99 protein-coding genes, 4 tRNA genes and 1 pseudogene (2 of these 104 only partly in view) are annotated in these 114617 nt (G+C 59.2%); 47 read left to right on the top strand and 57 right to left on the bottom strand.

All coding sequences use genetic code 11. From position 1 onward, the window contains the following. From ACYZT7_RS23820 to ACYZT7_RS23800, 5 genes are all read left to right on the top strand, one after another. Positions 1–288, top strand: partial view of a DUF2059 domain-containing protein gene (locus ACYZT7_RS23820; RefSeq protein ID WP_109633752.1) — the 3' portion only. The gene continues 237 nt to the left of window position 1, outside the view; only the last 288 of its 525 coding nucleotides appear in the window; its start codon lies off the left edge, out of view; its stop codon occupies positions 286–288. Between the two features lie 12 nt (positions 289–300). After that, positions 301–594: a BolA family protein gene (locus ACYZT7_RS23815; RefSeq protein ID WP_462038460.1), complete on the top strand. Its 294-nt coding sequence runs from the start codon at positions 301–303 to the stop codon at positions 592–594. 169 nt (positions 595–763) lie between these two features. After that, a complete protein-coding gene (gene trhO, locus ACYZT7_RS23810; protein ID WP_462038459.1) occupies positions 764–1705 on the top strand; it encodes an oxygen-dependent tRNA uridine(34) hydroxylase TrhO in 942 nt (313 codons plus the stop codon). Positions 1706–1744: 39 nt separating this feature from the next. Beyond that, positions 1745–2347 (top strand): DsbA family protein, encoded by a 603-nt coding sequence (locus ACYZT7_RS23805; protein WP_177338865.1) that lies wholly within the window; start codon positions 1745–1747, stop codon positions 2345–2347. After that, positions 2340–4178 (top strand): ABC transporter ATP-binding protein, encoded by a 1839-nt coding sequence (locus ACYZT7_RS23800; RefSeq protein ID WP_462038458.1) that lies wholly within the window; start codon positions 2340–2342, stop codon positions 4176–4178. The genes ACYZT7_RS23805 and ACYZT7_RS23800 overlap by 8 nt, the downstream gene beginning before the upstream one ends. Here the strand turns inward: ACYZT7_RS23800 and ACYZT7_RS23795 are convergent. From ACYZT7_RS23795 to ACYZT7_RS23785, 3 genes are all read right to left on the bottom strand, one after another. Beyond that, positions 4159–5019, bottom strand: a complete 861-nt coding sequence (locus ACYZT7_RS23795; protein ID WP_462038457.1) for a hypothetical protein — start codon at positions 5017–5019, stop codon at positions 4159–4161. The genes ACYZT7_RS23800 and ACYZT7_RS23795 overlap by 20 nt on opposite strands. A 63-nt stretch (positions 5020–5082) precedes the next feature. Continuing rightward, positions 5083–6372, bottom strand: a complete 1290-nt coding sequence (locus tag ACYZT7_RS23790) for a hypothetical protein (protein WP_462038456.1) — start codon at positions 6370–6372, stop codon at positions 5083–5085. Continuing rightward, positions 6336–8108, bottom strand: coding sequence for a hypothetical protein (locus ACYZT7_RS23785; RefSeq protein WP_462038455.1), 1773 nt, complete (start codon positions 8106–8108; stop codon positions 6336–6338). The genes ACYZT7_RS23790 and ACYZT7_RS23785 overlap by 37 nt, the downstream gene beginning before the upstream one ends. Before the next feature lie 112 nt (positions 8109–8220). On the opposite strand from ACYZT7_RS23785, the gene ACYZT7_RS23780 reads away from it, so the two are divergent. Together ACYZT7_RS23780 and ACYZT7_RS23775 are read left to right on the top strand one after the other, a co-directional pair. Beyond that, positions 8221–10680, top strand: coding sequence for an EAL domain-containing protein (locus ACYZT7_RS23780; RefSeq protein ID WP_462038454.1), 2460 nt, complete (start codon positions 8221–8223; stop codon positions 10678–10680). A gap of 78 nt (positions 10681–10758) precedes the next feature. Beyond that, the gene (locus tag ACYZT7_RS23775; RefSeq protein ID WP_462038453.1) at positions 10759–11520 is read left to right on the top strand and encodes a TenA family transcriptional regulator; all 762 of its coding nucleotides are present in this window, start codon (positions 10759–10761) and stop codon (positions 11518–11520) included. An 80-nt stretch (positions 11521–11600) separates the two neighbouring features. Here the strand turns inward: ACYZT7_RS23775 and sugE are convergent, their stop codons facing one another. After that, positions 11601–11915: a quaternary ammonium compound efflux SMR transporter SugE gene (gene sugE, locus ACYZT7_RS23770; protein WP_027922462.1), complete on the bottom strand. Its 315-nt coding sequence runs from the start codon at positions 11913–11915 to the stop codon at positions 11601–11603. Between the two features lie 229 nt (positions 11916–12144). After that, positions 12145–13065, bottom strand: a complete 921-nt coding sequence (gene rdgC, locus ACYZT7_RS23765) for a recombination-associated protein RdgC (RefSeq protein ID WP_282380997.1) — start codon at positions 13063–13065, stop codon at positions 12145–12147. 159 nt (positions 13066–13224) lie between these two features. Between rdgC and ACYZT7_RS23760 the strand changes: the two genes are divergently transcribed. From ACYZT7_RS23760 to ACYZT7_RS23745, 4 genes are all read left to right on the top strand, one after another. Then, positions 13225–13300, top strand: a tRNA-Val gene (locus ACYZT7_RS23760). A 19-nt stretch (positions 13301–13319) separates the two neighbouring features. Continuing rightward, positions 13320–13396, top strand: a tRNA-Asp gene (locus tag ACYZT7_RS23755). Positions 13397–13583: 187 nt separating this feature from the next. Then, a tRNA-Val gene (locus tag ACYZT7_RS23750) sits at positions 13584–13659 on the top strand. Between the two features lie 18 nt (positions 13660–13677). Continuing rightward, positions 13678–13754: transfer RNA gene (locus ACYZT7_RS23745), tRNA-Asp, on the top strand. Between the two features lie 140 nt (positions 13755–13894). Here ACYZT7_RS23745 and ACYZT7_RS23740 read toward each other — a convergent pair. Continuing rightward, positions 13895–15028 (bottom strand): catalase family protein, encoded by a 1134-nt coding sequence (locus ACYZT7_RS23740; RefSeq protein ID WP_462038452.1) that lies wholly within the window; start codon positions 15026–15028, stop codon positions 13895–13897. Next, on the bottom strand, positions 15025–16827 hold the full coding sequence (locus ACYZT7_RS23735) for a di-heme-cytochrome C peroxidase (RefSeq protein WP_462038451.1): 1803 nt from the start codon (positions 16825–16827) through the stop codon (positions 15025–15027). Before ACYZT7_RS23735 ends, ACYZT7_RS23740 begins: the two co-directional genes overlap by 4 nt. Positions 16828–17096: 269 nt before the next feature. Between ACYZT7_RS23735 and ACYZT7_RS23730 the strand changes: the two genes are divergently transcribed. The 9 genes from ACYZT7_RS23730 (at position 17097) to ACYZT7_RS23690 (ending at position 25577) form a co-directional block, all read left to right on the top strand. Further along, the gene (locus ACYZT7_RS23730; RefSeq protein WP_449644112.1) at positions 17097–17813 is read left to right on the top strand and encodes an FKBP-type peptidyl-prolyl cis-trans isomerase; all 717 of its coding nucleotides are present in this window, start codon (positions 17097–17099) and stop codon (positions 17811–17813) included. A 293-nt stretch (positions 17814–18106) separates the two neighbouring features. After that, complete coding sequence (locus ACYZT7_RS23725) at positions 18107–18562, top strand: YkvA family protein (protein WP_449644113.1); 456 nt, start codon at positions 18107–18109, stop codon at positions 18560–18562. Positions 18563–18676: 114 nt separating this feature from the next. Then, complete coding sequence (locus ACYZT7_RS23720; RefSeq protein WP_282381005.1) at positions 18677–19018, top strand: helix-turn-helix domain-containing protein; 342 nt, start codon at positions 18677–18679, stop codon at positions 19016–19018. Continuing rightward, positions 19015–19386 carry a hypothetical protein gene (locus tag ACYZT7_RS23715; protein WP_003223109.1) on the top strand — a complete coding sequence of 124 codons (372 nt, stop codon included), beginning with the start codon at positions 19015–19017 and terminating at the stop codon, positions 19384–19386. Before ACYZT7_RS23720 ends, ACYZT7_RS23715 begins: the two co-directional genes overlap by 4 nt. Continuing rightward, on the top strand, positions 19387–19794 hold the full coding sequence (locus tag ACYZT7_RS23710) for an SEL1-like repeat protein (RefSeq protein WP_462038450.1): 408 nt from the start codon (positions 19387–19389) through the stop codon (positions 19792–19794). It begins immediately after the preceding gene. A 240-nt stretch (positions 19795–20034) separates the two neighbouring features. After that, a complete protein-coding gene (locus ACYZT7_RS23705) occupies positions 20035–20763 on the top strand; it encodes a hypothetical protein (RefSeq protein ID WP_462038449.1) in 729 nt (242 codons plus the stop codon). Positions 20764–20782: 19 nt separating this feature from the next. Next, the gene (locus ACYZT7_RS23700) at positions 20783–24697 is read left to right on the top strand and encodes an RHS repeat-associated core domain-containing protein (protein WP_462038448.1); all 3915 of its coding nucleotides are present in this window, start codon (positions 20783–20785) and stop codon (positions 24695–24697) included. Then, the gene (locus tag ACYZT7_RS23695; protein ID WP_462038447.1) at positions 24690–25067 is read left to right on the top strand and encodes a hypothetical protein; all 378 of its coding nucleotides are present in this window, start codon (positions 24690–24692) and stop codon (positions 25065–25067) included. The genes ACYZT7_RS23700 and ACYZT7_RS23695 overlap by 8 nt, the downstream gene beginning before the upstream one ends. Before the next feature lie 342 nt (positions 25068–25409). Then, positions 25410–25577, top strand: coding sequence for a hypothetical protein (locus ACYZT7_RS23690; protein WP_462041896.1), 168 nt, complete (start codon positions 25410–25412; stop codon positions 25575–25577). Positions 25578–25712: 135 nt separating this feature from the next. On the opposite strand, the gene ACYZT7_RS23685 is transcribed toward ACYZT7_RS23690, so the two are convergent. Continuing rightward, on the bottom strand, positions 25713–27503 hold the full coding sequence (locus ACYZT7_RS23685) for a bifunctional diguanylate cyclase/phosphodiesterase (RefSeq protein WP_462038446.1): 1791 nt from the start codon (positions 27501–27503) through the stop codon (positions 25713–25715). 148 nt (positions 27504–27651) lie between these two features. Further along, a complete protein-coding gene (locus ACYZT7_RS23680) occupies positions 27652–29733 on the bottom strand; it encodes a carboxy terminal-processing peptidase (RefSeq protein WP_462038445.1) in 2082 nt (693 codons plus the stop codon). Between the two features lie 140 nt (positions 29734–29873). On the opposite strand from ACYZT7_RS23680, the gene ACYZT7_RS23675 reads away from it, so the two are divergent. Further along, positions 29874–30836, top strand: a complete 963-nt coding sequence (locus ACYZT7_RS23675; RefSeq protein ID WP_462038444.1) for a zinc-binding dehydrogenase — start codon at positions 29874–29876, stop codon at positions 30834–30836. A 58-nt stretch (positions 30837–30894) separates the two neighbouring features. On the opposite strand, the gene ACYZT7_RS23670 is transcribed toward ACYZT7_RS23675, so the two are convergent. The 6 genes from ACYZT7_RS23670 to ACYZT7_RS23645 all read right to left on the bottom strand — a co-directional run bounded on the left by ACYZT7_RS23670 (position 30895) and on the right by ACYZT7_RS23645 (position 36251). Further along, positions 30895–31548: an HAD family hydrolase gene (locus tag ACYZT7_RS23670; protein ID WP_462038443.1), complete on the bottom strand. Its 654-nt coding sequence runs from the start codon at positions 31546–31548 to the stop codon at positions 30895–30897. 34 nt (positions 31549–31582) lie between these two features. Continuing rightward, positions 31583–32572 carry an ABC transporter ATP-binding protein gene (locus ACYZT7_RS23665; protein ID WP_462038442.1) on the bottom strand — a complete coding sequence of 330 codons (990 nt, stop codon included), beginning with the start codon at positions 32570–32572 and terminating at the stop codon, positions 31583–31585. After that, positions 32569–33369 carry an ABC transporter permease gene (locus ACYZT7_RS23660; RefSeq protein WP_462038441.1) on the bottom strand — a complete coding sequence of 267 codons (801 nt, stop codon included), beginning with the start codon at positions 33367–33369 and terminating at the stop codon, positions 32569–32571. The genes ACYZT7_RS23665 and ACYZT7_RS23660 overlap by 4 nt, the downstream gene beginning before the upstream one ends. Continuing rightward, positions 33356–34192 carry an ABC transporter permease gene (locus ACYZT7_RS23655; protein ID WP_462038440.1) on the bottom strand — a complete coding sequence of 279 codons (837 nt, stop codon included), beginning with the start codon at positions 34190–34192 and terminating at the stop codon, positions 33356–33358. The genes ACYZT7_RS23660 and ACYZT7_RS23655 overlap by 14 nt, the downstream gene beginning before the upstream one ends. A 5-nt stretch (positions 34193–34197) precedes the next feature. Beyond that, positions 34198–35004 (bottom strand): alkaline phosphatase family protein, encoded by an 807-nt coding sequence (locus tag ACYZT7_RS23650; RefSeq protein WP_462038439.1) that lies wholly within the window; start codon positions 35002–35004, stop codon positions 34198–34200. Positions 35005–35183: 179 nt separating this feature from the next. Then, entirely contained in the window at positions 35184–36251 is a 1068-nt protein-coding gene (locus ACYZT7_RS23645; protein WP_462038438.1) for an ABC transporter substrate-binding protein, read from the bottom strand. Between the two features lie 348 nt (positions 36252–36599). On the opposite strand from ACYZT7_RS23645, the gene ACYZT7_RS23640 reads away from it, so the two are divergent. After that, positions 36600–37313, top strand: a complete 714-nt coding sequence (locus ACYZT7_RS23640; RefSeq protein WP_008145862.1) for a UTRA domain-containing protein — start codon at positions 36600–36602, stop codon at positions 37311–37313. Positions 37314–37343: 30 nt separating this feature from the next. Here the strand turns inward: ACYZT7_RS23640 and ACYZT7_RS23635 are convergent, their stop codons facing one another. After that, positions 37344–38111 carry a DODA-type extradiol aromatic ring-opening family dioxygenase gene (locus tag ACYZT7_RS23635; RefSeq protein ID WP_462038437.1) on the bottom strand — a complete coding sequence of 256 codons (768 nt, stop codon included), beginning with the start codon at positions 38109–38111 and terminating at the stop codon, positions 37344–37346. A gap of 103 nt (positions 38112–38214) precedes the next feature. Between ACYZT7_RS23635 and ACYZT7_RS23630 the strand changes: the two genes are divergently transcribed. Continuing rightward, a complete protein-coding gene (locus ACYZT7_RS23630) occupies positions 38215–38868 on the top strand; it encodes a thiopurine S-methyltransferase (protein ID WP_462038436.1) in 654 nt (217 codons plus the stop codon). Between the two features lie 65 nt (positions 38869–38933). Here the strand turns inward: ACYZT7_RS23630 and htpX are convergent, their stop codons facing one another. Both htpX and ACYZT7_RS23620 read right to left on the bottom strand, forming a co-directional pair. Then, complete coding sequence (gene htpX, locus ACYZT7_RS23625; RefSeq protein ID WP_282380135.1) at positions 38934–39821, bottom strand: protease HtpX; 888 nt, start codon at positions 39819–39821, stop codon at positions 38934–38936. A gap of 316 nt (positions 39822–40137) precedes the next feature. Beyond that, a complete protein-coding gene (locus ACYZT7_RS23620; protein WP_008030363.1) occupies positions 40138–41349 on the bottom strand; it encodes a pyridoxal phosphate-dependent aminotransferase in 1212 nt (403 codons plus the stop codon). Positions 41350–41575: 226 nt separating this feature from the next. On the opposite strand from ACYZT7_RS23620, the gene msrB reads away from it, so the two are divergent. From msrB to ACYZT7_RS23605, 3 genes are all read left to right on the top strand, one after another. Next, complete coding sequence (msrB, locus tag ACYZT7_RS23615; RefSeq protein WP_462038435.1) at positions 41576–41971, top strand: peptide-methionine (R)-S-oxide reductase MsrB; 396 nt, start codon at positions 41576–41578, stop codon at positions 41969–41971. A 103-nt stretch (positions 41972–42074) separates the two neighbouring features. Then, a complete protein-coding gene (locus tag ACYZT7_RS23610; protein ID WP_462035883.1) occupies positions 42075–42560 on the top strand; it encodes a glutathione peroxidase in 486 nt (161 codons plus the stop codon). Then, a complete protein-coding gene (locus ACYZT7_RS23605; RefSeq protein ID WP_461969660.1) occupies positions 42557–43021 on the top strand; it encodes a MarR family winged helix-turn-helix transcriptional regulator in 465 nt (154 codons plus the stop codon). The genes ACYZT7_RS23610 and ACYZT7_RS23605 overlap by 4 nt, the downstream gene beginning before the upstream one ends. Here the strand turns inward: ACYZT7_RS23605 and ACYZT7_RS23600 are convergent. Beyond that, positions 43002–45323 carry a hybrid sensor histidine kinase/response regulator gene (locus tag ACYZT7_RS23600; protein WP_462038434.1) on the bottom strand — a complete coding sequence of 774 codons (2322 nt, stop codon included), beginning with the start codon at positions 45321–45323 and terminating at the stop codon, positions 43002–43004. The genes ACYZT7_RS23605 and ACYZT7_RS23600 overlap by 20 nt on opposite strands. Before the next feature lie 166 nt (positions 45324–45489). Here ACYZT7_RS23600 and ACYZT7_RS23595 point away from each other — a divergent pair, with 166 nt between their 5' ends. Continuing rightward, positions 45490–46380: an ATP-binding protein gene (locus tag ACYZT7_RS23595; RefSeq protein ID WP_462038433.1), complete on the top strand. Its 891-nt coding sequence runs from the start codon at positions 45490–45492 to the stop codon at positions 46378–46380. Then, positions 46377–46859: a GAF domain-containing protein gene (locus ACYZT7_RS23590; RefSeq protein WP_462038432.1), complete on the top strand. Its 483-nt coding sequence runs from the start codon at positions 46377–46379 to the stop codon at positions 46857–46859. The genes ACYZT7_RS23595 and ACYZT7_RS23590 overlap by 4 nt, the downstream gene beginning before the upstream one ends. Here the strand turns inward: ACYZT7_RS23590 and ACYZT7_RS23585 are convergent, their stop codons facing one another. The 9 genes and pseudogenes from ACYZT7_RS23585 to ACYZT7_RS23545 all read right to left on the bottom strand — a co-directional run bounded on the left by ACYZT7_RS23585 (position 46860) and on the right by ACYZT7_RS23545 (position 57657). Continuing rightward, positions 46860–49808, bottom strand: coding sequence for an HD domain-containing phosphohydrolase (locus ACYZT7_RS23585; protein ID WP_462038431.1), 2949 nt, complete (start codon positions 49806–49808; stop codon positions 46860–46862). A 49-nt stretch (positions 49809–49857) separates the two neighbouring features. Beyond that, a complete protein-coding gene (locus ACYZT7_RS23580; RefSeq protein ID WP_462038430.1) occupies positions 49858–53502 on the bottom strand; it encodes a transporter substrate-binding domain-containing protein in 3645 nt (1214 codons plus the stop codon). Between the two features lie 8 nt (positions 53503–53510). Continuing rightward, positions 53511–54137 carry a response regulator gene (locus ACYZT7_RS23575; protein ID WP_449644135.1) on the bottom strand — a complete coding sequence of 209 codons (627 nt, stop codon included), beginning with the start codon at positions 54135–54137 and terminating at the stop codon, positions 53511–53513. Positions 54138–54389: 252 nt separating this feature from the next. Then, positions 54390–54782 (bottom strand): response regulator, encoded by a 393-nt coding sequence (locus ACYZT7_RS23570; protein ID WP_462038429.1) that lies wholly within the window; start codon positions 54780–54782, stop codon positions 54390–54392. 183 nt (positions 54783–54965) lie between these two features. Then, complete coding sequence (locus tag ACYZT7_RS23565) at positions 54966–56294, bottom strand: deoxyguanosinetriphosphate triphosphohydrolase (protein ID WP_462031935.1); 1329 nt, start codon at positions 56292–56294, stop codon at positions 54966–54968. A 69-nt stretch (positions 56295–56363) separates the two neighbouring features. Continuing rightward, a pseudogene (locus ACYZT7_RS23560) lies at positions 56364–56528 on the bottom strand (EAL domain-containing protein); the annotation flags it as partial. A gap of 85 nt (positions 56529–56613) precedes the next feature. Beyond that, positions 56614–56955 carry a hypothetical protein gene (locus ACYZT7_RS23555; RefSeq protein ID WP_462038428.1) on the bottom strand — a complete coding sequence of 114 codons (342 nt, stop codon included), beginning with the start codon at positions 56953–56955 and terminating at the stop codon, positions 56614–56616. Continuing rightward, a complete protein-coding gene (locus tag ACYZT7_RS23550) occupies positions 56952–57341 on the bottom strand; it encodes a phage holin family protein (protein ID WP_449644140.1) in 390 nt (129 codons plus the stop codon). Before ACYZT7_RS23550 ends, ACYZT7_RS23555 begins: the two co-directional genes overlap by 4 nt. Before the next feature lies 1 nt (position 57342). Beyond that, a complete protein-coding gene (locus ACYZT7_RS23545; RefSeq protein WP_282380109.1) occupies positions 57343–57657 on the bottom strand; it encodes an ElaB/YgaM/YqjD family protein in 315 nt (104 codons plus the stop codon). A gap of 306 nt (positions 57658–57963) precedes the next feature. Here ACYZT7_RS23545 and ACYZT7_RS23540 point away from each other — a divergent pair, with 306 nt between their 5' ends. Next, positions 57964–59172, top strand: a complete 1209-nt coding sequence (locus ACYZT7_RS23540; protein ID WP_462038427.1) for an ammonium transporter — start codon at positions 57964–57966, stop codon at positions 59170–59172. On the opposite strand, the gene ACYZT7_RS23535 is transcribed toward ACYZT7_RS23540, so the two are convergent. Continuing rightward, positions 59169–60881 (bottom strand): cation:proton antiporter, encoded by a 1713-nt coding sequence (locus ACYZT7_RS23535; RefSeq protein WP_462041853.1) that lies wholly within the window; start codon positions 60879–60881, stop codon positions 59169–59171. The genes ACYZT7_RS23540 and ACYZT7_RS23535 overlap by 4 nt on opposite strands. A gap of 207 nt (positions 60882–61088) precedes the next feature. On the opposite strand from ACYZT7_RS23535, the gene ACYZT7_RS23530 reads away from it, so the two are divergent. The 3 genes from ACYZT7_RS23530 to ACYZT7_RS23520 all read left to right on the top strand — a co-directional run bounded on the left by ACYZT7_RS23530 (position 61089) and on the right by ACYZT7_RS23520 (position 62753). Beyond that, a complete protein-coding gene (locus tag ACYZT7_RS23530; RefSeq protein WP_462038426.1) occupies positions 61089–61325 on the top strand; it encodes a glutaredoxin family protein in 237 nt (78 codons plus the stop codon). A gap of 148 nt (positions 61326–61473) precedes the next feature. Continuing rightward, entirely contained in the window at positions 61474–61791 is a 318-nt protein-coding gene (locus ACYZT7_RS23525; protein WP_282380104.1) for a transcriptional regulator, read from the top strand. 71 nt (positions 61792–61862) lie between these two features. After that, a complete protein-coding gene (locus ACYZT7_RS23520) occupies positions 61863–62753 on the top strand; it encodes a pseudouridine synthase (protein ID WP_462038425.1) in 891 nt (296 codons plus the stop codon). An 88-nt stretch (positions 62754–62841) separates the two neighbouring features. On the opposite strand, the gene ACYZT7_RS23515 is transcribed toward ACYZT7_RS23520, so the two are convergent. Together ACYZT7_RS23515 and mobA are read right to left on the bottom strand one after the other, a co-directional pair. After that, a complete protein-coding gene (locus tag ACYZT7_RS23515; RefSeq protein ID WP_282380102.1) occupies positions 62842–63063 on the bottom strand; it encodes a YgdI/YgdR family lipoprotein in 222 nt (73 codons plus the stop codon). 76 nt (positions 63064–63139) lie between these two features. Continuing rightward, positions 63140–63742 (bottom strand): molybdenum cofactor guanylyltransferase MobA, encoded by a 603-nt coding sequence (gene mobA / locus ACYZT7_RS23510; protein WP_462038424.1) that lies wholly within the window; start codon positions 63740–63742, stop codon positions 63140–63142. An 81-nt stretch (positions 63743–63823) separates the two neighbouring features. Between mobA and moaB the strand changes: the two genes are divergently transcribed. Together moaB and ACYZT7_RS23500 are read left to right on the top strand one after the other, a co-directional pair. Beyond that, the gene (gene moaB, locus ACYZT7_RS23505; RefSeq protein ID WP_462038423.1) at positions 63824–64363 is read left to right on the top strand and encodes a molybdenum cofactor biosynthesis protein B; all 540 of its coding nucleotides are present in this window, start codon (positions 63824–63826) and stop codon (positions 64361–64363) included. Further along, positions 64347–65573 carry a molybdopterin molybdotransferase MoeA gene (locus ACYZT7_RS23500; protein WP_462038422.1) on the top strand — a complete coding sequence of 409 codons (1227 nt, stop codon included), beginning with the start codon at positions 64347–64349 and terminating at the stop codon, positions 65571–65573. Before moaB ends, ACYZT7_RS23500 begins: the two co-directional genes overlap by 17 nt. 64 nt (positions 65574–65637) lie before the next feature. Here the strand turns inward: ACYZT7_RS23500 and ACYZT7_RS23495 are convergent, their stop codons facing one another. Next, positions 65638–65946 (bottom strand): hypothetical protein, encoded by a 309-nt coding sequence (locus tag ACYZT7_RS23495; RefSeq protein WP_462038421.1) that lies wholly within the window; start codon positions 65944–65946, stop codon positions 65638–65640. A 228-nt stretch (positions 65947–66174) separates the two neighbouring features. Between ACYZT7_RS23495 and yegS the strand changes: the two genes are divergently transcribed. Continuing rightward, positions 66175–67092 (top strand): lipid kinase YegS, encoded by a 918-nt coding sequence (gene yegS, locus ACYZT7_RS23490; RefSeq protein WP_462038420.1) that lies wholly within the window; start codon positions 66175–66177, stop codon positions 67090–67092. Here the strand turns inward: yegS and ACYZT7_RS23485 are convergent. The 3 genes from ACYZT7_RS23485 to ACYZT7_RS23475 all read right to left on the bottom strand — a co-directional run bounded on the left by ACYZT7_RS23485 (position 67076) and on the right by ACYZT7_RS23475 (position 69438). Beyond that, a complete protein-coding gene (locus tag ACYZT7_RS23485) occupies positions 67076–67735 on the bottom strand; it encodes a response regulator (protein ID WP_449644150.1) in 660 nt (219 codons plus the stop codon). The two genes, yegS and ACYZT7_RS23485, sit on opposite strands and share 17 nt — an antisense overlap. Next, complete coding sequence (locus ACYZT7_RS23480; protein ID WP_462041852.1) at positions 67732–68625, bottom strand: sensor histidine kinase; 894 nt, start codon at positions 68623–68625, stop codon at positions 67732–67734. The genes ACYZT7_RS23485 and ACYZT7_RS23480 overlap by 4 nt, the downstream gene beginning before the upstream one ends. Positions 68626–68967: 342 nt before the next feature. Next, the gene (locus tag ACYZT7_RS23475) at positions 68968–69438 is read right to left on the bottom strand and encodes a hypothetical protein (protein WP_449644151.1); all 471 of its coding nucleotides are present in this window, start codon (positions 69436–69438) and stop codon (positions 68968–68970) included. A 462-nt stretch (positions 69439–69900) separates the two neighbouring features. Between ACYZT7_RS23475 and ACYZT7_RS23470 the strand changes: the two genes are divergently transcribed. After that, on the top strand, positions 69901–70836 hold the full coding sequence (locus ACYZT7_RS23470; protein ID WP_462035859.1) for a chemotaxis protein CheV: 936 nt from the start codon (positions 69901–69903) through the stop codon (positions 70834–70836). Positions 70837–70927: 91 nt separating this feature from the next. Then, entirely contained in the window at positions 70928–71734 is an 807-nt protein-coding gene (locus ACYZT7_RS23465; RefSeq protein ID WP_462038419.1) for an MOSC domain-containing protein, read from the top strand. An 85-nt stretch (positions 71735–71819) separates the two neighbouring features. Here ACYZT7_RS23465 and ppnP read toward each other — a convergent pair whose 3' ends face one another. The 8 genes from ppnP to ACYZT7_RS23425 form a co-directional block, all read right to left on the bottom strand. Continuing rightward, positions 71820–72104, bottom strand: a complete 285-nt coding sequence (gene ppnP, locus ACYZT7_RS23460) for a pyrimidine/purine nucleoside phosphorylase (RefSeq protein ID WP_054614024.1) — start codon at positions 72102–72104, stop codon at positions 71820–71822. A 69-nt stretch (positions 72105–72173) separates the two neighbouring features. Next, positions 72174–72716 carry a 3'-5' exonuclease gene (locus ACYZT7_RS23455; RefSeq protein ID WP_462038418.1) on the bottom strand — a complete coding sequence of 181 codons (543 nt, stop codon included), beginning with the start codon at positions 72714–72716 and terminating at the stop codon, positions 72174–72176. Positions 72717–72787: 71 nt separating this feature from the next. Then, positions 72788–74749, bottom strand: a complete 1962-nt coding sequence (locus ACYZT7_RS23450; RefSeq protein WP_462038417.1) for an acetyl/propionyl/methylcrotonyl-CoA carboxylase subunit alpha — start codon at positions 74747–74749, stop codon at positions 72788–72790. Between the two features lie 123 nt (positions 74750–74872). Then, complete coding sequence (locus ACYZT7_RS23445; RefSeq protein ID WP_462038416.1) at positions 74873–75670, bottom strand: enoyl-CoA hydratase/isomerase family protein; 798 nt, start codon at positions 75668–75670, stop codon at positions 74873–74875. Beyond that, positions 75667–76824 (bottom strand): citronellyl-CoA dehydrogenase, encoded by a 1158-nt coding sequence (gene atuD, locus ACYZT7_RS23440; RefSeq protein ID WP_462038415.1) that lies wholly within the window; start codon positions 76822–76824, stop codon positions 75667–75669. The genes ACYZT7_RS23445 and atuD overlap by 4 nt, the downstream gene beginning before the upstream one ends. 23 nt (positions 76825–76847) lie before the next feature. After that, a complete protein-coding gene (gene atuC, locus ACYZT7_RS23435; protein ID WP_462038414.1) occupies positions 76848–78464 on the bottom strand; it encodes a geranyl-CoA carboxylase subunit beta in 1617 nt (538 codons plus the stop codon). A 3-nt stretch (positions 78465–78467) separates the two neighbouring features. Further along, on the bottom strand, positions 78468–79337 hold the full coding sequence (locus ACYZT7_RS23430) for an SDR family oxidoreductase (protein WP_462038413.1): 870 nt from the start codon (positions 79335–79337) through the stop codon (positions 78468–78470). 12 nt (positions 79338–79349) lie between these two features. Further along, positions 79350–81152 (bottom strand): acyclic terpene utilization AtuA family protein, encoded by a 1803-nt coding sequence (locus tag ACYZT7_RS23425; protein ID WP_462038412.1) that lies wholly within the window; start codon positions 81150–81152, stop codon positions 79350–79352. A 178-nt stretch (positions 81153–81330) separates the two neighbouring features. Between ACYZT7_RS23425 and ACYZT7_RS23420 the strand changes: the two genes are divergently transcribed. The 3 genes from ACYZT7_RS23420 (at position 81331) to ACYZT7_RS23410 (ending at position 83957) form a co-directional block, all read left to right on the top strand. After that, positions 81331–81957: a TetR/AcrR family transcriptional regulator gene (locus ACYZT7_RS23420; RefSeq protein ID WP_449644160.1), complete on the top strand. Its 627-nt coding sequence runs from the start codon at positions 81331–81333 to the stop codon at positions 81955–81957. A gap of 91 nt (positions 81958–82048) precedes the next feature. Continuing rightward, positions 82049–82843, top strand: coding sequence for a substrate-binding periplasmic protein (locus ACYZT7_RS23415; RefSeq protein WP_462038411.1), 795 nt, complete (start codon positions 82049–82051; stop codon positions 82841–82843). 100 nt (positions 82844–82943) lie between these two features. Next, positions 82944–83957, top strand: coding sequence for a GNAT family N-acetyltransferase (locus ACYZT7_RS23410; protein ID WP_462038410.1), 1014 nt, complete (start codon positions 82944–82946; stop codon positions 83955–83957). 135 nt (positions 83958–84092) lie between these two features. Here ACYZT7_RS23410 and ACYZT7_RS23405 read toward each other — a convergent pair whose 3' ends face one another. Continuing rightward, positions 84093–84641, bottom strand: coding sequence for an RNA polymerase factor sigma-70 (locus tag ACYZT7_RS23405; RefSeq protein ID WP_462038409.1), 549 nt, complete (start codon positions 84639–84641; stop codon positions 84093–84095). Positions 84642–85038: 397 nt separating this feature from the next. Here ACYZT7_RS23405 and ACYZT7_RS23400 point away from each other — a divergent pair, with 397 nt between their 5' ends. Together ACYZT7_RS23400 and ACYZT7_RS23395 are read left to right on the top strand one after the other, a co-directional pair. After that, positions 85039–98022 (top strand): non-ribosomal peptide synthetase, encoded by a 12984-nt coding sequence (locus ACYZT7_RS23400; RefSeq protein WP_462038408.1) that lies wholly within the window; start codon positions 85039–85041, stop codon positions 98020–98022. Between the two features lie 183 nt (positions 98023–98205). Further along, positions 98206–99018: an alpha/beta fold hydrolase gene (locus ACYZT7_RS23395; protein WP_462038407.1), complete on the top strand. Its 813-nt coding sequence runs from the start codon at positions 98206–98208 to the stop codon at positions 99016–99018. Positions 99019–99136: 118 nt separating this feature from the next. Here ACYZT7_RS23395 and dsbG read toward each other — a convergent pair whose 3' ends face one another. Genes dsbG through dsbD form a run of 3 tightly spaced genes read right to left on the bottom strand, consistent with a single transcriptional unit; the run spans position 99137 to position 102485 of the window. Beyond that, on the bottom strand, positions 99137–99907 hold the full coding sequence (gene dsbG / locus ACYZT7_RS23390; RefSeq protein WP_462038406.1) for a thiol:disulfide interchange protein DsbG: 771 nt from the start codon (positions 99905–99907) through the stop codon (positions 99137–99139). Further along, positions 99883–100749 carry a TlpA family protein disulfide reductase gene (locus ACYZT7_RS23385; protein ID WP_462038405.1) on the bottom strand — a complete coding sequence of 289 codons (867 nt, stop codon included), beginning with the start codon at positions 100747–100749 and terminating at the stop codon, positions 99883–99885. The genes dsbG and ACYZT7_RS23385 overlap by 25 nt, the downstream gene beginning before the upstream one ends. After that, positions 100749–102485 (bottom strand): protein-disulfide reductase DsbD, encoded by a 1737-nt coding sequence (gene dsbD / locus ACYZT7_RS23380; protein ID WP_462038404.1) that lies wholly within the window; start codon positions 102483–102485, stop codon positions 100749–100751. The genes ACYZT7_RS23385 and dsbD overlap by 1 nt, the downstream gene beginning before the upstream one ends. A gap of 153 nt (positions 102486–102638) precedes the next feature. Here dsbD and ACYZT7_RS23375 point away from each other — a divergent pair, with 153 nt between their 5' ends. The 5 genes from ACYZT7_RS23375 (at position 102639) to ACYZT7_RS23355 (ending at position 107144) form a co-directional block, all read left to right on the top strand. Beyond that, entirely contained in the window at positions 102639–103322 is a 684-nt protein-coding gene (locus tag ACYZT7_RS23375) for a response regulator (protein WP_449644167.1), read from the top strand. Then, complete coding sequence (locus tag ACYZT7_RS23370) at positions 103319–104644, top strand: ATP-binding protein (RefSeq protein WP_461978225.1); 1326 nt, start codon at positions 103319–103321, stop codon at positions 104642–104644. The genes ACYZT7_RS23375 and ACYZT7_RS23370 overlap by 4 nt, the downstream gene beginning before the upstream one ends. A 215-nt stretch (positions 104645–104859) precedes the next feature. Then, entirely contained in the window at positions 104860–105345 is a 486-nt protein-coding gene (locus ACYZT7_RS23365; protein WP_462038403.1) for a GNAT family N-acetyltransferase, read from the top strand. Positions 105346–105422: 77 nt separating this feature from the next. Next, positions 105423–106835 carry a diaminobutyrate--2-oxoglutarate transaminase gene (locus ACYZT7_RS23360; RefSeq protein WP_462038402.1) on the top strand — a complete coding sequence of 471 codons (1413 nt, stop codon included), beginning with the start codon at positions 105423–105425 and terminating at the stop codon, positions 106833–106835. A gap of 81 nt (positions 106836–106916) precedes the next feature. Continuing rightward, positions 106917–107144 carry an MbtH family protein gene (locus tag ACYZT7_RS23355; protein ID WP_461969733.1) on the top strand — a complete coding sequence of 76 codons (228 nt, stop codon included), beginning with the start codon at positions 106917–106919 and terminating at the stop codon, positions 107142–107144. 191 nt (positions 107145–107335) lie between these two features. Here the strand turns inward: ACYZT7_RS23355 and ACYZT7_RS23350 are convergent, their stop codons facing one another. The 10 genes from ACYZT7_RS23350 to soxR all read right to left on the bottom strand — a co-directional run. Next, complete coding sequence (locus tag ACYZT7_RS23350) at positions 107336–108241, bottom strand: metal ABC transporter substrate-binding protein (protein WP_462038401.1); 906 nt, start codon at positions 108239–108241, stop codon at positions 107336–107338. Beyond that, the gene (locus ACYZT7_RS23345; RefSeq protein ID WP_003226663.1) at positions 108242–109141 is read right to left on the bottom strand and encodes a metal ABC transporter permease; all 900 of its coding nucleotides are present in this window, start codon (positions 109139–109141) and stop codon (positions 108242–108244) included. Further along, a complete protein-coding gene (locus ACYZT7_RS23340; RefSeq protein WP_462038400.1) occupies positions 109141–109989 on the bottom strand; it encodes a metal ABC transporter ATP-binding protein in 849 nt (282 codons plus the stop codon). Before ACYZT7_RS23340 ends, ACYZT7_RS23345 begins: the two co-directional genes overlap by 1 nt. Further along, entirely contained in the window at positions 109986–110915 is a 930-nt protein-coding gene (locus tag ACYZT7_RS23335; RefSeq protein ID WP_462038399.1) for a metal ABC transporter substrate-binding protein, read from the bottom strand. The genes ACYZT7_RS23340 and ACYZT7_RS23335 overlap by 4 nt, the downstream gene beginning before the upstream one ends. A 35-nt stretch (positions 110916–110950) precedes the next feature. Further along, complete coding sequence (locus tag ACYZT7_RS23330; RefSeq protein WP_462038398.1) at positions 110951–111523, bottom strand: DUF6162 family protein; 573 nt, start codon at positions 111521–111523, stop codon at positions 110951–110953. Next, positions 111520–111849 carry a hypothetical protein gene (locus ACYZT7_RS23325; protein ID WP_462038397.1) on the bottom strand — a complete coding sequence of 110 codons (330 nt, stop codon included), beginning with the start codon at positions 111847–111849 and terminating at the stop codon, positions 111520–111522. The genes ACYZT7_RS23330 and ACYZT7_RS23325 overlap by 4 nt, the downstream gene beginning before the upstream one ends. Further along, positions 111846–112388 (bottom strand): thiamine pyrophosphate-binding protein, encoded by a 543-nt coding sequence (locus ACYZT7_RS23320; RefSeq protein WP_462038396.1) that lies wholly within the window; start codon positions 112386–112388, stop codon positions 111846–111848. The genes ACYZT7_RS23325 and ACYZT7_RS23320 overlap by 4 nt, the downstream gene beginning before the upstream one ends. Then, positions 112385–113584: a PepSY-associated TM helix domain-containing protein gene (locus tag ACYZT7_RS23315; RefSeq protein WP_462038395.1), complete on the bottom strand. Its 1200-nt coding sequence runs from the start codon at positions 113582–113584 to the stop codon at positions 112385–112387. The genes ACYZT7_RS23320 and ACYZT7_RS23315 overlap by 4 nt, the downstream gene beginning before the upstream one ends. 336 nt (positions 113585–113920) lie before the next feature. After that, on the bottom strand, positions 113921–114379 hold the full coding sequence (locus ACYZT7_RS23310) for a VOC family protein (protein ID WP_449644178.1): 459 nt from the start codon (positions 114377–114379) through the stop codon (positions 113921–113923). 129 nt (positions 114380–114508) lie between these two features. Next, positions 114509–114617: the 3' portion of a redox-sensitive transcriptional activator SoxR gene (soxR, locus tag ACYZT7_RS23305; protein ID WP_462038394.1), read on the bottom strand. The gene runs 338 nt beyond the window's last position; only the last 109 of its 447 coding nucleotides appear in the window; its start codon lies off the right edge, out of view — the gene reads right to left on this strand; it ends in the stop codon at positions 114509–114511.

The raw sequence follows: 114617 nt of genomic DNA, 5'->3' as shown, positions 1-114617 counted from the left end.
AACGCCGCGCTGGACCAAGCCATTGGCTGGAACAAGCTGAAGCCGGACATGGTCAAGCTCTACACCACCAACTTCAGCGAATCCGAGCTGAAAGACCTGGTCGCGTTCTACAAATCGCCACTGGGCAAGAAAGTCCTGGAAAAAATGCCGCAGCTGACTCAGCAATCGGCCCAGATGACTCAAGCCAAGCTGGAAAGCGCAGTGCCTGTAGTCAACAAACTGCTGGCTGACATGACGGCCGAGCTGGAGCCTAAAGGCGCCGCCGCTCCAGCCAAGAAAAAGCCTTAAGCGGAGTTCGGTATGACCATGCAACAACGCATCGAATCGACGCTGGGCCTGTTGCAGCCGCAGCATCTGCAAGTGCTGGATGAAAGCCACCTGCACAGCCGTGGGTTGCAGACCCACTTCAAGGCCGTGGTGGTCAGCCAGCAGTTCGAAGGGCTCAACCGGGTCAAGCGTCACCAAAAAGTCTACGGCACGCTCGGCGAGCTGATGGGCGAATTCCATGCGTTGGCGCTGCATACCTACACACCAGAGGAATGGGCACAGATCGACGCGGCTCCGGCCTCGCCGACCTGTGCTGGCGGCAGGTAGGAGCGAGGCTTGCCCGCGAAGGCGTATTCAAGATCGCCTTCGCCGGCAAGCCGTGCTCCTACAGAGAAACATTTATTTTTGCTAGAATCCGCAACGCGCCGCTCACCCGGCGCGTTTTTTTTCGCATCCGGTTCACCCCTTACGAGGGTAGCCACCTGGAGAATCACCCATGACACAACAGATTGTCGTGGCGGCACTGTATAAGTTCGTCACTCTGGAAGATTACGTCGCCCTGCGCGAGCCGCTGCTGCAAGCAATGGTCGACAACGGCATCAAAGGCACGCTGCTGATCGCCGAAGAAGGCATCAACGGCACCGTGTCCGGCAGCCGCGAAGGCATCGACGGGCTGATGGCCTGGCTCAAGAACGACCCACGCATGGACGACATCGACCACAAAGAGTCGTACTGCGACGACCAGCCGTTCTATCGCACCAAAGTCAAACTCAAGAAAGAAATCGTCACCCTCGGCGTTGAAGGCGTGGACCCGAACAAAAAGGTCGGCACCTACGTCGATCCAGAGAACTGGAACGCCCTGATCAGCGATCCTGAAGTGCTGTTGATCGACACCCGCAACGACTACGAAGTCTCGATCGGCACCTTTGAAGGTGCCATCGACCCGAAGACCACCAGCTTTCGCGAGTTCCCCGACTACATCAAAGCCCACTTCGACCCGGCCGTGCACAAGAAAGTCGCGATGTTCTGCACCGGCGGCATTCGTTGTGAAAAGGCCTCGAGCTACATGCTCAGCCAGGGCTTCGACGAGGTTTATCACCTCAAGGGCGGCATTCTGAAGTACCTCGAAGAGGTGCCGCAGGAAGAAACCAAATGGCAGGGCGACTGCTTCGTGTTCGATAACCGCGTGACCGTTCGCCACGACCTCAGCGAAGGCGACTACGATCAATGTCATGCCTGTCGTACACCGATCAGCGTCGAAGACCGCGCGTCCGAGCACTATGTGGCCGGCATCAGTTGCCCGCATTGCTGGGATACGCTGAGCGAGAAAACCCGTCGCAGTGCCACTGATCGGCAAAAGCAGATTGAACTGGCCAAGGCTCGCAACCTGCCTCATCCGATCGGCTACAACTACAAGCAAACCCCTTCCGAGGCTTGAATCATGTCTGCACAACGCCTGCTCTATGTGATGGACCCGATGTGTTCCTGGTGCTGGGGCTTTGCACCGGTGGCCAACGCGCTGGTCGAGCAGGCGCAGGCGGCGGGTGTGGACGTGCACTTGGTGGTGGGTGGTTTGCGCACCGGCAGTGGTTCGGCGCTGGAGCCGACCACCCGACGCTATATCCTTGAGCATTGGCAGGCGGTCACTGAGGCTACGGGCCAACCATTCAAGCTGGAAGGCGCATTGCCCGACGGGTTTGTCTACGACACCGAACCTGCCTGTCGGGCACTGGTGACTGCGCGCAGCCTGGCGCCGGATTGCGCGTGGAAACTGCTTGGGCTGATCCAGCACGCGTTTTACGCCGAAGGTCGCGATGTCACCCACGCCAGTGTTCTGGTGGAGCTGGCGGAGCAGGCCGGTCTACCGCGCATCGAGTTCGCCGCTGCGTTCGACCGTGCCGATCAGCACGCCGCGACGGCTGCCGATTTCACCTGGGTCCAGGACCTGGGCATTGCCGGTTTCCCTACATTGCTGGCTGAGCGTGATGGTCAATTGGCACTGTTGACCAATGGCTATCAGCCGCTCAGCGTATTGTCTCCGTTGCTCGGCCGCTGGCTGGAGCGCGCCGCCTGTGCATGATCTGCCCGACGACGCCCCAACCGCTACACGTGTCGACCGTCTGAGCTGGGTGGAAATCCGCCGCCTGGCGCTGCATCACAAGAAATCCCTGTGGATTGCCAACGGCGTGGCGGTGCTGGCAACCCTGTGCAGCGTGCCGATCCCCTTGCTCTTGCCGTTGCTGGTCGACGAAGTGCTGCTGGGCCACGGCGACACCGCGCTGAAGATCATGAACCACACGTTGCCCGAAAACTGGCAGAAAGCCGCGGGTTACATCGGCCTTATGTTGCTGGTGACGCTGGGTCTGCGTTGCGCCGCTTTGCTGTTCAACGTCGTACAGGCGCGGTTGTTCGCGGCGCTGGCCAAGGACATCGTGTACCGCATTCGCCTGCGGCTGATCGACCGGCTCAAGCGTATTTCGCTGAGTGAATATGAAAGCCTGGGCAGCGGCACGGTCACTACCCACCTAGTGACCGACCTGGACACACTGGACAAATTCGTTGGCGAAACCCTCAGTCGTTTCCTCGTGGCCATGCTGACCCTGGTCGGCACCGCCTCCATCCTGATGTGGATGCACTGGAAGCTGGCGTTGCTGATTCTGTTGTTCAACCCGTTGGTGATCTACGCCACGGTGCAGTTGGGCAAGCGGGTCAAACACCTGAAGAAACTCGAGAACGACAGCACCTCGCGCTTCACCCAGGCACTCACCGAAACCCTCGATTCCATTCAGGAAGTGCGCGCCGGAAACCGTCAGGGCTTTTTCCTCGGGCGCCTGGGTCAGCGCGCCCGCGAAGTACGCGATTACGCGGTGATCTCGCAGTGGAAAACCGATGCCTCGAACCGTGCCAGCGGCTTGCTGTTCCAGTTCGGTATCGACATTTTTCGTGCGGTGGCGATGCTCACGGTATTGTTTTCCGACCTGTCCATCGGCCAGATGCTCGCGGTGTTCAGCTACCTGTGGTTCATGATCGGACCGGTGGAACAACTGCTGAATCTGCAATACGCCTACTACGCCGCTGGCGGTGCGCTGTCGCGGATCAACGAGTTACTGGCCCGGGCCGATGAGCCTGAGTATCCGGGCGGAGTGGACCCGTTCAACGGTCGCAAAACCGTTGGCATCGAAGTCCAGGGATTGAGTTTCGGCTACGGCGACGAACTGGTGTTGAATCAGATGGACCTGTCGATCGCCCCCGGTGAAAAAGTCGCGATCGTCGGTGCCAGCGGCGGTGGCAAAAGTACCCTGGTGCAGTTGCTGCTGGGCTTGTACACGCCGCTCGCCGGGACGATCCGTTTCGGCGGCTCGACCCAGCAGGAAATCGGTCTGGAAACCGTTCGGGAAAATGTCGCCGTGGTCCTGCAACACCCGGCACTGTTCAACGATACCGTCCGCGCCAACCTGACCATGGGGCGTGAGCGCAGCGACGAGGCCTGCTGGCAAGCGCTGGAAATCGCGCAACTGCACCAGACTGTTCGAGAGCTGCCCAACGGCCTGGACAGTATCGTCGGCCGTTCCGGTGTGCGCTTGTCCGGCGGCCAGCGTCAACGCCTGGCGATTGCGCGGATGGTGCTGGCCGACCCTAAAGTGGTGATCCTCGACGAGGCCACCTCAGCGCTGGATGCCGCCACCGAATACAACCTGCACCAGGCGCTGGCGCGGTTCTTGAGCAACCGCACCACATTGATCATTGCGCACCGATTGTCAGCCGTGAAGCAGGCCGACCGGGTGCTGGTGTTCGATGGAGGGCAGATCGCCGAGGATGGCGACCATCAGCAACTGATTGCCGATGGTGGGTTGTACGCCAAGCTTTATGGGCATTTGCAACAATTGCAGGTCAACCCCAAAGCACCTTGAGTGCGTTGGCTGCTCCATCGTGACCGAACTCTTTCAGCACCACTGAACACGACTCACAAGGGCGCATCGTCGTCGCTACGTCGACGGGGCGGATCTGCGACAAGTCGGGATATTTCTTACGAATCGCAGCGATCAGCTTGCTTTCGCTGTCCAGCGAAGTCGGTCTGATCGTCTGTGCCGGTTTATAGGTGTTGATGTCCTTGATCGTCAGGGGACCGGCCACTATCTTGCCCTCGGAAGTGACCTCAAGGGACGTTCTGGGGTAAGCCTGATCAAAATCAATGTTGAAGTACGTCGTATCACCCATACGGACCTGATTGCCGCCCAGATGCTGGAACAACGGCAAACGGGTGGTGGTGCGCTGGGCTCCGGAAACACTGACGTAGACCTCCCGACTCCCCGAAACGGTCGTCACGTCGGCGAAGGCGATGTTTCTGGCATTGAGCGCACGTTCGCGCAGGGGCAACAGCCGTTGCAGTTTCTGCATCGCTCTGTCGATCCGCAACGCGGCGGCATTGGCGGGATTGCTGGTCGGCGACTGGAACAGCGTATCGAAGACAGTGGCTGTTCTTTCCCGGAAGGCTTGCGGCGCTCCGGTGCTGCGTGTCCAGGAACTCGCTCCTTCCGGTAATCGGGTGACGATCATTCGTGTCGAGTTGTCGAACATCAACGCCTCACCCGGGCTGGTGTCCACTCTCAGCCAGTTCATGTTGTCGGGCGGCGTCGTCGTGACGCCGAGGGGGATGGCGATGTCATCCATGGTTTTCATGGCGCGTTCAACGGCCTCGACCCCGTGAATGCGCGCGACGTTGTTGGCATTCAGCGAGCCGGTGTACACCACTATCAGTTCGTTTTTCAGTTCGTCGGCAAGGGTATCTGCTTTCTTGAGGGACAGCAGGCCGTCTTACAGACTCTGGCCCGCGCCGCGTTCGGCCACGTAAAAGTCTCCCGCGTTGAGGCGTGTAAACACATAGTGTTTCGAGCCGTCCCTGGACGGGCAGATAATCGCGCCCACCTGAAAAGTATCGTCAAGACCCTGCTCCGGCACGTTGACTTTGACGCGTGCATAAATGCCCTTGCGAAATTCGATGGTCGAGGTGAGGTGATCGCGTTTGGCAAAGGAGGCCGCTTTCATCGGGGCGCGGCCGCCGGCCGGGGTGTAAATCGTGTCACCGAACCAGAGCGCCCAGCCTTTGGTGTCGTCGAATCGCTCGGCGGGAAGCGGAGGGGCCGCCGGCGGCCTCGTGACGAAACTCGTGGTGCATACCGCTCCAGGGGCGCGACGCACTCGGCATGGCAGCGCCGTGTATCCGACCTCCACAAGGTCAGCGCGGCGTAACGTGTTTTCGTGCAGTCTATAGGGCACGTCATCAAGCAGCAGCGTTGTCCTGCCATCAACTTCGAGCAGTTCTCGCGCCCGGACGTTTTCCGGCAGTTCGACGAGCACGTGATCGCCGCTGGTTTCCAGGCTCCGGTAATGAGATCGACCTCGTATCAGTTCATCGTTTTTCAATGCCGGCCCGTAAGGTCTGGACGTCTTCGGGTCCAGCAGACGGTAGTGGGGTTCAGCACCCGTGCGAATCTGACGCACGGGCACATCATCGACCCCTTTGAACGTGACCAACTCATCCGTGGCTGCCAGCGGCCTCCATCGTCCAGCGTCCTGGGTATCCGGCAGGCTGCGCAGCACGTCATACCGGGCGGCTTTGCCGATCAGCATCTTGGACCTGAAGATGCCGGACCTGCCTAATTTGACGATGGCTTTACCCAGTGGATGCAACAGTTGCGGAAGCCCATCAAGGGGCAAAAGTGCTCGTAGGCTGGATGTCAGCAAACGCTTTGTCAGCGTTCCAAACGTGTTCAGACGAGCGAAAACCGTAAACTGGCCTCCCGCTCTCAGTAACGCCACGGAGCCGGAAGCAAACTTGCCGAGGGGCAGCAAGAACGCGACCAGGTCAGCAAACACGCCGAACACACCGTTGATGACTCGGCGGCGATCCCCGGAGGCCAGGTCTTCGATGCTGTTCCAGAACGGAACGAAAATTTTCACAAGGTCGAGGATTTTTTTATCTTGCGCTTCTTTGCGTTCGAATACGGTTTGCCCGTTAGCGGCCTTTCTCAGCGCCTTGGGGTCGACATATAGAAGCTCAGTCGCGATCAGGTGGCTGATGGCTTTCGTTCGCTCCGACGACAATGTAGTGGGAGCGTTCTGTGCGCTTGAAGACCCGGAGGCTGTGGCCGGTAGCGTGTCCCCCAGCTTTTCGATGATGGCCTGGCAAGACGCATTGCTCTTCGGGACGGTCCCCGATGAGTGAGCGTCCCAGTCGAATGGCAGGTCTTTATGGCGAAGTGGGGAGACAGGAATAAAATGGAATTGGGCAATTTCCAGGGGGGCGAGACTCTTATTTTTCTGTCCTCCAGCAGCATTTTCTGGGGAGTAACGGTGCGGCCGTCATTCTCGGTAATGGTCCAGGTTTTCTTATTGTCGAATTGGCCCGAGGCGTAAATATCAACGAAGCTGTAATAGTCGTACTCTTTGCCTCTGAGCACGGGAGTGTCGCGAAAACCATTCGGGTCGAGAAAGATTTTCCAGGCAAGTTTTTTCCCGTCGGAACTGAAGCTGCCTTTGCCAAAGATGCGTTCCACCTGCGCTTTCGCCATATCGAGCCGGCTTGGGGGGTGCTGATCAAGTTGCAGGACGGCTTTCGTCAGTTCGTCCGTGTGCCGGTCGAGGCAGCACAGCGCGTGTTCAATCTCATCATCCGAATAATTCCCATCGTCGCGATGAGCTACTTCACCCTGGGTTATCGCCCAGGCAAGGGCCGGATCAATCCTTGTCAGGGTAAGGAGTTCCAGTTGTTCGGGCGACGCCTCCCTCGAGGTCTCGATCGGCAGATTGACCAACTGCTGGAATGTCATCTGGTCCAACGCTTGCGCATCTGTCGCCTGAATAAGGTTCACGCCGTTGACAAAATTCACCCAAACGACAGAACCGCAGTATCGAAGCGTGGGCGGAATGTCTCTGACGCGAAATTCGCTCGGAAATCGGGGCAGAAACAACCGCGAAATGATGACGGCTTCTTTTTCCGAGGCTGCCCGTCCGGACTTGATCAGATGGACTACAAATTCGGACTCGATGGTCTGATAGCTTTTTCCCTGGATCGAGGCGGTCCGCAAGTCGTAACCGGCTACGCAGACGGGGGATTCACTGTCGGGCCGGTTCAGCCAAAGCTGTAAGGCCCGGGCGGTCAATTGGGTGCGGATGGTGGGTGATGTTTCCTCACCCTGATTGCCTCCGTACCAATCAATGGCCTTTAAAAGTGAACGGCCCAGCGTTTCGGCTTCGGCGGTTTGTAGAATCCTCTGTAAAAAAACAGTGGGTGTTGCCTTGATCTGCTCGATAGTCCGCGACGAAAGAACATGTCCGGCGAGATAACTAAAGGGTGAGGAGGTTTTTTCCGGTAAAAAATCCTGAACGGCAAGGATCACTTCTTCCCGGATGATCCGGTCGTGCAGTGCATGCACATCCACGCGGTCGGGATTGGCGGACACTCGTTTGACACTTTCGAACAGCGCCAGGTCTTGTGGGGGCGGGCCTCGCCTCAACTGTAAAAGGTCATTGCCACTCTCGAGCTTTAAAGCGGCCGCCGCCCGCCATTCTTCCAGCTCGTTTACCGATAAACCCAAAGGGTTGCTATGTCGACGTTCGGCCGGCAAGGCGTCGTGTTGCGCCATTTGACCTTGAGGTTGTTGTGATGCGGTTACTTCAGGGGGAATGGAAGTCATATCAATTGGCATCTTCAGGTAGGAAAGGCGCCAGTCTTGAGCACCTGAAGCTGCTTGTGGCGGTACATAGTTATTACGGGTCGCGGTTTTTGCACTCCAAGCGTCGAGCTGTCCCCCAGTGCGCGTTGTCTGCGCCGCTGCCAATTGAAATTGCCGGACGCGATCTGTCCGCTTGCCGGGAGCGAAAACGCCCCCTAGTCTAGCTATAGCGATTTCGTCCGGAAGACGATCTAGCAGTGCTAATGCAAGGGACCTCATGAATCAAACGCGGACTCTCGGAACGCCACGGTTGTTGGGCATCGTCTGGCCATTCATCGCCGTCGTGCTGTTTCAGGCCCTGCTGGGCGGTGTCAGCCTGTACGTTCTGTCGGCGGTGCGCGGCTACGTGGCGGGTGAAAGCCTGTGGTCCAAGGGCCAGAAAGATGCCATCTATTACCTCAATCTCTACGCCGACAGTCGCGACGAGAGCATTTTTCTTAAATACCAGAACGCCATTGCCGTGCCCCAAGGGGGTCACGAGTTGCGCGTGGCGCTGGACCATCAGCCGCCGAATATCGAGGCGGCACGAAGGGCGATCCTCAAGGGTGGCAATCACCCGGACGACGTCTCCAGCGTGATCTGGCTGTACCTCAATTTCCGGCACTTCACTTACCTCGAGAAAGCCATCGACCTCTGGACAGTGGGCGACGCGTACCTGGTGCGTCTTGATGATGTTGCACGGGAAATGCACCAGCTCATCACTGTCAGTCAGGCCTCCGAGAGCGATATCAAGCGCTGGAAGGATCAGATTTTCGCCATCAACGATGAAGTGACGCCGGCGGCGAAGGCCTTCAGCGATGCCTTGGGCGAAGGCTCGCGGGTGATTTTGCGTTTGCTGCTGGTGACGAACCTCGCCACCGCCCTGGGCTTGATTGTCCTGGCCCTGATGCGCACGCACAAACTGCTCAAGCAGCGCCATGCCTTCGCCGACGCGCTGCAGTTGGAGAAAGACCGGGCGCAAATCACCCTGCAATCGATTGGCGATGGCGTGATCACCACGGATGTCGAAGGCGCAATTTCCTACATGAACCCGGCCGCCGAGGCGTTGACGCACTGGAAGGCGGAACAGGCGACGGGGTTGCCGCTGGCGGCACTGTTCAATTTGCTGGACGAGAGCGCTCAGGCCGATGGCTTTACGCTGATCGAGCACATTTTGAGCGGACAGCTCAGCGGTGGCAGCGAACACTCCAAATTGATCCAGCGTCTGGATGGCAGCACGGTATCGGTTACCCTGGTCGGTGCGCCGATCCGCAACGCTGGCAAGGTCAGCGGCACAGTGCTGGTAATGCACGACATGACCCAGGAGCGGCAGTACATTGCGAATTTGTCCTGGCAGGCGACCCATGACGCCTTGACCGGGCTCGCCAATCGCCGCGAATTCGAATATCGCCTGGAACAGGCGCTGCACAACCTGGCGCGGCAGTCGGGGCGCCATGCGCTGATGTTCCTCGATCTGGATCAGTTCAAACTGGTTAACGATACCTGCGGCCATGCCGCGGGTGACGAGTTACTGCGCCATATCTGCGCCCTGTTGCAATCCGGTTTGCGCGAAGGCGATACCCTGGCTCGGCTGGGTGGCGACGAGTTTGGCATCCTGCTGCAGAACTGCGCCCCGGAAGCCGCTGAGAAAATCGCCGAGGGCTTGCGTCAGACCGTGCAAAACCTGCACTTCGTCTGGAAAGGCCGACCGTTCGTGACCACGGTGAGCATCGGGTTGGTTCACGTCGCTCAGAACCCGACCACCCTTGAAGTCTCGCTGCGCGCTGCCGACATGGCCTGCTACATGGCCAAGGAAAAGGGTCGCAATCGGGTTCAGGTCTATCACGCTGACGATTCGGAACTGTCCCTGCGCTTCGGCGAGATGGCTTGGGTGCAGCGCTTGCACATGGCGCTGGAAGACAACCGCTTCTGTCTGTACGCCCAGGAAATTGCACCGCTGGGCCATATCGAAAAGGGCGGCGGACATATCGAAATTCTGTTGCGCCTGCATGACGAAGCCGGGCGCATGATTCTGCCCGATAGTTTTATTCCGGCTGCCGAACGTTATGGACTGATGACGTCCCTTGACCGCTGGGTTGTGCAGAACGTATTCAAGATCATTGCCCAATGCATTGCCGAAAAGCACAAAGGGCCGTTAGCCATGTGTGCGATTAATCTGTCAGGCACAACTATCGGAGATGACGCATTTCTGGACTTCCTGCGTGAACAGTTTGTTACTTACTCCATACCGCCTGAAATGATTTGTTTTGAAATCACTGAAACCAGTGCAATTTCCAATCTTGGAAGTGCAGTTAGATTTATTAATGAACTCAAAGGTTTAGGTTGTCACTTCTCGTTGGATGACTTCTGCGCCGGAATGTCCTCATTCGCCTACTTGAAACATTTACCTGTAGACTTCCTGAAGATCGACGGGAGTTTCGTAAAGGATATGCTGGACGACCCGATTAACCGCGCCATGGTCGAAGTGATCAATCACATCGGTCATGTTATGGGTAAACGTACAATTGCCGAGTTTGTTGAAACACCCCAGATCGAGCAGGCATTGCTGGAGATCGGGGTGGATTACGCTCAAGGGTATGTTATTGAACGCCCGCATCCGTTTACCTGCGACAGTTTACAAAGTCGTCCTGCCAGGCCTCAGCCTTTGTTATTCAAGACGCCTGGCACGTTCCGTTGAAATCTCTTGGTGATCCTTATAATCACAATCAAAAGGAGCTCGACAGTGATCGACACATTCAACCGAACCGGACCCCTCATGGAAGCCGCAAGTTACCCCGCCTGGGCTCAGCGCCTGATCCAGGATTGCAGCGAGAGCAAACGCCGGGTTGTCGAACACGAACTGTATCAGCGTCTGCGTGACAACAAACTCAGCGCAAAGACCATGCGCCAGTACCTGATTGGTGGCTGGCCGGTAGTCGAACAGTTCGCGTTATATATGGCACAGAACCTGACCAAGACCCGCTTTGCCCGCCACCCGGGCGAAGACATGGCGCGTCGCTGGCTGATGCGCAACATTCGCGTCGAATTGAACCATGCCGATTACTGGGTGCACTGGAGCCGTGCTCACGGTGTCAGCCTGGAAGATCTGCAAGCGCAACAGGTTGCCCCTGAACTTCATGCTTTGAGCCATTGGTGTTGGCACACCAGTTCTTCGGATTCGCTGATCGTTGCCATTGCCGCCACCAACTACGCCATTGAAGGTGCGACCGGGGAGTGGTCGGCGCTGGTCTGTTCCAATGGCGTCTACGCGGCATCGTTCCCGGAGGAAGATCGCAAGCGGGCCATGAAGTGGTTGAAGATGCATGCCCAGTACGACGATGCCCATCCGTGGGAAGCACTGGAAATCATCTGCACGCTGGCGGGCATGAACCCAAGCAAATCCCTGCAAGTGGAATTGCGTCAGGCAGTTTGCAAAAGCTACGACTACATGTTCCTGTTCCTGGAGCGTTGCATGCAGCTTGAGCATGCGCAAAAGGTCCCGGTCGCGCGTGAGCGTAGGGCGCTGGCCGAAAGCTGATCCGTTATCACTGTATTGAAAAAGCCGCGCCCCCTGTCCGTATCGACAGGGGGGGGCTTTTTAGTGGCACCTGCAAATGACTAGGCGCTGACCTTCAGGCCAACCAGCCCGGCTATTATCAGCGCCACACTGGCCAGCCGGAACAGCGCCATGGATTCGCCAAACAGAATGATTCCGGCGATCACTGTCCCGACTGCACCCACACCCGTCCAGATCGCATAGGCCGTGCCCAGCGGCAATTCCTTCATGGCAAGACCCAGCAAGCCAAGGCTGATGGCCATGGCGGCCACGGTCAATGCGGTGGGGAGAGGGCGGCTGAAGCCATCGGTGTATTTCAGGCCGACGGCCCAGCCAACTTCGAACAGGCCGGCGAAAAAAAGAATGATCCAGGACATGAGAGACCTCCATCGATTGACGGGGTCGTCCCCAGATTAATGACTCGATCGAGCCGCGAGGTCGTCCTCGCGTTGCGCAATAGAGTGCCCATCATTAACCCAGGGATCAAGTTTTCGGATCAGTCGACAGCCTGCTGGGCATGTTTCCCGATCCACGACGGCGAAAATCAGTACCCAGTAAGTCCGCTATCGCGAGCAAGCTCTCTCCCACCGTAGAGATCACAAGGCTTTAGATCCCTTGCGGAGTCTCTTCGCCGCCCAGCGCTTCAACCAGCGCCGGCAGATAGTCGCCGAAGGTCAGCATCATCAGGGTGAAGCTGGCGTCCAGTTGGCCGAGGGCTTCTTCGCCACCGTCCTGTTCCGCCTGGTCTTGCAGCAGGTCTTCAAACTTCAGGCGCTTGACCACCATCTTGTCGTCAAGAACGAAAGACAGCTTGTCTTGCCAGGCCAGCGACAGCTGAGTGACGACTTTGCCGGTGCTCAGGTGCAACTGGATTTCTTCGCTGGTCAGGTCCTGACGCTTGCAACGCACGATGCCGCCGTCTTCGTGGGTATCACGCAGCTCGCACTCGTCCAGCACGAAGAAATCGTCCGCGGCTTTCTGGGTGGTGACCCATTCAGTCATGGTCGCGGTAGGGGACATCTTCACGGTTAGCGGACGTACCGGCAGCGAGCCGATCACTTCACGCAGGGTGGACAGCAGGTCTTCGGCACGTTTCGGGCTGGCCGAGTTGACCAGGATCAGGCCCTGTTTCGGCGCGATGGCAGCGAAAGTTGACGAACGACGAATAAAGGCGCGCGGCAGGAAGGCCTGGATGATTTCATCCTTGATCTGATCGCGTTCCTTTTTGTAGACCTTGCGCATTTGTTCGGCTTCGATCTCTTCGACCTTTTCCTTCACCGCGTCACGCACGACGCTGCCCGGCAGAATGCGCTCTTCTTTACGCGCGGCGATCAGCAGGAAGTCGCCGCTGATGTGCACCAGCGGAGCATCTTCGCCCTTGCCAAATGGCGCGACGAAACCGTAGGTGGTCAACTCCTGGCTTGCACAGGGACGCGCCAGTTTGGTGGCCAGTGCAGTTTCCAACGCCTCGGCATCAAAAGGCAGATCTTGGGTCAGGCGATAGATAAGCAGGTTTTTGAACCACATGGGGCGAGTCTCTCCTTTATACAAAGGGGGGCATTATTCTCTTCGCGGCGCCATAGGCCAACCCTTCTCTAAGCCTTTGGAAGGCCTGAAAAATTATTTTAAAAAGTGCTTGCCAGAGGTGAAGTCGCTCCGTAGAATGCGCGCCACACCGAAAGTGAAGGGTGATTAGCTCAGCTGGGAGAGCGTCTGCCTTACAAGCAGAATGTCGGCGGTTCGATCCCGTCATCACCCACCATTCGCTTTTAGTGTTACGCGCAGCGGTAGTTCAGTCGGTTAGAATACCGGCCTGTCACGCCGGGGGTCGCGGGTTCGAGTCCCGTCCGCTGCGCCATATTCGGTAACCTGGAACGCTGAACGCCAGGTCACCACGGAAAAGCCCGCTAACGCGGGTTTTTTTCTGTCCGTAGTTCCTGCAGGGTGCATCGTTTACGGGTTTTCAGAATTTTTTGATAAATTTATCAATTAAATCAACATGTTATGAAAAACTGTGACACAATGCGCCTCGCAACGAAGGTAAAGGGTGATTAGCTCAGCTGGGAGAGCGTCTGCCTTACAAGCAGAATGTCGGCGGTTCGATCCCGTCATCACCCACCACTACTTTCAATGTTACGCGCAGCGGTAGTTCAGTCGGTTAGAATACCGGCCTGTCACGCCGGGGGTCGCGGGTTCGAGTCCCGTCCGCTGCGCCATATTCGGTAACCTGGAACGCTGAACGCCAGGTCACTACAAAAAGCCCGCTTAATGCGGGCTTTTTGCTGTCTGGGGTTTGGCTTCTTCCGGGGCTCCACTGAGAAAGCGACCTTCGGGTCGCTTTTCTCGTTCTGCCTTCTTATTGTTCGGCGTTGCGACTGTGGCGGTAATCGCTAACGGCTTCATACACGGCTTTGCGCAATCGGTTGATGCCGCCAATGGGGCGATGAGCCTCAAGGCTAAACCAAGGGTTGAACGACTGGTTGTCGCATTGCACGTTCAGCGCAGGTGTATCGAAGTCCTGGGCGGGTACTTTGATCCGCGCCACGGTCTCGAACAGAGCATCACTTTCTTGCCACTCTATGCTCGTGTCTTCGATCGGCATGTACTTGGCCGGGTCCTGGCGTTGTATCTGCAGGACGAAACAGGCCGGCATCCGGTCGGCCGACAGTTGCTGGTTCAGCGCATTGCGCAGGAAGTTCGGTAACTTCTGGTTTTGCGCGGGTAGGGTGTAGGTCGGGCAGCTTGCCGGATCGGGCATGACGCGGAACTTGGCATTGGATTCGCCGAATTTGTAGGGCGAAACTGAAAAGTAAGTCGTCTGGGTCGGACTTTCCGGGGCGGGTGACAGTGTCGCCAGCGCGATAAACAGGTGGCGAACCTGCCAGGTCCGCGGGTCCCAACCCGGGAAGAACGCCATCAGCTTCTTGCCGTCAGCCTGTGCGGCTACATTCTGACGGTACTCGGCGACATCGCTGACGAAGAAGTTCGGATGACTGAACATCACAAAGTCCTGTTCACCGCGACGCTGTTGGTCGTCCAGCAGTTGCTTGCCCGGCACATCGAGCAACTTGATCGCCATGCCCCGAGCATCGCGGATGCTGTCGAACTGCGGGTAAGCATTACCGTTGGATAAGCGCATCGTCGCCTGCCAGGTTTTGCCGGGTTCGCTGAACACACCCTGACGCAAGTCACCCGCCAACTCCGGCAGCACCTGAACCTCGGCCTTCACGCAGCCATGAGCCTTGGCATGAGCATCGCGCAGGTAGCGAGTGCTTTCACGGTGCTGGTCGACGATGCGCACGGCCGTCTGGATGATGTCCTGGGTCATTGCCGCTTCGCCGGCCGGGATCAGCTCTTCAGCCGACACCGGGCCGCTGTGCTGCCAGGCGAACCACGCCGTGGACAGCGCCCAGCCAAACAATCCAAGACCCAGCAACCAAAGCAGGGTCTTGCCGAGAAAGGCGCCAAGGCGCAACCAGAGAATGCTCATGGCAATTGTGACTCCAATGGTCCGCCCAACACTTTCAGATATTCCAGCAACGCCCAGCGCTCCTGGGGTTGCAGCAAGCGGCCGATAACGCCGTTGCCCCGCTTGCCTGCGCGGAACTCGTGACCGCTGTTGTGATTGCCGGTGATGCGGGTGTCGAACACGAAGCCGTTGGTAAAGGCTTCGGTGCGATAACCCAAATGCCTCGGGTCGTACTCGAAAGTGCCTTTGTAGAAGGTGGTTGCGCGTTCATCCTGGGGCGAGAGCAGTTGATAGATGCTTGGCACCGAACCGTTGTGCAGAAACGGCGGGGTCGCCCACACACCCGCCAGCGGCCGGGCCTTGTAGGCACGTAACTCGCGCACGCCAATCGGCAGGCCGAAGCCATCCATCTCCGGTCGCTCGGCTGGGGTAATGTTGGCCTCGCGATACGCGCGATTTTCGACAAATGCGGTGACGTAGGCCAGACCTTTGGCCACTGAAAGCTTGCTCAGGTCCAGTGGTTCGGTGGGCTTTGGTTGGACGTCCAGTTGCGCCAGCTCTGCCGGGTCCCACTGCAAGGCGGTCAGATCGAAACGGTGGTCGGCAATATTGTTGGCGGCCCCCGGGTCTGTGCCAATGACCTCGACCGGGAGCATTTTCAGGTGCTGCACGGATCGCCCGTCGCTTTGCGTCACGCGCGGTACATGGCAGCCTGCGCAGTTTTCTGTAAACAACGCGCGCCCTTTGGCGGCCAAGGGTTTGTCGACCGCGCCCAGCAATTCTTCCGGCCAGGCTGGCGGCTTGAGTCGCTGCAGGGTTTCTTCGATCAGGTGTAAATCGCGCACCCGGACGCTGGATGGATAACGGTTGTCGCCCTTGAGTGGCTGCCCATTGCTGTCGAAGAAGTTCAGCGTGGCGCCAACGCCCAACGCCTCGCCGATGTTGCGGGCCATCGGCTGCTGCGCCGAACCGTTCCACTGCACCCAGTCGAAGGTCCACATGTCCCATAACTGCGGATAGTCGACCGGAGCGTTGGCCACCCGATAGTTGGCGGGGGAGATTGCATCGCCGAAACTGGCGTTGGCAATGCGCCCGAAAGCGTCGGTGCGGCCGGGGCCTTCTGCGGTCGGGTAGAGCCCGCGATGGGTGTCGTTCCAGGCCACCTTCAAGAAGGTGTCGAGAGATATTTTGAAGTCTTTGCGCAGCTGTTGATGCTGGGCATCGTAGTCCTGGTCCAGCACGTTGCGTGCGAAACGTTCGAATTTCCACGGGTTGTAGTAAGTCGACGTCAGGCTGGCCACCAGCGCTTGCCCGAAACTGCCGCCGCGCAACGTAGGAACGCTGGATGGCAGAACGTGCTGCGCCGAACCGCCATCGATACGCACGGCCTGGTCGTTAAAACGCAGTTCGCCGGTGTGGCAGGCAGCGCAGGTGATGTCCAGAAACTCGTCCTGGCTTCCAGGGTTCTGATGACGGGCAAAACCCACGGGCAGATTGCCGGGGTTGTTCGGCGTGGGCTTCTGGCCGGGATCGATCAGGAAACCGAAGCGGGCGAGGTATTCGGGAGCGGCGAATCTCTGTTGTGAAAACGGCAGTTCGAGCGCTTTGAACCAGTCATAGCGCAAGCCTTTGACCTGGGTGCCCTGCGGAGTGAAATAGTAGGTCTGGCGGTCCGCGGCGCTCCATTGCTCCAGGTAATGCAGTTGTTGCGCGGGTGACCAGGTCGGCAGTTTCGGGTTGGCAACGTAGTACAGCACCACGGCGAGGCCCAGCCCGAGCAGCACTGCGAGCACAACCAGCAAACGGAAGAAGAGGCGCAAGTTAAACATCCTTGTCGGTTTATAACTCCCTTATGCCTCAACACCAGAGGTGCGGCAAGTGGCCATTACGCCAGATGCTGTGGTATCCGATTCCTGTTTCTATGAGCGCAAGATGACAGAGGCTTCATCATCCCATTCCCGAAATGCGTTAATACACCTGAACTTATCAGAAGTATCCTGCTCTCATGCCGGTAGCCATTGGTCGTGGCCGCCTGATAAGCTCGCGGCTTTATTCGATTGCCCTTTAGGCGCATGAACAAGGAAATAGCATGAAACAGCATCGGTTGGCGGCGGCGGTGGCCCTGGTTAGCCTGGTACTTGCGGGTTGTGATTCGCAGACCAGCGTAGAGCTGAAAACCCCGGCGCAAAAAGCTTCCTACGGGATTGGCCTGAACATGGGCAAGAGCCTGGCTCAGGAAGGCATGGATGACCTGGACTCCAAGGCCGTAGCACAAGGCATCGAAGATGCCGTCGGCAAGAAAGAACAGAAGCTGAAGGATGACGAACTGGTCGAAGCCTTCGCAGCACTGCAAAAGCGTGCTGAAGAGCGTATGGCCAAAATGAGCGAAGAGTCGGCAGCCGCCGGCAAGAAATTCCTCGAAGACAACGCCAAGAAAGCCGGTGTAACCACCACCGCTTCGGGCTTGCAGTATGAAGTGGTGAAGAAAGCTGAGGGCGCACAGCCTAAGCCGACCGACGTAGTGACTGTTCACTACTCCGGCACCCTGACCAACGGCACCGTGTTTGACAGCTCCGTCGAGCGTGGTAGCCCGATCGACCTGCCGGTCAGCGGTGTGATTCCGGGTTGGGTCGAAGGCCTGCAACTGATGCACGTTGGCGAGAAGTACAAACTGTACATCCCTAGCGAACTGGCTTACGGCGCCCAAAGCCCAAGCCCGGCGATTCCAGCCAACTCGGTGCTGGTATTCGACCTGGAATTGCTGGCGATCAAGGATCCAGCAAAACAAGACGCTACTGCCAAGTAACCGGCGTCTGCTCAAAAAACAACGCCTCGCTTATGCGGGGCGTTGTTGCATCTGGCGTTCAGCGAAGGTAAACAAAGCGAACGGATGCTGTAGGCTGGAGTCATAGCCATTGAGGACGCTTGTGCTATCCGCGCCAGAGCGCCAAGTCAATGAAATCTTGGGTTTTTTTATGTGAGTAAAAAACGCCCGATCTGAGTTAAGCCCTTATGAAACGGGGCTTTCAGCCGTGAAAAGCAGCTCTGTTCACAAGGTTATCCACAATTTGTGTGGATAACATTTCAGTGGGAGGAATGATGAAAACGCCTTGGAATTTCGCTCGTTTCCTGCCTCTGGCCGGTCGGCTGCTCGCGCGTGGACGTTTGCCGACGCTCCTGTTCGCGGTGGCCAGCAAGGGTGCCAGCCAAGGCAACCGGCTGGGCAAACTGAAAGACGATCTGCGCTTGTTGCAGGCACTCTGCCTGGCTTACTGGCGCGGCGAGTACCGGGCCATTAGCCCGAAGGCGTTGATCTCGGTCGTGGCAGGCCTGATGTACTTCCTCAGCCCGCTGGATGCCATTCCGGACTTCATTCCAGTGTTCGGCATGCTCGATGACATCGCGGTGCTGGCCTGGTTGATGAAAGTCCTCGACGATGAACTCAACGCCTTCCGCGCCTGGCGCAATCGTCAGCTGCCGGAGAAGCTCGCAGTGGTTGAGCGCCTGCCCGATACCCCGGAACAACTGCAGCTTCAAGCGCCGAAAAAAAACTGAGTTGATTCAGTCTCATCCACAGATTGATGCCCCCCGCGACCTTGGCCGCTGTTAGGATTACACTTCTAGGGAAAAGTGCCGACTCGCTAAGTGTTGTTGTCCTACGGGGTAGTCATGGATATTCAGATAATTACACGCGAAGGCGAGCCCGAATATGCGGTTCTGCCGTGGGCTCAGTATCAGGCTCTACTGAAAGCAGCAGGCATCAACGAACAACCGCCGCAGGTCGCCCCAGAGCGTCACGCGGCAACACCAGACCAGATTCTTCCGGGTCTGGATCAACTACGCAGTTTGCGCGAAGGGAAGGGCATCGCCATCGAGGCGCTGGCCCGCACGGTAGGCATCAGCCCGTCTTATCTGGCCTTGATCGAAAGTGGCGAGCGTCAACCCGACGCTGCGATTCGCCGCAGCCTGGCCTGGGAATTGACGGTGCCAGGATGGAGGGATGAATCGTGAGCGTACGCATCAGTCGTCAACATTGGGACGGGTTGCTGGGTGAACTGGATCAGGCGCGCCGTCAGCGCCATCTGCTGACATACCGGGCGTTGCTCGAACGTTTGCAACTGCCCACGCCGGCCATGCAAACCCTGACCGCCGCCCTTGAGCATCTGGCCGCGCTGGACGCCAAGGCCGAGCAGCCTTTGCGCAGCTCGCTGGTGATCAGCCAGGGTGCCAGCCGCTTGCCGCGCACCGGTTTCTTTGAATGTGTCGAACGTCTGGGGCGTTTCTCCGGGCCGTCCGACGGCGTCGCTGCCGCCTCGTGGCACGCCTCGGAAGTGGTGCGCGTGTTCGAATACGAGTACCCGGAATCGGCGGAGGCCTGAGTGTTTTTAAAGCTCAAGGCGCGGGCCGGTTACTGGCTGGCCCGCCGATTGTTTCACTGGTCGTGGTTCGTGCGACAGCCGCGCGGCTGGAGTTGGCTCGAAGGCCAGTTCGCCCGTATGGCCAATCTGGGTGACGTTGGCGCGCAAAGCTTCTATGGCCACATCCTGACCTTTCGCGGCGTTGGCATTGGGGCTCGTGAGGAAGGCGTTCGATTGCTGCGCCTGGCGGCGTTGGCGGGGGATGGCAAAGCGGCGTATCAGGTGGGCGTGATCAGTTTGGCGGGGACGCCGAGCAAGGCACCGGATCCGATTGACGCGGCTCGCTGGTGGGGCATGGCGGCGAAGGCCGGGCATCCGTTGGCGGAGATCAAGCTTAAAGAGTTGGCGTCTCGCGGATCTTCGCAATAACCCTCATCGTTGTCTGCTAAACAAACGTGGCGTGAGGGAGACCTCCCGCCACGTTTGCGTTTCTGCCTGCTTGTCATTCGGTGATCGTCAATTAGGGATTTGCCCTACATCCATATCCTACTTCCCTGACTTCATTCTTGATTGATCCCCCGCAAAGTCTCGCGCGCTCCATTTTCTGCGCGAGGGATTGCTCATGTTTGACCCGGTTTTTCACTCCACTTCATGCCGTTCGGTGCGCTGATGGAGCACATCGCCCGCATCGAGCAGGAGCTCGACGGTTTTGCGGACACCCTGTCCCTCTACCGCGAACAACTCAAGCGTTGGTTTAACCAAGCGGCGGATAAGGCCAGCCGTGTCGCTGATTTGCCGTCGCTGATGGGCATGGAACGGCTCATAAAGCTTGGTAATACCACCACTGCGGTGAGCAGTGGCGATGAGGACTTTTTCTCGAGCGTTGCGCAGTGCCCTGCCAATCGGATTCTGCAGATCGAGAGCAAGTTTGAATCGGTCTATGACATTCCGTTGGGGAATATTCAGGTCGATGTGATTGCTGTTGAGGGTGGCGAGAGTACGTCTGTCACGCTCGATGAAAACGGTAAGGGGCAGTTCGAAGGCACTCCCGGCAAGTTCTATCGCGTTCATGTCCAGAATGAAGTAACCCCGACTCAAATCGATGATCTTTTCTCCTCTTACGACGGCCTGACCAAAGAGCTGGACGGCTGGCTGCGCAAAGAGTGGGAAGGGTTTAAACCGCAGTGGTCCCAGTCGACTTTTGCTGCGACGGGTAACGGAATGCTCGCAGGGAGCTGGGCGGCGATCGTGGGCGTGTGGGACAGCTTCAGCCTGCTCTCGGACATTCTTCAGAATCCGCGCAAGTTCGTTGAGCGTTTGGGGAGTGGTGCCGACCAACTGGCCGAGTTGGCAGAAGAATTTCCGGCAACGATGGCAAAAAATCCAGCTGCTGGCTAGCAATGAAGCGGCGCTGTGTTTGCTGTTACGCACCGCCAGCCTCTGGTTGGACATGCTGCCGCCCGGCGAGATCGCCGGCAAAACCGCCGAGGCTGTGTCGACGGTAGTAGTGCAGTTGCTCATCGACATTCTGATCGGGGTTGTCCTGACTTTCGCCGGTGCAGGTGCGGGCATTGCCTATCTGGGTATGCGTCTTGCCAATTATGGCAACCGGATCGTCAACGCCGTACTGGGCCTCGTCAAAGCGATCTTCACGATCATCAACAGCTTCATGGCCTACGTCGACCGCTACAAAACGGTCGCCGCGCGCGGTGTGGCTGCGGGGCTGAAACAAGGTCGCATACAACTACGCTGGAATGGCCGCAAGAACACCACGCTGAAAAAAGACGAACACCACGACGACTCTCCAAAGCAGGCAACAAACCCCAACGGCGACAGTGCCGATTCCGCGGATAAAACCGCCACCAACAAATGCCCGGTGTCGATGGTCACCGGCGAAGAACTGCTGACCCTCATCGACGGTGCGCTGGATGGCATCCTGCCGTTCGATTTCACCCGGCTCTATCGCACCAGTGCGGCCGAGATCGATATCGGCCTCGGTTTCGGCTGGAGTCACAGCCTTGCCCATCGACTGGAAATCGACGGCGACCACGTCATCTGGATCGACCACGAAAGCCGTCGCACCACTTTCCCGCTACCCAACCGCGAACGCCCGGCGATCCACAACAGCCTGTCGCGCGCGGCGATTTATCTCGGCGATCAACCCGAAGAACTGATCCTCGCCCAAGCGGGTGACGACACGCGGTTCTATCACTTTCAAAACGGCCGACTGACAACCATCAGCGACGCTTACGACAACCGCCTGCGCATCACCCGCGACCGTCAGGACCGGATCAAACGCCTCGACAACGGCGCCGGCCGCGCCTTGCTGTTGCGCTATGACCGCAGCCATCTAGCCGCCGTCGACTATCAGGTTTTTATCCCGGCGCAGACTCTCGATGAGGCCTGGAAAACTGAGCTAACGCTGGTCAGTTATCGCTACGACGAACGCTCACAACTCATCGAAGCGACCAACGCCGCCGGTGAAAGCGAGCGTTACGACTACGACGATCAGCACGTCATCCTGCAGCGACAACTGGCCGGTGGGGCAAGTTTCTTCTGGGCGTGGGAAAGGTCCGGCAAGGCGGCCCGATGCATCCACCACTGGGCGTCGTTTTCGCAGATGGACGCGCGGTATGTCTGGGATGACCAGGGCAGTGTCACCGTTCAGAACGTCGACGGCAGCGAAGAGGTTTACGTCCACGACGACCGCGCGCGGCTGGTGCGCAAGGTCGAACTGGATGGCGGCGAACACCTCAAGGCCTACGACGACCAAGGGCGGTTGATTGCCGAGCAGGATCCGCTGGGTGCCGTCACTGAATACCATTACGACGAATTCGGATGGCTGGTCGCGCTGATTCCGCCGGAAGACGAACCGACGGCCTACGAGTACCGCAACGGTTTCCTGCACGCACGGTATCGCGGCAAAGCGGTATGGACCTATCAGCGCAATGCTCAGGGCGCTATCACCGAAGCGACCGATCCCGACGGGCATGTCAGCCACTATCACTACGACGACAAAGGCCAGCTGCTGTCGATCCGTTACCCGGACAACAGCCGGCATCTGTTCGTCTGGAGCGCCTTAGGGCAACTGCTCGAAGAAACCTTGCCGGACGGTGGCCAGCGGCGGTTTTCCTACGATGCGATGGGGCGGCAGATTACCCGTCAGGACGAACACGGCGCCGTCACCCAGTACCAATGGGATGCCGTTGGCCGACTGATCCAGACGACGCTGCCCACAGGCGCCAGCCGCGCCTTCAGCTACAACGCCTACGGCGGAATCACCGCCGAACGCGATGAACTGGGCCGCGTCACGCGTTACGAATACGTCGATGACCTGCACCTGGTCAGCCGCCGGATCAACCCTGACGGAACGCAACTGCGTTATCGCTACGACAACGCCCAGCTGTTGCTCACGGAAATCGAAAACGAATCCGGCGAAAAATATCAGCTGGACTACACGGCCAACGGCCTGATCCGACAGGAAACCGGCTTCGACGGCCAGCGCACGGCGTATGCCTACGACCTCAACGGCCATCTGCTGGAGAAAACCGAGTTCGGTGATGACGACTCGCAGCTGGTGACTGCTTATCAGCGGGATTCGGCCGGGCGCCTACTGCTTAAAACCCTGCCCGACGGCATCAAGGTTGAATACCGCTACGACAGCCTCGGTCGCCTGATCAGCGTCGACGACGGCCACGATCATCCGCTGGAATTCGAGTACGACCAGCAGGACCGCCTGATCACCGAACATCAGGGCTGGGGCACCCTGCGCTATGGCTACGACGCCTGCGGTCAGCTCAATCGCCTGCGCCTGCCGGACGGCAGCAAACTCGATTACCACCACGCCAAGGGTGGCGCGCTGACGGCCATCGACCTCAACGGCGCGCGCCTCACGACCCACCAATTCGCCTTCGGCCGCGAACAGCAACGCCAGCAGGGGCAACTGCTCAGCGAATATGCCTACGACGATCAGGGCCGATTGAAGGCCCACGCTGTCAGTCAACAGCACCAAGCGCTGTATCGCCGCGACTATGCCTACGGCGCCAACGGAAGTCTCGACAGCATCGCCGACACCCGCCACGGCCAGCGCAGCTATCAGTACGATCCACTCAACCGCCTGACCCGCGTTCGCCACACCCGCGACGACCCAGCGGAAACCTTCGCCCACGACCCGGCCGGCAACCTGCTGATGCAGGACCGCCCCGGTGCCGCGACCGTCAAAGGCAACCGCCTGCTGATGCAAGGTGACCGCCACTACGACTACGACGCCTTCGGCAACCTGATCCGCGAACGCCGTGGCACCGCGCAAAAACTCGTCACCGAATACCGTTACGACGGCCAACACCGCTTGGTCGGCGTCACCACTCCGGATGGCCGCAGCGCCAGCTACCGCTACGACGCCTTCGGCCGTCGCATCAGCAAAACCGTCGACGGCAACACCACCGAGTTCTTCTGGCAAGGCGACCACCTCGTCGCCGAAAGCAGCCGCGAGCACTATCGCAGCTACCTCTACGAACCGGGCAGCTTCCTCCCACTGGCCATGCTCGACGGCAAAGGCCCACGCAAGGCCTGTCCGTTCTACTACCAACTCGATCACCTCGGCACGCCGCAGGAACTGACCGATTTTGGTGGCGAGATTGTCTGGTCGGCGAAGTACAACGCCTACGGCAAGGTCACGCGCCTGGCGTTGGGTGGGGGCGAGCAGCTCGAGCAGCCGTTACGGTTTCAGGGTCAGTACTTTGATGCCGAAAGCGGTCTGCACTACAACCGGCATCGGTACTATGATCCGCAGGTGGGTCGGTACCTGACGCCGGATCCGATCAAGTTAACGGGTGGGCTGAACCAGTATCAGTACACGCCGAATCCGACGGGGTGGGTTGATCCGTTGGGGTTGAGCGGGAGTTGTCCGCCGCCGAATAAGCCAGGGTGTCAGGCGCCGGATGAAGTTGCCAGCGCCACGGTCGCACAAGGTGAGCCAAAGGTCCCACAGCCGAAATCACGCCCTCAGGATTTTGGTAGCGAAGAAAAGCTTGTTGGGCATTATGAAAAACATGGCGCAGAATTTAAGGCTATGAGCAGGGAGGAGTATTTGCTAATAGCTCGTGATGTTATGAATAAAGGTACTCGTGTGGAGTACCAATATAAAGGCGAGATTCGCGCGGGATATTTGCAGTTAATGGGAAATAATCGAAGAGGGGAGACTAAATTCGCGTTTGTGGGCACAAACAATAAGCAGGAAATAACGACTTTGCATACGAAGAGTGGAAAGGAATTTTGGAGAACTATAAATGGTGATTCTCACGACAAAGTATTGAGGCCCACGAATGACTAATAAGTATGCTGCGGTTTTACTGGCAGTAGATCAAATCGTCGAAGAAGAGATTTTATTGCTCGTTAACGGTGTAAAAGTTAAATGCTTTGCGAGCCACTGTCCTGAAAAAATCGAAGTGGGAGAATCCTACGAAGTGGAATTCGAAATCGTCCTTCCTGATGACGATTTTATTGTCGCTATAGAAAAAACAACTGGCACGCCGATTGAAATGACGGGCGACGGGTTCTCATGCACCCTGTACGGGTATCTGGATGGAAGTATTTTCCGATCCTTCGTTGACTTTACGGATCAGGAAATCCACTACGACTTTCCAGAACTCAATGAAAAATTCGTAAAACTCAAGGTGGAGCGAATTGATGTGGTGTTCTAATTGAGGTGCGAAATTTCCGGGCAAGGTCGTCGGAAGTTTCCTTCAAGTTGTAGTGGTTTCCATGAACTGGCGCGGTATGCGTTCAATCGATAGCCTTTGCTGGTCATTGAAATTCAGTGATGGGGTGTAGGAACCCGGTATTAGCATCGGTAACGCATTAGCGTTCGAAACCTGATTTGCGGCCGTCAATGTGCGTCCGTAAGATCTGTTGCGGCGGCTGTGCGCGGGCACGCTTCGGCGTGGTCGAGTTTCCGATGCTCGGTATTCCTACCCCGCGTATAGCTGCCACTCAAGCCTGTAGGAAGGCTTTTGGCAGCTCCTATTTTCATCGGAAGGTTTCAAATGCCAACACTTCACCCCGATCCACCCTACGAAAAACCAATCCCCCACCCCGAAAACCGTTTCATGGCGTTGACCAGTAACTGCAACGACATGCCCACCCTGTTCGTTGATACCCGCGCACCGCTCGATGTCTTGGCCGACGCGGCCAGCTACCGAATCCGCGCTTGATGATCGTTCCCACGCTCTGCGTGGGAATGCAGCCCGTGACGCTCTGCGTCACATCAGTGTCAGGCTGGACACCAGCGGTGGGGCTGGAACGCGGAGCGTCCCTGGAGGCATTCCCAGAGCGTGGGAACGATCAGATCACCGATGCCCGGCAACCAACGCTTCCTCAGCTTCTGGCATCGCCAGACTATCAATCACATGCACGCTATACCCCGGCACATTTTTCGCGTGGTGCTTGGCTTGCGAGGCCATCTCCGCCAATTGACTTGCATCGAGTTGTCCACAGGCCTGTGGATGTAAATGCACCACGCCGATTGACAGTGACAACAACGCAAACTCCTGACGTACACCCTGACGGTTTGGGGCGATGAAGCAGCCAGCTTCCAGGTGTTCGCTGCGATAAAAACGTCGGCACTGGCTCTGGAAGTCGTCCAGCAACTGGTTCAAACGTTTGCGCCAGTCTTCCGGGCCGAGTACCAGCAGGAAGTCATCGCCGCCGATATGCCCGACGAAGTCGCGGGAAGGGTCGACGCGATCATTCAGGCATTGCGCCAGGCACAGTAGGACTTCGTCCCCACGGCCGTAGCCGTAGAAGTCGTTGAAGGGTTTGAAACTGTCGATGTCCACGTAGCAGATCACCGATTCCCGTTGCTGTTGCAGCAGCCGTGTCAGGCATTGCTGGATCGGCACGTTTCCCGGCAGCAGGGTCAGCGGGTTGGCGTAGCGGGCTTGCTGGATTTTCAGTTCGGTAATCAGTTTGAGCACATCGATAACCCGGCCCAACCCCAGATAACCGCCATTGAGGGTGATGATGAAGTCTTCTTCGATGCGCTGCCGCGCGCGGCTGGTGATCAGGCGACTCACTTGTTGCAACGACTGGCTCATCTCAACGGCGAGAAAGTCGTCGCTCATTAAGCGGCTGATCGGTTTGCGGGCGAACAGGTCGGTGGCAAAGGGTTTGAGCAGTGCGTCGGAGAGCGAATGCCGATGGACGATGCCGCAGGGCTGGCCTTGCTCGTCGAGCACCGCCAGTGAGTTCAGGTTGGCTTGGCGGCGGAAGGCTTCCAGCACCGTGGCGGTCGGGGTGTCGCGGGCCACGGCCGGTTGATCGTTGAGCAGTGCGCTGAGGTCGCTGCCTTCGTCATTCAGCGCCACGGCGGAGCTGTCATGTTTTGGCATCATCGCTCGGGCATCCCGAGGCGGTTGCTCTTGAGGCCGACAGAGCAAATAACCCTGAACCAGGTCGACGCCCATCTCGGTCAACACCGCGAGTTCTTCCGACAGCTCGATGCCTTCGGCGATCACTTGCGCCCGCGACGCCTTGGCGATTTGCAGGATAGAGCCAACGAATTCGCGCTTGAGGGCGTCCTGGTGAATGCCATCGATGAAGTGTCGATCAATCTTCACGTAGTCCGGACGCAATTCGGACCAGAGCCGCAAGCTCGAATAGCCTGCACCCAGATCATCCAGAGCAATGGAAAACCCCATCGCTCGATAGTGATGCAGCGCGGTTTGCAGCAGCTCGAAATCGTCGGTCGGGGTCTGTTCAGTCAGTTCGATCACCACCTGACTCGGCGGTATGCCGAAATCCTGCAGCAGTTGCAGGGTGCGACCGGGTTGGTGAGCGGCTTCGAGCAAGGATTCCGGGGAAACGTTGAGGAAAAGTTTGCCGGGAAGTTGTTGTTCGTTGAAGCGGCGGCAAGCGCTTTGACGGCAAGCGATCTCCAGTTCGCTCAGGCGGCCAGCCTGCCGGGCGACGGCAAACAGTGCGATGGGGGAGTGCAACGGGCTGTTGGAGGGGCCGCGACTGAGTGCTTCGTAACCGAGAATGCGTCGCTCAGAGAGGCAAATGATCGGCTGGAACAGGCTGTGCAAACCGCTTTGAGCCAGTATGGAACTCAAGGCACTCAGCTGTTCGGTAGTGGTCATGGCGATCTCTGGCGATAAAAAAAGGACTGGGAGCACACTCTTGGTTAAAGAGGGCTCCCAGTTCTGTATTTCACGACAGAATGATGACTGTTTGATGACGCTCCGGGGAGCGCCAGCATTAAATTGCCATCATCTTGCTAGTAACAACTTAGTGCTTGGCTACCGCGGTGTTGAGTTTCAGGTAGTCCAACAGAATCCGCCCGGTCTCGCTCAGATAAGCATCGTCTTCTGGTTTTGTCTTGTCTGGCTCGGCCGCGATCGCGTCTTCGTCTTCTTTCTTCAGCTCTTTGAGCGGTTCTTCACCCTTGGCCTTGCGACGGATATTTTCCATGCCAAGTTGCTTGGCTTCGATATCGGCGTGTTGTGCACGACGATCAGCTTCATTGAGGCTGACGGTTTTTTCTCCCATCAGTTTCTGCGCCAAGGCCAGCTTGTCGCGAATGAACACGAACTCCGCGTCTTTGGCCGAGCGTACCTCGTGCTCGGATTTAAGCTGCGAGATGTACGGCTTGAACGGGTCGACCGCAGGCTTGATGGCCGCACGGATGGTGTCCCACGGCATGGCTTCAGGCAGTGCGCTTTCGCCGATTTCCTTGGTGTCGATGATCGATGGGTAATTGATGTCCGGCAGTACGCCCTGATGCTGGGTGCTCTGGCCGGAAACCCGGTAGAACTTGGCCAGGGTCAGTTTCAGTTCGCCATGGTTCAGCGGCTGAATGGTCTGCACGGTGCCTTTACCGAAGGTCTGGCCGCCAATGATCAATGCACGGTGGTAGTCCTGCATGGCGCCGGCAAAAATCTCCGAAGCCGAGGCGGACAAGCGGTTGACCAGCAACGCCATCGGGCCTTTGTAGAACGCACCCGGGTTTTCATCTTCCAGCACATCGACCCGACCATCGGCATTACGCACGAGAACGGTCGGACCTTTGTCGATGAACAGACTGGTCAGCTCGGTGGCTTCCTGCAGGGAACCACCGCCGTTGTTGCGCAGGTCGATGACTACGCCGTCAACTTTGTCTTTTTGCAACTCGGTCAGCAGTTTCTTGACGTCGCGAGTGGTGCTCTTGTAGTCCGGATCGCCAGCACGGAAGGCCTTGAAATCCAGGTAGAAGGCCGGGATCTCGATGACGCCGAGCTTGTAGTCCTTGCCGTCTTGTTTCAGGTTGAGGACCGACTTCTTCACAGCCTGGTCTTCAAGCTTCACTGCTTCGCGGGTGATCGGGACGATCTTGGTGGTCTGGTCGTTCGGCGCGTTGCTGGCCGGGATCACTTCCAGGCGCACCACGGTGCCTTTCGGCCCACGGATCAGCTTGACCACTTCGTCCAGACGCCAGCCGACCACATCGACCATTTCTTTGTTGCCTTGGGCAACGCCGATGATCTTGTCAGCCGGTGCGACTTGCTTGGTCTTGTCGGCCGGGCCTGCCGGCACCAGACGCACGACTTTCACCTGGTCGTTGTCGCTCTGCAATACGGCGCCGATGCCCTCGAGGGACAGGCTCATGTTGATGTCGAAGTTCTCCGCGTTATCCGGCGACAGATAGTTGGTGTGCGGGTCGTAGGACATGGCGAAGGTATTGATGTACGCCTGGAAGATGTCTTCCGGACGGGTCTGGTCCAGGCGCGACAATTGATTCTTGTAACGCTTGGTCAGGGTTTCCTGAATCTGCTTGGGCTCTTTGCCAGCAATCCTCATCCGCAGCACTTCGTCCTTGACGCGTTTGCGCCACAGGTCGTCGAGTTCTGCTGTGGACTTGAGCCAAGGGGCGTCCTTGCGATCGATCAGCAAGGTTTCCTTGGTCGTGAAGTCGATCTTGTCGACGCCTTTGTTCAGCTCGGCAAGGGCGAAGTCCAGACGCGCTTTGACGCGGTCCAGGTAGCGCTTGTAGATGGTGAACCCGGCGTTCAGGTCGCCGCTTTTGAGGAAGTCGTCAAACTGGGTTTTCCATTTGTCGAATTCGGCAATGTCGCTGGCCATGAAGTAGCTGCGCGACGGATCCAGCAGCTTGAGGTAGCTGTCATAGATGATCACCGAGCGCGCGTCATCGAGCGGCGGTTTGCTGTAGTGATGGCGCTTTAGCAACTCGACGACATTCAGGCTGGCGATCACTTCGTCACGATCAGGCTGAAGCTTGTCCCAGCTATTGGCTGCAAACGAATTGGTCGACATCGGCAACAGGCCGATACCAATGAATAGAGCTAGGGCGGTGCTGGGGAAAAAATGCTTCATGCTGATTCGACGCGGGGACAATTGATCACGCATATTAGGCCGTCTTTGAAGTCGCCGGTTCCACAAAGGGCCGGTCAAAAAATGCAAGAAAGCCCGGCGCTACAGCTACGGGCTCAGTCCAGACTCACTATGGAGGCACTGTGAAAGCATTGCAAGGCGTTGAAGGTCAAGTGGAGTGGGTGGAAGAACCCAGTCCTACTTGCGATGTAGGACAAGTTCGGATTCGAGTGGCGGCTGCGGGTCTCAATCGCGCCGATTTGTTACAGAAGGCGGGTCTTTATCCGCCACCGCCGGGAGCCAGTCAGGTACTGGGTCTTGAGTGTTCGGGGGTGATCAGCGAGGTGGGGCCGGGCTCGTCCTGGCAGGTCGGGGACCGAGTCTGCGCCTTGCTGGCCGGGGGCGGGATGGCCGAGGAGGTAGTTGTCGACGGACGGCATGCGTTGCCGGTTCCCGAAGGTTTGTCTCTGGCTGAGGCAGCAGCGTTGCCGGAAGTGTATGCGACCGTTTGGCTGAATTTGTTTCAATTGGCTGCGCTCAAGCCGGGTGAGAAAGTTCTCCTGCACGCCGGAGCAAGTGGAATCGGTTCAGCTGCCATTCAGCTGTGCAAGGCGTTTGGTAACCCGTGCTGGGTCAGCGTCGGTTCCGCCGAGCGTTTGGCTTACTGCGAAGCGCTGGGCGCACAAGGCGGGGTAGTGCGCACCGGGGATCTGGACAGCTTGGGCGATCTGGGGCCGTTCGATGTGATCCTTGATCCGGTCGGCGGTAACTACGCGACGTTGAATCTGAAACTGCTGGCCCGCGACGGCCGTTGGGTGTTGATCGGCCTGATGGGCGGACGTGAGGCGAAGCTGGATCTGGCGCAGGTGCTCGCCAAACGCGTGCAATTGCTGGGTTCGACCTTGCGCAGTCGCGACGATCAGTTCAAGGCGGATTTGTTCAGTGATCTGAGCCAGCATGTCTGGCCGCTGATTGCCGAAGGGCGATTGAGTCCGCAACTGGCCAAGACTTTCCCGATCAAGGATGCTGAAGCGGCATTTGCTGAGTTGGCGACTAACAAGGTGGCGGGGAAGTTAGTCTTGGTGATCGACCCAAGCCTGATCTGAACCTTGTGGGAGCGTGGCTTGCCCGCGATTCGCAAGCCACGCTCCCACAGGTTCTCCATCATTTCCAGAGATGGATCGGCCAGCCTGCTTTTTCGGCGTGCTCCAGCAACACTGGATCCGGGTTGACTACGTGTGGGAAATCCACTTTCAGCAGCAGCGGCAAATCGTTGCGTGAATCCGAATAGAAACTCGCGCCCTCAAGGTTTTCCTCTTCAGCATCCAGCCATTCCAGCAAGCGCGTAATCTTTCCTTCGCGGTAGGTCAGCGTGCCGACGGTGTGGCCGCTATAAACGCCGTGCGCGACTTCCAGCTCGATGCCGAGAATCTCGTCAATGCCCAAGCGATCGGCAATCGGCCTCACCAAGTGCGTGCCCGACGCCGAAATCACCAGGATCCGGTCGCCGGCCTTACGATGGGCCGCAATGGCTTTGGTGGCGCCACTGAAAATGATCGGCTCGATGAAGTCTTCCACCCAAGGGCCGACCAAATGGTCGACCTCTTCCGGCGTACGCCCGATCATCGGTTCCAGGCTGAAGGTCATGTAGTCCTCCATCCGCAGCTTGCCGTGGCTGTAGGCGTCCATCAGCTCGTTGTTCTGACGCATGAACGACTCGGGATCGACCCAACCCAAGCGGCCCATTTGCTCGCTCCAAAGGGTGGCGCAGTCACCGTGGATCAGGGTTTCATCCAAATCAAAAATTGCCAGGGCCATCAGTGCGGTTCTCTCTTCAACATCAGCAAAGGCATCAGGCTACCTCACAGAGGGCCGTCGGATCGATGGAAAGCGCCAGACGCTGACCATCGGGATGCAAATCGGCCGCCGAGCGGTTCAGCACATCCACCACCAATTCCACGCCCCGGGCTTCAACCCGATAGCGAATCACGTTGCCCAACAGGCTGTGGCTGCGGACTTGCGCGTCGAGTTCGCCGTTCAGGCTCAGCTCGATGGCTTCCGGGCGAATCGCGATGCGGTGGGTAATCGGTCGCTGCAGCAGTTTTGTGGCGCTGTCGGCGTCCAGCAGGTTGTAGTTGCCGATGAAACCTGCGGCAAAGAAATCGATGGGTGCGGTGTAAAGGGTCTGGGCGTCGCCGCTCTGTACGATTTTTCCCTGATTCATCAAGAAAATCCGGTCGGACATCGTCAGGGCTTCTTCCTGATCGTGAGTGACGAAGATCGTGGTCAAGCCGAGTTCACGCTGGATCTGACGGATCTGTTCGCGCAAGTGCTTGCGAATCCGCGCATCGAGGGCCGACAGCGGTTCATCCAGTAACAACAGACGTGGTCGGGTCACCAACGATCGGGCGAGGGCGACTCGCTGGCATTGGCCGCCGGACAGTTGATGTGGATAGCGCGCGGCGAAATCGTTGAGTTCCACCAGTTTCAGCACTTCGGTAACACGCTTATGGCTGTCGTCGGCGTTGACCTTCTGCATGCGTAAACCAAAAGCGACGTTCTGCTCCACGGTCATGTTGGGGAACAGCGCGTAGCTCTGAAACACCATGCCGATCCCGCGTTTCTGCGGGCTCAACGGCACGAGGTCGGCGCCATCAAGCAGGATCTTGCCCCCATCCACCGAGGTCAGCCCGGCGATGCAACGCAGTAGCGTCGACTTGCCGCAACCGGACGGGCCGAGGAGGGTGACGAACTCACCCTTCTGGATTTCGCAGTTGATGTCGCTGAATACGGTGGTGCCCGAATAGTTTTTTTGCAGGTGTTGGACGCTGACATAGCTCATTCGCTTTTGTCCTTGTTCAAAATATTGGCCGCCCAGGTCAGAACCAGCACAAAGAAGAAGTAGGAAATCACCAGCGCACTGGTGAAGTGGCCGCTGCTGTTGCGCATGTTGTTGAGGTAGACCTGCAGGGTTTCGTAGCGGGTGCCGACGAGGATGTTGGCGAACACGAACTCACCAAACAGAAACGAAAACGACAGCAACAACGCCACCATCAGGCCCTTGCGCAGGTTCGGCAACACCACCAGGAACGCGGCTTGCCAGGTGCTGGCCCCAAGCAACTGAGCGGAGTCCATCAGGTCGCGCAGGTTGATCGCTTGCAGGTTGTTGGTGATCGCCCGGTACATGAACGGCAGCGCGATGGTGAAGTAGCAGCCAATCAGAATCCACGGCGTACCGACCATCGCAAACGGCCCGGAACCATAGAGCTGCAACAGCCCCACCGACGACACCACCGGCGGCACCGCGAAGGGCAGCAGGATCAGGATGTTCATCAGCGCATCGAGTTTGGGGAAGTGGTAATGCACCACGAACAGCAACGGCAGAATCAGCACCACCGACAGAATCAACGCGCCGACGCAAACCAGCAGCGACTGCCCGAAGGCATGCAGAAAGCGCGGATCGCTCCACAGCTGGACGTACCACTTGAAGGTAAAGCCGCTGGGTAGAATGGTCGCCGACCAACTGCTGGCGATTGAGTAGATCAGCGTCCCAAGCAGCGGCAACAACAGAATGGCAAACAGCAAGTACACCACTACCCGGTGATAGACACCGATGGGGCCCAGTTCAGCGCGAGACATGGTAGCTCCTCTTCAGCAGCAGCTGATGCACGATGGTCACCAGGGTCATCAACGCCACCAGCACCACGGCCAACGCACTGGCGAGGTTCGGGTCCAGGGAAATATCGCCGGACACCATCGCCGCGATGCGGATCGGCAGCACGTTGAAGTTGCCGGTGGTCAACGCGTACACCGTAGCGTAGGCGCCGAGGGCGTTGGCCAGCAAGATCACGAAGGTACCGAGCAGCGCAGGCGTCAGCACCGGCAAACCGATGTGGCGCCAGAACTGCCAGCCGTTGGCGCCGAGCAATTGGGCGGACTCACGCCAGTCTTCGCGCAAGGCATCGAAGGCCGGGTAGAGCAGCAGCACGCCCAATGGAATCTGGAAGTAGGTGTAGAGAATGATCAGCCCGGTTTTCGAGTACAGGTTGAAGTCCTGAATGATCCCTGCCTGCTTGAGCATGATGGTGAAGCTGCCGTTGAAGCCCAGCAGGATGATGAACGCGAAAGCCAGGGGCACGCCGGCGAAGTTGCTGGTCATGTTGGCGAAGGCGTTGACGAAGTTGCGCAGTTTCGAGTCGACCCGGCGCAAGGAGTAGGCGCCGAGTACGGCGATGATGATGCCGAACACGCTGGACCAGAAACTGATCTCGAGGCTGTACTGGATCGCTTGCAAATAGAACTTCGAATTGAAGATCTTGGTGAAGTTCGCCAGGCCCCATCCGAACTCTTCCGATTGCAGGCTGTTGATCATCACCCAGACGAGGGGGGCGATCTCGAACACGATAAAGAACAGTGCGAAAGGCACCAGGCACAAGGCTGCCAGCCATTTTCCGCGCGTCATGGCGTTCACTTGAGCAATTCCCGGCATACAGGTTTGTCGTGGGTCACACCCAGCAATTCGCAGACGGTGCCGCATATTTCAGTCTGTTTCGGTGCGGCATCGGCGTTGAAACTGAAGGCCTCTCCCAGAACGAACAGCGGTACTTCGCGCTCTTCGGCCAGCAGGCCATTGTGGGAACGGTCGTTGTTCATCCCGTGGTCGGCCGTCACCAGCACCTGATAACCGGCGTCGAGCCAGGTTTGCAGGTAGTCGGCCAGAATAATGTCCGCCGAGCGGGCGCTGTTGCGGTATTGCGGGGTGTCGAGACCGTGCTTGTGCCCGGCGTCGTCGATGTTCATGGGGTGGACCAGTAAAAAATTCGGCGCATGACGCAGGCGCAGATTTTCGGCGTCGGCGAACAGGTGCGAGTCCGGGTAGTGATCGTTCCAGTAGAAATGACCGTGCTGGATCGGCAGGTCGGGGTTGTCGGTGTGACGATCCCGTGCGGCAACGAAGGGCGAATTGTTATACAGCTCACTGACCCAGTGATAGGCCGCGGCGGCGGTTGTGAGGCCGGCATCACGGACGTAGTGATAGATGCTGCGCTGGTTGGACAGGCGCGAGACGTTGTTGTGGACGATGCCGCTCTCGATGGGCGGGACGCCGGTGAGGATGCATTCGTAAAGCGGTCGGGACAGGGCCGGCAGTTCGCACTCCAGTTTGTAGAGCGACGCGCGTCCTGCGCCAACATAAGCCTGCAGGTGCCCCATGGCGTGGCGCGCGACTTCGTAATTGAGGCCGTCGAGCACGACAAGGATGACGTTGTGCTTCATAGGGGCGGAACTCCGCGAAACAGATAATTCAAGTACGCAACCAATCCCCCTGTGGGAGCGAGCCTGCTCGCGAAAGCGGTATGACATTCAACATCTTCGTCGAATGTTCAGCCGCATTCGCGAGCAGGCTCGCTCCCACATTGGATCTCCATTAGGTGTCCAATGTGGGATCTACAGCATTACTGCATGTTGATGATGACTTCTTCCTGCCACTTCTGAGGCAGCGCCTTGGAGGTCTTTTCCCACGCATCCGCGTCTTTGATCGGCGTGACCTTTTTGTACTGCTCGTTAGGTAGCAGTTGGGCCTTGACGTCATCCGGCAATTTGACGTGCTCGGCGCGGATCGGACGGGCGTTGCCGCGCGCCAGGTTGATCTGACCGGCATCGCTGAAGATGTATTCGCGGGTCAGCTTGGCGGCGTTCGGGTTTTTCGCGTATTTGTTGATGATGGTGGTGTAACCGGAAATCACCGAGCCATCGGATGGAATCAGCACCACGTAATCATCCGGATTCGCCATCTTGGCCTTGTAGCTCAGGCCGTTGAAGTCCCAGACCACGCCGACTTCGATTTCACCCTTTTCCATCGTGGCGATGGTCGGGTTGGCCATGGACAGGCGTCCTTGTTTGGCGATATCTGCGAACAGCAACAGCGCTGGTTGCAGGTTCTTTTCGTCGCCACCGTTGGCCAGTGCTGCGGCCAGTACACCGTTGGCGGCCTGGGCGGCGGTGCTCACGTCACCGATGGAAACCTTGTATTTACCGGTTTTCAGATCAGCCCACTTGGTCGGAGCTTCGGAACCGTGCAGCAGCTTCTTGTTGACGATAAACGCGATGGTGCCGGTATAGGCCAGCGCCCAGTTGCCGTCCTTGTCCTTGGCCCAATCTGGAATCTGATCCCAGGTAGAGGGTTTGTAAGGTTGCACCACATCTTGCTTGACCGCGATCGGGCCGAAGGCTGCACCGACGTCACCGATGTCAGCCGTGGCGTTGTCTTTTTCAGCTTTGAACTTGGCGATTTCCTGGGCCGAGCTCATGTCGGTGTCGATGTGCTTCAAGCCGTAGTTCTTGGCCAGGTCATCCCAGGTGCCTTTCCAGTTGGCCCAGTTATCGGGCATGCCGACACTGTTGACCTCACCTTCCGCTTTCGCAGCGGCTTCCAGAGTTTTCAAGTCGGTGTCAGCGGCCATGGCGGCGGTGCACATGGCAATGGTCGAGCCTAACAATGATGCCAGGAAAAGCTTTTTCATCCGAAGCTCCTTTGGGCGTTTTCAACGCTGCGATTGCGGTTGTGTTGGTCTAGGTCAGCAATACCTGAGCCAATTTAGGCCGGTTGGATGACATTTTGATGTCGACGACCGGTCTAGCTCTATGTTCAGCGCTGGAATGCTCAGGCTCCGGGGTAAGCGTAGACCATGGCTAAAGAGCTGATATGAAAGGACTTGGCCATGAAATTGCAGGTGTCTGGATCAACCGTTCGGCGGCTTTGTCATCTGTCAGTCATAAGCAGTGCCTAGGCTTGCCGGGAGTTGTAGGGAGCCGATGAGTCGCGGTTCCGCCCCGAAACAGTGCTGGTCTAGTCCAGATAGGTAACGTTGATGCGCATCGAGACAACCAAAGCGGTGACAGCGATCGGGCAGGTTCTGCAGGAACAGCTTGACCATGGCCTGTTGGCGCCCGGTAGCAAACTGCCGGCCGAGCGCAAGCTCAGTGAGTTGTTCGGTACCACGCGGATCACCGTGCGTGAAGCGTTGTTGCAGCTGGAAGCCCAGGGGCAGATTTATCGGGAGGAGCGCCGTGGCTGGTTCGTGTCGCCACCGCGCCTGGCGTATAACCTGATGCAGCGCAGTCACTTTCACGCGATGGTCAGTGCACAGGGGCGTGTGCCGTCCACCGAGGTAATTTCAGCGCGGTTGCAACCGGCGTCGGCGGCGGTCTGTGCCTGGTTGCAGTTGCCGGCGTTGTCGAGTGTGATTCAGATTTGCCGGGCGCGGCGGATTGATGAACGGCTGGTGTTGTACGTGGAGCACTATTTGAATCCGCAGTTTTTTCCGGGGATTCTGGATTTCGATTTGAATCAGTCGATTACCGAGTTGTATGCGCGGCATTACGATTTGCACTATGGGCGGGTGCGTTTCGAGATTGTGCCGACGGCGTTGTCGGTGGATGCGGCGGCAGCTTTACGGGTGTCGGTGGGGAGTCCGGGGTTGCGCATCGCTCGGGTCAATTACGATCAGCATGAGCGGTTGATCGATTGTGATCTGGAGTTTTGGCGGCATGATGCAATTCATGTCGGGGTTGATGTGGTCTGAACCTGGCCGCCGCAGGTCTCGGTTCTATCATTACCCGAACCGGTAAATGTCCATGCCCAGGGCGCCCATGGTGAATCCCTTGTGGCTCACGCTGAAGGTCCCTCCCGCACTGCGCGCGAAGTACAACGGCAGCAAATGTTCATCACTGGGATGGTTGCGCACGGCATTAGGTGCTTGCTGGCGGTAGTCGTGCAACGCGGTTTCGTCGTTGGCAGCGAGTTTTTCGATCATCCAGTCTCGAAATGCTTGGGCCCAGGGTTCGACGCTTTCCGGGCCTGCGTGCCAGTCCAGTTCGCGCAGGTTGTGGGTGATGCTGCCGGAACCGATCAACAGCACGCCGTGTTCTCGCAGACTGGCCAGCGCATGGCCGACGCGGGTTTGCAGGGACGGGCCACCACGGGTGGGCAGCGAGACTTGCACGACGGGGATATCGGCGTGTGGATACATCAACGACAAGGGCACCCAGACTCCATGGTCGAACGGCCGTTCGGCGTCGATGCGTGCGGGCAGGCCATTGCTCTTCAGCAGTTCGACAACCTCTGCGGCCAATTGTGGATCGCCGGGCGCCGGGTATTGCACGTCAAACAACGCCTGTGGAAAGCCACCGAAGTCATGCCAGGTTTCAGGCTGGGGATTGCCGCTGACGAGCAATTCATTGCTTTCCCAATGCGCGGAAACAATGATGATGGCCTTGGGTTTCGGTAATTCTGCGGCCAGGCGAGCGAGGGCGGGCCCGCTGGCGCCCGGTTCCAGTGCCAACATGGGCGAGCCATGGGATATGTACAGGCTGGGGAACATGAATGAGCTCCTGAGGGGTAAGATGGCATCATCTTCAGTCAGATCATTGATCTAAATCTAATATAAGTTTTAGAGCCTTTTGATCGAATTTTCGGGATTAATTATGCAGCCGGAGTTTTGGCACAAGCGGTGGACGTCGAATCAGATCGGCTTTCACCTGCCGGAAGTAAATCCATATCTGCAACGGTACTGGCCGCAGCTGGGCCTGGAAGAGGGCTCGCGCGTACTGGTGCCGCTATGTGGGAAAAGCCTGGATCTGCTGTGGCTGGGGAAATGCGGTCACGAGGTGTTGGGCATCGAGTTGTCGGAAAAAGCGGTGGAAGACTTTTTCCACGAGCATCAATTTGATCCGGACGTCAGCGACCAAGGCCCCTTCACTGTCTATCGTGCGGGCTCGATCGAGATCTGGTGTGGTGATTTCTTCGCGTTGACTGCCGGCGATGTCGCCGATTGCAGTGCGCTGTACGACCGCGCTGCGTTGATCGCCTTGCCGCCGACAATGCGTGAGCAGTACGCCGAACATCTGAAGCGGATTCTTCCAAAGGATTCTTTGGGACTGCTGATTACCCTGGACTACGACCAGCCGCAAATGGACGGACCGCCCTTTGCCGTGCTGGATGACGAAGTGAAACGGTTGTTCGGGGCTTCGTGGGAGTTGAAGATTCTGGAGGACCAGGACGTTCTGGGCGAGAGCTGGAAGTTCCTGGAAAGCGGTGTGACGCGGCTTGAAGAGCGGGTGTATCGCCTGATGAGTTGATGGAACAGCAAGGCACAAAAAAGGGGCGATCATCAGATCGCCCCTTTTTTGTCACCGCAGGACTGTCAGCCCCGACGACGCAATGCGTCGATGCGTTCTTCCAGCGGCGGGTGGCTCATGAACATGCGGGCGAACCCTTGTTTGATGCCACCGTTAATACCGAAAGCATTCAAGGTGTCCGGCATGTGCACTGGCAGCCCTTGCTCCGCACGCAGGCGCTGCAGGGCGCCAATCATCGCGTTGGTGCCCGCCAGGCGTGCACCGGCTTCGTCGGCACGGAACTCACGTTTGCGCGAGAACCACATGACGATGGAGCTGGCCAGAATGCCCAGGACCAGTTCGGCGAAGATGGTCGCCACGTAGTAGGCAATGCCCTGGCCTTCTTCGTTCTTGAAGATCACCTTGTCGACAAAGTTGCCGATGATCCGCGCAAAGAACATCACGAAGGTGTTCACCACGCCCTGGATCAGGGCCAGGGTGACCATGTCGCCATTGGCCACGTGGCCGATTTCGTGGGCCAGAACAGCTTTCACTTCATCCGGCGAGAAACGCTCGAGCAAGCCCTGGCTGACCGCGACCAATGCGTCGTTCTTGTTCCAGCCGGTGGCAAAGGCGTTCGCCTCGTAGGCCGGGAAAATACCGACTTCGGGCATCTTGATCCCGGCTTCCCGGGACAATTGCTCGACGGTTTGCAGCAGCCATTGCTCGTGACGTGTGCGCGGCTGGCTGATGATTTGGGTGCTGGTGCTCATCTTCGCCATCCACTTGGAGATGAACAGCGAGAACAGCGAACCGGCGAAACCAAAGACCGCACAGAAAATCAGCAGCTGATTGAGGTTGAGATCAACCCCATTGGCCGCCATGAACCCGTTGAAGCCGAAAAGGCTCAGGGTGATGCTGGCAATCAGCACGACCGCCAGGTTAGTGGCCAAAAACAGCAGGATGCGCATCATGGTTGTAGAAATCTCCTCATGCTAAAGATGTAGCGTACTGCGGGGTATATAAGGTGCTGACCCGGGCTATTCAACCGGGTGACTATTTCAAACTGTGTCCTACGGCAACAGCCTAGCTACTTGAAGGGCATTTCCGACGTCGATAGGGGAAGTGTTTGTCAGTCATTTCACGTCGCAGGCCCCGTCGTTGTTAGGCGTGAGCGCGCAACGAGTCATCAGTCAGCAATTGAAGAAGCGATGTTCGGCAGGGCGCAAAGATATGTTGCTAAATCAATCACCGTGCGACTTGCGCAAGCGTCGCACGGTGACAGGCCGCTTACTGGCGATAGGACTTGAGGAAGTTGCCAATCCGTCCGATGGCCATGTCCAGGTCGTCCACGCGCGGCAGGGTCACCACACGGAAGTGGTCCGGCCATGGCCAGTTGAAGGCGGTGCCTTGAACCACCAGCAGCTTCTCCGACAGCAGCAGGTCGAGCACGAACTTCTCGTCGTTATGGATCGGGCAGACTTTCGGGTCGATCCGTGGGAACGCATAGAGCGCGCCCATTGGCTTGACGCAGCTTACGCCGGGAATGTCGTTGAGCAGTTCCCAGGTACGGTTGCGCTGTTCCAGCAGCCGACCTTGGGGTAATACCAGATCATTGATGCTCTGATAACCGCCGAGGGCTGTCTGGATAGCGTGCTGGCTCGGCACGTTGGCACACAGGCGCATGTTCGCCAGCATGTCGATGCCTTCAATGTAGCTCTGGGCGTGATGTTTCGGGCCGGAAATGGCGATCCAGCCGGAACGGAAACCAGCCACGCGATAAGACTTGGACAGACCGTTGAACGTCAGGCACAGCAGATCTGGCGCCAGGGAGGCCGTGCAGATGTGCACGGCATCGTCGTACAGAATCTTGTCGTAGATTTCGTCGGAAAAAACCACGAGGTTGTGCTGACGGGCCAGTTCCAGCATGCCCAGCAGGACTTCTTTCGAATACACCGCGCCGGTCGGGTTGTTCGGGTTGATGATCACCAGTGCTTTGGTGTTCGGGGTGATCTTGGCCTTGATGTCGGCCAGATCCGGCCACCAGTTGGCCTGCTCGTCGCACAGGTAATGCACCGGGTTGCCGCCCGACAGGCTCACCGCGGCGGTCCACAGCGGGTAATCCGGGGCCGGCACCAGCACTTCGTCGCCGTTGTTGAGCAGGGCCTGCATCGACATCACGATCAGCTCGGAAACGCCGTTGCCCAAATAGATGTCTTCAATGCCGACGCCTTCCACCTGCTTTTGCTGGTAGTACTGCATGACGGCCTTGCGGGCGCTGAACAGGCCCTTGGAGTCGCTGTAGCCCTGAGCGGTCGGCAGGTTGCGGATCACGTCCTGGAGGATTTCATCCGGCGCTTCGAAACCAAAAGGCGCCGGGTTGCCGATGTTCAGCTTGAGGATGCGATGGCCTTCCTCTTCCAGGCGTTTGGCGTGCTTGAGCACTGGGCCGCGAATGTCGTAGCAGACGTTGGCGAGCTTGTTCGATTTGCTGACCTGCATGGCGATGTGTTCCCGAAAATGAACGATCCAGGCGGCGTATGAACGGCCGTGCTGGGAATCCTGCGTATTCACACAGGCCTGACGCCTTGAGAGGCAGCACCCATAAATCCGTTTGAATGCGCGTGGTCTGGCTGCCAGACTGGCGTTTGACGAGGCGCAATCATACGTGCCGCCCGATCCGTGGAAAAGGTACAGATCGGGCTTTTTCAGCTGCTGAGGTGTGATGATGGAAAAGTTGGAAAAAACCCTGGAAGAATGGAAAGCAATGCTCGACCCGGAGCAGTACAACGTTTGCCGCCTCAAGGGCACCGAGCGACCGTTCTCCGGCAAATTTAACGACATCAAAACTGACGGTGTTTACCACTGCATCTGCTGCAACGAGCCACTGTTCGACTCCAAGACCAAATTCGACTCCGGCTGCGGCTGGCCGAGCTTCTACGCGCCGATCGGCGACAGCGCCATGGTCGAGATCCGTGACGTCAGCCACGGCATGATCCGCACCGAAGTGGTCTGCGGCAAATGCGATGCGCACCTGGGGCACGTGTTCCCCGACGGTCCGCCGCCGACTGGCCTGCGTTACTGCATCAACTCGGTGTGCCTGGACCTGATACCCCGCGGGTAATAAGCCAGAGGGCGATCCGATGATCGCCCTTCGGATATTTAAATTGCGCACAATTCAATTGCTCGCTATGTTTGTCTCATCTTCCCTCATTTAGAGTCGAATCATGAGCGACAATCTGCTGAGCATCCCTTGCACCACCATCAAGGGTGAGCAAAAGACCCTGGCGGATTTCGCCGGCAAAGCCGTGCTGGTGGTCAACACGGCGAGCAAATGCGGCTTCACCCCGCAGTACAAAGGCCTTGAAGAGTTGTGGCAGACCTACAAGGATCAAGGTCTGGTGGTGCTGGGCTTTCCATGCAATCAGTTCGGCAAGCAGGAGCCGGGCAACGAAGGGGCGATTTCCGAGTTCTGCGAGTTGAACTTCGGCGTCAGTTTTCCGCTGTTCAAAAAGATTGAAGTCAATGGCGCCGGTGCCCATCCGCTGTTCGTTCAACTGAAAAAGCGCGCGCCGGGTGTACTGGGTTCCCAGGGCATCAAGTGGAACTTCACCAAGTTTCTGATCGGCAAGGATGGCCAGATGGTCAAGCGCTTCGCCCCCGCGACCAAACCGCAGGACCTGAGCCGCGAGATCGAAGCCCTGCTCAAATGAACACCTTGTCAGTCGATTCCCTGAAGCTCGACAGCCAACTGTGCTTCAAACTGTACGCCGCTTCCCGGGCGGTGATCCGCGCCTACAAGCCGATGCTCGATCAGCTCGGCCTGACCTACCCGCAGTACCTGGCGATGCTGGTGTTGTGGGAATGGCAGGAGGCAGCCCCTGAGCAGCCGACGGTCAAGGCGTTGGGCGAACGCCTGGCGCTGGATTCCGGCACCCTGACGCCGTTGCTCAAGCGTCTTGAGCAACTGCAGCTGGTTCAGCGTCAACGCTCGGCGCGGGATGAGCGTGAAGTGCACTTGAGCCTGTCGCCCACCGGCAAGGCCTTGCGCGATCAGGTCGGGCCGCTCAAGGCCCGTCTGCTGTGCGACAGCGGTGTGGATCTGGATCGCCTGAATGATCTGCGCGATGGCCTTGATCACCTGTTGGGGCAAATCAAAGCACTGTCGTTGTAGGGATCCACAACTCCAGCAGGGCAGCCAACTCTTCCCGGCGGAAGGGTTTTGCCAGGTAATCGCTCATGCCCGCCGCACGACAGCGTTCGCGTTCTTCGGACATGGCGTTGGCGGTCAGGGCGACGATGGGCAGCTGTGGCCAGCGACCGCTGCGACGGATTTGCCGACTGGCCTCGTAGCCGTCCATCACCGGCATGTTGCAGTCCATCAGCACCAGATCGAATTCGCTCTGCTCAAGTTGATCCAGGGCCTCGCCACCGTGACCGGCGACGATCACTTCGCAACCAAGTTTCCCGAGCATCCCCTTGGCCACTAATTGGTTGACCGGATTGTCCTCCACCAGCAGCACACGTCCGCGTCGTTGTGAGGAAAGCGTGTCGAGCCGGGCATCGTTGATCGTGTTGAGTTCCGGCTGCAGGACTCGTCGCAGCGTCTGGTACAGCGCGTTGCGCGCCAGAGGTCGCGCCTGTTGCTGCAAGGGGGCGAGGGCGACGGCTTCTTCGCTGGGCATGAAACTGCCGTAAGCGGTGACCAGCAGAATGGGGGCGGTACACGAGGGACGCAGACCAAACAGGCATTCGGGGCAATCGGTAATCAGTACATCAGGGTTCAGACCCAGCAACGAGTCATCGGTGGAACGCTGCTGATAGTCGAGTCCCCAGTCGGGCAACACACTGTTCAACAGTTCTGCCAGACCGCTGCTCGCGGCGGTGATTGCGATGACCTTGCCCTGTAAAGAGGCCGGAGGCAGCGCGCGGGTGTGGCTGGGCAGCGGCAGATCCGCGCAGAACTGGCTGCCAAAGCCTGCTTCCGAGCTGATGGTGAGGCGCCCTTGCATGACTTCGCAAAGGTTGTAGGTCAGCGCCAGGCCCAACCCGGTCCCGCCGAATTGCCGGGTAATGCCGGCACCCGCCTGGGTGAAGGGCTGGAAGATCTTGACCTGGGCGTCCTGGGCGATACCGATGCCGGTGTCGCAGACTTCGATTCTGACGCCGTCCTCGAATGTCGAGAGGCGCACATCGACCCGACCGAAACGGGTGAACTTGAGGGCGTTGGACAACAGGTTGCTGACGATCTGTCGGACCCGGGTCGGATCCCCGAGCACCAGTGCCGGAAAATGCGGATCGATCAGGCAGCTCAGCTCGACACTCGGCGCGGCGTTTTGCGATAGCAGGTTGGCGGTGTCCTCGATCAGCGAGCCAAGGTCGAAAGGAATATGTTCGAGCTCAAGTTGGCCGGCATCGAACTTCGACAAATCGAGAATATCGTTGAGCAGTTCCACCAGTACTTTGCCCGAGTCATGGGCGATGGACAGCTGTTGCTGTTGCTCGGCATTGAGCGGGCCGTCCAGGGAAAGCGCGATCATCCCCAGCAGGCCGTTGAGCGGCGTGCGGATCTCGTGGCTCATGTTGGCCAGGAACACCGAGCGCGCTTCGGCCATGTCCAGGGCGGTGCTGCGGGCGACTTCCAGTTCCTGATTGGATTGGCTGAGCCGCGAGTTGATCGCCTTGAGTTCCGCCGTGCGGGCCGAGACGATGTTCTCCAGTTGCCCAAGGTAGTCGGTCAGGCGGTTTTCGGCGTTGCGTCGCTGCTGGATTTCGGTGGCGATGTTTTCGAATTGTTGATTGGCAACTTTGACCAGTACACCGATTTCATCGTTTTCATGGTCCGTCGGACACTCCAGCGACGTCGACTCCGTGCTGCGCGGGTCGCGACTGCTGAGTTCACGGATGACCCGCACCAACGGCTTGGTCAGCATCACATAGAACAGCGCCAGCAGGATGCCGGTCAGCAGCAGGCTGCGAGCGAAGCCATTGAGCAGGGTCACCTCGGCCCGGCGCAGGAACCGGTTACCGAATGAATAGGTGTCGACGTCCAGACGCAGGGTGCCGAGGGATTCGGTCGGCAAGTGATCCAGGTAAAGACGGTCTTCGAACTGCCGGTTGGCGCCGAACAGGAAGTCGCTGATCAATCGATAACTGCTTTGCACGCCCGGGCGTTTGACGCTGGCCAGCACGGTATTGTTGTTGTCGGTCAATTGCGCACCGATGATCGCCGGCGAGCGCAACAGGCCCAGGGTCAGTTCCTGAGCGAGTTCGGCGTCGATGTTGTAGGCAATGCGGGACGCGGGGTTATGGCTGATTTCCAGTAAAGACAGGATTTCGCGGTTGATGGAGGCGTCTTCACTGGCATAATCGATGCCTATTTGCAGCAGACTGAGCAGCGTGCCCAGAATGAAACCGACCAGCACAGTAAGCCTGGCTTGCTTGTAGGACAGCCGGTTGGTGAACTTGATATCCATGGGGTGTTGAACCACTTCCGTTTCCCTTCGCTGCTCAAGCATAGTCGATCATGCATGGATACCGATGTTCTCGCGAGCCCTTGTGCAAAGGGATGAACCGGACACCGAGCGCTGTGTTTCGTCGCTGTATCGCCATCATTACTGTGAACGTGCCCGAGGAGAAGACGTGGATTCCCGATTAAATGCTTTTCTTGAACGCGCCGATGCCGTTTTGGCCCGTATCGAACCGCTGCTGCCCGCACCTCGGCAAGTCATCGACTGGAACCACTGCCTGGCTGCACGCTGGCAGCGCGAGGGGCGCAGCGGTTTTATGCTGCCGCTGCAAGTCAGCCTTGACATGCGTTTGTCCGACCTGATCGGCGTCGACCGGCAACTGGAGCAACTGGGGCGAAATACCCAACAGTTCCTCGACGGCATGCCGGCCAACCACGCGTTGCTCTGGGGCTCGCGCGGCACCGGTAAATCGTCGCTGGTTCGCGCCTTGCTGGCCGAACACGCCAAGGCGGGTTTGCGACTGATCGAGATCGAACGCGATCACCTGGCAGACTTGCCGCGAGTGGTCGAACAAATCGCCAAACTGCCCCAGCGTTTCGTGCTGTTCTGCGATGACCTGTCGTTCGAGTCGGGCGAGGGTGACTATCGGGTGCTCAAGAGCGTGCTCGACGGTTCTCTCGAACAGGCGCCGGATAACGTTTTGCTGTACGCCACTTCCAACCGTCGCCATCTGGTGCCGGAAAAGGAAAGCGATAACGAAAACTGGAAAAGGGTCGACGGCGAACTCCATCCCAGCGAGGCGGTGGAAGACAAGATTGCGCTGTCGGACCGTTTCGGATTATGGCTGTCGTTCTACCCGTTTACCCAGGAACACTTCCTCAGCGTCGTCGAACACTGGATCGGTCAACTGGCCGACAAGGCGGGCCTCAAGTGGCAACGAGACGAGGAACTGGACATCCTCGCGGTGCGCTGGGCCACGGGCCGGGGTAATCGCAACGGACGTTGCGCGTATCAATTTGCCCGCTATTGGGTCGGGCTGAAGCTGTTGGAGCACAAGGCATGATCGATCTACAGAAGAGCGGACAGGACCTCGAAGGCTACGGCATGCTGTGGGCGCAATTGGAGTCATTGCTGGCGGACGAGCGGGATTTCATCGCTAACGCCGCGCAGTTCTCGGCGTTCCTGTACAACCAGCTCGATGACCTGAACTGGGCCGGGTTCTACCTCAATCGCAACGAAGAACTGGTACTCGGCCCTTTTCAAGGGCAGATCGCCTGCGTGCGGATTCCATTCGGTCGGGGCGTGTGCGGGGCTGCGGCGGCGACCTTGCAGACCCAGTTGGTCGAGGACGTGCACGCGTTCCCCGGACACATCGCTTGCGACAGCGCGTCGAACAGCGAACTGGTGGTGCCGCTGGTCAAGGACGGTCGCCTGATCGGCGTGCTGGACCTCGATAGCCCGAAACTGGCGCGTTTTACCGCTGAAGATCAGGCCGGTATCGAGCAACTGGCGGCGATTTTCCTGCGCCTGACCGACTGCTGATCATGCCCTCAAGCCTGCCTTGACCAGCAGGCTCGACGGGTCCACCGCATCGATTTGTTGGGGGTCGAGGAATCGATCGGCGTACTGCAAATAGATTTGTGCGTTGATGAACAGCCCGAACAACTCAGGATCGATGTGGGCGTCCCGGCACATGGTAGCCATGATGCTCAGCGCTTCGCTCAACGACTTGGCTTTCTTGTAGGGGCGATCGGCGGCGGTCAGTGCTTCGAAAATGTCGGCAATCGCCATCATCCGCGCCGGCAGGCTCATTTCTTCACGCTTCAACTGTTTGGGATAGCCGGTGCCGTCCATTTTTTCATGGTGGCCGCCGGCAATCTCCGCGACGTTGTTGAGGTGGCCTGGGAAGGGCAGGTGGCTGAGCATCAGAATCGTCTGCACCATGTGGTGATTGATGATGTAACGCTCCTCGCGGGTCAGGGTGCCTCGGGCAATGCTCAGGTTGTAGAGCTCGCCCCGGTTGTACTTGTAGCGCGGCACATCGAGTTTGAACCCCCAGGGATTATCTTCCGGAATCAGTTCGGCTTCGGGTCGTTCGAACAGGTGCTCGGGTTTGTCCGCCAGCAATGGTTCGCTGACCGGCAGTGCCGGTGCCGGGGTTCGCGCCTGGCGCCGGTTCTCTTCCCAGGAAACGCCCAGCCGGTCATCCAGTGTTCGGGTCCAGGTGCGCTGGGCCATGCTGTGCAGGCGTTGCAGGTCGGACTCGGCAATCGCCTCGCCACCCAGGTTGCAGCGGGCAATGAACGCGAAGTCATCGTCCAACCCCGCCAGAGCGGCGTTGCGCAGTTCGGCCAGGTATTGCTCGTCACCGCCCAGGGCCATGGCTTGCCAATAGTTGATCCAGACATCGCGCTTGAGCACTTCGAAACGGGTACGGATTTCGTGGATGCGGTCGTTAAGCGTTTCCAGCTTCGTGGCTTTATCGACCACGTATTCCGGAGTGGTGACCTTGCCGCAATCGTGTAGCCAGGCCGCGATGTGCAGCGCTTCCCATTCATCGTCGGTGGGATGATAGCCACTGAAGGCCGGGTGCTGGCTGGCCGCAGCGGCTTGGGCGAGCATCAGGGTCAGCGCCGGCACTCGCTGGCAGTGACCGCCGGTGTAGGGGCTTTTGGCGTCAATCGCACCGGCCAGCAGTTGGATGAAGGAATCCAGCAGTTGTTTTTGTCTGGCTTGCAGACGCTGACTTTCTATACTCACGGCGGCCGCACCGGATACGGCCTGGAGGAACGCGATGCGGTCCGGACGAAGTTTTTCCAGATCGCTCTGGTTGCCGGTATCGGCCAACAGCAGGACCAGCAGGCCCACGGTTTCGTTATGACGATTGTGCAGCCGAATACCGATCAGATGAACGCGTGGGCACTCCAGCGCAAGCAACACCTTCTGCAAATCCCCGGCCTGTTCGAAACCAAGCGTGGTGACGACGTTGTCGGCATTCGACAACTGCCGTAGCCATGCAGGGCTTTGCGGAGCCTGGAGTTCGTGCCCTCGAAGATCAAATGCCGGCAATGCCTGTGAGATGCCGTTGATGACCAGACCCTGTGGCTCCATGCGATCGCCATCACTTTCGCGCAGGTAGATCAGACCGGCCTGGGCCTGGCCGATTTTCACAGTTTCAAACAACACGCGTTCCAGCAAGGGGGCAAAACGGACCTCGGCGCTCAGGCTTTCGGTGATCTGGAAAAAACTCGCCAAGGTATCTTTCATGCGCGCCATCGATACGCTCAGTTGGTCGACTTCGAGCACCGGAGAGCGACGTGAGGGCGGAAAGTTGAAGTCGAAACTGCGAACCGCATCGGCCTCCCGCACCAGCGCGCGCAGGGGTTTAACCAGAATCCGAGAGGTCAGCCAACCCAGCGGCAGGCATAGCAACAGCGTGGCCAAGGTAATCAGCGCGCCTTGCCAGCGCATGCGGTAGGCATCGACGAGTAATTCATCTTCCGGTACCAGCAGCGCCAGTTGCAGTCCCTGGGGGCCACCCTCCTGCATGCTGCTGCGGGCAACGATCCATTGACGACCGGCGACATCCAGGCGGTTACCTTCGGGGGGATTGTTGAGCAGCGCGCCGAGGCTGGGGCTCAGGTCGGCGGCTTTGATCAGGCGGGCAGTCTGATCGTCGATGATCAGTTTGCGGCTGTCGGGATAAGCAATGGCATTGCCCTCGGCATCGAACAGCACGATTTCGGTGCTGGGGGTCACCACATGATTGGCAAGGGTCGCGGAGAGTTCCGCCAGGGTCAGATCGGCTCCCATGACGGCTTGTTCGCCGCTGCGCCGGGCCAGGGTGGTGCCGACATCGTGGGTGGAGAAAAAAATGTAGGGTTCGGTGGTGATCTGATCCCTGTCGCTGCGGGCGTTGGCATACCAGGCGCGGGTTCGCGGATCGTAGGTTTCGTCGGGATTGTCCTGGCGGCTGATGAAGGCCAGATCTTGATCGAAAAACAGTGATTGGGAGCGGACCTTTCCGCTATTGCCGGTTCGCTCAATGCTCCACACCTGATAAGCCGCAGTGTCCGGGGCATTCAGGAGCGTTTTCAGACCGGAGGTTCGCAAGGGCCGAACCATGAAGAAATCACCATTGCCGTAGCCCAGATACAGCGAGGCCAGGTCGGGGTTGTCCTTGAGTGACTGGCTGAAGGGTTTGAACAACGCCAGGCGTTGCTCCAGGTCAGGTGCCTGCGTCGCCGGGTAATCCGCCAACAGGCTCAGCAGATGACGAATCGGCTCATAGGTGGTGTGCAGGTCAAGGCGGACGTCCTGCTCGATGCGGTTGAAGAGCTTTTCACTACTGGAAAGAATGATCTGCGTGGTTTGCCGGTAGTTGAAAATGCCCAGCACCACTCCCGTCAGCATCAACAGGAGAGTGAACATCACGCTGATATGGACGTGCAGGGGAAACCGTCGTTGATCCGGGCGCAGTGGGCTGGGCATTGCAGGTCTCTCCATGATGGTTAACACACTGCTCAGCGTCCTAGCATAGTTAAGGCTCTGTCATTCTGCTGTTGTCGTTTTGGCCAATCTGTTGCTGCAAGGCTTGCTCCAGTTCGAGCATGGCGCGCTCTATAGCCTTGCTGCAATCGGCCACCTCGTCGTGATGGAACACTTCATGGCAGGCCTTTTCCAACGCCTCGCAGCTGTCGATCACTCGGGAGGCCTGGACGATTCGGGCGGCGCCCTTGATTTTGTGGGCGACATCGAGAAATGACTGAGGGTCTTTGGATCGGGACAGGGCCAGCAATTCTTGTCGGTCCAGACGGTTGCTATTCAACAGTTCGGCCAACAATCGCTGGTCCAATAGCGGATTTCCACCCGTCAAAAGACGCAGTCCTTGCAGGCTGAACGCCGGATCGCGGACGGTCGGCCTGATGCCTTCAACCCACTGACTCAAGGCTGTCAGGGTGAGGGGCTTGAACAGGCAGTCGTCCATCCCGGCTTGTTTGCAGCGTTGTATTTCTTCCGGTTGCGCGTTGGCGGTAAAACCCAGAACGGTACAGGGCGGACGTTGCGTTTGTTGTTCCTGTCGGCGAATGGCGCGGGCCAGTTCATATCCGTTCATGATCGGCATGTTGCAATCGACAATCACCAGGTCGAACGGCTCTGCTTTCCACGCCTCGTATCCGGCTTCGCCATCCGCCTGGACGCTGAATCGATGCCCCAGAAACTCCAGTTGCTGGCACATGAGCAAGCGATTGGCCGGGTGATCGTCGACCACCAGAACGTTCAAGGGGGTCGCCGTGGTGTGTATGTGCTCTTCAACAGTCACTGGCACCTGCTCGAGTGGCAGAGTGGCCAGGTGCAACGAAACCTCGACTTGAGTGCCCAGACCTGGCTGGCTGCTCAATCGCAGGTTGCCACCCATCATCTCGCACAGGCTGCGGCTGATCACCAGACCCAGTCCTGCGCCACCTCTGCCTGTTTGTGCGCAGTTATCGGCTTGAGCGAAGGGTTCGAATAACCGCTGCTGATCCTGTTCGCTGATGCCTATGCCACTGTCTTGAACGTGCAACAGCATCTGAACCCGCTCGGGTTCGGCGGTGGGCTGCAGGTCGACGATGACCCTGACCTGGCCCTGCTCCGTAAACTTGATGGCGTTGCTGACCAGGTTGGACAGCACCTGCTTGAAGCGCATGGGGTCCAGCAGGACATCAAACTCCGAATTGGCAGGGCGGAATTCCAGCAGCAGGTGGAGATTTTTCTGGCGCGCCAGTCCATCGAAGACCCGCACGACCGAGGCCACGATTTCACTTGGATTGACGCGTTCAGGGCTCAGGCTAAGACGCCCGGATTCGATCCGTGCAATGTCGAGAATGTCCCCGATCAATTCCAGCAGATCCTTCGCCGAGTTGTACGCCACATCGATGGCTGGGCGATCCGGGTGCTCATGATCGATACGCTTGAGCGTCAGTTCGAGCATGCCGATGACCGCATTCATCGGGGTGCGGATCTCATGGCTCATGGTCGCCAGAAACGTGCTTTTGGCCCGGTTGGCTTCATCGGCGCGCTCTTTCGCGCAGCGCAGCTCATCGAACAGTTGCCGCCGTTCACTGATGTCGATCCAGCCGCCGATGATGCCTTGCACTTCACCGCTTGAATCACGGTAGGGAAGAATCCAGTGGTAAATCGTCAACCTGCGGCCGCCGATGTGCAACGCGCGGTCGAGAATCAGCGGTATGCCCTCGGCCACGACACGCTGGTAATCGGCCTGATATTCCCGGGCTTCGAACGCATTGCTCATGTTGCCCTGCATGACGCTTTTGCCGATGACGTCTTCACGTTTCGCACAGAAGACTTCCAGGTAACTGTCGTTGCAGCTTTGCAGCAGTCCCTGGCGATCGCGTACGTAGATGGGATGAGGCGTACCGTTGACCAGCGATCGCATGAATTCGAGTTGATCGTTCAATGCGCGCTCGGCCGCCTGACGCTGCTTTATCTGGCGACGCATGTAAGCGTTCCAGGCAAAGGAAATCAGCAGCAGCACCCCGGAACCGATAATGATTTGGTAGAACAGTCGGTGATAGAGGCGCCAGGTACTTTGCGAGGACGCCGAATAGCCACGCCAGCGGCTGTTGATGATGCCCAGCTCTTGCGGCGCAATGCTCAGTAGCGCCTTGTTGAGGATGGAATTCAGTTCTTTGGCATCTCGGCCTGTGGCCAGGGAGAACGCGGCCTGGCGGGTACCGATGGTGGTACTGATTTGAAGTGTGTGCTCGAAGAGCCGCGATGAGATGAAGTAGTTGGCAATCACCAGTGAGTTCACCGCGCCGTCTGCCTTGCCCTCGGCCAGCCACTCCACGGCGCTGAATGCGTCCGGTGTTTCAATCAGCCTGATCCGCGGAAACTCGCTGCGCAGGTAATCCACCAAGGGATTGCCTTGGGCGATAGCCAGGCGTTGGTCCTGCAACTGCGCAAGGCTTGTCGGGCTGTCGGCGGCTTTGCGAGTCAACAGGACAAAAGAGTTTTGCAGATAGGGGCGGGTGAAGTTCAACGTCGTTTCACGTTGGGCGCTGGGGAGCAGGGCGGCGATCAAGTCGGCTTTGTTGTCCCTGATCTGCTCGATCATCTCGTCATCGCTGCGGCTGCGATGAACGTCGAAACGCAACCCGGTGCGCAATCTGATCAGCTCGAGCAAATCTGCGGTAACCCCGCGAAAGTTGTTATTACTGTCGAAAAACGTCAGCGGCGCAAAGGCCTCATTGACCACCACACGGACTACCGGATGTTGTGCCAGCCAGCGTTCTTCGTTGTGGGTGAGCTGCAGTTTTTGATCGGTGAGAAGAATGTCACTGCCGGCACTCCAGCGTTTGGCGATGTTATCGCGTTCGCTGGTGGGGATCGCCCAGAGCATTGCGTTGATGATCCCGAGCAGTTGCGGGTTGTCCTTGCGCACGGCAAAGCTGAAACCGTGGGCTTCGTGTTTGCCGAAGTTGGCCATGCGGATGTTGTTCAGATAGCCCTTGTTGATCATGTAATGGGTGGAAATTGTGTCTCCCAGAAAAACATCAGCCTGGTCGAAGGCAACTGCATTGATCGCATTCTGGTAGGACGGAAAGGACGTGATGATCGCCCTCGGATACATTGCCTTGACCTCTTCCAGCGGCAAATAGTGATACACCATGCTCAGCCGTAGACCGGCCAGGCCATCGGTCAAGGATCTGGTTTCTCCTTCGCGTGTCACCAGAACCGGCTGGTCCACGGCGTAGGGTGTGGAAAGTACAATGTCGGCGTTATGTGCTTCGAATCCATTGGCGCTACCCAGCAAGTCGACCTCGCCGTTTTCGAGTGCTTCGATTGCGGCCTCCCGGGACGCAAAGCGCAGAACCTTGATTGGCAAACCGGTTGATGTACCCAGGATGCCCGCGTAATCGGCGGTATAACCTTCGTAGTCGTGACCACTGGTGGTCAGGTCGAAAGGGGGGTAGTCCGGGGCTGACGTGCCAAGGATCAGTTCCCGTTTATTCTTGATCCATTGTTGTTGTGATTTATCCAGTTGGACTTCCTGGTGTCCGGTCATTGAGCGACTGAGCAGGGTGTAGTTCTCGCTGACGGTCTGCGCAGCGAGCACTGAAGTGCTCAGGCATAAACCTGCGGCCATCAGTGTCAGATAATCCTTTATACGACTGGGCATCCTGTCTCTCACACTAGCGCGTTACGTTTTGCCATATCGATGAGTTCAACCAAGGATTTGGCCTTGAGTTTTTGCATGAGGCGCTTTTTATAAGTGCTGACAGTCTTGTTGCTCAGAAACATACCTTTGGCAATTTCCTTGTTGGTGCGGCCTTGGGCAAAGAGTTGCAATACCATCAGTTCTCGGTCATTGACTGACTTGAACAGTTCCAGATCGGCAAAGCGCGCGTCATCACTGCGAACAGGATTCAAGGCCTGACTTGGAAAATAGTTGTAACCTGACAATACGGCTTTTATAGCACTGACCAGTTCACTCAAATCTTCCTGTTTGCACACATAGCCTGATGCGCCGGATTGCATGCAACGAATACCAAAAAGTGTCGGGCACTGTGCTGTTAATACCAATGTTTTGAGGCGGGTACTCATTGCGTTGAATCGGGCGAGAACTTCCAGCCCATCCAGTTTGGGAATGCTGATGTCGAGAATGACCAGGTCGGGCGTGCATTCGCGAACCATCTGCATGGCGTCGACGCCATTATCAGTTTCGCCGACGACTTTGTAACCTTCATGTTCAAGCAACATTCTGACGGCAAGGCGGATGACCGGGTGATCGTCGACAATAAAAACGGAGTTCATAATCAGATCCCATACGAGCTCAAATAAAGCGCGCACATTAGCTCAGATGGTTGAGGTGACGCATGAACTGACGGACCTGTAGCGGCAATATAGGATGATTCCTACAGATGAAGAAGAATAGGACTACGTATCAACTGGATTTTTTTGAAGAAGGGCGAAGTTTGTTGAGAATTAGTCGAGGTGGTGGAAGTATTGATTTGTAAGTTTTGAATTGTGTTTGTGCTGGGGTTTAGTGCCTTTGGAGTGCGCTTTTTACAGTGAGGCCAAGGTCAATAATCTTCTAAATTCTGCTTGTTTCAGCGGTTTGATCAAGTAACCCAACAATGGCAGCCCGTGTTCGTTGGCCTTTTTTTCCAGTTCGTCCAGTTCAGCGGATGTCAGGCTACTTAACAGTATTGCCTGTCTGATCATCCCTTGGTGGCTGGCAATTTTGACCAGATCGAGCCCGGAGAGGTCGGGCAGACATTGATCGCATAAAAGAATATCAAACGGTTGCACAGCCTTTAGCATTTGTTGCAGCGCGCCATCGGCACTGTCGGTGGTGGTCAGTTGGGTGAAACCATAACTCTCAAGCAGGTATTGAGTCGCCTTGAGTTGAAAGGGGTGATCTTCCACCAGCAAGATGCGCAGATCGTCTTTGAACATTGGATTATTCACGCTTCTTCTGTCGAACCGAGGGAAGCGGGATTATTTCGCGAGGTTACTGAATAATCGATCAGTTAGCTCAGCACATGTTGTAGGGGGATTCGACGAACGTTGAGTGCACTTGGGTTTTTGAGAGGTAAATCAACCATTGCAGGCGGCGTAATGGCTGATCCACCGGTCTCATCAGTGGCTCGAACGACCAGTCATCTCCAGCGCCATTTCGCTCGCATAGCTGTCGGTCATACCGGCGATGAAGTCAATCATCCGTAGAAACGAGGTGTGCAATGGGCCGTGAGGATCGGGTGCATTGTTGCCCAACAGGTCGAGGATGCGGCGACTCTTGAAGGACGGCGTTCGACCGTTATGCTGTTCCAGTGCCGCGCCGCAGAAGGCGTTGAGCAGGATTTCCAGCGTGGTGTATGCGCCAATTTCATGCAGGGTCTTGCGCTTGTCCTGAAAGATTTTTTTGCGCGCCATGTCCTTGGCATTCAATACGCAACGCTTGGCGGGACCGTGCATGTGCTCCACCAGATCACCGGGCAGCGTGCCGGCCAGTAACGCGTCCTGTTGCTCGACAAAGGCGCGGGCTGCGGCGTTGGTCAGGTGTTCAATGGCTTTGCCTCGCAGGATCGCCAGTTTGCGCCGACGTGAATCCTGTGGACCGAGCTGGCGGTAAGTTTCCGGCAAATCGTCACCCACGAGGTCCAGCAACAGGGCCTCGACTTCGGCGTATTCCAGCAGCTCCATCTCCAGACCATCTTCCAGGTCGATCAGCGCGTAGCAGATGTCATCGGCAGCCTCCATCAGATACACGAGCGGATGGCGCGCCCAGCGCTGTTCCTCGAGTTGCGGCAGACCGAGTTTATGGGCGATCTGTTCCAGTAGCGGCAATTCGCTCTGATAGCAGCCGAACTTGTGTTTCTTGTAGCCCAGTGAATCCGCGTGTTTTGCAGTCCATGGATACTTCAGATAAGTACCCAAAGTCGCGTAGGTCAGTCGGGTGCCGCCGTCGAACTGGTGATATTCCAGCTGGGTGAGTACCCGAAAGCCTTGGGCATTGCCTTCGAAGTTGAGGAAGTCATTGCGTTCGACTTCGCTCATTGCATCCAGCCAGCCACGGCCGGCGGCTTGCTGGAACCAGTGGCGAATCGCGTCTTCGCCGGAGTGACCGAAGGGCGGATTGCCGATGTCGTGGGCCAGGCAAGCCGATTGCACCACCATCCCCAGGTCGCTGGGCTCGCACCAGTCGGGCAGGGCGCTGCGGATGGTTTCGCCAACGCGCATGCCCAGCGAGCGGCCGACGCAGCTGACTTCCAGCGAGTGGGTCAGGCGCGTGTGGATATGATCGTTGCTGGTGACCGGATGGACCTGGGTCTTACGCCCGAGACGGCGGAACGCTCCCGAGAAAATGATGCGGTCGTGGTCTTTGTGGAAAGGGCTGCGGCCGAGTTCTTCCGGGCTGTGCAGAGGCTTTCCGAGGCGTTCGCGGGTAAGCAGGGTTTGCCAATCCAAGGCGGGTTCTCTCCGTCAGGTGTTTGATTGCTTAAGCTTCCGGGTTCGCGTCCGGGCCTGCAAGTGGAACTACAGCCCGACGGCATCAATATCGATGAGCAGCAGCCGCTCGCCGTTGTCGAAAAATTGCCCGGCGGTGAGGCAGTACTGGTTACTGGTGGCATCGCGGTAAGTGTTGGAAAGCGTCAGCCTGCGCTCATCCCAACCCTCTGCCTGCAGGTGATAGAAATAGGGATTACCGGGTAGACATGCAGGATTGAACCCCTCGATAGAGAGGTTCATCCCGGTGATCGCAAGAATGCAGCCAGATAGCGGCTGATCAATGTTTGCGCGAAGAGCCTTGCATGACCAACTTGATCAATGGCCCCAGCGTGGTGCCCAGGCGAACCAGTCGAGTCAGGCTGCTGACGCCGCCGCTCTTGGCGCCCTTGCCAGTCAAGAAGCCCAGCAAGGTGACGGCTGCCATGCCCCAGAGTGGGGCGTGCTTGATGCCGAAACCATCCTGCAGGTTTTGCGTCATTCCGCGCACGCGCTGCAAGGGTTGCAGCAATTCCCGGGATTCGTGGCGGATTTCCTGACGATGCATTTCCATGCGCAGGCGGATCAGCGCCTTGCGCATTTCTGTGCGCGAGCTGTTGTGAGGCAGTTCAGGCAGGTTCATGGCAGCAGGCGCTCCCGATCGTTGGCCAATTCTTCCAGAGTGCCGTGGAAGGGTGAGGACTCATCGAAAATCGCCGCTCTCAAGCGCATCCCGCAGAAGACGCATGCAAGGGTGTAGAACACGCAAAGTGCGATGATAGCGGGCAGGCGATAGGTGTCCCAAAACAGGATCATCACCAGCGTCGACAACCCCACCAGTAACAGCAAGGCAAAGACCAGCGCCAAGCCTGCAAACAGCAACAGGCTTACAGTGCGCGCTTTTTGTTCCTGCAATTCGATGCCGAACAGTTCGACATGGCTGTGCAGCAATCCAAGAAAAGCGGCACCCAGGCGCCGCGGTGAGGAGCTTGTGCCCGTCGCGGACGAGCCGGATTCGCCGATCGCCATATCAGCGCCGCGTTGCCAGCAAACCAATCAGAAAACCTACGCCAGCTGCGATGCCGACCGATTGCCATGGGTTTGCCTGAACGTAATCTTCGGTGGCGGTGACGGCTGCCTGGCCGCGTTCGCGCAGGGAATCTTCGGTCAATTTCAAGGTTTCGCGGGCACGCAACAGACTGTCGTGGATCTGCTCGCGCAACTCATCGGCCTGATCGCCGGCCAGGGATGCGGTGTGTTCCAGCAACCGTTCGGTGTCGCTGACCAGAGTCTGAAAATCGTTCATCAGGATTTCTTGAGCAGTCTTTGCCTTGATGCTGGCCATTGGTGGATCTCCGTAAGTGGCTTCTGAAGCGTTCGAGTATGAGCCTTGCGCGAAGGTTCAGTACAAATGACTGGTACAACTTTTGCTACGTCGTGGTGCGTCTGCCTGCGCCGTTGCGCTGTTGATGGGCAGGATTCGGGCAAAACGTTATCTCAAATAATGAAAACTCGCGCAAAGGTTCCAACCTTGTGCGCCAAAGTGGCTCATCGGGATCGATCTGCTGATCCCGGCAAGTCGCAACTTGGTGCATGAATTGTCTGCGCGAACTGCTTTGGTGCTTTTTTAGCCTTCAGGTCTGCCAACCCCATGGAAAATCTGCAAAGCGCTGTGGACAGTCTGGTCCATAGCTCCAATACGTTGTTCATTCTGATCGGCGCGGTCATGGTGCTGGCGATGCACGCCGGTTTCGCCTTTCTTGAAGTCGGCACGGTTCGACAAAAGAACCAGGTCAATGCCTTGTCGAAGATTCTCAGCGACTTCGCCATTTCGACCCTGGCCTACTTCTTTATAGGCTATTGGATTTCCTATGGGGTGAACTTCATGCAACCAGCGGCGGTGATCAATGCTGATCATGGCTATGGGCTGGTGAAGTTTTTCTTCCTGCTGACGTTTGCTGCGGCGATACCCGCGATCATTTCCGGCGGCATCGCCGAGCGTGCCCGGTTTGTCCCGCAGTTGTGCGCGACGGCACTGATCGTGGCGTTCATCTATCCGTTCTTCGAGGGCATGATCTGGAACGGCAACTTTGGCCTGCAAGCCTGGTTGCTGGAGCGCTTTGGCGCCAGCTTCCATGATTTCGCCGGCTCGGTGGTGGTCCACGCCATGGGCGGTTGGCTGGCCCTGGCGGCGGTGTTGTTGCTCGGGCCGCGCAATGGTCGTTATCGCGAAGGGCGACTGGTGGCGTTCGCGCCCTCGAGCATTCCCTTTTTGGCGCTGGGGTCGTGGATCCTGATCGTTGGCTGGTTCGGTTTCAACGTGATGAGCGCGCAAACCCTGCAAGGTGTCAGCGGACTGGTGGCGGTGAACTCGCTGATGGCCATGGTCGGCGGCACCGTGGCGGCGCTGATCGTCGGGCGCAATGACCCGGGCTTTCTGCATAACGGCCCGTTGGCCGGACTGGTGGCGATCTGTGCCGGTTCCGATCTGATGCACCCGGTGGGTGCGCTGGTGACTGGCGCCATCGCCGGCACATTGTTTGTCTGGTGCTTCACTGCGGCTCAAGTCAAATGGCGCATCGACGATGTGCTGGGGGTTTGGCCGTTGCATGGTTTGTGTGGCGTCTGGGGCGGGATCGCTTGCGGCATTTTCGGCCAGAGCGCGTTGGGTGGGCTGGGCGGCGTGAGTCTGATCAGCCAGTTGATCGGCACCGCGCTGGGGGTGGTCGTGGCGCTGGCCGGTGGCTTTGCCGTGTATGGGGCGATCAAGGCGTTCCATGGTTTGCGCCTGAGTCAGGAAGAAGAGTATTACGGCGCGGACTTGTCGGTGCACAAGATCGGCTCGGTCAGTCAGGACTAGGTCTCTTCGTCGTCAGCGCCTGGATAGAAACCGTGCAGCAGACGATAGCGGTCGTGCCGAATCTGGTCGGCCCGCTCCTGTACCTGATACGCGGGTAATCCCAGCATGATCAGCGCGTGGGAGGCGAGCATCAGGCTCGACTCCAGCAGTTCGGGCACGACTTCGCTGGCGCCGGCTGCCTTCAACTCGGCCAGTTGGCTGTCGTCGCGCGTGCGCACCAGAATCGGCACGGTCGCGTTGAGTCGCCGCGCTTCCTTGAGGATCAGCAACGCGATGTCGGTCTGATCCACGGCGATCACCAGTAGCCTGGCGCGCTCCAGCCCTATCGCGACTAGCAGTTCACCGCGGCGTGAGTCGCCATAATGCACACAGGTTTCACCCACGGCGGCTTCGTGGACACGCACCGGATCATTATCCAGTGCGATATAGGGTTGCTGCGCGTTGCGTAGCGCGCGTCCGATAGACTGACCTACACGACCATAGCCACATATAACGACATGGTTGTGTAACCCGGCATTGAGCGCGCTGATTTCTTCAAGTTTTGCTTCTTCGTTGGGCTTGCGATGCAGGCGTGTGGCGATGCGGGGTGCGGCGCGCAGCAACAACGGCGTGACGAGCATTGAACAAAAGGTCGCCGCTAGCAGCAGGCCGCCAAAAGCCGCGGGCATCAATTTGTTCTGCTGCATCTGTGCCATCAGCGCAAAGCAGAACTCGCCGCCCTGGGCCAATGCCAGGCCGCTGCGCCAGGCGGTTTCGCCATCGCTGCCACGCCATTTGACCAGCAGCGCAACGACGCTGCCCTTGAGCAGCAACAACCCCAGGGTCAGGCCGAGAATCAGCAGGCCGTGGCTGGCGAACAACTGCAAGTCGATCAGCATGCCGATACTGACGAAGAACAACCCGAGCAGGATGTCGCGGAACGGGCGGATGTCGGCCTCGATCTGATGCCGGTAGTGGCTTTCCCCCAGCAGCATCCCGGCGAGAAACGCACCCAGGGCAGGGGAGAGGCCGAGCAGGTGCGTCAGCCACGCCGTCAGCAGAACAATGACCAGCGCCAGAAGTACGAACAGTTCCGCGGAACGGGCCGCCGCCACTTCTTGGAACAGCCGTGGCAGTACCCAGCGACTGGCCAGCAGCAGGCCGACGAACAACACGACGGTTTTCCCCAGTGTCACTGGCAGCGCCCAATACCAGGCTTGATCGCTGCTGCCAGCGAACACTGGCACCAGGGTCAGCAGCAATACAGCCACGATGTCCTGGAACAGCAACACGGCGATGGCATTCTGGCCGTGGCTGCTGAAAATCTCGCCAAGACTGCCCAGCTCTTTACTGACAATGGCAGTGGATGACAGCGACAGGCCGGCGCCGAGTAACAGCGCAGGTGTGATTGGCATGCCGAGCAATATCAGCAAACCGCCCAACAGCACCCCCGAGCACAACACCTGCAGACTGCCAAGCCCGAACACCACTCGGCGCAATGCGAGCATTTTCGACAGGGAAAATTCCAGCCCGAGGGAGAACAGCAGGAACACCACGCCCAACTCGGCGAGGTCCGGCAGTTCTTCGCTTTCATTCACCCAGTTGAATGCAGTTGGCCCGACGATCAGCCCCACGCACAAGTAGCCCAGCACCGGAGGCAATCGCAGGCGCTGGAACAGCGCAATCACCACCAGGGAGGAGGCGAAGATGATCAACAGATTGGCAAACACAAAAACTCCGGTGATGGACGCTGGCAATTCAAGCGTAGAGGCAAATAATCCGTGAGCATCGCGCAATGGGTATTGAAGACGACTGATGTGCGTCAGCGTATTGCCGCGATCCGTTGCCGTTATGGCCCAAGGGTAGAGCATTCAATGGCTCGACGGCTTTTCGGGGCAGGCCTAGAATGATGACTTAATTTTTTCGGTTGAGCGCTCATGCTTCCTGAATGTCAGCTGTTCGGCACCCTTGGGTGTCATCTCTGTGAAGTGGCAGAAGCCATGCTGATGGAATTTGTCGAGCGCGGTCTGCTGGTGGAACTGGTGGACATTGCTGACGATGAAACATGGTATGAAGCCTACAGTCTGCGTATTCCGGTATTACGGCGGGTCGATACTGGTGCTGAGCTGGACTGGCCGTTTAGTGCCGATCAGGTTGTGGCGTTCCTGAGTTAAGCGGTTTTTGCGGTGACGGTGTTCCCGCCTGTCGAACTTTGCGATTGATCCCCTTGGCTTTACCGGTGCTGTTCGGATACTGTATGCACATACAGTTATTCGTAATGCCTGCCTTGCGTAGGCAATCCGGGCGTGAGAGGGATGAATCGTGGTCAATGTCGAACAATTGAAGAACAGCGTGAACCGTATGTCGGCGGACGTGGTGCGCGAGGCTGTCCTCGAATTGCGTCTGGATGGCCTGGTGACAGAAGGAAAAACTCCCTTCAATAAACTGCATTTCAATACCTGTTTCGCCGAAATCGAAGCCTTGTTCCAGCGCGCGGGCTATCACCGGCAGCTGGATGTCGTGGGTTATCAGGGGTTGTTGTACGCGCTTTATGATCCCGGTCGCTGGGAAGCGGTCGATGTGTTGCGCTGGCTCAAGGAATTCACCGAAGCGGCAGCGCGCACGCAGATAACGGCTTGAGGATTCTCTTCTAGGTTCGTTCCGGCCGCTGTTGGATAATGCCGCCCTGTATTGAGGGTTAGAGCTTTCGTATGTCCACTTCATCTTTTTCTGCTGCACACAACCAGGCCAGCACGCTCTACTTGCCGCCTGGCCCGTGGCAGACCGTACTCGATTGTCTGTGCGAACATTTCAGTGCCATTGGCCGTGATCAATGGCTGGACAGAATCGCCCGCGGTCGTGTGCTTGATGGGCATGGCATGCCAATCGCGTTGGACTTGCCTTACAAGGAAGGCCTGCGGATTCACTATTTTCGCGAAGTGCCGGACGAAAAGCCGATCCCGGTGGTTGAGTCGATTCTGTACGCGGATGAGCATCTGGTCGTGGCGGACAAGCCGCATTTTCTGCCAGTGACTCCGGCGGGTGAATACGTGGAGCAGACCCTGTTGCGACGGTTGATCCGCCGACTCGATAACCCGCATCTGGTGCCTTTGCATCGCATTGACCGGCACACGGCGGGGCTGGTGCTGTTTTCCGCCAACCCTCAGAGCCGTTCGGCGTATCAGTCGTTGTTTCCTACGCGGCAGATCGAAAAGCGCTACGAGGCAATTGCCCGAGCGTTGCCTGAACTCTCTTTTCCATTGGTCCATAAGAGCCGGCTCATCGATGGAGAGCCTTTCTTCCGCATGCAGGAAGGTCCGGGCGTCAGCAATACCGAAACGGCTGTCGAAGTCAGGGAGAAGAACGGTGATCTCTGGCGTTATGCGCTTTACCCGGTGACGGGCAAGAAGCATCAATTGCGGGTGCACATGACAGCCTTGGGCGCCAGCATCTGCAACGACCCGTTTTATCCGCAGGTACTCAAGGATGTTGAGGATGACTATGCCAATCCTTTGAAACTGCTCGCTCAGGGGCTACGGTTTGTGGACCCGGTCACCGGCCAGGAAAGAGCATTCGAAAGCACCATCACCCTGCAGTGGTGATCACGAGGTTCGGCGAATCTGCTGATCTTCAGCCACGAAAAAGCCCGCATAAAGCGGGCTTTTCCATATCCGGTTGTCACCGCAAAAATTACAGCTCTTTGACGGTACGAACCTGATCCTTGTTGATGCGGGTCTGCTTGCCATCCAGTTGTTCGAATTCGTAGAAACCCGAATCCTTATCAAACTGTGGCGCGTCGACAGCCTGGATTTCTCGACCGTCATTCAAGGTAATCACTGTAGGCGATGCGCAACCGGCGAGGGTAGCGAGGCCCAGTGCGAGCATGAAAGTGGCGAGGGTCCGTTGAGTCATGAGTGTGTCTCCGAATATGAATTCTTTTGGTTACTGAGCTTGAGACGTGTATAGCGCGCGCAAGTTCCTTCTCCTGTCAGTCTGACACAGAGTTGTGGGCACTTAACAGTTCTGGTGTGTTGAGGTTGGCCAGGCGTGGATCATTGTCGGGGCATTGCAGGGCGGTAGCGCCCAGTTTGCGCATGAGGCGACCCGGGCTGCGTTCGCCGTCGTTCCAGGCACTGTCGAAATCGGCCGAGAGTGCCACGGGGATAATGCACAGCAGAGGTTCCCAATGTTCGCCATGGCGCAGCATCAGCGGTTGCTCCGGGTGCTGGTTGGCGGAGTCGCGCATGCTGTTGAGCAGTGCGGCGTCGATGCGCGGTACGTCACACGGCAGCACCAGCAAATGCGTATGGCGGGCGGCCTTCAGGCCTGCGCGAATACCGGCCAGGGGGCCAGGAAAGTCGCCTTCATCGTCATGAACCAACTGGTCGGCGTAGGGCGCGTACTTTTCCAGGTTTCTGTTGCAGGAGATGATCAGGTCATCGCTCAGTGAACGGGTCTTGCGGTGCAAGTGGGCAATCAATGGCTCGCCGTGCCATTCCAGCAGCCCTTTGTCCTGACCGCCCATGCGTTGGCCGCGACCACCTGCCAGGAGCAGAATGGAACAGGGCGGCAAATGTGTATTCGAGGTCATGGCAGGTCTCCATGGGGGCGGCGAAAAAATGAGGCGCTGTGATATAACACCGGGCTGTTTCTCCTACAACTGGATGAGCCTATGACAGCCAAGGCTGATGTACCTTTCGCACCGCTCAACATCGCGGTGCTGACGGTCAGCGATACCCGTACCCTGGAAACCGATACCTCTGGCCAGGTCTTCGTCGACGGTTTGAGCGCTGCCGGCCATAACTTGGCGGCCCGGGTTCTGCTCAAAGATGATCTCTACAAAATTCGCGCGCAAGTCGCCAACTGGATTGCCGACGATGTCGTGCAGGTGGTGCTGATCACTGGCGGGACTGGTTTCACTGGACGCGACAGCACTCCGGAAGCGGTGAGTTGCCTGCTGGACAAACAGGTCGACGGTTTTGGTGAGCTGTTCAGGCAGATATCGGTGGCGGATATCGGTACCTCTACTGTTCAGTCCCGTGCCCTGGCCGGCTTGGCCAATGGCACGCTAGTCTGCTGTTTGCCGGGTTCGACCAATGCCGTGCGTACCGGTTGGGATGGCATTCTTGCCGAGCAGCTCGATTCGCGGCACCGCCCGTGCAATTTCGTGGCTCATCTCAAACAGGCGGCACCCTGTGAATCCCGCGGGTAAGCCAGGCAAGACTGGCAGTCTGATGGCTGTCGAAGTGGCACTGGCACGCTTGCTGGCAATGGCCGAAGCCTCACCGATTCGTGAGCGTGAACGCTTGCCATTGGCGCAGGTTCAGGGCCGGGTGCTGGCCGATGATCTGGTCTCGACGCTTGATCTGCCACCGTGGCCCAACAGTGCCATGGACGGCTATGCCTTGCGCGTGGCCGACTGGACTGGAGAGCCACTGGTGGTCAGCCAGAAGATTTTTGCCGGTCAGGCTCCGGAGCCCTTGACGCCTGGTACCTGCGCACGAATCTTCACCGGTGCGCCAGTTCCCGCAGGTGCTGATTGCGTCGAGATGCAGGAGAACACCGAGGTTCAGGCGGATGAGCGAGTCCGTTTCACCGAAACCATGGCCTCAGGACAAAACATCCGCCCTCAAGGCCAGGAATCCACTGTAGGTGAATTGATTCTGCCAGCCGGCACGCGCCTCGGACCGATCGAACAGGGGCTGGCCGCATCGCTGGGATGTGCAGAGCTGGACGTGATTCGCAAGGTTCGTGTTGCTGTTCTGTCCACCGGGGATGAACTGATTGAACCGGGTCAGCCTCTGGGGCCGGGACAGATCTACAACAGCAATCGTGTGTTGCTTTGCAGTTGGTTGCAGCGCTTGGGCTGTGAGGTGATCGATGCCGGTATTCTTCCGGATGATTTAGCAACCACTTGCGCTCGCCTTGGTGAACTGAAGGACGTCGATTTGATTCTTTCGACCGGTGGTGTATCGGTGGGAGAGGCTGACTTTCTGGGCATTGCCTTGCGTGAAGAGGGCGAGTTGACGTTGTGGAAACTCGCCATCAAACCAGGCAAACCGCTGACATTCGGGCATTTTCGCGGCGTACCTGTGATTGGTTTGCCCGGCAATCCGGCGTCGACCCTGGTGACCTTTGCTTTGTTGGCAAGGCCCTATCTCTTGCGTCGACAGGGCGTAAAAGAGGTTGAGCCCCTGAAGTTCCAGGTGCCGGCAGGGTTTACCTGGCCCAAAGCAGGCAATCGGCGCGAGTACTTGCGTGGACGTCTGGAGAATGGCCGGGCAATCATCTACCAGAATCAGAGTTCTGGTGTATTGCGTAGCGCCGCCTGGGCCGATGGCCTGGTTGAGGTGCTGGAGGATCGCACGCTGATCGAAGGTGACTGCGTTAGCTTTATCCCGCTGAGCGAAGTCCTGAGCTGATTCCTGCCGTAGGCTGGCCGCAAACCCGGTTGATCGAACCGGGTTTTGCGTTCATGGCTAACCCTTAATGAGCCAGGAGTGTCACGACCTGGTCAAAACGGCTATTGGCGATCCAGGCCAGCAGCCCGATCACCACAGCTGTTCCGCCAGCCGAATAGGCAAGCCTGTGTTTGATGGATTTGACGTCACTGCGGACTTCATCCATGTCTCGTCGGATGTATTTGAGGTGAGTCTCCAATTCAACGACGCGAGGTTCCATATCAACTTCTCCAGTGGGTTTTGCGCTGTTTTTGAATTCAGCTTGATGATTGGCGCGTTTTTCTGCGAACGGTACGACCGGAATGACCGGTGACCTGATCTCATGGTTATGCATGGCACGTCCCTGTGTGTTTCCTGCTGATGTTTGATAACCGCAGACGCCAAGGTGTACCAATCGCACTTGCCGGTCAATTGAGCCGATTCCTCAGGTTTTGTAAGAAAAAGTCCCGCCTTGTAGGACGCCATGCTGCTCGCCGTCAAATAATTCAAATTTTTTCGACTTTTATGTGGCGCGACGAGGTCAACATCTCCCATACGGAATTCAATCTTGGGAGTGACAACAATGAGCGAACGCAAGGCACTGTTGATTCTGCATGGCAAGCAAGCGCTCAACGAGGCGGTTCGTTCTGCCGTGGAGGGCAAGCGCCAGCAGGGTTGGGAGCTAGCCGTTCGAGTGACCTGGGAGGCCGGAGACGCACAGCGGCTGGTGAATGAAGCGCTGGCGGCAGGCTACATGCAGATCATCGCCGGCGGCGGTGATGGCACCTTGCGTGATATTGCCGAGGCCATGGCGGCGCATACGACGCAGGCCAGCCTGGCACTGATGCCCTTGGGGACCGCCAATGATTTTGCTCGTGCCGCTGGCGTGCCTCTGGAGCCCGATCAGGCGCTGGATCTTCTTGACACTGCGCCGAGCGCCATTGATCTGGGGGAGGTCGGCGGGCAGGTGTTCCTGAATATGGCCACGGGCGGTTTTGGCAGTCAGGTCACTGCAAACACCTCGGAGGACTTGAAAAAAGTTCTCGGGGGCGCGGCCTACCTGTTCACCGGTTTATCGCGCTTCAGTGAATTGCACGCGGCCTATGGCGAGTTGCAGGGTCCTGATTTTCAGTGGAGTGGCGAGCTGTTGGCATTGGGCATCGGCAATGGCCGACAGGCCGGCGGCGGACACGTGTTGTGCCCGGAAGCGCTGGCGGACGATGGCCTGCTGGACATCAGTATTCTGCCTGCTCCGCAGGAAGTGGTCGGGACCTTGAAAAACCTGCTGACCGATGGCTTCGGCATCGACAACATGTTTGTGCGAGTCCGATTGCCCTGGGTCGAAATCAAGGTTGCGGAAGGCCTCTACATCAACCTCGATGGCGAGCCTCTGGAAGGCGACAACTTGCGTTTCTCGGCACGTCCGGCGGCACTGCGAGTACATTTGCCTGAAAACTCGCCGCTGCTGGGGTCATCGCAATTGATCAATCATCCAGGCTGATGATCTGCTCGCGAACGGCGAACAGCACCAGGCCCGCCACATCGTAGATCTGCAAGCGCTTCATGATCTGTGAGCGATGAGTTTCGACCGTCTTGATACTGAGACCCAGGCCGTTGGCGATCTCCCGGGTGGATTTTCCGCGAACGATCAGCCGAAGGATTTCCAGCTGACGCGCTGTCAGGTTGTGCGAGTCGGCAGGTTCCGGCTGGTGTTTCTGAGATCGGGTCAGCGCCTGATTGATTACGGTGTGAGCGATGGCCGGGCTCAGGTAGCGTTCGTTGTTACGCAAGGCTTCCAGGGCATGTTCGAGTTCGGTGGCCGTGGTGTCCTTGAGCAAGTAGCCATGTGCGCCGGATTCCAGTGCCTGCATGATGAGTGCAGGATCGGTGTGCATCGACAGGATCAGCACCTTGCTCTGCGGGCGTACTCGCTTGAGTCGCTGCAAGGCTTCAAGGCCACTGGTTTCCTTCATGGAAATATCCAGCAGGACGATGTCCGGGGACAGTTGCTCGACCATCTCGAGCAACTGCGAGCCATCATTGGCCTCACCGATTACCGCGTAGCCTGGAATATCCAGCACCAGAGCGCGCACGCCTGCCCTGATAAGCGAGTGGTCATCCACCAAAAGTAAGTTACAAGTCAATGCATAACCTTATTCGAACTGGCCCGTTCGAGCGCACGAGGCGCCCATGGAAAGAGAGCTTCGATTTGAGTGCCTTTGCCCGGCTCGCTGGTAACGCTCAGTGTGCCGCCGAGCTGATCGATCCGTTCCGACATCCCCGCCATTCCGCGTTGCCCTTCACGACCTGGATCCATCGATGGCGCGAAACCCAGACCATCGTCGCTGATCGACAGCGCCAATCCCTGAGGCAGACGTTGCAGGCGGACCAGCAGATTTTTCGCGTCGGCATGGCGCAGTATATTGGTGACCGCTTCCTGGGTTATTCGAAAGGCGGCCAGCGCCATTTCTTCCGGTATACCGGTTAAGCGCTGATGGCATTCCAGGCTCCAGTGCACCGACGTGTTGGCCAGTGTCTTGAGTAAATGCGCACGCAGGCTGGCTTCCAGCCCGAGACTGGTCAGCTGCCTGGGATTGAGAATGGCCGATACATCCCGAACTTTGGTCAGGGTTTCTTCCAGCGTGTCGCAGAGCACCGAACATTGACCCTTAAGTTCTTCGGGCATGCGGCGTTTGAGCCAGTCACTTTGAAGTTTTGCCGCGGTCAGCAACTGGCCGATGTCGTCATGCAGTTCTCGACTGAGCCGGTGACGTTCGTTTTCTTGAACCTCCAACAGCCGGTCGGCCAACTCTTGAGGTTGAAACTTTATCGATTTGCGCGAGAGGCAATGCTCCACCCAGACGCAGGTCAGCGCCGCAACATTGAGCACCAGCAGGCTCAGCGGCAGGCGAGTGGACAGACTGTAAATCAGCAGGCTGCCAATCGCCGAGCAGGTACACAACATAAGCGTGACCAGGCGCGCGTTTTTTCGGGAGGGTGGCCATAGGGTGATTGACTTGAGGCTGGCGTACATAGCGGATGGAGCCAATGGATGTTCGCTGCGGGAAGACTGGTCATAACGGATGACGGTCTCTGTCTGGAGTCACTCTGCCATTAATTGACGTCAACTAATGGGCGGCATAATACCACTTAAGATACCGTTGGTCGCGTTTGGTATATATATCTGCAGGGGCAGGAAATAAGAGGTTATGGACGGTAGTTCCATAATGGAAAAAGTTGGGTGGCAGGAATGTTTAATTTGTTTCGAGTTGTCGTTAACAGGTATGGAATATTCAATTGCGACCATAACGTCGCTAAAGTTAGAGAGGCAGTCACGGCAATAAAAATCGGAGCGCGGCATAGTGCTCCGATAAATTCAGGCTTGCCGTCCTGAAAAGGAGACGAGTGCGAACGGTTTGGAATTAGCAGGTGGATGAAACTGACTGTGTCCGACCTGGCAGGCGAAGGCTTCGATCAGAGAGGTCTGTTCACTGTCATCGAGGCTGAGTTGGCCGGTGTTCTGATCGATAAGCTCGAGTTGCCAGGCGATCAACGTCAGGCAGTCTTTCAGCGCACCCAAGGCCTGCTCGTGCAAGTCCACATGATTCTGGGCGTGGCTCAGCAAGCCATGAATGTGCAACGAAAACTCAGAAACCGCTGCCAGAGCGAGCGCATCAGCCTTTTTGGCCAGTTTGAGCAGGGTGCTAAGCATGCAGTCGATGGCGTCCATGTCATTGCTGATCAGTTGCAAATGACTCAGGCATTCCTCGGTTTTGTCCAGGAGCGTCTCAGCTTCGACGAGAAACTCCGCGTGCTGCTGAGCCCATTCTTTACGATCGTTCGGCATGTTTATCTCCACAACGTCATGTCAAATGAGGGAATGTCGTGTGTGTCGACGAGGACGGTCGGAGTAGCGGCATTGCCGTGCCATCGTGATATCGCGCTCCGGCCTGTCTGGCTGCAGGCTGGGGAACTCGATAGGGGGGATGGCCACTGACCTGCGATCGCACACAAAAGCCTGACTCCGTTCATGCAATGAGAATGGCGTCACATTAATGGCTATTGGATATTGCGAATATCAGGTTGGGCCTGATTGCTACTAGGGGAATCCCTTACACAGAGGAACCAACCGAACGAAACGAGGTCTCGCGGGAGGGAATGAAGCAGATGAAGTCACTTGGCCAGTAAAGCATGATGTTAATGTGACATCAATGTTCGATCGTGGCATTTTACAGGGGGGTCAAGGTCCGGCAAAAACAGCCGATAACCCCCTTTAGTGAATTCATCAGAACAAGCCCAGGAGTCATTGATGGCCGGCATTCTCGACACGGTAGACCAACGCACGCAACTGGTGGGTGAGAATCGCCTGGAAATTCTCATGTTCCGGCTGGCCGGACGGCAATTGTTCGCAATCAACGTTTTCAAAGTGCAGGAAGTGCTGCAACTGCCGAAGCTGACCCTGATGCCCCAGCGTCATCCGTTTGTCTGCGGCGTGGTCAACCTGCGCGGCCAGACCTTGCCGGTGATCGACCTGTCCCAGGCGATCGGCATGCGTCCGCTGGTGCCAAGCCCTACCAGCACGATCATCGTCACCGAGTACAACCGTTCGGTGCAGGCGTTCCTGGTCGGCGGCGTGGACCGCATCGTCAACATGAACTGGGAAGCCATTTTGCCGCCGCCGGCCAGCGCCGGTCGTCAACATTACTTGACCGCTATCAGCAAGGTCGACGACCAGTTGGTGGAAATCATCGACGTCGAAAAAGTCCTGGCGGAAATTGTCCCGTACAACGCGAAGGTATCGCGCGACAAACTCGACGATCCGGTTCTGGAACGTGCCCGTGGCCGTGAAGTGCTGCTGGTGGACGACTCTAACGTGGCACTCTCGCAACTGCGTGACACCCTGGGTCAGTTGGGCGTGAAGATGCACATTGCCAGCGATGGCTTGAAGGCACTGAACATGCTCAAGGCCTGGGCCGATACCGGTGTGAACATGACCGACAAACTGCTGATGATCTTCACCGACGCGGAAATGCCGGAAATGGACGGCTATCGCCTGACGACGGAAATCCGCAACGACCCGCGTCTGCGTGGCCTTTACGTGGTGCTGCATACCTCGTTGTCCGGTAGCTTCAACGACTCGATGGTCAAGAAAGTCGGCTGCGACAACTTCCTCTCCAAATTCCAGCCGGACAAACTCGTCGATGTGGTGCGCGAGCGTCTGATGCTCGATGAAGTGCCTGCCTGACACCCCACGCAGAGGCTGGCCTGAAGTCAGCCTTTGATTCGGCGATCAAGCTCGTATAGGGTGGCGTTTTTTGCCCACCAGGGAGCTGGCCATGCTGCGTCTGAGCGCGCTTTATCGTTATCCGTTGAAATCCGGCAAGGGCGAGATCCTGCAGCAGGTCAGCCTCGACAAGCTGGGCCTGGACGGTGATCGACGCTGGATGCTGGTGGACGAGGCCAGCGGCCGTTTCCTGACCCAGCGCGTAGTGGGGCAGATGAGTCAGTTGTCGGCGCTGTGGAATGCTGAAGGTGGCTTGACCCTCAGTGCTCCGGGACGCTCAGCGATCGATATTGCCTTGCCGGCCAGCGACGCTGAACTGCGCGGCGTGACCATCTTTCGAGACAGTTTGCGAGTCCCTGATGCCGGTGATGAGGCGGGTGCGTGGGTCAGTGAGTTCATTGGCAAGCCGACGCGTCTGGTGCAAGTGCCGCTGGATCGCGCGCGGACCACCCAGGCCGGCTACGGCAAGGATGACGATCAGGTGGCCTTCGCCGATGGCTTTCCGCTGTTGCTGATCGGACAGGCATCCCTGGAGGACTTGTCGCAAAAGGTCGGGCGTGCGCTGGAAATGCTGCGCTTTCGACCCAATCTGGTCATTGAAGGTAGCGAGGCGTATGCCGAAGATGGCTGGAAGCGCATCCGCATCGGCGATGTCGAGTTCCGCGTGGTCAAGTCGTGCTCACGCTGCATTTTGACCACCATCGACCCGCAAACCGGCGAGCGCAGCGAAGATCGCGAACCGCTGGCCACGTTGCAGAAATACCGTACCGAGGCCGATGGTGCGATGTTCGGACAGAACCTGGTCAACGACAGCAATGGCCAACTTGAAGTCGGTATGCCGGTGACGGTCCTGGAATAAGACAATCTGAATGACTGCCCTTTAACAAAAAATGCCCGTGTCCAAGGACGCGAGCATTTTTTTGCCGCTGTGAAAACCCAAGGGTTTAGCCGCGGTATTCACACAGGTAAGCGGTGTCGACGGCCACTTTCAGCTGGAACTTGCTGTTGGCGGGCACGTTGAACTGGCTGCCGGCGGCGAAGGTTTCCCAGTCGCTGCTGTCCGGCAGTTTGACGGTCAGGGCGCCGGTCACCACGTGCATGATTTCACGCTGGCTGGTGCCGAATTCGTATTCGCCCGGTGCCATGACACCGATGGTCGCAGGACCTTCAGCGGTGCCAAAGGCGATCGACTTGACGGTGCCGTCGAAGTACTCGTTGACTTTAAACATGGGCGATTCCTCGAAAAGGGCTAAAAAGGGCTGGCCAGTATGCACAAGGCCCTTGGCGCCGTCACCTCTCTAGACGGGGAGAACCAGTGGTAACAGACGCGCTGTATTGCGCGCGTCTTCCAGCGCCCGGTGTTGCTGCCCGGTAAACTGCATGCCCGCAAGTTGCAGAGCGCCATTGAGCCCCAGCGGGCGTTCCAGCCGACGAGCCTTGGCAAAGCGCTGCTTGAGGTTCATGTGCGGCACTCGGCTCAGGGCGCTGTCGAGTTGCAGTTTCTGCCATTCCTGAAGCAGCTGTTTGCGATCGTAATCGCCCCAACTGGCCCAGCCTTCGAGGCGCGAGTGATGCTGGCCGAGCCAGCGTTCGAACGACGCCCAGACCTCGCTCAGCGGCTCGGCGTCATCGATGTTGGCTTGGGTGATGTGGGTCAGTTCCCGGCAAAACGGCGTCAGCAGAGGCCGACGCGTCGGGCGCACGAAGCGCTGAAAGCTATTCAGTTCTCGGCCTTTCCGGTCCACCAGGGTGGCGCCGATTTCGATAATTTCCATTTCAGTTACTGGCCAACCACCTTCATCGGTGGTGGCTTCGAGATCAATGACCAGCCAGTGAGGCATCGCAGGGTTCCTGGTATCCGCGTCCTGATAGGGCTTGAGCGTAGCCAAAGCCAGCGGATCCGCCTAGCGGCTTATTCGACCTCCAACAAAATCTGACGATTTTTCACCTGATCACCGACCCTGACCTGTAAGCGTTTGAGCACGCCGTCGATGCCCGACTTGAGCGGATGTTCCATTTTCATGGCCTCCAGCACGACCAACAACTGGCCTTTGCTGACCGGACTGCCCTCAGTGACCAGCACGTCGACGATCGCCCCGTCCATCGGAGCCTTGAGGGTGCCGGTGCTGACGCTGACCTGGCTGCTGACCAAGGCCTGGGTCCGATCCACCAGCCGTAAACTGCCAGGCAGGGTGAACAGCCAGAGTTGTCCGGCCTCAAGACGGTAGGCATGGCGCCGCCGGATACCGTTGATTTCCAGGCTGGCCCAGCGTCCGTCGCACTGGATGATCGTTAATTCAACGTTTTGCTCAGCGACTTGAATCCGATACGGTTCCCCCGGCACAGCGTTCAATTCCACTGACCAATCCTGATCATCAAGGCCGATTCGATAGTGCAACGGCACGCTGGCGTTGTTGCGCCAACCGGCCAGTGGTGCGGGATGAACCTGCGCCGAGGCCTGATAGAACAACGTTGCGGCGATTGCCAGTTGTTCGGCGTCGGGTACTTGGGTATGCAGGCAGGCATGGTCGGAAAAATACGTCGGGATGAACCCGGTGCTGAACTCGCCACTGATGAACTGCGGATGTTCCAGCAGACTGGCGAGCAAGCGCTGATTGCTTTGCACGCCGAGCAGCACGCTGTCTTGCACCGCCCGCAGCAACTTGCGCCGGGCTTCTTCGCGGGTAGCGCCGTGGGCAATGATCTTGCCCAGCATCGGGTCATAGAACGGGCTGACGTTCTGGCCTTCGATCAGACCATGGTCGATTCGTATATCGCCCTGCAACGCTGGCTCCCACGCGGCAATGCGACCGGTTTGTGGCAGAAAATCGTGCGCCGGATCTTCGGCGTACAAACGGACTTCCATGGCATGCCCGTTGAGTTGTACGTGTTCCTGACGCAGCGGCAGCGGCAGGCCTTCGGCGATGCGTAGCTGCCAGGCCACCAGATCGAGGCCGGTGACTAATTCAGTCACCGGGTGTTCCACCTGAAGTCGGGTGTTCATCTCCAGAAAGTAAAACTCCCCGCGCGCATCCAGCAGAAACTCGACGGTGCCAGCGCCGACGTAATTCACCGCGCGACCGGCCTTGAGCGCCGCTTCACCCATGGCCTGACGCAAGTGGGCGGTCATCACCGGGCAGGGCGCTTCCTCGATGACTTTCTGGTGGCGGCGCTGGATCGAACAATCGCGCTCGCCGAGGTAGATCAGGTTGCCGTGCTGGTCGCCGAACAGTTGAACCTCGACGTGGCGCGGATCAACCAACGCCTGCTCAAGAATCAGCTCGTCACTGCCAAACCCGTGCAGCGCTTCGGAGCGGGCGGTGCGCAGCTGTTCCAGCAAGTCATTGGCCTCGTGCACCAGGCGCATGCCGCGCCCGCCACCGCCGGCACTGGCCTTGATCATCAGCGGATAGCCAATCATTTCGGCTTCGCGGCTCAGGGTGGCGTCGTCCTGTTCGGCGCCCTGATAGCCTTTGATGCACGGCACACCGGCGTCGAGCATGGCGAGTTTCGACAGTCGCTTGCTGCCCATCAGTTCGATGGCCTCGGGGCTGGGGCCGATGAAAGTGATGCCGGCATCCCGGCAGGCGAGGGCGAACTTGGCGTTTTCCGAGAGGAAACCGTAGCCGGGATGGATCGCGTCGGCACCGGTGCGCCGGGCAGCGTCGAGCATTGCCGGAATGCTCAGATAGGACTGCTGTGCCGGGGCCGGGCCGATGTTCACAGCTTCGTCGGCCATCTGCACATGCAGGGCATCGGCATCGGCGTCGCTGAACACCGCGACCGTGCGATAGCCCAGGGCCTGGGCGGTGCGCTGGAGGCGGCAGGCGATTTCACCACGGTTGGCGATCAGGATTTTTCTGAGTCCGGGCATTGGGTCTTCTCTCAAAGTGTGCGGTGACAGTGAAGGCCTCATCGCGAGCAAGCTCGCTCCCACAGGGGAATGCATTTAAAATGTGGGAGCGAGCTTGCTCCGGGCGGCGTTCCGACGATGCTTTTAAGAGGCCCACCCCGGTTTGCGTTTCTGCACGAAGGCCATGGTCCCCTCAATACCTTCAGCCCCGGTCACCGCTTCGCTGAACCACTCGGCCGCTTCATCCAGCAACGCATTCGATGGCTGTCCGGCACTCGCGAGCAACAGCTTTTTGGTCGTCGCATTGGCCTCCGGCGCGCAGCACAACACATGGGCCAGAATTTCATCGAGACGCTCGGCCAACGCTTGCGCGTCATGCTCGACAAAATGCACCAATCCCATGCGCCGTGCGTGTGTGCCATCGAAACGTGCCGCGGTCAGCGCCAGTCGGCGAGTCTGAGTCAGGCCTATGCGCTGCACCACGAACGGCGCGATTTGCGCTGGCAGCAGGCCGAGGCTGGTTTCCGGCAGACCGAATTGCGCCAGGTGATCGGCCAAGGCGACGTCGCTGACGCAAGCCAGACCAAAACCACCGCCGAGCACCGCGCCTTGCAGCACCGTGATCACCACTTGTGGTGCATGTTGCACCTCCTGCAGCAGTGCACCGAATGCGCGATTCAAGTCGCGATAGGCGCTCGGGCCTTGAGCGCGTGCGTTGGCCATGTCCTTGATGTCGCCACCAGCGCAAAAATGCCCGCCCGCACCACCGATCACCAGCGCGCGAATGGCTCGGTCGTCACGCACCGCCGCCAGTACCGCACGCAGTTCGGCGACCATCTGCAAGCTCATGGCGTTGCGGCTTTCGGGGCGGTTGAGGGTGATGTGCAGGACACCGTTATGCGATTCGAGCAGCAAGGTCTGGCAAACGGGCAAGGTGCTCATTTCTTTTTCCCCGGCAGGATGCCCATGAGTTTGCAGATGATCCCCAGCATGATTTCGTCGGCACCGCCGCCGATCGACACCAGCCGCACGTCACGGTAAGCGCGGGCCACCGGGTTATCCCACATGAAGCCCATGCCGCCCCAGTATTGCAGGCAGCTGTCGCTGACTTCCCGGCCCAGACGCCCGGCCTTGAGTTTGGCCATCGACGCCAGACGGGTGACGTCCTGGCCTTTGATGTACTGCTCGGTGGCCTGATAAACCAACGCCCGCAGGCATTCGATTTCGGTTTGCAGTTCGGCCAGGCGGAAGTGGATGACCTGATTGTCGATCAGCGCATTGCCAAAGGTTTTTCGCTCCTTGCAGTACTCGATGGTGCTGTCGACGCAGTACTCCAGGCCCTTGATCATGTTCGCCGCGCCGAACAGACGTTCCTCCTGGAACTGCAGCATCTGCATCATGAACCCCGCGCCTTCATGGCCGATGCGGTTGCGTTGCGGCACGCGCACGTTGTCGAAAAACACCTGGGCGGTTTCCGAGCTGCGCATGCCGAGCTTGTCCAGGTGCGAGCTGAGGCTGATGCCCGGCGTGTTCATCGCCACCATGATCAGCGACTTGTTGATGTGCGGTTTGTCGTCCGAGGTGTTGGCCAGCAGACAAATGAAATCGGCGCTCGGTGAGTTGGTGATCCACATCTTGCTGCCGTTGATTACATAGTCGTCGCCGTCCTTGCGGGCGGTGGTTTTCAAACCGGCCACGTCGGAACCGGCGCCGACTTCGGAAACACCGATGCAGCCGACCTGCTCGCCAGTGATCGCCGGTCGCAGGAATTCTTCCCGCAATTCATCGGAGCCGAAACGCGCCAACGCCGGGGTGCACATGTCGGTCTGCACGCCGATGGACATCGGAATGCCGCCGCAGTGGATGGTGCCGAACTCTTCAGCCGCGACGATCGAATAGCTGTAGTCCAGCCCCATGCCGCCAAACTTTTCCGGCTTGGATATCCCCAGCAGGCCGAGGTCGCCGGCCTTGCGGAAGATCTCGTGGATTGGAAAGCGCCCGGCCTTTTCCCATTCCTCGACGTGAGGATTGATCTCGTGATCGACGAATTGGCGGACGGTGCGGCGCAGTGCGTCGTGTTCCTGGGTGAAGATCATTTTTATTGTTCTCCTTATCGTCCTTAGAGGCGGGCTACACCAAAACTGTTGGATTGCAGCGGCCGCACTTCAGCCTCATGACAGATGTCCAGCAAGTACCCGAGCAAGGTCCGGGTATCCCGAGGATCAATCAACCCGTCGTCCCACAAACTGGCGCTGCCATAGAGCGCGGTGGACTGGCTGTCGAGCTTCTGCGCGGTGACGTGTTCCAGCATGTCGAGCATTTTCGGGTCGGGCACCAGGCCGTCCTTGGCCTGTTTGGCCTCGGTGACGATCCGCAGCACTTTACCGGCCTGGGCGCCGCCCATCACCGCCGTGCGGCTGTTGGGCCAGGCGAAGATGAAGCGCGGGTCGAGGCCGCGGCCACACATCGCATAGTTGCCGGCGCCGTAGGAACCGCCGACGACGATGGTCAGTTTAGGCACACGGGCGTTGGCCACCGCTTGAATCATCTTCGCGCCGTGTTTGATCACGCCTTGCTGCTCCGACTCGGTGCCAACCATGAACCCGGTGGTGTTGTGGAAAAACAGCAGCGGCGTCTGGCTCTGGTCACAGAGCTGAATGAACTGCGCCGCCTTGCTCGCACCCTTGGGGGTGATCGGCCCGTTGTTACCGATGAACCCGCAGGCGCGGCCTTGAATCTGCAAATGGCCGCAGACAGTTTGCTGATCGAACTCGCCCTTGAATTCGAGAAAGTTCGAGCCGTCGGCAATCCGCGCGATGATCTCGCGCACGTCGTAAGGTTTTTTCGTGTCGTCAGGAATCAGTCCGAGCACTTCTTCGATGGGGTAGAGCGGTTCTTCCCAGTGCCGCGCAGGCGCTAAAGGGAGCCGGGCATTCCACGGCAACAGGCTGACAATCTCGCGCACCTGGCGCACGCCATCGGCATCGTTTTCGGCCAGGTATTCAGCGGTGCCGGCGATTTGCGCATGCATCTCGGCGCCGCCCAGTGCTTCATCGGTGGCGACTTCGCCGGTGGCCGCCTTGAGCAGCGGCGGGCCGGCCAGAAACAGCTTGGCCTTGCCACGCACCACCACCACGTAATCTGACAACCCTGGCTGATAGGCGCCGCCCGCCGTGGCCGAGCCGTGGACCACCGTGATTTGCGGCAGGCCCATGGCCGACATCCGCGCCTGATTGGCAAAGCTGCGGGCGCCTTCGACGAAAATCTCCGCCGCGTAATTGAGGTTGGCGCCACCGCTTTCGGCCAGGGTAATGACCGGCAGTTTGTTCTCCATGGCGATCTGTTGCAGGCGCAGGGATTTTTTCAAACCGCTGGGGGAAATGGTCCCGCCCTTGATCGCACTGTTGTTTGCCACCACCACCAGCCGCACGCCGGACACGTAACCGATCCCGGCGATCAATCCACCGCCTGCCGAGCTGCCATCCTTGTCGTCATGCAGTTTGTATCCGGCGAGGCTGGCCAGTTCGAGGAACGGGGCGCCGGGGTCCAGCAGCAGATTGAGGCGTTCACGGGGCAACAATTGGCCGCGCTTGTCGAACCGGGGTTTGGCTTCGGCCGCCTTGTTCAGCAGGTTCTGTTCGAGCTGGCGAACGTGCTCGATGCCTACCAGCATCGCCGCGCGATTGCGGGCGAACTGTTCGCTGAACGGGTCCACTTGCGACTGAATCACCGGCATGACTTATTCCTTGTCCTTGAGCACGTCTGGTAAGTAGGCGCGGTGGAAACCGTTATACGACTCGCTGATCTGCGCCTTGTGTATCGGCCAGGCGCGTCCACCCAGGCTGGCGGCACCGTCGATGCGCAAGGTGCTGCCACTGACAAACGCCGCGGCCGGGCTGAGCAGGAAAACGATCGCCGCGCTGACTTCCGATTCGGTACCGATGCGTTTCAGTGGAACGTGCTCGCGCAAGGTCGGGATCACCGCTTTGAACGCGCCTTCGTAGGTGTCCATGCCACTGGACGCGATCCAGCCCGGCGCCACGGCGTTGACCCGCACCCCGGCATAACCCCATTCGAACGCGGCGGTCTTGGTGAGGTTGTCCATGCCTGAACGCGCCGCGCCCGAGTGGCCCATGCCGGGCATGCCGCCCCACATGTCGGCGAGCATGTTGACGATGGCGCCGCCGTGCGTGCTCATGGACTGGTTGAACACTTCCCGGGCCATCAGGAAGCCGCCCATCAGGTTGGTGCGCAACACCGTATCGAAGCCTTTTTGATTGATCGACGCCAGCGGCGACGGGTACTGCCCGCCGGCATTGTTGACCAGACCGTGAATCGGTCCGTGCTTGCGGATCAACTCGCTGACCACATGCTTGACCGCTTCTTCTTCACGAATATCGCAGACCATCCAATCAGCCTTGCCGCCATCCTCGGCAATCTCGGCGGCGACGTTTTTCAGCTTGTCTGCCGTGCGCCCGAGCAGCAGCACATGGGCGCCGAGGGCCGCCAGTTCGTGAGCGGTACAACGGCCGATACCGCTGCCGCCACCGGTGACGATGATGTTTTGGCCTGCAAACAAATCGGCTTTGAAAATCGAATCGTAAGCCATGGCGACAGTCCTCTAGTTGACTTGGTCGGCGATGCGCTGAGGCACCGGTATCTGGATTTCCAGCAGTTGCTGGGCGAAGGCTTTGCCTTGCGGATCGATCCGCAGGCTGGCCACACCACCACCTCCAAGGGCGTTCTCCAGCAGAAAATTAAGGCTGTGGGTGCCCGGCAGGTACCAGCGTTCGACACGTCCGTGGATCGGGTCGAGGACATGACTCATCCAGTCGACGATCACTTCTGGCGTCAAGGCCTCGGCAATCCACGGCAGGTATTCCGGCTTGCGGGCCATGACGCCGATGTTGCTGTGATTGCCCTTGTCACCGGAGCGCGCCACCGCGAGTTTGACCAGGGCCACGCTGGCATCGGCCCGGTCTGAGGGTTTCGGTGGAGCGCACGCCACGGGCAAGTCGGCGGTGTCGAGCACATCAACGGCGGGCAGGGCGCAGGGGTGGCGCTGGCCCTTGAGATCAATTTCCAGCGTGCAGGCGGTTTTGTCGATAAGGAACGAGAACAGCCGGATCAGCGGATACACCGTCGGCCGTCCACCGACAATCCCGGTCAGTCCCGGCGCCATGCCGGTGGCGGCCTGGGCGATTTCCCGGGAGAACACAATCAACGCCTGTTTACCCGGATGGCGCACCGCAAGTTTGATCACCACTTCGCGGCTGTCATGGCGCTGACCGTGGGGGCCGTAAGTGGCTTCGCTGCCGAGCAGTTCGATGTTCACTTCGCTGTAGGGTGGCCAGCCACGCTGGCTGAAGATTTCCGACGTCTTGTTGATGATGGCTTCGCTGACTCGACGCGCCTTGTCGACTGCATCGATCCCCGCGATCAGGCAGCTGGCGGTGCAGCGAAAACCGTCCGGGTAAGTCGCGCTGACCTTGTACTGATCGGTCGGCGGCAAGCCTTTTGCGCCGTGCACCTGGACCGCATTCTTGCCTTGTTGCACGAGTTTGACTTCAGTGAAATCGCAGACCACGTCCGGCAGCAGATACGCCTGCGGGTCGCCGATTTCATACAGCATCTGCTCGCCGACCGTCAGCGGTGTAACCAGTCCGCCGGAGCCTTCGGGTTTGCTGACGATGAACTGGCTGTCGGCGCTGACTTCGACGATGGGGAAGCCGATGTGTTCGTAGTCGGGCACCTCGCGCCAATCGGTGAAGTTGCCGCCGGTGCACTGGGCGCCACATTCGATGATGTGGCCGGCCAATGCAGCCTGGGCGAGTTTGTCGTAGTCGTGCCAGGACCAGCCGAACTCATGCACCAGCGCGGCGCTGACCACGGCGCTGTCGACCACGCGGCCGGTGATGACGATGTCGGCGCCCAGACGCAGGGCTTCGACGATGCCCGGTGCGCCGAGGTAGGTGTTGGTCGAGACACACATCGGCGGCAAGGGCGCGCCGCTGAACATTTCATGGATACCGCTGCTGCTCAGCTGTTTGAACTGCGGCTGCAGGTCATCGCCCAGCAGCACGGCGATTTTCAACGCCACCCCGGCCTTGTCGCACGCAGCGGTCAGGGCGGCGGCGCAGGCCTGTGGATTGACTCCGCCGGCGTTACTGATGACGCGGATTTTCTGTTCGGCGAGTTGACCCAGCAGCGGGCTGAGGACTTCGATGAAGTCGCTGGCGTAACCAGCCTGAGGATCTTTCATCCGCGCACCGGCCATGATCGACATCGTAATCTCGGCCAGATAATCGAAGACCAGATAGTCCAGGCGCCCACCTTCCACCAATTGCGCGGCGGCGGTCGAGGTATCGCCCCAGAAGGCGCTGGCGCACCCGATGCGAATTGTTTTAGGCCCAGTCAACTCCATAGCCACCTCCGACAGAAGTGCATCGAGACTACCAAGCAAGCGCTTGGTTTGTAAACGCCTTAAATATCTTCTTCCCGAGCGCTTGCTTGGGCGCCCCGGCCAGCTTAAATTGCCCGCGCAACCCCGCTGTTTTAGCGGTGATTAGCGTATTTGATTGATCGACTGTAGGAGAGAACGGGTGGACGAGCAAAAAGCCCTGAGGGTGATGCGCGAATTGGTCGACAACGGCCAATTGACCGACCCGGACAGCGCCCGCGGCAAATTGCTGCAAGTGGCGGCTCACCTGTTCCGCAACAAAGGTTTTGAACGCACCACCGTGCGCGATCTGGCCGGCGCCGTGGGCATTCAGTCGGGCAGTATTTTTCATCACTTCAAAAGCAAGGACGAGATCCTGCGGGCGGTGATGGAGGAAACCATTCGCTACAACACCGCGTTAATGCGTGCAGCCCTGGCAGAAGCCGGCAGTGTGCGCGAGCGAGTGCTGGCGCTGATTCGTTGTGAATTGCAGTCGATCATGGGTGGCAGCGGCGAGGCCATGGCGGTGTTGGTCTATGAATGGCGTTCGCTGTCCGAAGACGGGCAGGCGCAAGTGCTGGCGCTGCGTGACATTTATGAAGACCTCTGGCTACAGGTGCTGGGCGAGGCCAAGGACGCCGGTTTTATTCGCGGGGACGTGTTCATCACCCGCCGCTTTCTGACGGGTGCGTTGTCCTGGACCACCACCTGGTTTCGCGCCGGCGGCAGCATGAGCCTCGATCAATTGGCCGACGAGGCGTTGATTCTGGTGCTGGAAGAGAAACAATAGCTTTCCAAGTCAGAAGGAAACTGGCTAAGTGGCCGAAACCGCCTAGCTTGAATGGATTGATGCGTATTTTCTCGGGGAGTAGGTTGTTTTGATGTCTTCGCCAATTCGGACGGCTTCGCGGCTTTTGCTGGCGACGCTTGCGGCGTTATGCATGGTTCCGTCCCAGGCCGCACAGCTGGTGCGGGTCGGTGCCGCACATTTCCCCCCCTATACCGTGCGCCCGGAATCGGGTGCTGACACCGGTTTGCTGCCGCAGCTGGTCGAGGCGCTCAATGCCTTGCAAACCGATTACCAGTTCGTGCTGGTGCCCACTTCCATTCCCCGGCGTTTCGGTGATTTCAAACAAGGTCGGGTGGACATGGCGATTTTCGAGAACCCGGATTGGGGCTGGAATGACATTCCTCACACCACCGTCGACATGGGTCTGGAAGACGCCGAGATTTTTGTCGCGCAGCGCGAACCTGATCGTCGGGAGAGTTACTTTGCCGATCTCACCGGCAAGCGTCTGGCGCTGTTCAGCGGCTATCACTACGAATTCGCCAACTTCAATGCCAATCCAAAATTCCTCGCGCAGAACTACAACGCCACGCTGACGTATTCCCATGACAGTAACCTGCTGATGGTGCTGCGCGGGCGTGCCGACCTTGCCTTGGTGACACGCTCGTACCTGAGCGATTACCTGCTGCGCAACAAGGAAGTCGCTGATCAATTGCTGGTGTCCCAGCGTATCGATCAGGTTTATCACCACTACGCCATCCTCCGTCCGGCCGCACCCATCAGCGGCCAGGCGTTCGGCAAGTTGTTGCAAGGGTTGCGGGACAATGGCCAGTTGCTGAAGATTTTCGATCCCTACAAGATCGCCGTGGTGCCGGTCCCGGGTAACTGAAATCGCGCCACAGGTCGCGTATTTGCCGACTTCTCTTAAATTTCCCGCACTGGCTCACGTCACATCGTTGAACTGTCGACGATTTACGTGAGCCCCACCCATGTCCAATCTGAATGACCTGACGGCCCTGGCCTTGCCGACAGGAAGCCGTCTTGTAGCCGATGAAACCGAAAGCCGCCTGTGTCTCAGCCTTGAAGGGCAGCCGCTGATTCAGTTGCGCCTGACTCGCGAGCCCGCGCTGCAAGTGCAAGTAGAAGAGCAATTCGACCACGCCGACAATCGGGCCGTCTGGGCGGCCTGTTATTGGCTGTTTGCCCGTGACCCGGCCTGCCAGCGCCAGACCTGGCATCTAGAAGAAGCTCCCACCGAAGCATTGCTCAGCGGGTTGCTGATCCCTACCGACATCGTCGGCCAGTATCGCTGTAAGCGAACACTGTTCTGGCAGTTGCCTCAGCCTTGGCTGGGCGTGTCACAGACATCGAGCTATCCGCAGCAAATGGTCATCAGTGACGGCAAGCGTCATCCGCTGCGCCCGGTTAAACCGCGTGGTGAAGTCTATCGGCGTTTTGATGCGCGCCTCGGTGCCTGGATTTCCCTGCGCACAGTGGACATCGACCTGGACCTGGCGCGTTTCAATCGTTGGCAGAACAGTTCGCGAGTGGCGAGTTTCTGGCAGGAGGAGGGCAGTCTCGACCAGCATCGCGAGTACCTGAACAAACTTGAAGCCGATCCCCACACCCTGACGCTTATCGGTTGTTTCGATGATCAGCCGTTCGCCTACTTTGAAGCCTATTGGGCCAAGGAAGATCGCATCGCGCCGTTCTATGACACCGGCGATTACGACCGTGGTATTCACATGCTGGTGGGTGAAGAAAATCACCGTGGCCCGCACAAGGTGGCGAGCTGGTTGTCGGCGTTGACGCATTACCTGTTTCTCGACGATCCACGCACTCAGCGGGTGGTCGCCGAGCCTCGCGCCGATAACGCGAAGATGATCGGGCATATGCAGAACCAGGGTTTCCACTGCGAAAAAGCGTTCGACTTCCCGCACAAGCGCGCGGCGTTGATGGTGCTGGGGCGTGAGCGGTTTTTTGATCGGTGCGCGTTGGCGTGAGATGTAAGGCTCAAGATCCGTTGCGGTCTTGAGTCAGTCTTCGCGGGCAAGCCTCGCTCCTACAGGGTTTTCGTGGAATCACAATTAATGATCCAACCGCAAATTCTGTAGGAGCGAGGCTTGCCCGCGAAGCTTTTAGCGACGAGCAAAGGTATCCACACGACTGCCCGACACCTTGCGGCAATGCACCAGCGCATCGCGAATCATGAAGTTCACCAGGGTCGGCGAGACGCCAAGCTCCTTGGCGATGTCCTTTTGTGGCACGCCGTGCAGCCGATACATCTCGAAGGCGTAGCGGGTGCGGCTGGGCAGTTCGGTCAGCGCATCGGCGATGTTTTCCAGGGTCGAGAAGTTGATGTGCGAGGTTTCCGGCGAAGCGCCTTGAATCACCACGTTCAGGCCTTCCTCTTCAGGGCCCGAATACTTCTGCTCCAGTGCCTGTTTGCGGTAGTGATCGATCGCCAGGTTGCGCACGATCTGGAACAGGTAACTGAGCTGAGCCTTGAACGAAGACGTGATCTGCGGCGCTGATTGCAGCCGGAAGAACGCATCCTGCACCACGTCTTCAGCACGCGACCGGCAACCGGTAATGCGGGCTGCAATCTTGACCAGAATCAGTCGATTGTCGACGAATGCCTGAAGTAGCGGTGAATCGCACCTGCCTGTGGACACTTGTTCCGTCATGGAAATCACCTTGCTGCCAATAGGTTCGTGGGACGGCCCGCGGGGGCTGAGCTGTCCAACACATCGAGCGACAAATTATTCTTAATGATAATGATTGTCAAATGAGAAAGAGAACTAATGCTCCGCAAAGGTGCAGAGTGAGAACTGCGACACGCTGACGCGCCCGCTTGCGGCGCCCGCTTGCGGCACCGCAGCCCCATTGGCGATCTGGCCTTCCGACTAATTATTTCAAAACGTCAACCGTTCTCATTGGTGAAGGTTTCGGGTAGCCGCTGTGGCCAAAACAGCATTCCCAAGCCTCGCGCGGTCGGCGAAGACCGCGTCCTGCACGCCCTCGAAGGGGCGTGACGTCAGAAAACCGATTTCACTTGCAAGCCGAATTCAGGCAGGAAACCTCATGACCGACGCGTTCGAACTCCCCAGCACACTGGTCCAAGCCCTTCAGCGCCGAGCGGCCCTGACGCCGGACCGGGTGGCCTTGCGTTTTCTCGCCGAAACCCAGGATCAGGCTGTGGTGCTCAGTTATCGCGAGCTGGATCAGCGGGCGCGGACCATTGCTGGCGCGTTGCAGGCCGAGGCTGCGTTTGGCGATCGCGCGGTGTTGCTGTTTCCCAGCGGCCCGGATTACGTCGCAGCGTTCTTCGGCTGCCTGTACGCCGGAGTGATCGCGGTGCCGGCTTATCCACCAGAGTCGGCTCGTCGTCATCATCAGGAGCGTCTGCTGTCGATCATCAGCGATGCCGAACCGCGTCTACTGCTGACCAGCGCCAGCCTGCGCGATGCGTTGCAGCAAATTGAGGGCGCGCCGCCATTGCTGTGTGTCGATACGCTCGACAGTGCATTGGCCGAACGTTGGGTGGCGCCGAACCTTGCAGGCGACCATATCGCGTTCCTGCAATACACCTCCGGCTCCACCGCATTGCCCAAAGGGGTGCAAGTCAGCCACGGCAATCTGGTGGCCAATGAACTGCTGATTCGCCACGGCTTCGGCATTGATCTGAATCCTGACGACGTGATCGTCAGCTGGTTGCCGCTGTACCACGACATGGGCCTGATCGGCGGTCTGTTGCAGCCGATTTTCAGCGGCGTGCCGTGCGTGTTGATGTCGCCGGCGTATTTCCTCGGCCGGCCGTTGCGTTGGCTGGAAGCGATCAGCGAGTACGGCGGCACCATCAGCGGCGGGCCGGATTTTGCCTATCGATTGTGCAGCGAGCGGGTCAGCGAATCGGCCTTGGAACGTCTCGACCTGAGCGGCTGGCGCGTGGCGTACTCCGGATCCGAACAGATTCGTCTCGATACGCTGGAACGCTTCGCCGAGAAGTTCGCGGCCTGCGGTTTCACCCAAGACAGTTTCATGGCGTCCTACGGGTTGGCCGAAGCGACGCTATTCGTGGCCGGCAGCCCTCGCGGTCAGGGCATTGGCAACCTGCGCGTGGACGATAAAGCCCTGGCACAAAACCGTGCGCAGCCGGGCGATGGCAGCCCGATCATGAGTTGCGGCATCAGTCAGCCGGATCACGCGATGTTGATTGTCGATCCGACAGCCCTCAACGAGTTGACTGACAACACGGTCGGCGAAGTCTGGGTCGCCGGGCCAAGCATCGCCCACGGCTACTGGCGCAATCCGGAGGCTAGCGCCAAGACCTTCGTTCAGCACGCTGGCCGTACCTGGCTGCGCACCGGCGACCTGGGCTTTATGCGCGGCGGTGAACTGTTTATCACAGGGCGCCTGAAAGACATGTTGATCGTGCGTGGTCACAACCTTTATCCACAGGACATCGAGCAAACCATCGAGCGCGAAGTGGAGGTGGTGCGCAAAGGTCGGGTCGCCGCTTTTGCTGTCCACATCGAGGGTCAGGAACGCATCGGCATTGCGGCGGAAATCAGCCGCAGCGTACAAAAAATCCTCGCGCCCGACGCGTTGATCAAAGCCATCCGCCAAGCCGTGGCCGAGGCGTATCAGGAAGCGCCAAGCGTGGTGGTGCTGCTCAATCCGGGCGCGTTGCCCAAGACCTCCAGCGGCAAACTGCAACGCTCGGCATGCCGCAATCGTCTGGCGGACGGCAGCCTCGACAGCTACGCGCTGTACTCGTCGGCAGACATCGAAAGTAAATCCGCGACTGAATCAGGTTCCGAACTGCAAACCCTGATCGGCCAGATCTGGTGCGAACAGCTGAGCGTCAAACAGATCGGCGCCGACGATCACTTCTTCCTGCTGGGCGGCAACTCCATTGCCGCCACTCAGGTGGTCGCACGTCTGCGCGAAGCACTCGGTCTGGAGCTGAACCTGCGTCTGCTGTTCGAAGCGCCGACCCTCGGCGCGTTTGCCGCCGCAGTCGCTCAGCAACAGCAGGACGGCGGACTCGCCCAAGGCGCGATCACCCCGCTGTCGCGCACCGAAGCCATGCCGCAATCGCTTGCGCAAAACCGTCTGTGGATTACCTGGCAACTCGACCCGCAGAGCAGCGCCTACAACATTCCCGGCGCCTTGCGCCTGCGCGGCGAACTGGATGAAGACGCCTTGCGCGCCAGTTTCCAGCAGCTGATCGAGCGTCACGAATCCCTGCGTACGCGGTTCTTCGAACGTGATGGTGTGGCGCTGCAACAGGTCGATGCAGCGAGCGAATTCAACCTGCAACTGATCGATATCAGCGACCTGCCGGTTGTCGAGCGTGAAGCCCGTGCGCAGCAAATCCGTGAGAACGAAGCCCGTACTCAATTCGATCTGGAGAAAGGCCCGCTGCTGTGGGTGACCCTGTTACGCCTCGATGAAGAGGACCATCAACTGTTGGTGACGATGCACCACATCATCGCCGACGGTTGGTCGCTGAACGTGCTGATCGACGAGTTCTCGCGCCTGTACGCCGCAGCGTCCCAAGGACAAACAGCGACGCTCGCGGCATTGCCCACGCAATACGCCGACTACAGCAGCTGGCAGCGCCGATGGCTGGCGCAAGGGGAGGGCGAGCGTCAGCTGGCTTACTGGAAAGCGCAATTGGGCGTTGATCATCCGACCCTGAGCCTGGCCACTGATCATCCACGCTCGGCACAACACCTTCACAGCGCCGCGCGCCACACCATACGGTTGGGCGCGACCCTGAGCGATGCCGTTCGCCAGACCGCCCAGGCCCATGAATCCACTTCGTTCATGCTGTTGCTCGCCGCGTTCCAGAGCCTGCTGCACCGCTACAGCGGCCAGCGCGACATCCGCATCGGCGTGCCAAACGCCAACCGTCCGCGCCTGGAAACCCAAGGGCTGATCGGCTTCTTCATCAACACCCAGGTGCTGCGCGCCGAGTTGGACTCGCAGCTGCCATTTGTGGAGCTGCTGGCGCGCACCCGTCAGGCCGCGTTGGGCGCACAAGCGCATCAGGACCTGCCGTTCGAACAATTGCTCGAAGCCTTCCCGCAAGCCCGCGAACAAGGTTTGTTCCAGGTCATGTTCAACCACCAGCAGCGGGATTTGGGCGCACTGCGTCGCCTGCCTGGGTTGCTGGCCGAAGAGCTGCCGTGGCACAGCCGCGAAGCCAAGTTCGACCTGCAGTTGCACAGCGAGGAAGACCGTAATGGTCGCCTCAGTCTGTCCTTCGACTACGCCAGCGAACTGTTCGACGTGGCGACTATCGAGCGTCTGGCCGAGCATTTCAGCAACCTGCTGCGAGCGATCTGCGAGCAACCGAAAACCGCCATCGGCGACCTGCAAATGCTGAACCCGTCCGAGCTCGATCAGCAAACTTTGTGGAGCGCCGCACCGTGTACGCCGGCCAGTGTTTGGCTGCCGGAACTGCTCAACGAACAGGCACGCCTGACCCCTGAGCGCACCGCGCTGATGTGGGACGGTGGCGCCATGGACTTCGCCGAACTGCACACCCAGGCCAACCGCCTGGCCCATTACCTGCGCGACAAAGGCGTCGGCCCGGATGTCTGCGTGGCCATCGCCGCCGAGCGTTCGCCACAGTTGCTGATCGGTCTGTTGGCGATCATCAAGGCCGGCGGCGCCTACGTGCCATTGGACCCGGACTACCCGGCCGAACGCCTGGCCTACATGCTCAGCGACAGCGGCGTCGAATTGCTGCTGACCCAGACCCAATTGCTCGACCGCTTGCCGGCCACCAATGGCGTCAGCGTGATCGCCATGGACGCCTTGCATCTGGAGAGCTGGCCGAGCCACGCACCGGGCCTGCACTTGCACGGCGACAACCTGGCGTACGTGATTTACACCTCCGGTTCCAGCGGCCAGCCGAAGGGTGTCGGCAACACCCACGCCGCCCTCGCCGAACGCCTGCAATGGATGCAGAACACCTATCGCCTGAACGAAACTGACGTGTTGATGCAGAAGGCGTCGATCAGTTTTGACGTGTCGGTGTGGGAGTGCTTCTGGCCGCTGATTACCGGTTGCCGTCTGCTGCTCGCCGGGCCGGGCGAACACCGTGATCCGCATCGCATCGCGCAACTGGTTCAGCAATTCGGCGTGACCACGCTGCACTTTGTGCCGCCGCTGCTTTCGTTGTTCATCGACGAACCGCTGACGGCCGAGTGCACCAGCCTGCGCCGCGTTTTCTCGGGCGGCGAAGCCTTGCCCGCCGAACTGCGCAACCGCGTGCTGGAACACCTGCCGGCCGTGCAATTGCACAACCGCTACGGCCCGACCGAAACCGCGATCAACGTCACCCATTGGCACTGCACAACGGCCGATGGCGAACGCTCGCCGATTGGTCGTCCGTTGGGTAATGTGGTGTGCCGTGTACTCGACGGCGCTCTCAATCCAGTTCCGGTCGGCGTACCGGGCGAACTGTGCATCAGTGGCATCGGCCTGGCCCGTGGCTATTTGGGTCGGCCGGACCTGACTGCAGAACGTTTTGTCGTTGATCCATTGGGTGAGCAGGGCGAGCGTTTATACCGTACCGGCGACCGCGCACGCTGGACCGCTGATGGCGTGATTGAATACCTCGGCCGACTCGATCAGCAGGTCAAACTGCGTGGCTTCCGCGTTGAACCGGAAGAAATCGAAGCGCGTCTGCTGGCTCAGGACGGCGTCGCTCAAGCCGTGGTGCTGGTGCGCGAAACGGCAGCCGGCGGACAGTTGATCGGTTACTACACCGCAACCGATTCCATTGAATATGTTGATGTTCAAACCGCACGCCTGAAAGCTGCGCTGGCCGCCGAATTGCCGGAATACATGGTCCCGGCGCAGCTGATGCGCCTGGACGAAATGCCCCTGAGCCCAAGCGGCAAACTCGATCGTCGTGCCTTGCCGGAACCGCAATGGCAAGTCCGTGAGCACGTCGAACCGGTCACCGCACTCGAGCAGCAAATCGCCGGTATCTGGCGTGAAGTATTAGGCCTGGCGCAAATCGGCCTGCGCGACGATTTCTTCGCCCTCGGCGGCCACTCGCTGCTGGCCACGCAAATCATCTCCCGCACCCGTCAGGCCTGCGACGTCGAATTGCCGCTGCGCGCGCTGTTCGAAAACAGTGAGCTGGGTGCGTTTGCCGAACAGGTTCAACTGATCCAGGCCAGCGGCAAAACCAACCAGCAACCGCCCATCGAGAAGGTCGATCGCAGCCAACCGGTGCCGTTGTCCTATTCCCAGCAGCGCATGTGGTTCCTCTGGCAGATGGAACCGGACAGCCCGGCCTACAACGTTGGCGGCATGGCACGACTGCGCGGGGTGCTCGATGTCGGGCGCTTCGAAGCCGCGCTCCAAGCACTGATCATGCGTCATGAAACCCTGCGCACCACGTTCCCGAGCATCGATGGCGTGGCCCGGCAACAGGTTCACCCGGACACCGGGATGCGCATGGACTGGAAGGACCTCTCCGCGCTCGACGTTGATCGCCGCGAACAACGCGTCCAGCAACTGGCCGACGACGAGGCGCATAAACCCTTCGATCTGGAAACCGGACCCCTGCTGCGCGCCTGCATGGTCAAGACCGCCGAGCAGGAGCACTACCTGGTGCTGACCCTGCACCACATCGTCACCGAAGGCTGGGCGATGGACATCTTCGCCCGGGAACTGAGCGCGCTCTACGAGGCCTTCGTCGATGACCGCGAATCGCCGCTGGAGCCGCTGCCGGTGCACTACCTGGATTACAGCGTCTGGCAGCGCCAGTGGCTGGAGTCCGGCGAACGTCAGCGCCAACTCGACTACTGGACCGCGCAACTGGGCCGCGAACATCCATTGCTGGAATTGCCGGGCGACCGTCCGCGTCCGCCCGTGCAAAGTCATCGGGGTGAACTGTTCCGTTTCGACCTGACCGATGACCTTGCCGCCCGGGTCCGCGCCTTCAACGCGCAAAACGGTCTTACCCTGTTCATGACCATGACCGCCGCGCTGGCGGTGCTGCTTTACCGCTACAGCGGCCAGACCGACCTGCGCATCGGCGCGCCGGTGGCCAACCGGATTCGTCCGGAAAGTGAAGGGTTGATTGGTGCATTCCTCAACACCCAGGTGCTGCGTTGCCAACTCGACGGGCAAATGTCCGTGGGTGAGTTGTTCGAGCAGGTTCGCCACACCGTGATTGAAGGTCAGTCCCACCAAGACTTGCCGTTCGATCACTTGGTTGAAGTCTTGCAGCCACCGCGCAGCGCCGCTTACAACCCGTTGTTCCAGGTGATGTGTAACGTGCAGCGCTGGGAATTCCAACAAAGCCGCACACTCGCCGGTATGACCGTCGAATACCTGGCCAACGATGCGCGGGCGACCAAGTTCGACCTCAACCTGGAAGTCACCGACCTCGACCATCGCCTGGGTTGCTGCCTGACCTACAGCACTGATTTGTTCGATGAACCACGCATTGCGCGGATGGCCGGGCATTGGCGCAACCTGTTGGAAGCGCTGCTGGCCGATCCGCAACAGCGCCTCAGTGATCTGCCGTTGCTGGAAGCTGCCGAACAGCAAAACCTGCTCGACAGCCTCGGCGTCGAGCCGGGCGAACATCGACTCGATCAGTGCATTCATCTCCTGTTCAGCGAGCAGGCCCTGGCGCGCAAAGATGCACCGGCATTGACCTTCGCCGGGCAAACCCTGAGCTACGCCGAGCTCGACAGCCGCGCCAATCGCCTGGCCTGGATGCTTCGTGAGCGGGGCGTTGGGCCACAGGTTCGGGTGGGGTTGGCGCTTGAGCGTTCGCTGGAGATGGTCGTCGGCCTGCTGGCGATCCTCAAGGCTGGCGGCGCCTATGTGCCGCTGGACCCGGAATACCCGCTGGATCGTTTGCACTACATGATCGAAGACAGCGGCATCGGTTTGCTGCTCAGCGATGCGGCGATGTTCAAGGCGCTCGGTGAATTGCCATCGACCGTTGCGCGTTGGTGTCTGGAAGAAGACGCCGCCACACTGGCCTATTACCCGGCCACGGAGCTGCCGTTTATCAGCCTGCCGCAGCATCAGGCGTACCTGGTTTACACCTCGGGCTCTACCGGTAAATCGAAAGGCGTGGTGGTGTCCCACGGTGAAATCGCCATGCATTGCCGCGCTGTGATCAAGCGTTTCGGCATGCGTCCGGACGACTGCGAGCTGCACTTCTATTCCATCAACTTCGACGCCGCGACCGAGCGTTTGCTGGTGCCGTTGTTGAGTGGTGCTCAGGTTGTGTTGCGAGCACAGGGCCAGTGGAACGCGGAAGAAATCTGCGGGCTGATTCGCCGTCACAACATCAACATTCTCGGCTTCACCCCGAGCTACGGCAGCCAATTGGCGCAGTGGCTGGCGACTCAGGGCGAAATCCTGCCGGTGCGCATGTGCATCACCGGCGGTGAAGCGCTGACCGGCGAGCATCTGGCGCGGATTCGTGCGGCGTTCAAGCCGAGCCTGTTTTTCAACGCCTACGGCCCGACCGAAACCGTGGTCATGCCCCTGGCCAGTCTGGCGCCCGAGCAATTGGAAGAAGGCCTCGGCAGCGTGCCGATCGGCAGTGTGATTGGCGCGCGCGTGGCGTACATCCTTGATGCCGATCTGGCGTTGGTGCCGCAAGGCGCGACCGGCGAGTTGTACGTCGGCGGCGCCGGTCTGGCGCAGGGTTATCACCAGCGTCCGGGTATGACGGCCGAACGGTTTGTGGCTGATCCGTTCGCCGCCAATGGCGGGCGTCTGTACCGCACCGGCGATCTGGTGCATCAGCGCGCCGATGGTCTGGTGGAGTACCTTGGGCGTATTGACCATCAAGTGAAGATTCGTGGTTTCCGCATTGAACTGGGCGAGATCGAAACCCGTCTGCTGGAACACGACTCCGTGCGTGAAGCCGTGGTGCTGGCGCTGGATGCCCCGAGCGGCAAACAACTGGTCGGCTATCTGGTGACTGAGGTCGCTGAGCAGGACGAAGCGCAACAACACACACTGCGTGAGGCGTTGAAGGCGCACCTCAAATCCCAGTTGCCGGATTACATGGTGCCAACGCATTTGATCCTGCTCGCAAGCATGCCGCTGACCGCCAACGGCAAACTCGACCGCCGCGCACTGCCGGCGCCGGATCCGGAGCTGAACCGTCAGCAGTACGTGGCGCCGAGCAACGAGCTTGAACTGACGCTGGCCGCCATCTGGTGCGAAGTGCTGAACGTTCTACAGGTCGGCCTCAACGACAATTTCTTCGAACTGGGCGGCGACTCGATTCTGTCGATTCAGGTGGTCAGCCGTGCACGGCAGCAGGGCATTCACTGCAGCCCGCGTGACCTGTTCCAGCACCAGACTGTACAGACCCTGGCCGCCGTGGCGACCCGCACTGAGAAGGTCACGGCCGAGCAAGGTTTGCTGATCGGAGAATCACGGTTGACGCCGATCCAGCACTGGTTCTTCGACACCGATATCCCTCAGCGCCAACACTGGAACCAGGCATTGCTGCTGGAACCCACCGTGGTGCTGGAGCCCCATCGTCTGGAGCAAGCGCTGCTGGCTGTGATCGAACAGCACGACGCCTTGCGTTTGCGCTTCACCGAAGTCGCAGGTCAATGGCAGGCCGAGCATCAGGCGATTTCCGATGCGCCGGTGTTGTGGCAAGTGCGCGTTTCGTCCATGGACAAATGCGCGGCACTGTTCGCCGATGCCCAGCGCAGCCTCGACCTTGAGGAGGGGCCGCTGATGCGCGCGCTGCTGGTCGATGGTCCCGAGGGGCAACAGCGGCTGTTCATCGCCATTCACCACTTGGTCGTGGATGGGGTTTCGTGGCGGGTATTGCTGGACGATTTGCAAACGGTGTATCGCCAACTGGACGCGGGGCAGTCGGCAAAACTGCCGGCGAAAACCAGTGCTTTCAAGGACTGGGCCGCACGCTTGCAGGCGTATGCCGGTAGCGAGTCCTTGCGTGAGGAATTGAGTTGGTGGCATTCGCAACTGGCCGGTGAAAGCGCCGAATTGCCGTGTGATCGTCCCGAGGGTGGCCGACAGAATCGTCATGCGCAAACTGTCAGCGTGCGCCTCGATGTCGAGCGCACTCGCCAACTGCTGCAACAGGCGCCGAGCGCCTATCGCACCCAGGTCAACGACTTGCTGCTGACCGCATTGGCCCGCGTGCTGTGCCGCTGGAGCGGTCACGAATCGGCACTGATTCAACTGGAAGGCCACGGCCGCGAAACCCTGTTCGACGAAATCGACCTGACTCGCACTGTCGGCTGGTTCACCAGCGCTTATCCGCTGCGGCTGATGCCAGCGGATGGGCAGGGCGCCTCGATCAAGGCGATCAAGGAACAACTGCGTGCGGTGCCGCACAAAGGTTTGGGTTATGGCGTGCTGCGTTATCTGGCCGATGATCTGTGCCGTCAGAGCATGGCGGCCTTGCCGGTGGCGCCGATCACCTTCAACTACCTCGGTCAGTTCGACCAGAGCTTCGGCGCGGATGCCTTGTTCCGTCCGCTCGATGAAGCGGTCGGTGCGGCCCATGATCCTCGCGCGCCGCTGCCCAATGAGCTGAGTGTCGACAGTCAGGTCTATGGCGGTGAACTGGTGCTGCGTTGGACCTTCAGCGCCGAACGCCACGATCTGCAGACCATCACTAAACTGGCAAACGCTTACCTCGGCGAATTGCAGAGCCTGATCGAGCATTGCCTGCGCGACGATGCGGGAGGCCTGACGCCGTCGGACTTCCCGTTGGCGAAACTGACCCGGCCACAACTCGACGCGCTGCCCATCCCGGCCGCCGCCATCGAAGACGTCTACCCGCTGACGCCGATGCAGGAAGGCATGCTGCTGCACACCTTGCTGGAACCGGGCACCGGCCTCTACTACATGCAGGATCGTTACCGCATCAACAGCGAGCTCGACCCGCAGCGCTTCGCCCAGGCCTGGCAAGCGGTGATCGCCCGTCACGAAGCCCTGCGCGCGTCGTTCTGCTGGAACGTCGGCGAAGACATGCTGCAAGTTATCCACAAGCCGGGCAGCACGCCGATCGAGTATCTGGACTGGAGCGCAATCGCCGAAGCCGAGCAAGAGCCGAAATTGCAGGCATTGCTGAAAAGCGAGCGCGAGGCCGGGTTCGATCTGCTCAACCAGGCACCGTTCCACCTGCGTCTGATCAAGGTCGGCGCGGCGCGTTACTGGTTCATGATGAGCAACCACCACATCCTCATCGATGCCTGGTGCCGTTCGCTGCTGATGAACGATTTCTTCGAAATCTACACCGCCCTCGGCGAAGGCCGGGACGCGCAACTGGCCGTGCCACCGCGTTATCGCGACTACATTGGCTGGCTGCAACGCCAGAGCCTGGCCGAGGCGCGGCAGTGGTGGAAAGCCAACCTGCAAGGCTTCGAGCGGACCACGCCGATTCCGAGCGACCGGCCGTTCTTGCGTGAACATGCCGGCGAAAGCGGCGGGATGATCGTTGGCGACCGCTACACAAGGCTCGATGCCCGTGATGGTGCGCAACTGCGCGAACTGGCTCAGGCCCATCAACTGACCATCAACACCTTTGCCCAAGCGGCGTGGGCGTTGGTGCTGCGCCGTTTGAGCGGTGATCGCGACGTGCTGTTCGGCGTCACAGTGGCCGGGCGTCCGGTGGACATGCCAGAGATGCAGCGCACGGTAGGGCTATTCATCAACAGCATCGCGTTGCGGGTGAAAATGCCGGAAGACGATCAGCGTTGCAGCGTTCGTCAATGGCTGAGCGGTTTGCTCGACAGCAACATGCAACTGCGTGAGTACGAATACCTGCCGCTGGTGAGCATTCAGGAAAACAGCGAACTGCCCAAGGGCCAGCCGTTGTTCGACAGCCTGTTCGTGTTCGAAAACGCCCCGGTGGAAGTCTCGGTGCTGGACCGTGCGCAGAGCCTCAACGCGACCTCGGATTCGGGCCGCACCCACACCAACTTCCCGCTGACGGCGGTCTGCTATCCGGGCGATGACCTGGGCTTGCACCTGTCTTACGACCAGCGTTATTTCGATGAATCGACCGTCGAGCGCATGCTTGGTGAGTTCAAGCGTTTGCTGCTGGCGCTGGTTGAAGGTTTCCACGGCGACATGGCCGATCTGCCGCTGCTGGGCTTTGATGAGCAAGACTTCCTGATCCACGGCTGCAATCAGAGCGAGCACGATTACCCGCTGGAGCAGAGTTATGTCTCATTGTTTGAAGCGAGGGTTGCAGAGCATCCACAGCGCATTGCCGCCAGTTGCCTGGATCAGCAGCACAGCTACCTTGAGCTGAATGAGCGCAGTAACCGTCTCGGCCATGCCTTGATCGCCGCTGGCGTAAGGCTGGATCAACCGGTGGCGTTGCTGGCTGAACGTAACCTCGATCTGCTGGGCATGATCATCGGCAGCTTCAAGGCTGGCGCGGGTTATTTGCCGCTGGACCCGGGGCTGCCGAGCCAGCGTCTGAGCCGGATCATCGACCTGAGCCGCACGCCGTTGCTGGTTTGTTCCCAGGCCTGCCGCGAGCAAGCGCTGACGCTGCTGGATGAGTTCGGTTGCGCCAACCGGCCGAAGTTGTTGGTCTGGGAAGAGGTGCAGGCGAGCGATGTTTCGGTTGCCAACCCGGGCATCTACAGCGGCCCGGACAACCTCGCCTACGTGATCTATACCTCGGGCTCGACCGGCCTGCCGAAAGGCGTGATGGTCGAGCAGCGCGGCATGCTCAATAACCAGTTGAGCAAGGTGCCTTACCTGAGCTTGAGCGATGCTGATGTGATCGCCCAGACCGCCTCGCAAAGTTTCGACATTTCGGTCTGGCAGTTCCTCGCCGCACCGCTATTCGGCGCTCGGGTGGACATCGTGCCGAACACCATCGCCCATGATCCACAAGGGTTGCTGGCGCATGTGTCGACCCAGGGCATTACCGTGCTGGAGAGCGTGCCGTCGCTGATTCAGGGCATGCTCGCTCAGGAACGCATGAGCCTCGACGGTCTGCGCTGGATGCTGCCAACCGGTGAGGCAATGCCGCCGGAACTGGCGCACCAGTGGCTGCTGCGCTACCCGGAGATCGGGTTGGTGAATGCTTATGGGCCGGCGGAATGCTCGGATGACGTGGCGTTCTTCCGCGTCGACATGGCGTCGACCCGTGGCAGTTATCTGCCGATCGGCACGCCGACCGACAACAACCGCTTGTACCTGCTTGATGGCGCGCTGGAACTGGTGCCGCTGGGTGCGGTGGGCGAGTTGTGCGTCGCTGGCACCGGGGTAGGGCGTGGTTATGTGAGCGATCCGCTGCGCACCGCTCAAGTGTTTGTGCCGAACCCGTTTGGCGCGCCCGGTGATCGTCTGTATCGCACCGGCGACCTGGCCCGTCGGCGCAGTGACGGCGTGCTGGAATACGTCGGGCGTATCGACCATCAAGTGAAGATTCGCGGTTACCGCATCGAGCTGGGTGAAATCGAAGCGCGTCTGCATGAGCAACCGGAAGTGCGTGAAGCGGCGGTCGGTGTACAGGACGGCGTCAACGGCAAGCACCTGGTCGGCTATTTGGTAGCGGCTGATGCTTTGATCAAGCCAACCGAGCGACTGGAACGCATCAAGCAACGCCTGCGCGCCGAACTACCGGAATACATGGTGCCGCTGCATTGGTTGTGGCTGGAGCGGATGCCGCTGAATGCCAACGGCAAACTGGATCGCAAGGCCCTGCCGGCGCTGGAAATCGGCCAGTTGCAGAGTCAGTACTATCAAGCACCGCGCAATGATCTGGAGCAGACGCTGGCTGATATCTGGGCGCAGGTGCTGAAGGTCGAGAAGGTCGGTATTCGCGACAATTTCTTCGAGCTGGGCGGGCATTCATTGCTGGCGACGCAGATCGCTTCGCGGGTGCAGAAAGCCCTGCAACGTGATGTGCCGCTGCGAGCGATGTTCGAATGCAGCACGGTGGAAGAACTGGCCGAGTACATCGAAGGGCTGGCGGCGAGCGACATCACCGAGGAGAAGGTGGATCGTCTGAATGATCTGATGGCAGAGTTGGAGGGCCTTTGATTCTTTAGCGTCGCTAAAGGCCTCATCGCGAGCAAGCTCGCTCCCACAATGAACCTGTGTACGCAGGACAAATGTGGGAGCGAGCTTGCTCGCGATGAGGCCAGTGCAGACAACTACAAGGTTGACTGTGGAACGACTCCGGCACAGTCTGCCTGCTCCATTTTTTGCGAGAGGAGACAGTCAATGCCCTTCGTTACGGTTGATGGACAACCCCTTCACTACATTGATCAAGGCACTGGCCCTGCCGTTCTGCTGGCCGGCAGTTATCTGTGGGACCAGACCATGTGGGCGCCGCAGATTGCCGCGTTGGCGCAACACTACCGGGTAATTGCTCTGGATTTATGGGGCCACGGTGAATCCGGGCCGCTACCCCAAGGCACGAAATCGCTGGATGACATCGCACGTCAGGCACTGGCGGTGCTCGATCATCTGGACATCGACCGTGTCACGCTGGTCGGTCTCTCGGTCGGTGGCATGTGGGGTGTGCGTTTGGCGCTGTCGGCGCCGCAGCGGATCAACGGTCTGGTGTTGATGGACACCTACGTCGGTGTCGAACCCGAACCGACTCGCCAATACTATTTCTCGCTGTTCAAACAGATCGAAGACACCGGCGTGATTGCGCCGCAGTTGCTCGATATCGTTGTGCCGATCTTCTTCCGCCCGGGCATCGATCCACAGTCGGCGCTGTATCAGGATTTTCGCGCCAAACTGGCTGCATTGCCGCCTGAACGGCTGCGCGAGAGCATCGTGCCGATGGGGCGGATTACGTTTGGGCGGGATGATCTGTTGACGCGCCTGGGCGAGTTGAATCCTGAAACCACGCTGGTGCTGTGTGGCGATCAGGACAAACCGAGGCCGCCGTCGGAGACAAGGGAGATGGCCGAGTTGATCGGCTGCCCGTATGTATTGGTGCCAGAGGCGGGGCATATCTCCAATCTGGAGAATCCGGCATTCGTCACTGAGGTGCTGCTGAAGTTTCTGGCACAGAGAAATTAGTCGATTTACCGACGCCTTCGCGGGCAAGCCTCGCTCCTACGGATTTGAGTCGGTCACAACCATTGTGATCGACATAAATCCGTAGGAGCGAGGCTTGCCCGCGAAGAGGCCGATAAGGTCACTTCGGCCCGAGAATTTGCACCAACTTGTCCGGCGAAGGCGCGCCTTGCTGTTGTTGCAGCTCGCCCTTGTCGTCCATGTAGAAAATCGCCGGGGTGGCCTGCAGCTCCAGGTCTTCCATCAACTGCATGTTGGCCGCCAGCTTCGCCTGAATCGCCGGGGGCACGTTTTTCAGGGCTTTTAGCGAGCTGTTCTTGCCTGACTTCTCATGGTCTTCCAGCGCTTTCTGCGGATCCTTGGCGGCCAGCAGTGCAGCCGATTTGCCCGGGCTGTCTTCGCGGATGATGCCGACCATGATGTGCCGCAACTGCACCTTGCCCGCCTTGACCCATGGCCGCGCCTGTTCCCAGAACACGTTGCAATAAGGGCAGTTCGGATCGCTGAACAGGTACACGACCCGCGGTGCATCTTTCTTCCCGTCGCCGATCCAGTTGCTGGCCTCCATTTTGCCCCAGACTTCCTTGGCCATCGGTGCGTAAACCAGCTTCTGCAACGGCGCGCTGCTCAGGTCGTTGCCGTCGGCGTCGTACAGATTGCCGAGCAGCACGTGCTTGCCATCCGGGGTCAGGTACAGCGCTATGCCACGGTTCTGGTACTGCGCCGCATAACCGCGCAAGCCGTCGGGTGCGTCGAACTGGCCGACGATTTTTGCGCCCTTGGCTTCGATTTTTTTGATCGCTTCGGGCAATTCTTCGGCGGCCTGCACCGACGGTAGATGCAGCAGGGCAGCGCCCAGGGTCAACGTCAGCAGGTGGCGGAGGCGGGGCATGGCAGTTTCCTTGAAGAGGTGGCCGGTACGGCAGGATTCGGGGTGTCGAAGTTTTCCAGGGCGCGGGCCAGGCTGGCGTCCGACAGCTCACCCAGATGGCTGCCCAGCAGGCGACCGTCGGGGCTATAGAACAGCGTAGTCGGCAACGCCATGGAGCCGACGGCCTGGCCCAATCGGCCACTGCCGTCGAACAGCACGTTGGACAGGCTCAGGCCCTGGGTTTCCAGGTAAGTACTGACGCTTTGCATGCTTTCAGCCTGGTTGACGAACAGGAAGGTCAGGTCCGGGCGGTGTTGCTGGGCGTTTTCCAGCACCGGCATTTCCCGCCGACACGGCGGACACCAGGTGGCCCAGAGATTGATCACCAACGGACCGCCCTTGTAGTCGGCCAATTGCACGGTTTCACCGGCGGCATTGCGCAGGGCAATTTCCGGCAGGCGCGTGCCTTGTTCGTAAATCGTCAGGGAGAAAGTCGCCAGCAGCCAGAACGCCAGGCCACTGGCCACGCCAAAGCCCAAGGGGCGGCGCAAGCCCGGGCGACGCCAGCCTCGATACAACGCGGCGAGCAGCAGCACGATCACACCGGGCCAGGCGAGAAAGCCGCCGTCGCGCAGGTCGATGATCTGCCACGGATCGTTGCGGTACTGCGCCCAGTAGGCGATCACGAAGCTGATCCGGGCGGCCAGCATGCCCAGCAGGAACAGGCTGAACAGCACCGACTCCGGGTTCTCGCCGCCGCGCTTGGCCACTCGCCAGCCGACGAAGGTCGCCAGCGCCAGGGCACTGATCAGCAGCAGGTGATTAAGCGCGATGGCAAAAGTGCCGAGGGTAAAGGTCAGCATTAACGGGCGTCTCGGGTGGTGGACCAGCGTTGCAGGAATGTGTCGGCATCGACCTCACCGGTGATGCGCTGGCTGCGACGCTCGATGCCGTCGGCACCGATCCACAGCAAGCTCGGTGGCCCCGGCACCTTATAACGGCCGAGCAGTTCGCGGCTGGCGGCATTGTCAGCGGTGACGTCCAGGCGTAGCAAGCGCACATCTTTCAAGGCTTCCAGTACGTGGGGTTTGCCGAATACCTGTTTTTCCATGACCTTGCACGACACGCACCAGTCGGCATAGTAGTCCAGCAGCACCCACTGGCCTTGAGCCCGTGCCGCGTCGAGTTCTCGTTGCAGTTCGGCGGGGTCCTTGAGGGTGGTGAAAGCGTCGTGGCCGACAGGGTTTGCCGCACGGCTCGAGTTTGAAGTGCTGTAGACCTGCAACGGCTTGAACAGATCGTCACTGCCTCCGGCGGCACCCACCAGCAGCAGGCTGCCCCACAACCCCAGTAACAATGCGCTGGCCCCGAACACATGAGCAGTCCGTCCGAAACCGTCGGATTGGCGCCAGGCACTGTAGGCCGCGATCACCAGCAAGGCGCCGCACAAGCCGACCCACAGGGATTCATCCAGCACCGGGCGCAGCATCAGCAGGGCAGTGGCGAGGAACAGGAAGCCGAACACACCTTTGAGCAGGTTCATCCAGGCGCCGGGTTTGGGCAGGAAGCGATTGCCGACGGTAACCAACAACAGCAGCGGCACACCGATGCCGATGCCCATGGCGAACAGAATCAAACCGCCATGCAGCGCATTGCCGCTTTGCGCGATGTAGAGCAAGGCGCCCGCCAGTGGGGCGGTCATGCACGGGCCCACCAGCAAACCGGACAAGGCACCCAACACACCGGCGCCGAACAGGCTGCCGCCGTGCTGATTGCGCGAGACATGTTCCAGGCGATCACGCACAGCCACCGGCAGTTGCAACTCGAAGAAGCCGAACATCGGCAACGCCAGCAACACAAACACCGCTGCGAAACTGCCTAGTAACCAAGGGTTTTGCAACAACGCCTGCAGATTTGCCCCGAGCAGCGCGGCCAGCACGCCCATCGCCGCATACACCAGCGCCATGCTCACGACGTAGCTGGTCGCCAAGGCGAAACCGCGCTTGGGCGAGGCGCCACTGCCGACGATCAAACCGGCCAGAATCGGCAGCATCGGCAGCGAGCAAGGTGTGAAGGCCAGCAACAGCCCCAGACCAAAGAACACCAACAAGCTCCAGCCCAGCGCCCGCTGTTGCAGGTCGCTGGCCAGGGCTTCATCCGGCGCTTCGTTTGTCGCAGCGATAGCGGATTTGCCGCCCAGATCCACCACCTGAGTTTGTGGTGGATAACACAAACCGGCGTCGGCGCAGCCCTGGAAGCCCACTTTGATTTGACCCGTGGCACCAGCCGGGATCTTCAGTTCCAGGCCTTGGCGATAGACCTGCTGTTCGCCGAAGAACTCATCGCTGTGCGCTTCACCGTCAGGCAATACAGGCTTGTCTTCCGCGGGCAAGCCATCGAATTTCAGGCGTTGCTGGTAGAGGTAATAACCGTCGGCGATCTGCCAATAGAGCTGGGTTTCACCGGAATCAAGGCGTTCGGAGGTGAAGATGAACGCCTTGCCGACGGGTAGAAAGTCGGGTTTGGTCGCGAACGGATCAGTCCCTGCCTGGGCCAGACCCGAGATCAGGAGAACAAAGAATAGAAACAGTCGACGCATGGGTAAGCCTTGTCCCTGTGCAAGTGAGGTGCACAATGGGCGTCGTCGATTAACCGATGATTAACCGCGGTGGCCTTGTGGCATTGGCGCTTGCGGCATAATGTCCGCTTAATCGGCCACCGGCCTAATCAGCTTTTTTCTACGGGGCTCCCCATGCACGTACTGGTTTGCGAAGACGATGAGCTGATTGCCAGCGGAATTGTCGCTGGCCTCACCGCTCAGGGCCTGACGGTAGAGCACGTCGCTACCGCGTCGTCTGCCCGGGCGATGCTCAAAGTGGCGGAATTCGACGTGATGGTGCTCGATCTTGGCCTTCCCGATGAAGACGGCCTGAAGCTGTTACAGCAGTTGCGCCATCATGGTCTGGAGATTCCAGTGCTGATTCTGACGGCCCGGGACTCGGTCACCGACCGCGTCGATGGCTTGCAAGCCGGCGCAGACGATTACTTGCTCAAACCTTTCGACCTGCGCGAACTGGCGGCGCGCCTGCACACCCTGTTGCGGCGGGTGGCGGGGCGCAGCGTCAACCTGATCGAGCACGGCCGTTTGACTTACGACCCGAGCAGCCGCGAAACCATGCTGGGCGGCCAGCCGGTGGACCTTTCCCGTCGCGAGCAGTCGCTGCTGCAGGCTTTGCTGCATAACCGGGGTCGGGTGCTGTCCACCGAGCAACTCAAAGACAGCGTCTACGGTTTCAACGATGAACTGGAAAGCAACGCCCTCAACGTGCATATCCATCACCTGCGGCGCAAACTCGGCAATGGCATTGTCGAGACGGTGCGCGGCCTGGGCTATCGCCTGGGGCCGGCCGATGGCGGCGAGGAATTGAAAAAGTGATGAGCCTGCGTTTACGCCTGAGCCTGACACTCGGCGCCGCTTTTGCGCTGATCTGGGCCCTGGCTGCGGCCTGGATGCTCAGCGACCTGCGCAACCAAATGATGTTTTCCCTCGACCAGCGGCTGGTGGCGTCGGCACGCATGGTCGCCGGCTTGATGGAGCAAATGCCGGCGTTGCCGAGCAAGGGGGAGGGCACTCATTTCAGCGCTGAACAACTGAACATCCCCGGTGGCATGGCCTGTCAGGTCAGTTCGTTGCGTGGCGAAATCCTCGCCCGCAGTCATACCGATCCGCAACAAACCCTGGAAGCCGAGAAAATGGGCTTTCACGACCAGATGATCGATGGTGCACCGTGGCGCAGTTTTACTCTGGCCCGCGGCGATCTGCGCATCACCACCGCCGATCGGCAGATCGAGCGTGAGGCTCTGAACCTGTCGATCCTGCTGGCGGCCTCGGTGCCGGTGGGCGTGGCCTTGCTCGGTTGCCTGTGCCTGTTGTGGCTGGGGATTGGCCAGGGGCTGGCGCCACTCAACCGCATGCGCGATGCTTTGATGCGCCGCAGCGCCGATTCCCTGGAACCGCTGCAGATCCAGCCGCTGCCCAGCGAACTGCAACCGTTGCTGGACACCCAGAATCAGCTGTTCCAACGGATCGGCAAGACCATCGAACGGGAACGCCGTCTGACCGGTGACGCCGCCCACGAGTTGCGCAGCCCGCTGACGGCGATCAAGACCCACCTGCAAGTGGCGCGCATGACCGACGGCGCGGCCCGGGATCAATCCCTGGCCCGGGCCGAAGAGGGTGCCGATCGCTTGCACCGCACCCTTGAGCAATTGCTGCTACTGGCGCGGGTCGAGGGCAGTCTGTCGTTCGATGATGGTGTGCAATGCAGCGCCGAGCAGGTGGCGAAACTGGCGATTCAGGACGCCGCCAGCGGTGATCGTCAGCGGATCAAGTTTCAGGTGCCGCCGAAGATCTCTCACGCCCCGGTGCAAATGCCCGCCGTGCTGTCGATTGCCGCACTGCGCAACCTGCTGGACAACGCGCTGCGTCATACCCCGGGCGACGGCGCGGTGGAGCTGAGTCTGGTCACCACCGGCAACCGCGTGCAGTTTGTGGTTCGCGACCATGGGCCCGGCATTGCCGAAGACGATCTGCAACACCTGACCCAACGCTTCTGGCGCCACGGCCAGAGCACCGGCTGCGGTCTCGGTCTGGCGATTGTCCAGGCGATTGTCCAGCGCTGCGGCTGCACCCTGCATTTCGACAGCCGGCCGGATGGGCTGCGGGTTGAGTTGACGATGCCGTTGCAACCCATCTAACAACCACCACAACTCCCCTGTGGGAGCGAGCTTGCTCGCGATAGCGGCGGCACATTCAGTATTGATGTGACTGACAGACCGCCATCGCGAGCAAACTCGCTCCCACAGGGGGTCTATGTCGCACATCAAATGTAACTTCTCTCCATTAGTCACCGACTCCCCACAGCGCTATCGTCCCCGGCAGCTTTGACTCAATGGATTGAGGTAACAGCGCCATGGATGCACCCCTACACATTTGCAAGGCAACCCCCGCCGACGCCGGCATCATCAGCCGGATCGTCGAGCGCTCCATTCGCGTGGGTTGCGCGCTCGACCATCGCAACGATCCGCTAACCGTCGCCACCTGGACCCACAACAAAACCATCGAACACGTTCAGCCCTGGCTGACCGACGAGCGGTTGTACCTGAACATCGCCCTGTTGCAGGACAAACCGGTCGGCGTCGCGATGGCTGCGATCAGCGGCAAGGTCGCGTTTTGTTACGTGCAACCGGAATGGTTTCGTCGCGGCGCCGGGCAAGCGCTGGTGCACGACCTTGAAGGCTGGTTGACCGATCAGGGGTTGCGCCAGGCACGACTCAATAGCACCCGCACCAGTGAAGCGTTTTACCGTCATCTGGGTTACCAGCCTTGCGCTGAAACCTTCGCCGTAGCCGGGCTCCACGCCATTCCCATGCACAAAGCGCTGACACCACCTTCATAGAAAGCTGATCGAGGGTCTAAATCCTCGGCGCCCTGATGCGTTTCCAGAACAGGAAAACCTTATTGAGGGGTCGAGAGATGTCAGTCGCTACCAGCCTTATGGAAGATCAGTCGGCCCGGATCACTCCGGCGCCGGCCGAGACGCTTTATCAGTTCAACGAATCGCCGTTGCTGGCCCGTCAGAACCAGCAGGAATCGAATGCCCGCAGCTATCCGCGACGTATTCCCCTGGCTCTTAAACGTGCCAAAGGCATTTATGTTGAAGACGTCGAAGGCCGCAGCTTTATCGATTGCCTGGCCGGTGCCGGCACGCTCGCGCTGGGGCACAACCATTCGGTGGTGATCGAAGCGATCCAGCAAGTGTTGACCGATGAACTGCCCCTGCACACCCTCGACCTGACCACCCCGGTCAAGGATCAGTTCGTTCAGGACCTGTTCGGTTTGCTGCCGCCGACATTGGCCGCTGAAGCCAAGATCCAGTTCTGCGGCCCGACCGGCACCGACGCGGTGGAAGCCGCGCTGAAACTGGTGCGCACCGCCACCGGACGCAGCACCGTGCTGTCGTTCCAGGGCGGTTATCACGGCATGAGCCAGGGCGCGCTGAGCCTGATGGGCAGTCTGGGACCGAAAAAGCCCTTGGGCGCCTTGCTCAGCAGTGGCGTGCAGTTCATGCCGTATCCCTACGATTACCGCTGCCCGTTCGGGCTCGGCGGCGCGCAAGGTGTGCAGGTCAATCTGAATTACCTGGAAAACCTGCTGAACGATCCCGAGGCGGGTGTGCAATTGCCGGCGGCAGTGATCGTTGAAGCGGTGCAGGGCGAGGGCGGGGTGATCCCGGCCGATCTCGACTGGTTGCGCGGCCTGCGGCGGATTACCGAAAAGGCCGGCGTGGCCCTGATCGTCGATGAAATCCAGAGCGGATTTGCCCGCACCGGCAAGATGTTCGCCTTCGAACACGCTGGGATCATTCCCGACGTGGTGGTCATGTCCAAAGCCATCGGTGGCAGTTTGCCGCTAGCCGTGGTGGTCTATCGTGACTGGCTCGACACCTGGCTGCCGGGCGCCCATGCCGGGACCTTCCGCGGCAATCAGATGGCCATGGCCGCAGGCTCTGCGGTGATGCGTTACCTGACCGAACACAAGGTCTGCGAGCACGCCGCTGCCATGGGCGAACGCTTGAGCGAACACCTGCGCATCCTGCAACGGGACTTCCCGCAACTGGGTGACATTCGGGGGCGCGGCTTGATGCTTGGCGTTGAACTGGTCGATCCGACGGGTGCGCCGGATGCGTTGGGTCATCCGCCGATTTTCGGTCGTCTGGCGCCACTGGTGCAGCGTGAATGCCTCAAGCGCGGTTTGATCCTTGAATTGGGTGGCCGTCATGGCGGCGTGGTGCGGTTCCTGCCGCCGCTGGTGATCACTGCCGCGGAAATCGATCGGGTGGCCGAGATTTTCGGCAGGGCCATGGCTGCTGCCACCGCCAGCCTCTAAATTTTTCAGCCTCTGGCACGTTCCTTCTACATAACGGCTGCGCACGCAGTGCAGCCCACCCTACAGCGATGGAGAAACACCATGACTTCAGTATTCGACCGCGAGGACATCCTCTTTCAGGTCGTGGTCAACCACGAAGAGCAATACTCGATCTGGCCCGACTACAAAGCCGTGCCTGCAGGCTGGCGCACCGTGGGCAAGAGCGGCCTGAAAAAGGACTGCCTGGCCTACATCGAAGAGACCTGGACTGACATGCGTCCTCTGAGCCTGCGTCAGAAAATGGAAGAACAGGCGGCCGTGGCTCACTAAGTCACCGCGCAAAAAGAAGCCCGCTGAACCGGTAAGGTCAGCGGGCTTTTTTTGATCTGGAGTTTGTGTTGTCTGTCAGGCCGTCTTCGCGGGCAAGCCCGCTCCCACAGGTTCATGGTGCCCTTGTGAACAATGCAAAACCTGTGGGAGCGAGCTTGCTCGCGATGAACGATGATGCGGTCCAGCTGACTTTACGCCCCACTCAATCCCTTGATCAGCAAATCCACATTCCCTTCCAGCTCGGCCACCGGATCCGCCGCATCCACACTCAACATCACCAACCGACTACCCGCCTCGGCAATCACCGCTTTCAACGCATCCGACGGCTGTCGATGATGCAACACCACCGCCACGTCATTGTCCTTGAGCGTCGCGCCCAATTGCTTGAGCGCTTCAGGTGTCCACTCGGCATCCGGCCGTGCATCGAGGCCGATCAGCTCCAGGTTGAGTCCGCCAATCAGATAGCCAAAGTGGTCACTCAGGCTCATCACGCTGAGGTTGTCGGCACTGGCAAGCCGCGCTTCGCTGTCGGCGCTGAACTTGAGCAAGCGCTGTTTCAGCGCCGCCAGGTTGGCCTCGATTGTCGGCTTGGCCTCGGGCGCCAGACGCACCAGGTCCACCGCCATCACGTCCGCCATCCGCCCCATGTTGTTACTGGAAAACCACGGCTGACTGTTCAACCCATCGACCTTGTTGCCAGGTTGCACGGCGATGCCGGGCAGGGCGCCATCCACCGGGCGCGCGGCATCGACCTCAACGATACGGATGTTGCTACGCCGCGAGATCGGGTACAGCGGGTCATCCGCCCACAGCGAGCGCAGGCCGATCACCGCATCGGCATCGGCCGCCAGTTTGGCCAGCGCCGGAGCGCCACGACCTGTGAAGTACGCGGTCTGACGGCTGCCGGGCAGGTTGGCCGGCGCGGCACGTTCAAGGTTGACGTCGGTGCCTTTGAGCAAGACTTCGCCCAGACCGTAAGTGATCGGTAAGGATGCCAATACACGCAGCGGTTTGGCGCTGTCGGCCGCGAACAGTGGGGTATTGACCAGCCCACACAGGGCGACGGCCAGGGTCAGTTGACGCAGAGAAAAAGACATTTATCCGAGATTCCCTTTCAGACTTGGGACAACGCCACGAGCAATCGCGGCCAGAGCAAAAGCGATACCGGCCACCAGAATAATCGCGGCGCCGGACGGGATAGGCAGGTCGAACACAATCGGCGCGAGGATCCCGCACAGCGTGCTGACCGTGGCGATCAGCACCGAGCACCAGAAGAAACCCTTGAGCGACTGGCTGAGCAAACGCGCCGCTGCCGCTGGAATCACCAACAGGGCGCCGACCAGAATCGCGCCGATGACTTTCACCGCCGCCACGGTGATCAACGTCACCAGAATCACGAACAGGTAATCCAGGGTCTTCACCGCCACACCACGGACCGCCGCCAGTTGCGGGTTGAAACTGGCCAGCATGATGCGGTTGTACAGCGGCAAGGCCAGCGCCATGACCAGCGAACCGACGATGGCCAACACCAGCAGGTCATTGCCGTTGACGGTCAGCACCGAACCGAACAACACGTTTTCGAGGATGTGCACGTTGATCTTGCCCGCCAGAATCAGCAGCAGACTGGCACCCAGCGCCAACGACACGGAAAGGAACACGCCGATCAAGGTATCCGGCGCCAGACCCGTGCGGTTGCGCAGGTAGTTCAGCAAGATGCCGAACAACAAGCAGTAGCCGAACAAGCTGCCATAAGGCCCGGTGTACGGTTCGCCCAGCAGAATGCCGATGGCCACGCCGGTCAGCGCCGCGTGGCCCACCGCTTCAGAGAAAAATGCGAAACGCTTGACCACCACCAACGTGCCCAAACCGCCCAGCACCGGGCCGATCAGTAAGCCGGCGAGCAACGCGTTGACCACAAATCCGTAGGCCAGCGCCTCGGGCAGGTAACCGGACGAGGCCCAGCCCTGAACCATCAAACGAAAGGCTTCGTAACTCATCAGGCAGCGCTCCGTGGATGGGTCGAGAACAGGGTCAGCAGGCGTTCCGGGGTCAGCGCCTGTTTCGGCGTGGCATCGAACAGCACCCGGCGATTAAGCCCGGTGACGCGATCCGCCAGACGTCCTACGGCTTCCAGATCATGCTCGATCCACAGCACGGTGATCCCACTCTGGCGCCAGTCGCCGAGCAGCCGTTCGAACACCTGAATACCGGCCTCATCGAGCGCCGACATTGGTTCATCGAGCACCAGCAACTGCGGCGCCGGAATCAGACCCTGAGCCAGCAATACTCGTTGCCGTTCACCGCCGGACAACGCACCCATGCGCCGCTTGCGTTTGTCCTGCATGCCGACCCGTTCCAGGGCTTCGCCAATAGCGGCTGCGTAGTGTTTGCTCAAGCCGAGGAACGCCGGACGGCGCTGACACATGGCCGCCATGAAATCATCGACGGTCATCGGCAAACCCCGATCGAATTCCAAGGCTTGAGGCACGTAGCCGATGGTTCCCGGTGTGCCGGGCCATTGCAGACTCAGACTGCCCTGATGGGGCATCTGCCCGAGCAGAGTCTTGATCAGTGAACTTTTGCCGCCACCGTTGGGGCCGACCAGCGCATGCACGCTGCCGGGCTGGACCTGAAAAGTGACGTTGTCGAGGATCGTCGTTCGCCCGAGGGTCAAACTGACCTCCGCAAAATCCAGCGTCGGCCCCGTAACCTGTGGGAGCGAGCTTGCTCGCGATTGCGGTGTGTCATTTTGCGACGATGTTGACTGGCCGGACGCTTTCGCGAGCAAGCTCGCTCCCACAGGGGATTCGGGGTTGGTCGAACTGATGGTTTCTTTCGCGGTCATTGGCCGGACTCCTGAATCGCCCGGACCACGGTGTTGAGGTTGCCGGTCATTTCCTTTTCGTATTTGTCGGCGGTGTATTCGCCATAGGAAATGTGCGACAGCGGGTACAGCTTCACCCCGGATTCACGCTGGATGGTGTCGACGTAGGTGGACGGGAAATCCATCTCGGAGAAGATTACCTTCACGTCCAGTTCCCGCAATTGATCGATGGTTTTTTTCAGCTGGCTCGGGCTCGGTTCGATGCCGTGGGCCGGTTCGACCACAGCAGTCACTTCCAGGCCGAACTCGCGCAGCAGATAGTCGTACGCCGCGTGGACAGTGGCCACTCGCAGTTCCGCGTTCGGCGCCTGGGTCAGTTTCGCCAGGGCATCGGCGCGCATCTGCCGCAGGCGTTTGCCATAGGCGCGGGCGTTCTGGGTGTAGGTCTTGGCGTTGGCCGGGTCGAGCTTGCCCAGTTCCCGGGCAATGTTGTTGACCTGGGCAATCGAGGCGCTGATCGACAGGAACGTGTGCGGGTTTACGACCTTGCCGGCGCCACGAGCGGCGACGCCGGTGGCGGCCAGCAACGGTACGTTTTCGTTGGCTTCGATCACGGGAATGTTCGGGGTTTCACTGGCGGCGATCATGCGGTCGGCGAAGTCGTCATGGCCAACGCCGTTGAGCACGATCACGTCCAGCCCGCTGATGCGCTTGATGTCCTCGGCGCGGGGCTCGTAGGCGTGCGGGTTGAAACCGGCCGGAATCAGCGGCACCACCTCGGCCTTGTCACCGACGATGTTGGCCACGTAGCTGTAATAAGGGTGCAGGGTGATGCCGATGCGCAGGCGCTTGGCCTCGTCAGCATGGGCCATGGGTGTCAGAAGACAGGCGCACAGGCCAATCAGCAGCAGGCGCAAGAATGGACGGCGTTGAGATGAGCTAGGCATGGGAAAGCGGTCTTCTCTCGGGTGAAGGCGATGGGTCAGTGCCGGTGCTGGCGGGTCACGCCGGCATCGAATTGCGCGACGATCTGCTGCCAGCCGGCGCTTTCAAGCGTGGCGTCAGACAGGTCGGTTGGGGCCGCGAGGGCGTTGCCGCGGTTGAGCCAGACGTCCGGCGCATCGTCGTCAGCGGTCAGTCGCATCAGAAACGAACCGGCCACGGTGGGCGTCTGGCTCTGGCCGAAGTAAGCCTTGGCGTCGAGCAATTGCCAGGCATGAGCGCCGCGGCTGACGGAACTGGCGTCCTGGGCGAACGGCGCAAAACCTTCATCGGCAAGGGCTGCGGGGGCGGGGAGCGCCTGTTGCTCCTGACGCAGCAGGTGAATTTCGTCGAGCGTCACCCGCAGGTCGGCGTAGATGCCTTGCTCGGACGCGCTCAAGTCACGGCGGGCATCCAGTTGGTGGCTGCCAACGCTGCTGACTTCCTGAGACTCACCGCGCCAGGCGACCACCGAGCCGGCAACCACGAGGATCATCAGGCAGAACAGCAACACATAGAGAGTTTCATGGCCGGCACCGGCCGGGCGAACGACTTGTGTGGTTGGCGTACTCATGGGGCTTCGATGTCCGCTTGGTCGATCTCGACAACGTGGCCGGGGCCGGCATCGAACAGCACGTAGAACTCGGCGCCGGGCTTCTTGAAAGTCAGGGTGGAATCGGCACCGAGCTTGCCGGGCACCAGGATGGTTTCGTCGTAGCCGATCACATCCAGGGTCACCCCCGGCGCGCCGCTGCCGTCGGAGAAACCGCCGGTGCATTTGATCTGCTCGGCATCGATGGCTTTGCATTCGCACATCGGGTTGTGGGCCAGGGCGCTGGCGCTGAAACCGTTGCAGAGCACCAGCAGTGCGGCGCCTAGAGGACGTATAACGTTGATCATGGTTTGCCTCCTTGTTGGTTCAGCCAGGCGAGGGTGGCCGGGGATGCCTGGCTCAGGGGGATCGACGCTTGATGCATCGCGCCATCCCAGCCTTCCATGGTGATCCACAACTCGGCGTCGGCTTTGGTCTTCTCGGGGATTGGCAGCATCGCGCCCATACGGTATGGCGTGCCGAAGAAAATCACCCCGGCAGCGCGCAGGCTGCGCGGTTTGCCAATGCGCAGGTAAGTCGCCTTGACCTGATCGCGGCAGCTGTCGCACAGCGCCGCGTTGAAGCTCTTCATGTAGCCGGCCGGACCATCGAGGGTCGGTGCTTCGTTTCGCAGCTCGGCCAGACGCAGGCTCCAGGGACCCACCCGAACCTCTCCGATCTCCCGCTCGCCCAGGCCGGTGTCACCGCGAAACAGCGCCGCGTCGGCGAAGTACTTGGGCATGAAACCCAGCGGCACCAGCAACAGCAGAACGTTGATGTGGAAGCGCCATTTGTGCCAGAAACGGCTCAGTTTCGAGCCCGGTTTATCAGCGGCGAACAGACTCATTGGCTGACCTCCGTGGTTTCACGGCTGTTGACCGGAGCGGCCTGACTGCGCGGGCGTTTATGGCTGCGCTTGAGGGCGTTGGCCGTGGCCAGGGCGGTGCGTTTGGTCCAGATCAACAGGCCGCTGAGGACCATCATGCTGAGGATCAGGCCGAAGAAGAACCAGATCAGCTTGATCCAGATGCCGCCGAAATCGCCGGTGTGCAGCGGACGCATGGATTCGGTCACCAGCTCCAGGCCGGAACGGTCCGACAACAGGCGAGTGGCGGCGATGTCGCCGGTATACGGGTTGATGTCGGCCGTCTGGAACATCAGCGGATACCAACTGCGTCCGCCGACCGAAAGGTAGCTGTAGGCGTTGGCGGGCAGACTGACGAAACTGTCGTCCAGGCCGGAAATACGTTCCTTGGCTTGGCGAATGGCCGTCTCCAGACTGATCATCGGCGCGGGCGAACCGTCGGCAGTCAGCGGGACACTTTCACGCGGAACCACGGCAGCCACCGGTGCGGTGCTGATGGAAATCTGGTTATCGAACATGAACGCCTGAATCAGGAACCAGGTGCTGGTGACGGAAATTACCGCGATGAACCAGATCGACCAGATGCCGCTGAGGCGATGAAAGTCGCCCCAGAAAATCCGCGCGCCGTGACGAATGCGCAAAGTCGGTCGGAAGAAACCTTTCCAGAAGCGCTTGTAGACCACCAGCCCGGTGACCAACGACGCCAGCAATGGCAGGCTGAGAAACGACACCAGGTACCAGCCCCAGCTGTAGCCATTGGTAAACGGCACCAGCCACCAGCCATGCAGCGCGCGGGTAAACGCCTTGAAATTGAACTGCGGGGCAGTGCCCTGAATGACGCCGCTGTAGGGATTGACGTAAACCGTCACGGAGCGACCATCGGGATAGCTGACGTCTACGTCGAGGGCGAAGTGCGATTCATCGGGCCGACTGATGGCCTCGACCAGGGTGTTGGGCTCAGCCTTCTTGATGGCGGCGATGATCTGGTCATAGCTGAGCAGCGGCGCATCGTCCGAGGGTTGGCTGGCGCGCATTTGCGGGTTGGCCAGCCAGACGACTTCCTGACTGACCACCGCCAGCGTGCCGGTCACGCAGACGATCAGCACGAAAAACCAGATTGGCAGCGCCAGCCAGCTATGGACCAGAAACCAGAGTTTTGAACGGGATTTCTTCGACATGAGTAAAGGTCTTGTTTCGATGAGTGGGCCGCCGCTAAGGGCTTCCCAGCGATGAGGTCCATGAAAGGCCAGGCCGTGGCTTTTGCCTACGCGGGCCGACTGCATCTAAATAAGACGGATGAGCATTGGAAATCCCGAACGGGGATGTGAAAGAAAATGTTTCGTGTTCCTTTGTGCACATAACCCTGTGGGAGCGGGCTTGCTCGCGAAAGCGGTCTGTCAGTCACATCACTGCTGGATGTGCCTAAGCCTTCGCGAGCAAGCCCGCTCCCACAGGTTTTTTATTCACTAGAGGTCGCGGTGTTGTGTCGATCCAACACGCCACAAATGTGGTGGTTAACCTTGGCTGAACATCTCCTTCGCCCGCTGCTCAATCTGCTCCTGAGTCAGATCTTCCTTGCGCGTGGCCAGAAACCACAGATGCCCATAGGGATCCTTCAAAGTCCCCGAGCGGTCGCCATAAAACTGATCCTTGACCTCGGAAACCACCGTACCGCCGGCGGCAATCGCCTGTTTATAAGACGTGTCCACATCGTTCACATACAGATGCAGCCCCACGGACGGCGACGTGTCCGGATTGCTCAACGGGCCCTGGTCGCAAGGCGTGCCGAGCATGATCGGGCAATCGCCGATGCGCAGTTCGGCATGCCCGATGCCGCCATCGGGCATGGACAGGCGCATGACTTCGGTGGCACCAAAGGCTTTCTTGTAGAACTCGATGGCTTCGGCCGCTTTTTGAATGCCCAGATACGGGGTGATGCTGTGATAACCCTCTGGTATGGGTTTGACGCTCATGATGGTTCTCCCTGTTCTCATGTCGTGAGTGAAAGGTGTTCCTTCGCCGATTTCCGGTCGAGTAACTATAGGTCAGCACTTTTCGGTCGACCGAATCCCCGACGAGCAGCAGCCACTGTCCAGTTATCATTAAAGGAGCTGCGCCCCGGGCCCACGCTCCCCCAACACATCGCCAAAATTGCGCAACGGGCATGCTTCCATCGACAGACACCCACAGCCAATGCAGCCATTGAGCTTG

This window comes from Pseudomonas sp. RT4P38, assembly GCF_054897765.1.
This window is presented reverse-complemented; position numbering and strand designations above follow the sequence as displayed.

What these genes read in the sequence shown, in the direction of transcription:
- ACYZT7_RS23815 (WP_462038460.1), top strand. Translation starts at nt 301, where the DNA reads ATGACCATGCAACAACGCATCGAATCGACGCTGGGCCTGTTGCAGCCG.
- trhO (WP_462038459.1), top strand. Translation starts at nt 764, where the DNA reads ATGACACAACAGATTGTCGTGGCGGCACTGTATAAGTTCGTCACTCTG.
- ACYZT7_RS23805 (WP_177338865.1), top strand. Translation starts at nt 1,745, where the DNA reads ATGTGTTCCTGGTGCTGGGGCTTTGCACCGGTGGCCAACGCGCTGGTC.
- ACYZT7_RS23780 (WP_462038454.1), top strand. Translation starts at nt 8,221, where the DNA reads ATGAATCAAACGCGGACTCTCGGAACGCCACGGTTGTTGGGCATCGTC.
- ACYZT7_RS23775 (WP_462038453.1), top strand. Translation starts at nt 10,759, where the DNA reads ATGGAAGCCGCAAGTTACCCCGCCTGGGCTCAGCGCCTGATCCAGGAT.
- sugE (WP_027922462.1), bottom strand. Translation starts at nt 11,915, where the DNA reads ATGTCCTGGATCATTCTTTTTTTCGCCGGCCTGTTCGAAGTTGGCTGG.
- rdgC (WP_282380997.1), bottom strand. Translation starts at nt 13,065, where the DNA reads ATGTGGTTCAAAAACCTGCTTATCTATCGCCTGACCCAAGATCTGCCT.
- ACYZT7_RS23740 (WP_462038452.1), bottom strand. Translation starts at nt 15,028, where the DNA reads ATGAGCATTCTCTGGTTGCGCCTTGGCGCCTTTCTCGGCAAGACCCTG.
- ACYZT7_RS23730 (WP_449644112.1), top strand. Translation starts at nt 17,097, where the DNA reads ATGAAACAGCATCGGTTGGCGGCGGCGGTGGCCCTGGTTAGCCTGGTA.
- ACYZT7_RS23725 (WP_449644113.1), top strand. Translation starts at nt 18,107, where the DNA reads ATGAAAACGCCTTGGAATTTCGCTCGTTTCCTGCCTCTGGCCGGTCGG.
- ACYZT7_RS23720 (WP_282381005.1), top strand. Translation starts at nt 18,677, where the DNA reads ATGGATATTCAGATAATTACACGCGAAGGCGAGCCCGAATATGCGGTT.
- ACYZT7_RS23705 (WP_462038449.1), top strand. Translation starts at nt 20,035, where the DNA reads ATGGAGCACATCGCCCGCATCGAGCAGGAGCTCGACGGTTTTGCGGAC.
- ACYZT7_RS23695 (WP_462038447.1), top strand. Translation starts at nt 24,690, where the DNA reads ATGACTAATAAGTATGCTGCGGTTTTACTGGCAGTAGATCAAATCGTC.
- ACYZT7_RS23690 (WP_462041896.1), top strand. Translation starts at nt 25,410, where the DNA reads ATGCCAACACTTCACCCCGATCCACCCTACGAAAAACCAATCCCCCAC.
- ACYZT7_RS23685 (WP_462038446.1), bottom strand. Translation starts at nt 27,503, where the DNA reads ATGACCACTACCGAACAGCTGAGTGCCTTGAGTTCCATACTGGCTCAA.
- ACYZT7_RS23680 (WP_462038445.1), bottom strand. Translation starts at nt 29,733, where the DNA reads ATGAAGCATTTTTTCCCCAGCACCGCCCTAGCTCTATTCATTGGTATC.
- ACYZT7_RS23670 (WP_462038443.1), bottom strand. Translation starts at nt 31,548, where the DNA reads ATGGCCCTGGCAATTTTTGATTTGGATGAAACCCTGATCCACGGTGAC.
- ACYZT7_RS23665 (WP_462038442.1), bottom strand. Translation starts at nt 32,572, where the DNA reads ATGAGCTATGTCAGCGTCCAACACCTGCAAAAAAACTATTCGGGCACC.
- ACYZT7_RS23660 (WP_462038441.1), bottom strand. Translation starts at nt 33,369, where the DNA reads ATGTCTCGCGCTGAACTGGGCCCCATCGGTGTCTATCACCGGGTAGTG.
- ACYZT7_RS23655 (WP_462038440.1), bottom strand. Translation starts at nt 34,192, where the DNA reads ATGACGCGCGGAAAATGGCTGGCAGCCTTGTGCCTGGTGCCTTTCGCA.
- ACYZT7_RS23650 (WP_462038439.1), bottom strand. Translation starts at nt 35,004, where the DNA reads ATGAAGCACAACGTCATCCTTGTCGTGCTCGACGGCCTCAATTACGAA.
- ACYZT7_RS23645 (WP_462038438.1), bottom strand. Translation starts at nt 36,251, where the DNA reads ATGAAAAAGCTTTTCCTGGCATCATTGTTAGGCTCGACCATTGCCATG.
- ACYZT7_RS23640 (WP_008145862.1), top strand. Translation starts at nt 36,600, where the DNA reads ATGCGCATCGAGACAACCAAAGCGGTGACAGCGATCGGGCAGGTTCTG.
- ACYZT7_RS23635 (WP_462038437.1), bottom strand. Translation starts at nt 38,111, where the DNA reads ATGTTCCCCAGCCTGTACATATCCCATGGCTCGCCCATGTTGGCACTG.
- ACYZT7_RS23630 (WP_462038436.1), top strand. Translation starts at nt 38,215, where the DNA reads ATGCAGCCGGAGTTTTGGCACAAGCGGTGGACGTCGAATCAGATCGGC.
- htpX (WP_282380135.1), bottom strand. Translation starts at nt 39,821, where the DNA reads ATGATGCGCATCCTGCTGTTTTTGGCCACTAACCTGGCGGTCGTGCTG.
- ACYZT7_RS23620 (WP_008030363.1), bottom strand. Translation starts at nt 41,349, where the DNA reads ATGCAGGTCAGCAAATCGAACAAGCTCGCCAACGTCTGCTACGACATT.
- msrB (WP_462038435.1), top strand. Translation starts at nt 41,576, where the DNA reads ATGGAAAAGTTGGAAAAAACCCTGGAAGAATGGAAAGCAATGCTCGAC.
- ACYZT7_RS23610 (WP_462035883.1), top strand. Translation starts at nt 42,075, where the DNA reads ATGAGCGACAATCTGCTGAGCATCCCTTGCACCACCATCAAGGGTGAG.
- ACYZT7_RS23605 (WP_461969660.1), top strand. Translation starts at nt 42,557, where the DNA reads ATGAACACCTTGTCAGTCGATTCCCTGAAGCTCGACAGCCAACTGTGC.
- ACYZT7_RS23600 (WP_462038434.1), bottom strand. Translation starts at nt 45,323, where the DNA reads ATGGATATCAAGTTCACCAACCGGCTGTCCTACAAGCAAGCCAGGCTT.
- ACYZT7_RS23590 (WP_462038432.1), top strand. Translation starts at nt 46,377, where the DNA reads ATGATCGATCTACAGAAGAGCGGACAGGACCTCGAAGGCTACGGCATG.
- ACYZT7_RS23585 (WP_462038431.1), bottom strand. Translation starts at nt 49,808, where the DNA reads ATGCCCAGCCCACTGCGCCCGGATCAACGACGGTTTCCCCTGCACGTC.
- ACYZT7_RS23580 (WP_462038430.1), bottom strand. Translation starts at nt 53,502, where the DNA reads ATGCCCAGTCGTATAAAGGATTATCTGACACTGATGGCCGCAGGTTTA.
- ACYZT7_RS23575 (WP_449644135.1), bottom strand. Translation starts at nt 54,137, where the DNA reads ATGAACTCCGTTTTTATTGTCGACGATCACCCGGTCATCCGCCTTGCC.
- ACYZT7_RS23570 (WP_462038429.1), bottom strand. Translation starts at nt 54,782, where the DNA reads ATGTTCAAAGACGATCTGCGCATCTTGCTGGTGGAAGATCACCCCTTT.
- ACYZT7_RS23555 (WP_462038428.1), bottom strand. Translation starts at nt 56,955, where the DNA reads ATGAACCTGCCTGAACTGCCTCACAACAGCTCGCGCACAGAAATGCGC.
- ACYZT7_RS23550 (WP_449644140.1), bottom strand. Translation starts at nt 57,341, where the DNA reads ATGGCGATCGGCGAATCCGGCTCGTCCGCGACGGGCACAAGCTCCTCA.
- ACYZT7_RS23545 (WP_282380109.1), bottom strand. Translation starts at nt 57,657, where the DNA reads ATGGCCAGCATCAAGGCAAAGACTGCTCAAGAAATCCTGATGAACGAT.
- ACYZT7_RS23540 (WP_462038427.1), top strand. Translation starts at nt 57,964, where the DNA reads ATGGAAAATCTGCAAAGCGCTGTGGACAGTCTGGTCCATAGCTCCAAT.
- ACYZT7_RS23530 (WP_462038426.1), top strand. Translation starts at nt 61,089, where the DNA reads ATGCTTCCTGAATGTCAGCTGTTCGGCACCCTTGGGTGTCATCTCTGT.
- ACYZT7_RS23520 (WP_462038425.1), top strand. Translation starts at nt 61,863, where the DNA reads ATGTCCACTTCATCTTTTTCTGCTGCACACAACCAGGCCAGCACGCTC.
- ACYZT7_RS23515 (WP_282380102.1), bottom strand. Translation starts at nt 63,063, where the DNA reads ATGACTCAACGGACCCTCGCCACTTTCATGCTCGCACTGGGCCTCGCT.
- mobA (WP_462038424.1), bottom strand. Translation starts at nt 63,742, where the DNA reads ATGACCTCGAATACACATTTGCCGCCCTGTTCCATTCTGCTCCTGGCA.
- moaB (WP_462038423.1), top strand. Translation starts at nt 63,824, where the DNA reads ATGACAGCCAAGGCTGATGTACCTTTCGCACCGCTCAACATCGCGGTG.
- ACYZT7_RS23495 (WP_462038421.1), bottom strand. Translation starts at nt 65,946, where the DNA reads ATGCATAACCATGAGATCAGGTCACCGGTCATTCCGGTCGTACCGTTC.
- yegS (WP_462038420.1), top strand. Translation starts at nt 66,175, where the DNA reads ATGAGCGAACGCAAGGCACTGTTGATTCTGCATGGCAAGCAAGCGCTC.
- ACYZT7_RS23480 (WP_462041852.1), bottom strand. Translation starts at nt 68,625, where the DNA reads ATGTACGCCAGCCTCAAGTCAATCACCCTATGGCCACCCTCCCGAAAA.
- ACYZT7_RS23475 (WP_449644151.1), bottom strand. Translation starts at nt 69,438, where the DNA reads ATGCCGAACGATCGTAAAGAATGGGCTCAGCAGCACGCGGAGTTTCTC.
- ACYZT7_RS23470 (WP_462035859.1), top strand. Translation starts at nt 69,901, where the DNA reads ATGGCCGGCATTCTCGACACGGTAGACCAACGCACGCAACTGGTGGGT.
- ACYZT7_RS23465 (WP_462038419.1), top strand. Translation starts at nt 70,928, where the DNA reads ATGCTGCGTCTGAGCGCGCTTTATCGTTATCCGTTGAAATCCGGCAAG.
- ppnP (WP_054614024.1), bottom strand. Translation starts at nt 72,104, where the DNA reads ATGTTTAAAGTCAACGAGTACTTCGACGGCACCGTCAAGTCGATCGCC.
- ACYZT7_RS23455 (WP_462038418.1), bottom strand. Translation starts at nt 72,716, where the DNA reads ATGCCTCACTGGCTGGTCATTGATCTCGAAGCCACCACCGATGAAGGT.
- ACYZT7_RS23450 (WP_462038417.1), bottom strand. Translation starts at nt 74,749, where the DNA reads ATGCCCGGACTCAGAAAAATCCTGATCGCCAACCGTGGTGAAATCGCC.
- ACYZT7_RS23445 (WP_462038416.1), bottom strand. Translation starts at nt 75,670, where the DNA reads ATGAGCACCTTGCCCGTTTGCCAGACCTTGCTGCTCGAATCGCATAAC.
- atuD (WP_462038415.1), bottom strand. Translation starts at nt 76,824, where the DNA reads ATGATCTTCACCCAGGAACACGACGCACTGCGCCGCACCGTCCGCCAA.
- atuC (WP_462038414.1), bottom strand. Translation starts at nt 78,464, where the DNA reads ATGCCGGTGATTCAGTCGCAAGTGGACCCGTTCAGCGAACAGTTCGCC.
- ACYZT7_RS23430 (WP_462038413.1), bottom strand. Translation starts at nt 79,337, where the DNA reads ATGGCTTACGATTCGATTTTCAAAGCCGATTTGTTTGCAGGCCAAAAC.
- ACYZT7_RS23425 (WP_462038412.1), bottom strand. Translation starts at nt 81,152, where the DNA reads ATGGAGTTGACTGGGCCTAAAACAATTCGCATCGGGTGCGCCAGCGCC.
- ACYZT7_RS23415 (WP_462038411.1), top strand. Translation starts at nt 82,049, where the DNA reads ATGTCTTCGCCAATTCGGACGGCTTCGCGGCTTTTGCTGGCGACGCTT.
- ACYZT7_RS23410 (WP_462038410.1), top strand. Translation starts at nt 82,944, where the DNA reads ATGTCCAATCTGAATGACCTGACGGCCCTGGCCTTGCCGACAGGAAGC.
- ACYZT7_RS23405 (WP_462038409.1), bottom strand. Translation starts at nt 84,641, where the DNA reads ATGACGGAACAAGTGTCCACAGGCAGGTGCGATTCACCGCTACTTCAG.
- ACYZT7_RS23400 (WP_462038408.1), top strand. Translation starts at nt 85,039, where the DNA reads ATGACCGACGCGTTCGAACTCCCCAGCACACTGGTCCAAGCCCTTCAG.
- ACYZT7_RS23395 (WP_462038407.1), top strand. Translation starts at nt 98,206, where the DNA reads ATGCCCTTCGTTACGGTTGATGGACAACCCCTTCACTACATTGATCAA.
- dsbG (WP_462038406.1), bottom strand. Translation starts at nt 99,907, where the DNA reads ATGCCCCGCCTCCGCCACCTGCTGACGTTGACCCTGGGCGCTGCCCTG.
- ACYZT7_RS23385 (WP_462038405.1), bottom strand. Translation starts at nt 100,749, where the DNA reads ATGCTGACCTTTACCCTCGGCACTTTTGCCATCGCGCTTAATCACCTG.
- dsbD (WP_462038404.1), bottom strand. Translation starts at nt 102,485, where the DNA reads ATGCGTCGACTGTTTCTATTCTTTGTTCTCCTGATCTCGGGTCTGGCC.
- ACYZT7_RS23375 (WP_449644167.1), top strand. Translation starts at nt 102,639, where the DNA reads ATGCACGTACTGGTTTGCGAAGACGATGAGCTGATTGCCAGCGGAATT.
- ACYZT7_RS23365 (WP_462038403.1), top strand. Translation starts at nt 104,860, where the DNA reads ATGGATGCACCCCTACACATTTGCAAGGCAACCCCCGCCGACGCCGGC.
- ACYZT7_RS23360 (WP_462038402.1), top strand. Translation starts at nt 105,423, where the DNA reads ATGTCAGTCGCTACCAGCCTTATGGAAGATCAGTCGGCCCGGATCACT.
- ACYZT7_RS23355 (WP_461969733.1), top strand. Translation starts at nt 106,917, where the DNA reads ATGACTTCAGTATTCGACCGCGAGGACATCCTCTTTCAGGTCGTGGTC.
- ACYZT7_RS23350 (WP_462038401.1), bottom strand. Translation starts at nt 108,241, where the DNA reads ATGTCTTTTTCTCTGCGTCAACTGACCCTGGCCGTCGCCCTGTGTGGG.
- ACYZT7_RS23345 (WP_003226663.1), bottom strand. Translation starts at nt 109,141, where the DNA reads ATGAGTTACGAAGCCTTTCGTTTGATGGTTCAGGGCTGGGCCTCGTCC.
- ACYZT7_RS23340 (WP_462038400.1), bottom strand. Translation starts at nt 109,989, where the DNA reads ATGACCGCGAAAGAAACCATCAGTTCGACCAACCCCGAATCCCCTGTG.
- ACYZT7_RS23335 (WP_462038399.1), bottom strand. Translation starts at nt 110,915, where the DNA reads ATGCCTAGCTCATCTCAACGCCGTCCATTCTTGCGCCTGCTGCTGATT.
- ACYZT7_RS23330 (WP_462038398.1), bottom strand. Translation starts at nt 111,523, where the DNA reads ATGAGTACGCCAACCACACAAGTCGTTCGCCCGGCCGGTGCCGGCCAT.
- ACYZT7_RS23325 (WP_462038397.1), bottom strand. Translation starts at nt 111,849, where the DNA reads ATGATCAACGTTATACGTCCTCTAGGCGCCGCACTGCTGGTGCTCTGC.
- ACYZT7_RS23320 (WP_462038396.1), bottom strand. Translation starts at nt 112,388, where the DNA reads ATGAGTCTGTTCGCCGCTGATAAACCGGGCTCGAAACTGAGCCGTTTC.
- ACYZT7_RS23315 (WP_462038395.1), bottom strand. Translation starts at nt 113,584, where the DNA reads ATGTCGAAGAAATCCCGTTCAAAACTCTGGTTTCTGGTCCATAGCTGG.
- ACYZT7_RS23310 (WP_449644178.1), bottom strand. Translation starts at nt 114,379, where the DNA reads ATGAGCGTCAAACCCATACCAGAGGGTTATCACAGCATCACCCCGTAT.